A 115,343-nucleotide genomic window follows, 5' to 3' on the forward strand; every position below is an offset into this window, starting at 1 on the left:
TGCCGTCGCCAGACGGCGGAACATCTCGCTCTGGCGAGCGTAGCGACAGGATTTTAGACAGTGCCTCGCGGCCCAAGGAGCGGGGCCCGTCGTTCAACTGGCGAAGACGGTCGGATCGATCTTCAACGACTTCAGTTTGCTGCGCAGCGTCACGCGTGAGATCCCCAGGATCGAAGCCGCCTTCAACTGGTTGCCGTGTGTATGCTGCAACACTTGGCGAAACAGCTGACGTTCGGTCGACGCGATGGCTTCGGCGTACAGGTTGTCGGTTCCGGACTGCAAGCGTTCGGCGATGAATGCAGGCGAAAGCAACTCGTCGTCTGTCCGTCCGGAAGCGGATTCCCGAGTGTCGGACAGCGGTGGCACGAACTCCGGCAATAATACATTGCCGCGGGCCGTCAGCAGCGACTGTTTCATGACGCTCTCCAGCTCGCGAACATTTCCCGGCCAAGGATACTGTTCCAGCATGGCCAACGTCTCTGGCGCGAGGGTCCGAATGTCTTTCCCGAACTCGTTGCTGTACTTGCGCAAAAAGTACTCGGCCAAAACCTTCAAATCGTTCTCTCGCTCCCGTAACGGGGGCAGGTGAATCGTGACAACACTCAATCGAAAATACAGGTCGCTGCGAAACAGGCCTTCGGAAACCAGTTTTTGGAGGTCGTGATTGGTCGCCGCAATGATCCGGACATCCACGGTGATGGGCGTGTTGCCGCCGACGCGTTCGAACGTCTGATCTTGAAGCACTCGCAGCAGCTTCGCTTGAGTCATCGGCGACATGTCGCCGATTTCGTCCAAGAACAGTGTCCCTCCGTCGGCCTGTTCCAGCTTGCCGATGCGTTGGCGATGGGCATCGGTGAAGGCACCTTTCTCGTGGCCGAAGATTTCACTTTCCAGCAAGGCGTCCGGGATCGCGGCGCAGTTGATGGCTTGAAACGGTTTCCCCGAACGTTCGCTGTGGTGATAAATCGCCTGCGCGACGACTTCCTTCCCGGTCCCACTCTCTCCCAACAACAACACGGTCAGATTCTGCGACGCGACTCTGCCGATGGCCTTGTACACTTCCTTCATCGCCCGGCAGCGACCGACAATGGCATCGGCGACGGTGTCTTCCTCGTCGGCCAAAACCGGCTGGACACGTACCATGCGGCTCAGATTGAACGCCTTGTCCAACAATTGGCGGATCTCGTCCAATTCCAGTGGCTTGAACAGGTAGTCGTACGCGCCCAGCTTGGTCGCCTCAATCGCCGACTCAACCGTCCCGTGTCCGGTGATGAAGATGACCGGGACCAGAGAGTCGATTTCTCGCAGCCTTTTGAAGCATTCCAAGCCAGACGCATCAGGCAGGCTGAGATCGATGACGACGACGTCGGGACGTTGGGTCGCGAACACCTGCTCGCCCTCGGCCGCGTTCTTGGCCGTCAGCACCGTGGTCGTCTCGCTGGTGAACGCACGCTCGAAGGCTTTCAAAATGGAGGCTTCGTCATCGATGACTAGCAACTTTTGCATCATCTTCGCTGTCCTGCGATTGGTTGGCGTGGTCAAGGCTGGCGTTCTGGCAGGGCAGGGTCAGCCGAAACTCGGCCCCGTGCGGAATCCGGTTCACGCCGATCAGTTCCCCGCGGTGCGATTCGGCAATCCGGCGACAAATGCCTAAGCCCAGACCGACCCCGTTCGGCTTGGTCGTCACGAACGGGGAAAACAGCTTGCCCAGGACGGTTGGATCGATTCCGGCTCCGGTATCGAGCACCTTGATCTGGACTTTTCCTTCAGCCCGATCAGCCACGATCCGCAATTCGCCTCCCCCAGGCATGGCGTCCAGGGCATTGAGCGTCAAATTCAGCAGCAGTTGCTGGATTTGCGACGCGTCACCCTCAACAAGCAAGGGGGTCGAAGGCACGTCGACCGAGAGCCGGACCTTTTGAGACTCGCATCGGCCCTCGATCAGTTGCACCGCTTTTCGAAGCGTGTCTTGAAACGCGAACTTGGTGAACTCACCCTGCTCCGGTCGGGCGTAGTCAAGCAGGCTGTTGACCGACTGTTCCATTCGCCGGATCTCATGTTCGACCAGTTCCAAGTCGTCCGTGGGCAGGCCTTCTTCGGCAAATTTGGATCGGTTGACCTGGATCAGCATCTTGATCGATGTCAGCGGATTGCGGATTTCATGTGCCACTCCGGTTGCCAGTTGGGCCAACGTCGCCATTTGCTGAGCCCGCAACGCCTCGGTTTGTCGGGCCATCAGCAATCGCTCCTCTTCCGCCCGTTGGGTGTCGGTCAAATCGCGAATGATTGCGATCCGCAACTCCTGGGTCTCCGAGGGATACTCACTGACGGACACCTGGACTGGAAAGCGGCTGCCGTTTGGCCGGACGGCGTCCAGTCGGAACTCGCCGGGCAACTCGGAAAACGACAGCGGAAGATTGGGAATCGCCAAACGAACGGTCTTGCCAATCAATTCCAGGGCATCCATTTGGAACAGCTCCAACGCTGCCCGGTTCCCGGAAATCACGGTGCCGTCGGAATCAAACGTCACAATCCCCTCACTGGCATTGGCAACAATCGTTTGCGATCGCTGATGCTCCTGGATCGCGACCCGCCGCAGCGGCGCAATTAATACCCACCACAGTGCTGGAGCACAAACCAGGGTCAACAAGACCGCATCCAGGATCGCTTTCCAAGCCTCCCCGTAACTCTCAGGCATGATATGCGGCAGCACAAACATCACCGCGACTTCGGCGGCGAAAACCAACAATAACACCACGCTCAAGATTCGCAGCGGGGAACGCAACAGCGTGGTGACGGCGGTGACTCGGCTGGGCATACCCACCCATTGGTGCAGAAACGGGGAGCCGGAATCGGGCAGCGCTGCGGCGGACCTGTGTCGGCGAAAGATCGGACTTGAGTCGTAGTTTAACACCGGATCCGGCATTTCGCGCCTCACCCATGCACCCAGGCGGAATCAACATTTGGGGCGTCGAACTGCCGTCGAACGCTCACCTACCCGACATGCTTTCGGTGCCCGGACCGAGCGACCAAAGGATGCCTCGAGAGTGTGTTCGCAACCGCCGTGCCAGCGGCACCGATGCGAATGAAGGGAGTCCGAAACGCCTGGAAAGCCCTTTCCGCTCTCTCCAGACATCCGGGCGGGCCCGGATTCGCACCAGCGACGGCAACGCACGGTGGTTCGTCTGGTCAGAATCTGTCCAAGGAGATGGACAATCTTCGCGCCCGTGCCGAGTCGATCTCACTTCGCAAAGGATCCTGTCAGGCTGCTCCGATCGGATCAGGATGGATCCGTGACGTGATCCGTCCCGTCACAATTCGGACCAGCGGTCACTGATTGCTCGGCCACGCAGTGTTGATCCAACCAGAGCGCGGTGTCGGCGGCGATATCTCGCCAATTTGATTCACGCATCAAATAGTGGGCATTCCCATCGTATTGGCGATAGGCAGCGTTGTAGCGGCGGGCGATGGAAGCGGCCAGCGACGGTACGGTCAGTCGATCTTCACTGCCGTTGATGACCAGCATCGGTGTGTGCACGCGAGCGGCATCGACCGGGACTCCCCAGACGGCGACGCGAAAAACTTCGTGACCGGATGTGGGTACCATGCGATCGTAATCCGCCTGCTGCTGGTCTGGATCCAGTTGATTCAAATTCATTCGATACATCTCTCGTCGCGGCGGCAGAAACGGGCGACCAGAGACGATGGTCCATGTGTGCCGGGCCGCTGACTTGAACAGTGGCCAACTCCGCAACGAAAGCACCCCGCGTGGTGGAGCGGAGGCGAGCAACACGACGGCGGCCAGGTTCCGCTGCTCGGCGACTTTCTGCGCCAGCAGGCCGCCCGCGCTGTGTCCGATTAACACCGGAGATTGCAGGTGATCCACGGTCGCGAAGACCTGAGCCAACTGCTGATCAAAGGTCGGACGCTCGCCGCCGTGAAGGTCCAATGCCTGGCACGTGACGCCCAGCGACTGGAAATATTGAAACCACGGGTCCCACACCCACGGCCCACCCCACCAGCCGTGCAGGAACACCACCGGGTGTCGAATCAATTGGCTAAGGGTGCGGGCGGTCACCGGGAAAGCTCTTCAAACTTGGATCGTCGCGTTGCTCGATTCGCACCATCCTAGCTGGACAAGTGGGACCGTCCGATTCGGTTTCACGAAAAGGTTGCCCGCTGGCTCGGCGGCCGTAGGGCACTGGGCGGCGCGGGCCGCCCGGGCCTCTCTCTCAATCCCGTTCGCTGGCAGCTGCCCTATTGCCCGCCGAACGACTGGCCCCGAATGCCGTCGCTTTCGGTAAAGTCCCCTGGCATTTCCAGTCCGCCGGTCAGTACCAATCCCTCGACGCGTGCCGCCGCTTGGGCCAGGTTCTTACGAGCTTCGATCAACCGGATCCGCGATTCGTAGTAGGCGCGCCGAAGCACCAGAACTTGCAAGAACTCAAGTTCACCGGCACGGTACGCCTGGTCGGAAAGTTCCAACGCCTGCGTAGCCTGGGGGATGATTTCCTGTTCGTACTTGTTGACCGCAGCGAGTGCTGATTCAAAGTCTCGCGCCGCGACCGCCAACCGTGATTGGATCGCCAACTCGATCCGCTCGACGTTTTCGAGGGCCCGTGTGTAGTCGGCGTACGCGGCGCTGATGTTTCCGCGGTTCTGGTTGTGAACGGGAATTGGTGCTCCCACCTGAACATTGATCATGCCCGAATCGGTGCTGCGGTCGTATCCGGCACCGAATTGCCCCGTCACATTGGGAATCATTTGGACCTGCTGACGTTTCAGCATCGCGCGTTTTTCGCACACAATCGCCTCCGCAACGTTCAGCTCGGGACTGGTTGCGGTGATCTCCGCGTAGGCCTGCTGCCAGTCCGGCGCCTGGCTGGGAACTTCCGGGTCACCGGTCAGGCGGACCGGTCCGGTGACTGACAAACCGGCGACCGCGGCCAGATCTTTCCACGCCCCACGGTAGGCCGCTTCGGTTTGCTCGGCTGCCAAACGAACTTCGGCCAGCTGGGTTTTCGCTTGCAGTGACTCGACCAGCGTTCCCTCTTCCGCGTTGCGGCGGTCCTCGGCGACTCGGACACCCCGTTCGGCAATCGTGGCGAAGTTTTCGGTGGCAACAAGCTTCTGCTGCGCCGCGATGGCCTCGAAAAACAGCACGCGAATGTCGGTCAACACGCGGTAGCGTTGCGTTTCGATTTCCCAATTCTGGGCATTGGTCGTGTGCGCCAGAACCTGGCGGTTGAGCTCCAACTTGTTCCCACGGACGAACTCTTGTTCGACAAACACACCGTGTTGATCGGTGTTCTCGTCGGCCAACTGCTGACCGAAATAGCCCAGGATCGGATTGGGCTTTCGCCCGACTTGGTATCGTAGCCCGGCAGCCTTGCGGGAGGTTGCGTTTGCCGCGGCGATGGACGGATTGTTGCCTAGCGCGAGTTGCTCCAACTCCTCCAAGCTGTAGGTCGTACCGTCGAACGGGACTTCCGTCGAAGGCAGATCGGAATTCAAATCGCTTCCGTCGGCGATTTCGAACGAGGGGAAGGGCGCCGCTTCCACATCGACCGACCAAAGCCGGTTGGCGTCTCCGCGATCGTTGGGGGACGCGGGGGACTCGATCGGATCATCCAGCTCGGTCTCCAACGCCACCGTCTGAACCAGTTCGCTCAGGTCATTGGGCTCTAGCGATTTCGTTGGGGACGCGGTTGGCGGTTCGGCAGACGGCGCAGCCGACACCTCGTTCGCGGCAACCTTGTCGGCTGACTCGGCAGGCGGGTTTTGACCGCGGTGTGCCAAATGGGCACATCCGACGGCGAGCATTGGTGACAGAATCGTTAAACAGAAAGCGACGCGTTTCATATCATCCCCGGCGTGAGGCCTTTACCACGTGAGGCGGGGATGAGCGGCCACCGACCGCACCCCTCGAATCACCGTCACGTCCGTTGCGAGTGCCTTATCGAGGTTTGTCGGCGCAACCGCTCCGATCCTGAGCCCAACACGGCGGACGAACCACATCTCGATCGGTTTTTTGGCGAACAACCGATGCGACCCGTAAACGTTCTCAGGCTTGACCTCGCGCCGCACATCACCCTGCAATTCGTTGCATGTTCGCGTCGACGGCTTGCACAGAGTCCCGGTGGGCTGCTTGAGCCAAGCGCAAGAGATTGTCCCGACCGTGGACAGCTTCTATCCAGACATCCAGCTTCACAACGACGCTGGATTCCGCGTACATTGGGCACCGGCCAGGAAATACTACCTTTTTAGCATTTCGCCACAGCGAGCGATCGGTCGGTACAACGTTTGCGTGTGCGACCGATTGATCGCGATGCTCGGTCGTCCCGAGGCGACGACCGCACGGGCACCGCGCTATCTCCACGACGGATCATCTGCAAGAACGGAGTCTCTCATGTTGTCACGCTTGATTTTTGTCCCTGGCCAGCCGCGTCATCAGCGACCGCTCAGAGTGAGCGGTTTTGGAATCGCGACGGCGATCTGCTTGCTCGTTTGCTCGCCGGGTCTTTCTCAGGAGGCTGTGGCGACAAGTACCGGGGAGGGCCAGCCATCGCGGTACAAGCCGGCCGACGTGCAGTTGGAAGCCAGTCGTGTGTACGTGTTTGTTGACAAGACTGGCTTGGGACACCAGCACGGTGTGGAAGCCAGACTGTTGCAAAGCACCTTGGTGTTGGGCGCAGACAAAGATGCCGGCCGACTTGTGTTTGACATGACGTCCTTCGATGCCGACACCGCAGCGGCACGACGCTACGTCGGTCTTGCCTCCACCACTGACGAAGGGACCCGTCGCTCGGTCAACCAGAACATGCGCGGTGCCGCGGTCCTTGACGTCGCTCGCTATCCGACGGCACGCTACGAGGTCGCTTCCGCGCTGCCGACCGGGCAATCAGGCCCCAGCGGCTTGCCGACCTATCAGTTGAAAGGCGAATTCACGCTGCACGGCAAGACGCGTCCTTTGACCATCACTGCGGAAATTGAACAGACCCGCGGCTGGTTGCACGTCCGCGGCAATTTCACCATCCGCCAGACGGCTTTCGGCATCACGCCGTACTCCAAGGCTTTCGGTGCGATCGGAGTTGCCGATGCACTTCGAATCTACGGTGATCTGTATGTCGCGCCCACCCATCACGTGGCATCCGCGGACATTCCCGTCCGGCAATGAATGGGGCCGACATAGAATCCGTGTTGCGCCAAACCGTGTGCGAATGAATCTCAACGGCAGCTAAACAAACCATGATCGCGATCTCCGACGTCCAAAAGGCTTCCATCCGAAGTCACTACCAATTGGGAACGGTGTTCTACCGTTTGCTATGGGGACCCCACATTCACCACGGGCTTTGGCAGGGAAATGAATCCGCTTACGACGCCCAATGCCATCTAACCGATACGCTTGCCGACATGGCCAGGATTTCCGGCCAGGATTCGATCGTCGACATCGGCTGCGGCATGGGCGGTTCGGCCATCCGTTTGGCGAAGCTTCGCGGATGTGACGTCACGGGGGTCACGCTCAGCCCGGTCCAGCGCCGCTGGGCAACGGCGGCCGCCAGGATCAAAGGTGTTGGCGGCCGAACTCGATTCCTTGCCGCCGACGCCGAGTCGGTGGACTTTGATGCGGAAAAGTTCGACGTGCTGTGGAGTGTCGAGTGCACCGAGCACCTGTTTGACAAGCCTCGTTTCTTTGAACGGTCCGCTTCGTGGATCCGACCCGGCGGACGGCTCGCGATTTGCGTGTGGTTCGAAGGGAGCGATCCGACCGTGACGGGACATCGCGCCCAGTGTGAAGAGGTGTGCCAGCGATTTGTCTGTCCCTCACTGGCGACGCGGGAAGACTACGCCGGATGGATCACGGAAAGTGGTTTGCGTGTCACGCACAACGTGGACTGGACCGATCGTGTCACTCGAACCTGGGAAATCTGCAAGCGGCGCGTGCAACGGACCGGGGTGCGGCATTTGGCCAAGGTCCTGGACCGTGAACAGGTAGATTTCATCGACGGATTCGACGCGTTGCTGGGGGCCTACCGCAGCGGCGCGATGGAGTACGGTGCGATCGTCGCCGAAAAGCCCCTCAACTAGGATTCCCAGACGCATGGATGCAACCAACTCTTCACGCTGGCACGACGTCACCGGCCGGATCGCCGGCATCACCTTCGGCTTTGCCACCCAGGGACTGTTCCTGGTCACGGTATGGTATCTGTTCTGGTTTCTGCGTGACGGCTCGATCGGGACCCGTACCGGCGATTGGCTGTTGGTCGACGGCGGCTTGGCGGTCATCTTTGCCCTCGCACACAGCGTGATGCTGGTCCCACAGACCCGCAAACATCTGACCCGGTGGATCCCGCAGCCGTTCTACGACAGCCTGTTTTGCGTGGTCACCTGTCTGAGCCTGCTGGTCCTGTTTTTCTGCTGGCGGTCCAGCGAATCGCTGCTGTGGTCGGCAACCGGTTGGGCCGAATCGCTGATTCGAGTCTGCTTCTACGGTTGCTGGGCTGCCTTGTTCTACTCCCTGGCTCTGACCGGCTTGGGCTATCAGAACGGTTGGACACCGTTTTATTACTGGCTCAAAAAGCAGAAACCTCCGCGGCGAGAGTTCAAACCGCGTGGCGCCTACCAATTGATCCGTCACCCGGTTTACCTCAGCTTCCTGGGGTTGGTGTGGTTCACGCCGCGAATGTCGATTGATCACGCGGTCCTGACAGCGATCTGGACCGGCTACATCTTTTACGGAAGCTTTCTCAAAGATCGGCGACTGGAATACTTTGTCGGTGAAGCCTATCGCGATTACCAGCGTCGCGTTCCGGGGTACCCGCTGCTGACGCGTGGACCGTTGGGACGCCGTAAAGATGTTTCCGGCAACGTTGCGGCGCGCCCGTCGGCGGCGACGGAACGAAAGGTGGAACCTGAACGGGCGGTCGCGTGAATCGTCCGGGCAGCGTGAACGATCACGCCGGCACGGCTCGTTCCGGAAAACGGTTCTCGCTGGTGTTGGCGTACCTGTTGTTTCTCGGTCCCTGGATCGCGATGGGCGCGATCGGTGCTTTGCAAACGGGTGCGAACTCGCCTCTGGATTGGGTTGACGCCGACTTTGCACCGCGACGCGACTACGATCGCTTCAGCGAGCAATTTGGTGCAGCCGATGTCGTCGTGATCAGTTGGCCTGAATGCACGTTGACCGAACCAAAGGTTGACCACTTTGTTCAGTTTCTGCGACAGTCACCGGCTTTTTGTGACCACGGCGTGCCCATGTTTCATCGGGTCGTCTCCGGAAAGGAGTCCTACGCCGGATTGCTACAGCCGCCGCTTTCGTTGACGCCGGAACAGGCTAAGTCGCGGCTTGCGGGGTCGTTGCTGGGACCGAACGGTCAAACCTGCGTCGTGATCGCGTTCAACGCGCTGGGACTGCAGCAGCGAGACGCTTTGGTTCCACGCATTCGTGCCGCGGCGGTCCGCTACGGCGGCGCCGACTACGGAAGCCAGCATTTGGCCGGCCCGATCATGGACGGTTACGCGGTCGATCAGGCCAGCGACACCACGATGCGCCGCTTCGCGCCGCTGTCGTCCCTGCTGATCTTTTGCGTCTGTGTGCTTTGTCTGGATTCACTACAAGCTGCGTTGATGGTTTATGGAATCGCCTGCATCAGCCAGGTCATTGCGCTGGCCCTCGTGCATCACACGGGCGGACAAATGACGGCGCTGCTGATTGTCCTGCCTCCGCTGATTCAGGTTTTGGCGATCGCCGGAGGGATCCATCTTGTCAACTACTTTTTTCAAGCGGCAAGGGAAACCGGAAAGGAGTCAGCGGCGCGACGCGCGGTGGAGCTCGGTTGGCTACCCTGCCTGCTTTCCTCGGCAACCACGGCCATCGGGCTGGCGTCGCTGACCATCAGCGGGCTGGCGGCCGTTCGCGATTTTGGGCTGTACGCGGCGTTGGGTGTGGGCGTGACCCTGGCGGCGGTCTTGATCCTGTTGCCGGCGTTGCTGCAACGATCCTCGATCGCTGGGAACCCGGTTTCGAAGTCTGCCGGCGACAGCGAGCATTGGAGTCGGTTGCTTGACTGGCAACAGAAACACGCGACCGCCATCTGCCTGTTTTCCGGGCTATTGATCCTCACGCTCGCCGTCGGTGTCACTCGGTTGAACGCGTCGGTCCGCATCGAAACGCTGTTTGGAAAAGAAAGCCGATTGCTTGCAGACTACGCCTGGCTGGAACAGCACGTCGGGGCCTTGGTTCCTATCGAAGCCGTCGTCACATTCGATCAAAATTGCCGGCTGGATGCGGGGGAGCGGCTGGAAGTCCTGCGTCGCAGTCAACACGCAATGCGGTCCAACTCCTGCGTTCAATCCGTCACCTCTTGTCTGGACTTTGTTCCCGAACTTCCCGCCGATTTGGATCCCTTCACAGCGACCGCCCTGTGGAATCGGATCCAACCTTCAGCGCAAAAGAATCATTACCTGGTGGCATCCGAATCGGCCCAGCACTGGAGAACGACCGCACACGTCAGCGCGCTGGGCGATCTGGACTACGGAGCGGTGCTATCGGACCTGCGACGTTCGATGGCAACCGATCGTCTGTCGCCCGCTTCCGCAGATGGGGTGCAGGTGCGACTCTGCGGATTGATGCCGCTGGTCCATGAAATCCAGTCTCAACTGTTGGACGATCTGTTTGACAGTTTTCTGACCGCGTTCTTGTTGATTGCCTTGGTGATGACACTGGTTCAAGCGGGAATTCTAAGTGGTCTGCTGGCGATGATTCCGAACGTCTTTCCCGCCCTCACGCTGTTCGGAATGCTGGGCTGGGTGGGACAGCCGCTGGATATCGGGTCGATCATGACGGCCAGCGTCGCGATGGGGATCGCCGTGGACGACACGTTGCATTTCCTGACCTGCTTCACGCGTGAGGTCGACCGGGGAGCGGATCGTCGGCAAGCGATCCTGACGACTTACCGTCACTGCGCCGTGGCGATGATTCAAACAACATTGATCTGCAGCGCTGGATTGGGGATCTTCGGATTGAGTGACTTTGTGCCAACGGCACGGTTCGCGTGGATGATGGTCGCGCTGCTGTTGGCGGCCCTGGTGGGAGACTTGTTGATTCTGCCCGCCATGCTGCTCAGCCCCCTCGGTCAGGTCTTTCTGGCGGTCCGGCCGTCCGCGACCAAAAGCGATCTGCAAGTGGAGCCATCGCGTGTGGAGCCTGCGGGCCTTCTGAGTCCGAATCCGCAGGAAACGACCGAACGACGCGTGGATGGAGACGATCGTGAGATGCTGCGTCCAAGGGAGTTGAAACGTCCGCGGCGGCGGACGGAACCTCGCGCTGCTTCAGAAACCTTGCCTCGCCAACCGATCTGATTTCGAACCGGTGCGGTTTTCCGTCCCGGACGGGTTGATTTGAGTTCGAACGGGTCACGGACGGGGCTTTCGAAGGCTCGGTAGCGACGGGACGAATGCGTTACACTTTCCGCTCGCCTGAAACTCCGCTCCCCGCCACCTCCCGCCCGCCGCATGCTGGTCTTCGACGCCCATTTGGACCTCAGCCTCAATGCGATCACGTACAACCGGGATCTCAGGCAGTCACTGAACCACCTTCGCCGCGAAGAGATGGGGATGGAGGACCTTGGGGGACGTCAGCGGGCGACGGTATGCTTTCCGGAGATGCGAAAAGCGGGCGTCGGCATTTGCGTCGCAACCCAACTTGCCGGTTGCATGAAGCCGGCTGCCGCCGGTGGCGGTTGGAATTCGCCGGAGCAGGCTTGGGCCATGACCCGCGGCCAGTTGGCTTGGTACCAGGCGATGGAACAGGCTGGCGAACTGCGTCAGATTCGAAACCGAGCTCAACTGCGGAACCATCTGTCCCAGTGGGACGCGGATCCAGATTCTACGCCAATCGGATACGTGCTCAGTTTGGAGGGCGCTGATTCACTCCGCACGATCGGCGATCTGCAGGATTCCTACGAGCATGGTCTGCGCGCCCTCGGCCCGGCCCACTACGGAGTCGGGCGGTACGCACTCGGACATGACCAAAGCGGTCCGCTGTCATCACTCGGTCGGTCGCTGCTCGCGGAGATGGACCAGTTGGGGGTGATTCTGGACGTGACCCACCTTTGCGAACCCACTTTCTGGGAGGCGTTGGACGCATTTGAGGGTCCCGTGTGGGCGAGCCACCATAACTGCCGGGCGTTGGTCGATGATCCCAGGCAACTGAGCGATCGGCAGATCAAGGCCCTGGCGGCAAGAGACGCCGTGATCGGGGTCGCCTGTGACGTCTGGATGATTGTTCCGAATTGGCAACGCGGTGTGTCAAATCACCAAAATCGGCCCGGAGCGGACCTGAATTCTCTCGCCGACCACGTCGACCACGTCTGCCAATTGCTCGGCTCGGTTCGGCACACGGGTATCGGAACCGATCTGGATGGCGGATATGGAACCGAGCAGACGCCTCACGATTTGAAAAGCATTGCGGATCTCACACGCTTCATTTCGATCCTGCGCAATCGCGGGTACACCGACGAAGACCTGGAACGGATCTGTCACCGCAATTTCGTCGAGGCTCTCGAACGTGCCTGGGTGGATTGAGAAAACGAAACCGCAATGGAAGCCTCCGAAGACCACCAATCAAAACCACCGGCGGATCAATCTCCGGCGGATCAATCTCCGGCGGATCAATCTCCGGCGGATCGACCACCGATGGAGACGACGGGCAGCCTGCTCCGGCATGCTCGACGTGAAGGGATCGGAATGCTGGTGATCTGGGCCGTGTGTTTCCTGTGGGTCGTGGGATACTGCGGCACGCAGGGCTACCACAACGAGGGCGCCGCGACTGCGATTCGATGGGGCATGCCGGCGTGGGTGTTGTGGGGCGTATTTCTTCCGTGGGGCTTTGCGACCGTCGCCTCGTGCATCTACGCACTGGTCTTGATCGCAGACGACCCGCTGGATGATCCGTTGGAAGAGGCCGCGGCGACGGACCGCCGATCCGAAACACTACGGCAAGGGGAGTCCGATGATGCATGAAGCATCCAATTCCGCCTTGATCGCCTTTGTGATCTACACGATCGCCGTCTTTGCCCTAGCGGTCCTCTCCAACCGCTACGCCCGGGGAAAGGAGTTTGTCGGGGAATATTTTTTGGGCAGTCGCGGATTTGGCGTGTGGGCATTTGCGCTGACTTTCGCGGCCACCAACGCGTCCGGCGGCAGCTTCATGGGGTTTCCCGCCTTGATCTACACCCACGGCTGGTCGCTGGCGTTTTGGATCTCCGGCTTCATGGTCCTGCCTCTCCTTTCGATGGGGCTGATCGGCAAACGAATCAACCAGGTCGCGCGTCATTGCGATGCGGTCACCATTCCAGAAATCCTGGGTGCACGCTACGGAAGCAAGCAGGTGGGGTTGGTCGCGACGGCCCTGCTGGTGCTGTTCATGTTTTTCTACTTGTTGGCCCAATTCAAAGCCGGTGGAAAGATCTTGAGCGTCCTGCTGGCTGATGAACCGGCGTTTCAATCCTTGTCCGCCGGCGTGTCGCGAATCAGCACCAACCTCCCTTGGATCAATCAGGCCTCCGGCGACTACCTGGTGTGCCTTGTCGTGTTTTCCGTCGCGGTGATCGTTTACGTCGTCTATGGCGGATTTCGAGCCGTGGTGTGGACGGACGTGATGCAGGGCATCGTGATGTTTGTCGGCGTGGTGTTGATGCTGGTGCTCGCGCTCCGGCAGATCGGAGGGCTCGAGAGCGCGACGCGTCAGATGGCTCGCATGACGCCGCCGGAACATGGTCAGGCCACCGTGCGATCGGATCCGCCGGCAGCGGAGGAGATCGTGTTGCCCAAAGGGACCTGGATCAAACAATCCGGAACCGCGTTTCGGTTGGCAAAGTTGACGGTGATTCCTCGCGGTCGCGCCTCGGCCGCAAACGTTCCCGTCCTGATCATCACGACGCCCGAAGAGAATGACAAGCTACGTTCGGATGACGTGATCGGCGAGCTGGAACGCGACTTCGGAATCGCTCTTTCACTCTCGATTCAAGAACGAACGCCTTACGCGTCGGGAGCCGGCCAGGCGGGAGTGTACCTGACGAACCCGGGTCCGAGTGTGACCGGTGAGTTTGGGTTCTTGGCGATCGGAACGGCCATCAGCTTTTTCATTTTCTGGCCGTTCGGCGCGACGGGCCAACCGGCGAACATGGTCCGGTTGATGGCGTTCAAGAGCAGTCGAACACTCCGCGTCTCCATCGTTACCGTGTCGGTCTATTACGCGGTGATCTATCTGTCGTTGGTGGTGATCTTTTGCTGTGGCCGCGTTCTGCTTCCCGGCATGGAGATCGACCCGGACCGCACCATGCCCGACCTGGCGACAAGGCTGACCGCCAATGCCGGAGTGCCTTGGATGGCGGGTCTGTTGGTCGCGGCTCCCTTCGCCGCCGTGATGTCCAGCGTCGACAGTTTTTTGCTGCTGCTTTCTTCTTCGGTCGTTCGCGACATCTATCAGCAACACATCCACCCGGGGGCGCCCGAACGAACCCTGAAACGACTGAGCTACGCGGTGACGCTGGTGGTCGGCGTGATCGCCGTGTTGATGGTCGTCAATCCTCCGACGTACCTGCAAGACTTGATCGTTTTCGCCAGCGGCGGTTTGGCGGCCTGCTTTCTGGTCCCCATGGTGCTGACGCTCTATTGGTCGCGGATGACATCTTCTGGAACGATTGCCGGGATGCTGGGTGGAACGCTCATGCATCTCGGTCTCACCTGCTGGGGCTACATCGCGGCCGGGCAGTTTCGCGCCTATGAATTCTTGGGACTTAACCCGTTCTTGTGGGATCTGGCAGCGTCTTTCATCGCTGCGATCGGCGTCTCGCTGCTCGGCCGCACCAATCCTCTGAGGACCGATCGATTCTTTCCGAACCAGGCGTGACGGCCGGGGTCGAGGCGGATTGCTTGAAAATCAATCAACCCAGCAACTTTTCGGTCAGACGTTCGAGTTTGGCCGAGGCCGAACGCGGTCTTTCAGCAGTTTGCTCGGCCAACTTTTGACGAAAGATTCGCCTGCAAATCGAATCAGGGTCGCAGGCGGAATCGTCCATCAGGACGTAGCGGTTCGCCTTTTCGCCGTCCGAGGAGAAACGGCACAACGTTTGCTTCCCTGGGCAAAGCCAACCAACTGAGGTGGGTCTCACCCTCAGCATCAGCGAACGGATGGCCGTCCGGAGTGACGGAGCCGGTCCTGAGCAGTAAGGACTCGAGCAATACGGACTCGAGCAGTTCAGTCACGTGACTCGAAGGAGCATTGGGAGTCTACAAAGCATCATCCATGGACGATCAAACTTCTCCCCATTCGCGCGCTAAGCACTCGCCCCGAAAGATTGCCTGCCTGGCAAACCCGACCGCATCCAGCTGGCTGCAGGCGCGAGAACAGATCCATGCTTTGGCTCGCCAGGTCGATGCGTCGGTCATCCGACTTGAGCCAGGTTCCGACTGGTTCGATCGCGCCTGTGAACTTGAGGTCGACCGACTGGTTCTGTGCGGCGGCGACGGCACGGTTTCCGGCGTCGTCAACGAACTGCACGAGCGGTCGTCACTGGACCGATTTGATTTCGCCGTTCTGCCGATGGGGACCGGGAATGATTTCTCTCGCTCCATTGGCTTCTGCAACTTGCCGTTGGACCAGGCTTGGGAGCGGATTGTGCATGACGCTTCGATCCCAGTCGATGTGATTCAGATCGACGACGGCCGACCGCGGCTGTTGGTCAATGCGGCAACCGCGGGGTTTGGCGGGTTGGTGACGAATGATCTGAGTTCGGAAGAAAAAGAGAGTTGGGGCGCCATGGCGTATTGGATGGCCGCGTTCTCGCGTCTGGCATCACTGCAAGAATACGAATTGCACCTGCGATTCAATGGAGATCGCCTGGATGTGAGGAGCTATGGATTGGCGATCGCTTCGGGCAAGTACGCCGGAGGCGGATTTCCCATCACCCCGAACTCATTGGTCAATGACGGGATGCTGGATGTGACCGTGGTTCCCGTGATGCCGATGACGGAAATCATTGCTGCGGGGATGAACTCCGTGATGGGGCAATTGGGGGAAACCGAAAGTGTGATGACCTTCCAAGCAAGCACCATCGAAGTCATCGCGACGCCACAATTGCCCTACAGCCTGGACGGCGAGTCGACCGAGAGCATCGACGCAAAGTTTTCCGTGATTCCCGGGGCGATTCGGATGGTCACCGAGCCGTCCGCGATCGCGGTCGCGGATCCCCGTCGCAACGCCGCCTCGGCAGCCGGTCACTTTGAACGTAAAGCCGTGTAAGTCAAATCGCCGAGTCGCGACGGCTGGTTCGCGATCCAACTGGAACCGAACCATGAGTGGAACGCTCCGTGTCAAACCTTGGAACCTCATGATCGTCAGGGTCTGCGACCTGCTTCGCCCTCGCAGGCATCGCCCACAACTGCACTCGATTCATCACGTTCCACCCCAAATCCGACCCGCACCGCACCGCTGCCGTCCGATGCCCGCCTGCTGGCTACGTCGTGGCGTGCGTTGATCGGTGTTCAGTCCCGTACGACTTGGTCTTCCAGCAGTGCCCGACACGCCTCGGTCGCATGATCCCAATGGCCTCGCTTTGCCAAGTCGATGATCTCTTTTAGTGCCCCGTGACCTGGCCCGCTGGGCGGTGATTTGGCGTCTGGGGGAGGCAACTTCGATTCGATCATTGCGATCCGCTCCGGCGACCGCTGGTTGCAGGCGCCATACAAAGCGACCGCAGCGTCATACTGCGATCGGTCGAGCGGTTCGATGGAATCGGAGAAACACCACAAGACACCCGCGATCAGGATGGTGAAACACACGACCAGCCATCGGGGAGGTAATCGTTGTGCAAGAGAGGGCCCTGGTGCGTGAGGGGATTTCGGTTTCATTGCCGCCCCTCCCAATCAATCACTTCGTGTTCGGCGATGCTGGAAAGCTCCGCCCACAATACCACGTCGATGAATTGCGTGACGAAGCGAGTCGAGCCGTCCCCGAACGCAACGTACCCGCCACCGGGATGCTGGGAGTACATTTGACCGACGTGGTAAGTGGGAAAGTTGATCGGGTGAATGATCGGGCTTCCCGTGATATCAAGCTCCCCACCCGACGGTCCGGCGTGGACGAGCACCAGCGTGGCCGCGGCGTCGGGTCCATTTTCTGGCGAGCTGAAACGCGGATGCACCTGGGCTCCCGGGACAACCCCCACCCACGTTTTCTCGCTGAGCGCCGAGGAGTGTTCTCCGAAGAAGATTGTCTGGCTGGTCCCGTCCAGCACGTCGCGGAAGCGGGTGCGAGAATTGCGGTAAAAAGGTCCGTCAGCGACTCGGCCGGCATCGCCGTCAATGACCACGGTTTTCGTCGTCGCCTGGTAGATGTTGGAAAAAACAATTCCCGTCGCGGCTGAACCGCACTCCCCCCAACAACTTTCTTGTCCGTGGCTGGCAACGTAATGGCTGCGACCGACACGCAGCGACTCACCGCCAATCTGCAACTCGCCTCCCGAAGAATCCTTCACCGCAAACGGTTCGTCGCCTCCCGTGGTGCTGGGGCACAAGAAAAGCGGCATCGTCGTGTCGATGGACTGTCGGTTGGCGTCTGACCACATCGGCTGCTCCGGTCGCAAACGGTCCACGGCGGCTGAACTTTCGGCGAACGGCAGCACCGCGGCGGACCAGGCCCACCCCGGTCCCGCGTCCCACGTGACCGGATCCATCAGGACCGATTTTGGGGCGGAACCGTCGGTTGTGACGAACGACTGGTATCCCGCCGGAAACTGGCGGTACGCGGAGTGATAATTCAGGACGGCCAGCCCGATTTGGCGAAGGTTGTTAGCGCAGGAAATCCTTCGAGCGGCTTCCCGAGCCGACTGCACCGCCGGCAACAGCAAACCGACCAGAACGCCAATGATCGCGACCACCACCAACAGTTCGATGACCGTGAATCCGGGGCGCGGCGAACGCGAAACGTCGCGAATCGTCAGGGGGGGCGACTTCATCGGGTCACTCCAGGGAAGGTGTCGTGAAAGGAATTAGCGCGCGCTAACTTCAGGAGCGTGCCGCAACGCGAACGCGGCAAACTTAGAGTCGGCTAACTCAGGGGAGGCTAACTTTATCCGCTGGTTTTCGATCCGGCAAGACCCCGATCTGCTCAACCGGTCTGCTAAGATCTCTCAAAGGATTCGGATCGGCACGGCGGGTGCCGACCGCCACCGTGAAGATCGCCGAGGATATTTCGTTGCCATCCAAAGTTCATCAGCGGACACGTTCCGATCATGCCAGCGAGTTGGCGGAGGATTACGTGGAGGCAATTGCCGATGCCATCGCCAAAAAGGGAGTCTGCCGCGGCGTCGATCTGGTTCACCAATTCGCCGTGACGCATGCGACGGTCAACAACACCATCCAGCGTTTGCAACGCGACGGATTGGTGCGCACCGAACCCTACCAGCCGATCGAATTGACCGCCGAAGGCCGGCGACTGGCGTCCCGTTCACGTCAACGCCACGAAATCGTTGAATCGTTTTTGAAGTTCTTGGGTGTCAGCGAGCAAACGGCGGCCATCGACAGCGAAGGGATGGAGCACCACGTTAGCAAGGAGACGTTGCAGGCAATGAAGCGCGCCATGCGTCAGGGCCGAAGTTCCGGCAGTCGCTGAGCATGCCCTCGCTTGACAGGATTCGGCAGACGTGTACAGTCTCCCCCGCTTTCGGTGACTCGTCGCGTTTCCTGCGTGGCGGGTGAACAGGGAACTCCGGTGAAATTCCGGGACGGGCCGGCCGCTGTGTATCGCGGGTGATCTGCCGATCACCAACCGTCGTCCAATCTGCTCCTGCCATTGTTCGCGACCGGCGGACGAGAAGGCGAGCGGCGACGGACTACGCGATGAGTCAGAAGACCTACCGAAAGCCAGACGATTTCGTGCCCTCTCGGATCGGGGCGATCGTTGCAGCGAAGGTGGTCCAGGTGAAGGATCTGTTTGCGGCTCGCCGCATCGGCCTCCCCAGTTCTCGCCTGCGTTGAGCCCCGTGCTTTGTCACGCAACCACCCGTGCTTTGTCACCCAAGAACGCCGGACGGCGCCGACCAGACCGTGGTACCCACGCCAGCGATCGGACCGAACCCAGAGATTGGGGCTCGGCCTTCGCGTCGGTGACGTCCCTGTGTACAGGTGGTGCGCCAGAGCGTCCTCCACGGAAGCCATGACCGATCGTTGCAATTTGAAAATCGCCTCACCCTGCCGACAGTTGTGCGCCTTGGCCAGCGACGGCGTCTGTCTCGGTTGCGGACGCACGCGTGCCGAGATCGCGATCTGGACCAGCAGCCCTGCTTGGCAGCAACGTGACATCGTGAGTGCCGCGAACCGACGACTCGTCGAGCGCCGGGCTGCCCTGGCGAAGTCGGAGCCCAGTCCCGCGGAATAGGGAATTTACTTGACGTGAATGCGGAGCAAGTTACAAAAGGCGTCCTGGCAGCGTTTGAATGACCAAGCGTCGCCCATGATGCCACAGTGTTTCCGGGGTAGGCCGAGCCTTTCGGTCATGGATCCGTCCATCTTCGTTTCGCGCCGGTGATGCCTTGTCGAACCGTACCTGATCCGGGAAGTTCGGATGAAAGACGGCGAATCGAAGTCTGTTGATGGAGAATCGGAGGCCAGTGCCTCGATTCAGCCGCGCGAGTCGGATGCGGGGCGTGATGCTGAAACCGCGCACACGCGACCGAAGCGAAGCCTGGGTTTTGGAAAGGGTGCTATCGCGTTTGCGGTGTTGCTGGGCATTCTCGCGGGGGTGGGCACGTTCACTTTTGGCTATGGAAAGGGTGCCAGCTATCTGAGCAACAATCCCCAGACCTGCGTGAACTGCCACGTGATGCAGGGCCACATGGATTCTTGGATGCAAAGCAGCCATCATCACGTCGCTGTCTGCAATGATTGCCATCTTCCTCATGACCCGATCGGGAAGTGGGTGACCAAGGCGGACAACGGGTTCTTCCATTCCCTCGCATTCACGCTCGGTGACTTCAAGGACCCGATCCAGATCAAGCCCCGCAATCGAAGGGTCACTCAAAACGCGTGCCTCGATTGCCACCGCGACGTCGTTCATGCGATGTTTCCGGCGAAGCCCGATCGGGAAATGCAATCCTGTGTCCATTGCCACGCGGACGTCGGACATGCCTTGCGCTGACGGCAACTGCTGCCATCAGCTTCCTCACAAATTCGTATTCACCAGTCGAACCTCCGGACGGAGAACCCCATGAGCTCGAATGAACGACGCGGATTTGGCTGGCTAGCCCTACTGACGCTGCTGGTCGCCCTGGGAACGATCGGGGTGGTGGCGTTGTTGGTGAGTATTTTCGAGCGAAAACAGGAGGCTCGGGTTCCCTTTGTCCAGCTGGTGGACGTCAACGAGATCAGCGCCGACCCGGAACCGTGGGGAGTCAATTTCCCCTATGAGTACGAAAGCTATCGGCGCACGGTGGATACCGAGCGCACCGAATACGGTGGCAACCACGCCCTTTCGCCCAGCAAATTGGAAAAGGACCCTTGGTTGAAACGGCTGTTCGCCGGCTACGCCTTCAGCATCGACTACCGCGAAGCTCGTGGCCACGCTTTCATGCTCAGCGATCAAGAGGTCACCAAACGCGTGACGGAGGTGCAACAATCCGGCGCCTGCCTCCACTGCCATGCCTCCATCATTCCGACCTACCGCCGCATCGGTCTGGAAGAAATGGGCAAGGAGGCGACTCCGCAAGCTTTGGGAGAAAGCTTCAATCAAGAAGCGGTGATGGCCGGGTTTCGTGCCGTCAGCCAGCGAAACTACGAGGAGGTCCATGAGGAAATGGCAAAGACCCCCGATCGCATCTCCACCGGCGAAGGGGATCCCCATCTTGGCGGCGCGCACCCGGTCTCTTGCCTGGATTGTCATGACCCGGAAACGATGGCGATCCGCGTGACCCGTCCCGGTTTCATTTTGGGAATCGCCAAACTTGCCGAAAGCGATGATCCGGTGCCGCATCTTCCCAGCATTCAACGGTGGCGAGAATCAAATTCTTCTCAGCCCTACGACCCCAACGTCGACGCCAGCCGACAGGAGATGCGGTCCTTTGTCTGCGGCCAGTGTCACGTGGAATATTACTGCGCCAACAAAATGACGCTGACGTATCCCTGGAGCAACGGCCTGGCGATGGAAGACCTGGAACAGGAATGGGAGGAAACGACGTTTCCCGACGGCGAGAAGTTCTACGACTACGTCCACAAAACCACGGGAACCAAGGTGTTCAAGGCGCAGCACCCGGAGTTCGAATTGTGGAGTCAAGGAATCCATGCGCGGGCGGGCGTCAGCTGCAGTGATTGCCACATGCCCTACGAAAAGCAAGGTGCCACGAAGGTCAGCAGCCATTGGGTGCGAAGTCCGATGCTGAATGTCAATCGAGCCTGCCAAACCTGCCACAACGTCTCCGAACAGGAACTGCAGGGACGCGTGGAAACGATTCAAAATCGGACGCGGGGCCTGATCGACCGCGCAGCGGTGGCGATGACCGACATGCTCGATGCGATTTTGGCCGCGCAGAAAGGCGGCGTCAGCGAAGAACAGTTGGCTCCGATTCGAGAGTTGCAACGCAAGGCGATGTGGCGTCTGGATTACATCAGCAGTGAGAACTCGCTGGGCTTCCATGCCGACCAGGAAGCCGCGCGGATTCTTGGCGAGTCGATCGACTTCAGCCGCCAGGCTCAGGCGGCCGCCTACAAACTGCCAGCCGAACGCGCCGAAGAAGATGACGCCGGAGAAGACGTTGCCGGAGAGTGAAGGCCGATCGGGTCGACAGGCTGATGAGAGTTGATTGACGCGTCGCAACAATCAGCCTAGGCTTGCCTTCACTTCCCTCCCTTCCGCGCTTGCGTCCTCCGCCGCCGATGAAGCTGACGACCCAGACCGATTACGCCCTCCGCACGTTGATGTTTCTGGCGACAAGGTCGTCACGATCCAACGTCGCCGACGTCGCCTCGCTGTTCTCCATTTCGGTCAACCACATTGCCAAGGTCGTCAATCAGCTGGCCCGGCTGGGATACATCCGCAGCATCCGTGGGGTGGGAGGCGGTATCGAACTTGCGCAACCTCCCGAAGAAATCATCCTGGGGGAAGTCATCGAACAGATCGAAGGCGATCTTCACTTGCTGGACTGCATCGACACCGAAGACGCGTGCGTGATCCAATCGTTCTGCAAATTGAAGAAGGTGCTGGCCAAGGCCGAGGAAGTCCAGAAAGCGTACTTGGATTCGGTCACCCTGGCGGATGTCGTGCCCACGCGACGACAACTCGACAAGGTCCGGTAGCTCGGCAGCGCTCCTTTCAATCAAAAACACGGTGTTTTGCCGTGCAATGAGCGGCAAGGCGTTAGCCGCCGGTTGAGCGTGAGAAAGCCCGCGGCTAGCGCCATGCGGCTTACCCAGACCTCGTGATCTCCGCACTCGGAAATCGGCACGACCTCCAAGTGCGGGTGAAGCTTGCCCGCAAAAGTTTTCGCTCTGCCTAGCGAATCGGCACCGTGTAACTGATCGCCCCGATCGGCTGGCCTTCTTTCACATCGGCGTAATGGGGATGGCACATCACGCACTTTTGCATGACCACCGGTACCGGCGTCAGGGCGCGAAGGAACGGTTGGTCCTCTCGCACGACGACCTTTTCGTAGCCCTTGGCTCCCGCCTTCAATTTCGCGATGCCCTCCTTTTCAAAGCGATCCTTGGCGACGTTTTCGCTGTCGTAGGGGTCACCGCTGGCGTCGATCAGACGGACCTGATGATCGCTGGAATCGGAAATGTTCTTGAACAACAGCACGGCGGCGCTGCCGGCCGCGAAGTCGTCTTCGTCGTGGACGTACTTTTCGGTCACCATCACGACCGTCTGTTTAAAGATGTTGTCCAGAAGTTTGATGGTGGCTCGAGTCCGCTCCAAAGCATCCTCGTCAACTTGCTTCGGTGTTGATGCGGTCTCTTGCTTCTCGTCGGCCCAAGCCGGCGAAAAGATGCCGATTTGATAGGCTCCCAGGGCGCCGCACACCAAAACCCATGCAATCGCTCGGTTTCGTTTCATTTCGCTTTCGTCCTCGATCAAGGGAAAAATGTCCGATAGATCAGACGGATCGAATGACGAGGGACACGCTGGACCGCCGACGCTCCAACCATCAGCGAGCTGTGGGCAAACGCCGAAAACGGGAAGCGAACAATGGCCTGCAAGCCCGGACACGACCGCCTGACATGTCAACGTGACTGCAAAGATGCATTTGCGATGCACCTTTTGTACTTGGGTTTCCCGGGACTGTCAACGCGCGAATTGGGGCGGAACGTACCCGGCCCGATGAAGCGTTGTCTGTTGAAGCGTTGTATATTGATCCGGTTCTGTATTCCTCGCCGCCTTCCCGCAGGGTGAATCATGCATCGACCGACCGCAGCCGATTTGGATCAAGGCGTTCTTGATCTGTACGACGACTACGCCCACGGGCGGCTCAGCCGACGCGAGTACGTCCGGCGTCTGGGAGCGTTCGCGGTCGGTTCGTTGACCGTCGAATCCTTGATGCAGACACTCGCGCCAAACTACGCGCTCGCCCAGCAGGTCGCCCCCGATGACCCGCGGATCAAGACGGAGACTCTGACCTACAAGTCTCCCGAGGGCGCAGGGAAAACGACCGGGAAACCGATGAGCGGATTGTTGGCTGCTCCCGCCCAAGGCGATCAATTCCCAGCGGTGCTAGTGATTCACGAGAACCGCGGGTTGAATCCGTACATCGAAGATGTGGCAAGACGCTTGGCGGTGGACGGCTTCTTGGCGTTCGCACCCGATGCCCTGTCTCCGCTGGGTGGATACCCCGGAAACGATGACGAAGGCCGAGCGATGCAGGCCAAACGTGATCGGGAGGCAATGACCGAGGACTTTATCGCCGCGGCCAAGTTGTTGAAACAACACGCCCGGTCAACGGGAAAGCTCGGCGTGGTCGGATTCTGCTTTGGAGGCGGCATGGTCAACCAATTGGTGGTACGAATCCCGGACGTCGCCGACGCCGCCGTCCCGTTCTACGGCAGTCAGCCAGACGCGGGAGAGGTGGCAAAGATCGAGGCGCCGTTGATGATTCACAATGCCGAGCTGGACCGCCGCATCCTGGCGGGCGCCGAAGCCTACGAGCAAGCGTTGCGAGAACACGGCAAGACCTTTCAGGCGTACGTCTATCCAGGAGTCAACCACGGCTTTCATAACGACACCACACCACGTTACGACGAAGCAGCGGCCAAGCTGGCTTGGAGCCGAACGGTCGCTTTCTTCAAAGAGCACTTGCGTTGAAGTGCGCGGAGAGAGGGTTGGAAGGCCCGAAGGTCCGACAGCTCCCTGCGGGTCCACCAAAGACCCGAAGGACCGACCGCTCGCTGCCGCTCCACCACAGGCCCGAAGGTACGGCAACTCCCCGCCGCTCCACCAATCAGCCCCGAAGGGGCGACAGACCTCAGGGTCGGACTTTGGCGGCACCCGTCAAAACCGCCATCCTTCCGTCGCTGCCGACAGCCAAAACGGTTTGGCCGGACAGCCGATGCAGCGCGTGAAACCCGGTTTCACTCACTGACCTCCAATCCTCGCCGTCGTCGCTGATCTCGGTTCCCGACGGCCCGGTGGCCAGCCAGTACCCCTGACCCTGCCCTTCAGCATCCTCCGCCGGAACGAAGATCACCGAGGAGCGGAATCCGTCCGGCCGCCTTCCAGTCGGTAGTCGCCAGGTTTGCCCGCCGTCGTCCGAGACGGCCATGTTGCCGTCCCCGTTTTCGGTCTGCTTGTAATCGCCTCCCACCGCGACGGCAAAGCCGGCATCCCGGCGGCCGAAGGCAAACACGCCTGAAGAAGCGCCCGCCGGCATACAGGCAATCTCAGAGACCTCCCATCGATTGCCCCCATCCTCGGAGGACAACACCCGGGACGGGCCGCCATCTTCCCGACCGCCCAGTCCAATCAGAATCGAGGATGTCCCGCTGAGCGCAATGGACCCGTTGCTGGCCGCAAATCCGGCTTCGCCAGCCAGCGGAGCAATCGGGCAAGGGACGTCCTGCCAAGATCGGCCCCCGTCAACCGTCTTCAACAACAGAAACTTGCCACCCATCGGATCGCCGAAGGCAAAACCGTGAGACTGGTTCCAAAACCGGACGCTGTCGATGAATGCCGAATCATGTTCGTTTCGATAGGTCGTCAGCCAGCTGCGGCCGAGATCTTCGGAACGCAGGATCAGCGCGGGAGTTCCTGCCGAAGCGATCACGATGGTCCCGCCTTCCAACATGACAACAGAGCGATAGTCGGTCACTTGGGCGCGGTCAGGCGTTCGATCATCCCACGTCCGGCCGCTCGTTTGTGACACCCAGACTTCCGGCCCGTTTCCAGCGACGCAGATGGTCTCCAATGGGGAAACGGCAACTCCGCGGAGACTGGCTTTGCAGGGCGACGGTATCGGCTGCCAGGTTGATGGTCCAAGCAGTGGCGCGGTCAGTGGCCCAAGCAGTAGGAACCAAAGGAGTGTCGACATGGGGTTCCGTTGGCTGAGTGGCGTGACTGGATGGGTGCTGCCGGCTCTCGCCCGCCTTGAGCCGTGTCCGATTGGGCGGAAAGGGCCGCGCGAGTTTAGGCTAAATTTCGGCAGGCTGTCGCCCCTTCGGGGCTGGTTGGTGGAATCACCCAACAACCGGCGGCCGAGGCCGCCGGCAGGGAGCTGTCGGCCCTTCAGGCCTGGGGAAAGTGAGGATCTGTAGAGCTTTCGGTTCTTGGGGCTGGGGCAGTCAGGAACTTAGCTGAACGGCGCCACTTTCAATAAAAATCTCCGTGATTTGCAGTGCCATGAGCGGCAAGACGCTAGCCGCCGGTTGAGGCGAGAAGACCCGCGCCTAGCGATACGCGGCTCACCCAAAATGGCGCTGTCCAGCTACGGTGCTGCCGATAGAGTTTTACTTCAATGCAAACGGCGACGTGTCATTGCACTCCCGGCGTCCCGGATTCGACGGTGAAGCTGGCTCGACGTGTGGCTTTGCCTCCCGGCGACGTGACTTGATCCATGACGACGTAGTCACTGACCCATTGCTTCGGTGTGACCGTGCATAGCACGTAACCGCGCTGCGCATTGTGGAACCGGACGCCGGGGTTGTCCGCTAACAACTGATCGTGCGTCGCGATCTTGTCGACCCCGTTCCCGCCACTGGAGATCGAGGTGGCGACAAATTCCGTCGCCACCACCGGCTGGTCTCCCTCGCGGTCGTCGATCCGCAAGTCGTTGACCCAGTTCGAATGGATGTCACCGGTCAGGACGATCGGGTTGGGAACCCGCCGGTCGCGCATGAACTCCAACAATGCACCGCGTTCCGCATAGGCGCCGGGCCATTGGTCCATGGAATAGTTCAACTCCGAGTCTTCCTTGCCGCGGAACCCAGCCGCACCCATCATCACCTGTTGCGCCAGCACGTTCCACGTTCCTTGCGAAGACAACAATTCCGAACGCAACCAGCCGCGCTGCTCGCTTCCCAACAAAGAGTTCTCGACGGCACAGGCGGCTTCGTTCAGCGGAGACTTGCGATCGTCGTTCGGCTGGTCGGTGCGGTATTGACGGGTGTCCAGAATGGCAAAGTTTGCCAGGCGGCCGAACGATGCTTGGCGATACAACTGCATGTGCGGACCGCGCGGCAGCGATTCCGGACGCAAGGGCATCATCTCGTAGTAAGCTTGATAAGCGTTCGCGCGACGCTGTAAGTAGGAGAGCGGATCAACGTCCCGTTCTTCGGAAACGTCACAGGCACAATTGTTGTCAAACTCGTGATCGTCCCAGGTCAGGAACCAGGGGCACTGGGCGTGCATGCCTTTCAGCAACGGATCGGACCGGTATTGCGAATAGCGGATCCGATAATCTCCCAGCGATTCGATTTCGGCCCCCAAGTGAGATCGAATCTTACCGGTTCGCCCGGCTTCGTATTCGTAGATGTAGTCTCCCAGGAAGAAGACCAGGTCCGGATGCTCCTGGGCCATGGATTCGTAGGCGGTGTACAGCCCCTGTTCATAGTTCTGGCAGGAGGCAAAGGCAAACCTCAGTTTTTCCGGCAGGACGTCACGTCGAGGCATGGTACGCGTGCGACCGATCGGGCTCTCCGCGTCGCCGCACAGGAATCGGTACCAGTACCAGTGATCCGGCTTCAGCCCCTGGACCACTTGGTGGACGGAGTGTCCCAGTTGTGGCGTTGCGAGCGTGGTCCCCGATCTCACGACCTGAGTGAATCCTTGATCCTCGGCGACCTGCCAACGCACGGGTACGGAATGGGCGGGCATCCCTCCGTATGGAGTCAACGGCTCGGGTGCTAGCCGTGTCCAGAGGACCACGCTGGTACTGTCCGGATCGCCTGAGGCGACCCCCAGCGAGAATGGATCGTCGGCGAAAGCGACTTCACTTGCCGTCGATTCATGAAGCCCTAGCGTGGGAATGGCAGCGGCGGCCAGCGTGAACTCCATCCAAAGCCGGCGACTCATCCCGCCTTCGGATCGAATCGCCTGCACCAGCTCTTTTCGGTTCAGCATTGTCAACTTCCTGAGGATCAACGCGCTTCGTCAACGAACGCACGATCCGATCTTGTGGAATTCGGCGTAGAAATCACGTTCCGGTCGCGTCGCCGCGGGACTCGGCAGAGGATGCCTTCAGCGGTGGCCGCCCGGAAAACCAGGGGCGGTTCGACGTTTCTGGAAACGTTGTGGGGTAGGACAACTTGACGTCAAATTGTAACCGGGGATCTTGCGACCTGCCATCGAAGGCAGACGCCAAGCCTTGCCGATGCATCAAATCTTCATTCGGACTCGCCACTGTGTGGGCAGTTCACCTTTCAGCGAGGCGATGGAATCTCCACAAGTGCAAACATTCGTGGGCAACCTTCACCCTCCCGCAAGCGGGAGGGTCGGAGACGAGGAACGAGGCTCCGGGGAGGGCATCATCGGAATCGAGTTACAAGCGCATGAGTTAGAGGGACAACCCTCCCCGCGTCGTCGCAAGCTCCTCCGCGACCCTCCCGCAAGCGGGAGGGTGAAGCGCAGAACGCATGACATTGATCGCGGGATGGACCGCCACGGAATTGACCCACAAAAGCAGGGCAGTCGAAATCTCGAGTCCCGATATTCCGAACTGTCGACGCGACGACCTAGTGCGACCCGCATCGGAGTTACAGACAAAGCCTCGCTGCTGCGAAGATTGTCACCGAGCTGGTACAAATCTGCCACTCCGGCGTGCCCGGATCGACACGCCGCAAGACGATCGGGTTATGCTGAGTCCGAGCGTGTTCATCCTCCTTTCCCCCTCGGCTTCCGCCATGAAAAGCGTTCTTTTACTCGTGTGCCTCGCGGTGTTCTCGGTCGGGCGTGCGGGTGCCGCCGACCGCCCCAACATCGTGTTCTTCTTCGCCGATGATCAGACCATCAGTACGCTGGGATGCTACGGCAATCCGATCGTGCAAACGCCCAATATTGATTCCCTGGCCGAACGGGGTGTGCGATTCGAAAACGCATTCGTCAGCCATTCCATTTGCTGGGTCAGCCGCACCACCATTCTGACCGGGTTGACCGGGCGCAGCTACGGGACGCCGGGCCAGCCCGAATTGGCCCGCGCCGACGCCGTCCAGACTCTCTATCCGGACTTGCTTCGACGCAACGGTTACCGGACCGGCTTTTTTGGCAAATGGCACGCCAAGATGCCCAAGGGCTTTCGTGCGGAAGAACACTTTGATGAGTTCCAAGCAATCGGGCGCAACCCCTATTACAAACCTCAACCCGACGGCAGCCTGCGCCACGAAACGGAGCTGATCATCGATCGCGGAATCGAGTTTCTCCAGTCGCAGCCCGCGGACAAACCATTCGCCTTGAATCTTTGGTTCAACGCTTGTCACGCCGAAGACAGTGACCGTCGCCCGGGAATCGGGCACTTTCCATGGCCGCGCGAAGTCGACGGAATGTACGAAGACGAGCAAATCCCTCCGCCACGCCTGAGCGCCTCGGAGATTTTCGACAACCTGCCCGACTTCCTGCGAACGACCATCAACCGGGAGCGATTCTTTTGGCGGTGGAACACCGACCAGAAATACCAAACCAACATGCGGGCCTACTATCGGATGGTCACCGGCATCGATCGCGGGATCGGTCGATTCTTAGCAGCGCTGCAGGAAGCCGGAATGGCTGAAAATACCATCGTCGTCTATTCGGCAGACAACGGTTACCACATGGGCAATCGAGGCTTGGCGGGCAAGTGGTCTCACTTCGAAGAATCGCTGCGGGTCCCGATGATCATTGCCGATCCCCGCGTCGACAGCGACCAGCGTGGCAAAACCGTTGACGCGATCGCCTTGAATCTGGACCTTCCCGCGACCTTTCTGGATTGGGGTGGTGCGGAAATCCCCGAGCGCTATCAAGGCCGAAGTCTGAGCCCGCTTGTCGAAGACGGGGTTCCCGACGACTGGCGAGCGGAATCGTTTCACGAGCACTTTGCCGTCCGCAATCGAATCCCCGCGTTCGAGGGGATCCGCAACGAACGGTTCAAGTACGTCCGCTACTTCGACCACGGCAATCACGAATTCCTGCATGACTTGAAGAACGATCCGGACGAACTGATCAACTTGGCCGGCGACCCGAAACACGCGGAAACGTTGCAAGCGATGCGTCAACGGACGGATCGGCGGGTGGACCAGTTGGGTGGTCCGCTGGATCCGCTGAATGGGAAGTTCACTTCGTCGACGGAACCTTATCCCGAAGCTTCCGCAGCCAACGCGTCCGGTTCAGGCAAAGACGGTTTCGCGAATCTGTTCAACGGCAGGAATTTGAACGGCTGGGTCGGCGATTCCAAGTATTGGTCGGTTCAGGATGGTGCCCTCACCGGTGTCACCGACGGCTCGCTGAAGATGAATCAGTTTCTGACTTGGAAAGGATCGACGGTTCGCAATTTTGACCTTCGGGTGAAAGTCAAAGTCAGCGAAGGCGGAAACAGCGGCATCCAATACCGAGGAACGCCTCGCCCCGATTTGGGCTTGGACGTGGTCACCGGTTATCAGTGTGACGTTGTCGCCAACCGACCCGAGTACAACGGCATGTTGTACGAAGAGAAAGGTCGCAGAATTCTCTCGCACACCGGTGAAAAGGTGGTGGTCGATTCCGACGGCCAACCGTGGGTCATCGGCACCTTTCCGGTGAAGACCTTTGAACTGGAGACGTGGCATGATTATCGCGTCCTGGCGCGAGGCAATCATCACCAACATTGGATCGATGGGCATCCGACGGCGGATCTGATCGACCTGGACCCCAGTGGCCGCGCGCTCGAAGGCGTTTTGGCCGTCCAGGTCCACGTGGGCCCGGCGATGAAGATCCAGTACAAAGATTTCCGCATCAAGCATCTGCCCGATGCGATGCCACTGGAAACGGCCGAGGACCATCCGATCCCGGCCGATGCCTACGGCGTGAAGCCCCAAGGCAAACTGCCCAAGGATTGGAAACCGCCAGTTTTTGGCGAGCAGTGATCCGGGTTAGCAAGTGGTGACTCTCAGCCGTCCACTTCGGTCGGCTTCCCACCGAACGTCACCTACCCTGACGATCCATCCTCTCCGCGCCTTCCCTGCCAATCTCCCACCTCTTTCGGTCTTTCCTATGATTCGCCTGCTGGATGCATGTGTCGGTGGAACCAAAATCCGACGCATCTTGATTTCAATGTTCATGATTGCCGGGATCCACTGGACGAATACCGGCACCTTGTCGGCGGAGGACCGACCCGACCAGGCCGCAGAACGTTCCTCTGTCAAACATGTTCGTTTGCTGTCGGTCGGCAACAGCTTCACGAACAATGCCACGCGTTTCCTGGATGACTTGGCAGAATCCGCGGGGCATCGATTGACTTACCAGGGGTTGATCATTGGCGGTTCGCCGTTGGAAAGGCACGCGGGAATGGCGGTCAAGTTCGAAGCGGATCGTTCAGACAAATCGGCACGCTACGCCAACGGCTCCAGTCTGCAGCAGGCGCTTCAATCGGATGCCTGGGACTTCGTCACCATCCAACAATTGAGCATCAAAAGTCATGACTTGAAGACCTATCAACCGTACGCCTCACAACTGGCATCGATCATCCATCGCTACGCGCCCCAGGCAGAATTACTCGTTCACCAGACGTGGGCCTATCGTCAAGACGACCCGCGATTCTCTGGTTCACATTCGGGTTCGCAATCCCGGCCTGGGGAACCGACCACGCAGCAGGAAATGTATCGCGGTCTGACAGCGGCTTACCGCGAGATCGCTTCGGCACTAGGTGCCCAACGCATTCCAGTTGGCGACGCCTTTTTCCTTGCCGATTCCCATCCGACCCAAGGCTACGAACCAGACGCGAGCTTCGATCCGGCAGCCGCCGAGTATCCGGAGCTGCCGCAGCAACGCCACTCGTTGCACGTCGGCTGGCGATGGAGAGAACGCGATGGCCAAAAGACACTTTCCATGGACGGCCACCACGCCAATACGGCCGGGGAATACCTGGGGGCCTGCGTCTGGTTCGAATGTCTGTTTGGTGAATCAGCCGTAGGCAATGACTTCGTGCCGGAGGGTCTGGACAGCGACGAAGCCGCGTTTCTGCAACAGGTGGCCCATCGGGCCGTGCAGGCTGCGGAGGATGTCCCTGATGGAGTTAGTGATTCTGGCGTGCCGGCTTTCCAGGATCCCCAACCGCAACGATACACCCTGAGTGCCCGCGCCAGCCGGTTGGACTCGCAGGCGAAGGAGTACCCGAATATCAAGTTTGTTTTTGGTAACGACGAACAGCCCCAAGACGTCGAACGCGCGTCCGTCGATACCCGTGTCCCGCCACGTGGAAAGCTAGTGATTTGGTTGATGGGATACAACGACGAATTATTCAAGCGTCTGAACGGCTATGGACTGCATGCGATTCAAGTCAGTTATGCCAATAAATGGTTTGGAACCCTGTGCCAGCCACGGCCGAGCGATGCGTACGCCCGCGGAAAGGTTCGTTTGGAGGCGGCGACCGGACAGGATTTCAGCGACGAATTGGATCTGCAGCCGGCTGATGGGGCCGCCGAACGGGCGTTGCAGTTGGTTCGCTGGCTGGCGAAGGAAAATCCTCAGGGACGTTGGGACCAGTTTCTGGCAGCCGACGGAAAACGTTTGCGTTGGGACCGCATTGTCGTTTCCGGCAGTTCGCACGGCAGCACGACCGCGGCGCGATTTGCGAAATACCAGCGCGTGGATCGCGTTGTGATGCTGTGTGGGCCGCGCGACCAGGATCAGGATTGGCAAAGTCTGCCATCGGCCACGCCGGCCAACCGCATTTTCGGGTTCAGCCATGTGCTCGACGGAGGTTGGACTGGTGATCACTACTGCCGGTCGTGGGAAATGTTGGGTCTGAATCAGTTCGGTCCGATTGTGAATGTCGACACCGCCCAGCCACCCTACCAGAACACGCGGCGACTGATTTCGGATGCGGACGTCGGAGGCGACGCGCGAAGAGCTCACTCGGCCGTGACTCCCGGACGCTCATCGCCGAAAGACGACCAGGGGAATTTCCTGTACGAACCTGTGTGGCGTTATCTCTACTCGCATCCCGTTGATCAGACGGGAGATCCAACGCCGGCGGATCCCGAATGCTTGCGGGAGCACGTGCAATACTGAACCATTTTCCCGGCGCAGCTTGCGGCGGAGAGCGTTCGCTTCTGTCCATCTGGCGCATGCTTCGAATTCAGCTCCGTCGGCGGCATTTCCGCCGTCGCTGGCGAAAGTTTCATCGTCGGCTGGCTTTCAAAGCAAGTGTCGAGAACCGTCTGGAACCGCGACGGCAGATTCTTGAACGCACAAACCGCCGAAAACCGGCAAATTCCCTTGATTGGAAGGCAACGCGGAATCGGGCGCCATCATCGGGCATCTCGGTACGGAAACTGCATTCCAATGCGTTTTCCCCAGTCTTGCCCATCGAGCGAGGCGGCTCCGCAGTGAAGTGGAGTCCGGTCATTCCGTTCCCCATGAAGGATTCGCGCGGTTCATGCCTTCCGGTGACGATCAACGTCAAGATTCAAGCAGCACCTTTGGATCGCAAGATGCCGATGCATCCGAGTCGCATTCGGTGCCGATTTTGGATTCACGAGACATCCTCGGTTCCGGCCGAGAGGTTTGGATCCGACACCGCGGCGAAATGTACCGTCTTCGGTTGACTGCATCCGGCAAGTTATACTTGAGTAAATGAGTGTCCGTTCCGCGGCAGCGTCCGCGTGTCTTTGTTTGAAATGACCAAACGATGACTGTTCGTCGATGAGCTTCTTGATCGTTGAGTTCTTTTTCTAAGTCATCCGCGCTCTCTGTTTCCCTGCATGCGGCATTGCTGGCGGTTCTGTACCTGCTGCCTGCGTCCGAATCGCGTCGATTTCAATCCTCGGGCCAGCTCCAGGTGATCACGCTGGAATTGAGCCAGGCGGTTGAGTCGGCAAAGATCCAGCCAGTTTCCGTGGAAGTGCCACCGCCGCCGCGGCGTTTTGCTCCGGAGCAGGAATCGCCCAGAGAAGAGATGCTCGAACCGTTCGATCGGGAAATACCTCCGGCAGAACCGTTGGGGAAGCGCCCGACGACGCGACCGGACGCGCCGACCAGCCCGCCGGTGGCGACAGCCGTCACGAAGTCGGAGCCGCCGAAGCGGCGTCAGCTGCCCGAGCAGCTGCCCGATCAGCCCATCGAAGAAGTGGTTCCCCGCCGCCCACCGGTTGTCCGCACTCCGCCGCCGTCGTTCCGGCCCACGAATCCGATGGAGCAGATCGCCGGACTGCAGGATCCGACCTCGGCCGATTTGTCATCCAACCCGCCGCCGGAGTATCCGGCGGAAGCGGTTCGCCGGCGACTGGAAGGAACCATTCTGTTGGAATTGACGATCGATGCGTCCGGCAACGTCACGGATGCCACGGTTCTTCGTTCCAGCGGACATGCATCGTTGGATCGTGCCGCGATCGATGCGGTTTTGCGATGGAAGGGACAGCCGGCGACACGTTGGGGGCGACCGGTTGCGACCGTCGAACGTCTGCCCGTTCGATTCCGGCTTTAAAAGATCTCGGCAGTGAGCAATCGCCTGGCCCGGTGGCCGTCAACATCGGCTGACGGAGTAGAATGATGATTGCCCTGATTGAGTCGTTTCTCTTTCGCCCCAACATCAGCCGGCTACGCCATGTCCTGGTCAAAATCTCAAGTCATTTCGCTTTTGCGGGAAAACCAAGACGAACGCGGCGTGACGCACTGGCAAAAGCGCGCCAAGCAGGCAACCGGCCTCTCAAGCTTCGGAATCGGTCTGACGAAGCTTCGCAAGTTGGCAAAGCAAATCGGTCGTGAGCCCAAACTCGCAGCACAGCTTTGGAAATCGGATATCTACGACGCCAAAGTGATCGCAATTTTGATCGACGATCCCAAAGCGATCTCGAAAGAACAGGCCGAAAGACAGGTCGAACAGATCAATGCGGGGATGTTGTCGCATGTCTTCGCCTCCTGTGACGCCCCGCTTGCAAAATCCCCCATCGCCTTCGAATTGGCTGAAGAGTGGATGAACAGCCAGGACGAAGTGCGTCGGCGGTGCGGCTACAGTCTGCTGTACGAACTGTCCAAACGAAAAGTCAAAGCGATGGACGATGATTACTGCCTGCAGCGGATCGCTGACATTCGGGAACACATTCACGACGAACCGATGTGGGTCCGCGAAGCAATGAACACAGCCCTGATGGGTTTGGGGAAACGCAACAAGACACTGAACCAGGCCGCCATCAAGGCGGCTAAAGCGATCGGTCCGGTCCAGATCGACTACGGTGACGACAATCAGTGCCAGCCACTGGATGTACTCAAGCACCTCACCAGCGATTACGTGAAGAACAAATTTGCCAAGTGACGCGTCCGTCGCAGAATCTCATCTCGATTCAGCAGCGAAACAAAACTCGATGAGTTCCAGTCGCAAAGCAACGCCAGCCCCCTGCCGTCGGCGCTCCACTAAGGCGACACTTCGCTTTCCCGTTCACCATCACTGGTCTCGCTGTCGGCACCGCGTGGCGCGTTCAACAAGCGCGCTTCGTCGCGGATCGAACACAGCAACGCCAGGTCCGCCCCGGTCCAGCGGTTGGACCCGTCCGTCAAATCGTCTCCCAATCCGGCGCTGGGGGTTGCCCGGACGTGTCGCATCAAGAGCTCGCAAATCTGATCAGCATCGGACAAGCCCACCATGATCGTCTGGTTGCCAACGAACAGCGCGTTCTGATGTTCGCCCGGGCCGGCGGCCGCGGTTTCCACCGTCACGGTAGCGATCGAAAACAGTTGTTCGATGGGGCCTTGATGAACCACAACATTCTGGACGTTGGCAAGCGTGATGGAGTGTTCGGTGATCACCCAAATCCCGCGTCGCACATACAGTCCGCGGTCGGAGATCGCGTACCAGATCGTGTCGTAGCGCAGGTGAATGACGATGTAGGCCACCAGATCGGGCAAGATCGCCAGCAGCCAGACCGGGACTGCCAGCCACCACGCGAGCGTCGTGTTGAACCAGAACAGAGAGCCCCAGGCGATCAACAAAGCGCCATCAAAAGCCACCAGGGCGACCCAGAAGTACGCTTTCAGATAGGCAAGATAAGCTCGTGACGGGTGAAATTCCCGTCGCGATTGTCCAAATTCCTTCGGCAGACAGGGCGGCCCGTTCGGGACCCGGAACAGGTCGACCAGTACCTTCCAGATGCCCCGATAAACCCATTCTGCCGATCGTTCTCCGGGACCGGTCACGGTGAAACCCCCGACGTCTGGCGAAATTGGCGGAGTTCGTCGCGAATCTCGCGCAGCAGTGTCGTCGCATCGCCGTTTTGATCACCATCGGCCTCCGCATCGTCGCGCGCACCACGCATCCGCTGGTAAAGAAAATCTCGCAACGCTTCCGGGTGACGGATTCCCTCCAATCGCATCGTTGCATCGGAAGACCCCGATGCCGTCTGGATCGGCAACTTGGCCAAACCCATCCATCTCTCCAGCAGATTTCGTGTGACGTGAATGTCCTGCAATCTGCCATAGGTCAAATAGATTTCACGCCGGAAAAAGAACCCCCAACACATCGAGACGCCCGATTCGTCAAACGAATACCGCATCGTCTTGAAACGAATCAGCAACGGCACGAAGACGATTGGAAATGCGACCAGGGAAAGCAGCGAGACCAGAAAGTAGTAGGTCAACAGGGAGTCATCTGGACGGGTGATCTGCGAGGGCGGCACCACCGATGCGGGACCCGCGGGCTGGGCTGATCGAGTTTCAGTTGGCAACGTCTGCGGAGTCCCGGGACGTGTCTGATCTTGGTCACTCATGGATTGATCCTGTGCGGGGCGCCGGCTTGTCCGTCGTGATCGACGCTATTCCGCGGTCACCGACAGGATCTGCCCCCCGATCCCTGGGGTTCCGTCCGGATTGAAAACAGCCAGCCCCTTCCCGCTCGGGCCGGTTGGGGGAAGTCTACCGGGATTGGGGGCCCGAATGTCGTGAGGCCGGGGCGTCTCCGACACGTTGCTTTTCGCGGATTGGTGGTCAAGCTTGTCAAAAAAAACCTTTGATTCATGATTCAGCCAAACCACCGCCTTGCCTGGATTCAGCCCCCGTTGCATAAGATCATGGGGAACCGAAGAAGCATGGAAACAACTTTTTCCGCCCCGTTCTCCACACTTTTTGGCCTCCACGGAGACCGTCCCGCGTCACGGCGCGGGTGAAGTCAGATATTCCCGGCGTCAGATATCCCCAGTGTCTGCGGCCTGGCCAGCCCCCCAAGATCACACGTTCCTCCGATTTAATCCCGCCGTTCATGTCGACGACCTCCGCGAACAAATCGCAATCATCGTCCGACTACGTCGAAATCGCTTGCCAATCCTGCGGAGCGACACTGCTGCTGCAACCCCACCTGGTGTCGACGGTTTGCCCGTATTGTGCATCTCCGTCGGTCATTCAGCGGCCACCCTCGAAGGATCTTCCCAGGCCAACCTTCGTGATCGGGTTTGCGGTCGACCACGAACGAGCTACCGCCCTGGTGAAACGCTGGATCGGAGGCCGCAGCATGTTTGCCCGTTCCGACTTCAAGCGAGCGGCGCCGGAATTGACGCGAGGTGTTTACCTGCCTGCGTATTTGTACGGTGCCGTCTCCGACTCGACCTTTTCGGCCGAGATCGGCGAGAACTACACGGTGACGGAGACGTACACGACGACCGATGCCAACGGCAAGACAGTTGTGCGGACACGAACCGTGACCAAAACGGAATGGAGAACGCTGCGTGGCAATCACCAGTCGTACGTGATGGACGTGGTGGTCACCGCGTCGCGCGGCGTGAGCAACGCCGCGCTGGAGGCGATCGAACCGTTTGACCTGCGGGGACCGCGGCGGTTTTCTCCTTCCATCTTGGCCGGCTGGCTGGCCGAGGAGCCATCGCGGACACAGGACGAATGTTTCCGCCTGGCCCACGACGAAACCGTTGCGAAGGTCGGCGGCAAACTTGAAAACTTCATGCCGGGCGACTCTCATCGCAACCTTCGCTACCAGGTCCAGCTGTCCCGCGAAGTGATCGACCTGGTGTTGTTTCCCGTGTGGTCCTACGCGGTCCGGTATGATCCGGACAAGCCTCCGGTGCGAATCCTCGTCAACGGCCAAACCGGTCGCGTGGCCGGTGACACGCCGATTTCGCAATGGAAGATTGCTGCCGCGGTGGGCGTCGGTCTGATGTTGGTCCTGGCATTTGTCCTCATTCTGGCTCTGTCTCAATAGCGTGAACGCCTCGACCCACACGTCCGTTTGTGATCGATGCCGAACTCCGCTGGAGTCGGGCGACCTCCGTTGTTCGATCTGCGGGCAAGCGGCACCGGCCGACATCCAGCCGGCTGCGGAAACAAAGATCACGATCCTGCGCTGCCAAGGTTGCGGTGCGGCAATCACGTACGACCCGGACCAACAACTGCCAACGTGTTCGTTTTGCAAAAGCACCGTGGCAATCGAAACCATCGTCGATCCGATGGAACAAACCTCGGGCTACCTGCCGTTCACGGTCACCCCCGACCAGGCCGGCCAGGCCTTGCGTCGTTGGCTCGGAACGCTGGGTTGGTTTCGCCCCTCCGATCTCCGGTCCTCTGCCCAACTGCAGGAACTGCGACCGCTGTGGTGGGTCGCATGGGTTTTTGACGCGGACTGTCATATCAGCTGGACAGCAGACTCAGATGCGGGCGCAGGCCGCTCCAGTTGGGCGCCCCATGCTGGTCAAACAAGTGTCCAGTTTCGAAACGTTCTCGCGTCCGCTTCACGCGGACTTTCGGTGGACGAAGCCGCGGTTGTCAGTCGCGGCTTGGACCTATCCGTCGTCGACGATTCCCCAACGGGCGCCCAAAATGCAACCATCGAACGATTTGACGTCCCTCGATCGGAAGCACGTCGTCAAGTCAAATGGTCCTTGACGTCCATGGCAGAACGACAGGTCCAGAACCACGAGTGTCCCGGATCCCAGTTCCGCAACGTTCGTGTGTCCGTTGTCGTCCAGGGGCTGAAGACACGGCGTCTGTCGCTGCCGGCGTACGTGCTGGCCTATCGCTACAAGGATTCCACGCACCGCGTGGTGATCTGTGGCCAGAACACTCAACATTTGGTCGGATCGGCTCCCTACTCTTACGCGAAAATGGTCTTGGTGGTCCTGGCAGCGATCGCGCTGGCGGTCGCCGTGTTGGGCGTGCTTGCCGCATCCGGCTAGGGCTCTGAATATCCATACGAAATTCTCTTAGTTGCCAACGCCAGACAGCGGGCAACCAGCCCACCACGCTCTGGCGAGCGTGGCTCCGCGCGGTTTCGTAGCCGCCGTCGCCAGACAGCGGGCAACCAGATCCACCACGCTCTGGCGAGCGTGGCTCCACGCGGTTCGTAGCTGCCGTCGCCAGACGGCGGGCAACCAGGCCCACCACGCTCTGGCGAGCGTGGCTCCACACGGGTTCGTAGCTGCCGTCGCCAGACGGCGGGCAACCAGGCTCTGGCGAGAGCGGTTCCCTGTTGATTCGATCACAAGGCGTTGACGGCAACCAGTCTTCAGCCGACTCGTTCCCGCAGCCGATGCAATGCTTTGACAAATTGAGACAGCAGCCAAAGCCTCCACAGTACCAACGCCATGGTGCTCAGGATCAACACGACCGACAGCGGCAACAACAGCGACTTGCTGTTTGATTCGGAGATCAACCAAGGGTTGGATGCGAACAGCATGGAAAGCAGACCGGCCCCCAGCAACACGATCGCCAAAGCCAGGAACACGAGCCGCGACTGTTTTGCCAAAGCGAGGTTCGGAACCCGTGCAAACAGTGCGGAAAAATAGAACGCAGTCGGGACGAGTGCGGCCCCGGAGAAAAGCATCCCCAGCCCACGCAGCCAATTGGAATCAATCGTCGGGAAGTAGTCCAACCACACCAGCACGCAACTGGACAACATCGACAAGGTGTTCATACCACGCGTTGGCGCACGCATCGCCCACCCTGCCACGCGTTTCCCCGGCTCCGGGGATGTCAGCATCCAGATGCCAAGGAAATAGATCGCCGAAGGAATGAACTTGATGACCGGCGCCAGTGACGGGATCCACCCGGCAAAAATGTCCGCCGAAAACCCCAACAGCAACCCGGTAAACATCCAATTGCCTCCGCGAGCGACTTGACCGACCCACGACCGGTCCGAGTTCTGTAGCGGTCGCTCGCCGGGAAGGTCTCCCCAGCCCGGATCCTCCGTCGGAGTGTCGGTCGCGGGAGCCTGGTAGGGGTTCGGATTTGCGTCGTCCATCTTGGATCGATGTCCGTCAAGGAAAGGCTTCTCGAACGGCGACATCCCGATCGCCGATGCTGCGAACACCCGGTTTCGAAGCGGCAACTCAACCCGCTAATCTAACAAGAAGAAACCCGCCGATGTCTCGGACGTTGCCCTGCCCAGACGGTTCGAGGACCAGTCAACGGCTGGCACGGCGGTTGCATCCACCATTGTTTCCTCCATCCGCTTCATTTCGACCACGAAACGGCGGACGACTTTCGCTGCATGGCCCTTTGGGAGATTGAACTTGCTAACCTTCGTCGAACGGATGGCTTTGCCTGACCCGCTGTTGATTGCCGCGATCTCCGAGTGGTTGGAACCCACCGGTGCGCTGCTGTTGGCGCTCACATTGGTCCTGGCTTGCACCGTGGCATGGCTGAGCAACCTGGTGGCGTTGCCAGGAAACTGGCTGGCCGTGTTGCTGATCGCAATTTACGCGTGGCTGGGGCCTACCGATGGGATCTTTGCGATCGGTCTGACGATGGTGTTGGTAACGTTTGTGGTGGCTCTGGTTGGCGAGCTGATCGAGTTCGCAGCTGGAGCGGTGGGGGCGAGGAAAGCGGGGGCGAGCCGGAAATCAACGATGTATGCGATCATCGGCTCGATGGTTGGCGCGATCCTCGGCGCCATCGTGGGCATTCCCATCCCGGTCGTCGGATCCGTCTTGGCCGCAATCCTGTTTGGGGGTGTTGGGGCGTCAGCCGGCGCGATGTATGGGGAGTGGTCTGATGGACGACCGTGGCGAGAGAATTGGACGATCGGTCAGGCAACGTTCTGGGGACGCACGTTCGGGACCCTGGGAAAATTCGCGGCCGGATTTGTCATCCTGATCATTGTCTGTTTTGCCGTCGTGTTGTGACCGGAAGGTCAGGAGTCGTCCGTGCCCGCCGGCTGACCGTCCAGAGTTTCCCGAATGTATTGGGGACGATTCGTGGTGATCGCGGCCGCACCCAGTTGCTTGAAGTACCGAGCATCGTCGGGCGAATCGACGGTCCAGACGTGAAACTCCCCACAGCCTTCGTGTCGCAAACGCTCGATGAATTCCCGATCGATCACCTCTCGATTTCCTTTCATCCCGACGCCGTCGGCGTGACACTCTTTGACCGTGCGAGCGATCTCCGATGCGGTCGGTTGCCATTCACCGGTCACGGCGTGCTGCTTGAAGCTGGTCAACCAGTGCGCTCGCATGTTGGGAAAGGCTCGTTTGCACGCGGCGATGGTGTCGGCTTTGAAGCTGATAAAAATCAATCGATCGCGCGGAGCATTCAGACGTTTGATCTCGGCTTCTAACACGGGAACGATTTCCGGGCCGATCTTTAATTCAATGACGAAACCTTTGTTGTCCGGAATTGCCGCAAGTACTTCCTCGAAGGTGGGCACCGGCTCACCTCGCCAACGTTCGTCTTTCCAGCTTCCCGCGTCCAACGTTCGCAACGTTTCCAGGGGTGTCTGCGCGACCACGTGCTTGACGCCGGTCGTGCGCTCGGTGTCCGCATCGTGGATGCAGACGATCTTGTCGTCGGAAGTCAGATAAAAGTCGGCTTCCACTGCGTCGGCACCTTGGTCCCACGCGAGCCGAAACGCCGACACGGTATTCTCTGGCGCGTCGAAGGATGCGCCACGGTGGCCCACAATCCACTGGGCCGGCAAAGTTTTGCAGGCTGCCATCAGAAAAACCAAAACGAGAAACAACGGGGTGGGACGGATCATGCTGTCGATCAGAGGGAAGGGGGCACGTCGAATTCGTCGGCGGCGGTAGCGCCGCGCCGTTGGCGTAGCCAGCCTTGCTGGCCGCCGAACGCACCGGTTTCCGACGAAGGAAGGGTGGATTTGAATCGGCCGCATTCTAGAGTCATGCCGCGCGGAATGCGACGCCGTTCCCCTCCACAGAATCTAAAGCGTTCAGTGGACGGAATACGATTGAAAGGGAGTTCTCGCGTGCAACGATTGAGATGGGGTTTTGCCTGTGGTGAGGCTTGCCACGCGACCGGATCCACTACAATCAACCGCCACCGTGCAATTCCCCCGCTCCTTGACTTCACGCTGCCGAATCCCCATGCCTTTCAAAACGTCCTCTCGGTTTTATCTGTTGCGTCTTGCCGCATGTGTCGTCGTCATTCTCGGGGTTGTTGAGCTTGCGGTCTCCGCCGACTCGACCAGTGAATCGTCCGGCAAAAGTGGCAACGGCAACCACGTGGTCGGCCCGGAGTACCGGGTGGATCCGGATCTGACCGATCGTGGCAATCCGAAGGGCAAGCTGTTTGAGTTTTCAATGCCGCTTGCCGACAGCAAGATCTTTCGCGGGGATGATGCCACGCTGGACCCGAGGAAGACGGTTCGCAGCGAACGACGAATTTTTGTGTACGTGCCAGCCGCTTACCAAGATGGCACCGAGGCCCCGGTGCTGGTCACGCTGGACGGCCCCAGCCGATTGGATCTGGTTCGCAACGCGGTCGACAACCTGACGATTTCCGAGGATCCAAACCGCCGATTGCCCGCGTTCATCACCATTGCCGTCGAAAACGGTGGTGATGACAGCAAAGGCAGTCAACGAGGGTTGGAATACGACACGATGTCGGATCGATTCGCGCGGTTCATCAACGACGAAGTGCTGCCCGCGGTGTTGGCCGACCCTGAAATTCTGAAAGCCTATCCGCACATTGCTTTCACGGCGGATCCCTGGGGACGAGCCGTGATGGGATGCAGCTCCGGTGGTGCGGCGGCGTTGACGATGGGTTGGTTTCGGCCAGACCTGTTTCGCCGATTGATCACCTACTCGGGAACCTTCGTTGACCAGCAGGATGATGATGCCCCGGAAGAGTCTGAGTTTCCGTTGGGCGCCTGGGAGTATCATTCGGGCATGAAGCTGATCGAGAACAGCCCGAAGAAGCCCTTGCGAATCTTTACGCACGTTTCGGAGAACGACCTGCGGGCGAATGATCCGGAAGAGACCTACCACAATTGGGTGATGGCGAACGAACGGACGGCCGAAGCCTTGGCTGCGAAGGGTTACGATTATCGTTACGTGTTCAGCCGCGGAACCAAGCATTGTGACCAAACCGTGTTCAAGCACACGCTTGCCGACACGCTTGTCTGGATGTGGGACGGCTACGAAACCGACCAATGATTTTCAACCGCGCGAGGGTGACCGATGGATTTGAAGCTGACCGACAAGTTTGCTGTGGTGACCGGATCAACGGCCGGAATTGGTCAAGCGATCGCCAACTCTCTGGCGGCCGAGGGGGCTCGCGTGGTGGTCAATGGTCGCAGCCAGGAATCCGTTGACGCCGCGCTGAAGCAGATGGACCTCGGCGACCAGGCGATCGGCGTCGCGGCGGACGTTTCCACCGACGAGGGCTGCCAAACCTTGTTGGATCGGGCGACGGACGTCGCGCCGATCGACATCCTGATCAACAACGCGGGGATTTTCGAACCGAAACCTTTCGAAGAAATCACGGACCAGGACTGGCAAAAGTTCTTCGAGGTCAACGTGATGAGCGGCGTCCGGATGTCGCGGGGCGTGATGGAGTCGATGCGGCAACGCGGTTGGGGACGGATTTTGTTCATTGCCAGTGAGTCCGCCATCAACATTCCCGTGGAGATGGTGCACTACGGCATGACCAAGACTGCTCAACTGGCCATTTCGCGCGGCCTGGCCAAAACCCTGAAGGACACCGGCGTGACCGTCAACAGCGTGCTGCCCGGACCGACCTGGAGCGAAGGCGTGGAACGATTCGTCAAAAGCCTTGCCGGAGACGGGGATCTGGATTCCGTGAAGAAGAACTTCTTTGCGGAGAACCGCCCGGCGTCCCTGATCCAGCGATTTGCAAAGCCGGAGGAGGTTGCGGCGATGGCAACTTACCTGTGTGGCGAACAGGCGGGGACAACCACCGGCGCCGCGGTCCGCTGCGATGGCGGAATCGTCGATACCTGCTTTTGATTTAGCGACCGACGACGCGGTCCAACATTGGTATCTGCACTCGTCCAACATTCGATCGAGGGACCCCACGATGACCACCGTTCAAGCCTATGCCGCCAAGGCCGCCGAAGCGGAGTTGGAACCGTATGAGTATGAAGCACCGAATCTCGGGCCCGACGACGTCGAAATCGATGTCGAATCGTGTGGCATCTGTCACAGCGACCTGTCAATGTTGGACAACGAATGGGGCATGACCGAGTACCCATTCGTTGGCGGTCACGAAGTCGTGGGACGGGTGGCTCAGATTGGAGAACATGTCCCGGCGTTGCAAGTGGGAGACCGGGTGGGATTGGGGTGGAGCAGTCGGAGTTGCATGCACTGTGACCAATGCCTGGCGGGGGACCACAATCTGTGCCCATCGGTGGAAGGAACGATCACCCATCAGCACGGTGGATTTGCGAACAAAGTCCGCTGCCACTGGGGTTGGGCAACAAAGATTCCCGACGGCGTCGACGCACTTTCCGCGGGCCCGCTGTTTTGTGGCGGGTTGACCGTCTTCAATCCCCTGGTCCAAATGAACCTGTCACCGACATCGCGTGTGGGGGTGGTGGGAATCGGCGGATTGGGGCACATGGCACTCATGTTTCTCGACGCGTGGGGATGTGAAGTGACCGCGATCTCCCGCACCCGCTCGAAGGAGTCGGAAGCCCGCGAACTGGGCGCCGATGATTTCGTCGCGACATCCGAAGACGATGCGCTGGCCCAGCAGTCCGGGCGATTCGATCTGATCCTCAACACGACCAACGCGAATCTGCCATGGGATGCGTACATCCAAACGCTGGCACCACGCGGCGTTTTGCACACCGTCGGGGCGGCGCCCAAGGTCGAAGCGACGGTGTTCCCGATGATCATGGGGCAACGATCTTTATCCTCGTCACCGACCGGCAGCATTGCGACAACGCGACTGATGTTGGACTTTGTCGCCCGGCACCACATCAAGCCGATGACGGAAGTGTTCCCAATGACACAGATCAATGACGCCATGGACAAGCTTCGCCACGGCTCTCCCCGGTACCGGATCGTGCTCACCCGCTAGCTGCGATTTGGAAGCGTGCAGCTTGGAAAGCATCATGTTGATCGTTCGACGCTCTGCGGGTGTGGGCGGAGCGGATTGGCATTGAAAATGCACCTGATATTAAGATCTCAAAGAAACGGACCCTTCGGCCGAGAACCGGTGTCAAACGCAACGGTCATCCGCCGGGCGGCTCTGGATTCTCACACAACGCATCAGAGAGCCTGTCATGGAAAGCAAAGCAGCAGCCGTTTGGAATGGAAGCCTGAAAGACGGCAAGGGAGAGTTGAAAACGGACAGCAGTGTTCTTCGCGGCGCGCCCTACAGCTTCAAATCACGTTTTGAAGGTGGTGACGGGACGACGCCGGAAGAGCTGATCGCCGCAGCGCACGCAGGGTGTTTTTCGATGGCGCTGTCCATGATCTTGGGCGAGTCCGAGCTGACGGCGAAACAGATCGAAACGGAGGCCACCGTCACACTGGAAAAGAAGGACGGTGGTTTCGCGATCACCCGGGTGCATCTGGACGTCAACGCCATCGTCCCCGGGGCCCAGCCGGAGGCCTTTGAACAGGCTGCGAGCACAGCCAAAGAAAACTGCCCCGTGTCCAAATTGCTCAATGCCGAGATCTCAATGACGGCCCGCCTGACCGACATCGGATAGAAGCTGTCGGTATTTTCGAAACACGTTCCCCGTAGCCGCCGTCACGAAACGGCGGACCCACATTCCCAGTAGCTGCCGTCACCAGACGGCGGACTCGACGCTTTCGTACCTGCCGTCACCAGACGGCGGAGTGCGCTTTCGTAGCTGCCGTCGCCAGACGGCGGAATCCACGTTCCCCGTATCCGAACCCACTCGTTGTAGAATGCAGTTCGTGCGGCTCATCGCACTGCAAGTCTCGGTGTTTTCGCTTGAGAGGGGTGACGTCCAGCTATGAGAGATCCGGGGCCTTGATGGGGGATCGTCCGGCGCGTGCCCGAATCCAGTTGATGGATCGATAGACCGGTGGGCGTGAGACCAGAAATCGTTCCAAGCGATACTTGCCCGGGAAATTGGTCAACGACATTCCGATCAGGATGCTCAAGATCCCTTGCCCGGGCAGAACCAACATGGCGATTCCCAACAGAATCATGACCACGCCAGCGACGTTCTTTGCAATCAGCCACCCGTAGTACAACACGGCCGCAGCCCCTTGCGGCGGATCGGGATGGCGGCGCCTGTGACAGAAATATTCGGCGGGCAACCGAACGATGATGGCGGGGATCGCCAGCAGGGTGATCACGAACGTTGCGACTGAAGCGGCCACCAGCCACCAAAGCAACGTTTCATTCATCTCTTGCCAGATCATTCGGTCGGGCCCGTTGGTCACCGTCATCGCCTACCTGTTCGTGGGACCGGAATCCTGACAGATTCGATTGCCAGGATCCAGCCCGCCACGATGTGCCATGCGATCGGCCGAGAACTTTGACCCGTGTTGTTGGCGGATTTCCGAGATCCTCAGCGTGAATTACTTTCAGCGTCGCAGCCGGCAATTGGTATCCTAGGGAGATCGGATCACGGGACTTGTTGGTGCGGCCATCAGCTAGCAGCTCCAGACCCGTCGTCCGCCGGAACCTCCCGCCTTGAGACTGCTTAACAACCCACCGATCTCCGCAGCCCCATGAAACGTTCCCTTGATCGCCGAAGATTTGCCCTGCAAAGTTCCGCACTCCTTGGTGCAGGCAGCTGGCTGGCCGCCCGCAGCAGTTGGGCGGAAGAACACGACATTGCCAACAAACGATTGGTACTACTGGGTCTGAACGCGCTCGCGAGGGCGGCGGACATGAACTACTTTGCGGACGGCCATCGCGGTGCCGCGATGGTTTCGGCGCACTTGCTGTGCGTTGACAACCAGTTGGAGGATGCCGCCGCGGCAAGAATTGTCGAACTGTTCGACTTGAACTGGGCTTCGACCAAGCTTTGTCAGACATTTCCGGAAGCCGACCCCGATCCAGACGCGATCGACAAAATCGGTGCGGCGCTGATGGATGGCGGACAGGTACTGCGTGAAGTCGGTCATAACGCAATCTTTGCCATGCTCGCGATCAAAGGGTTTCGGATTTTGCCCGAAGCAGCGACCCCGGAGCGAGTCCAGGGGATTTGTCGTTTGATCGGCTCGTTCAAGCCATGGCGCGATGTGGACCCGGCGTCGGACGTTGATCCGCCGCCGTTTACGGACGCCGAAGCAGCGTCACGCTACATCCTGAATGAAGCGAGCGATGCGATTGACCGGTTTGTCGGTTTCGGGCAAGGTTTCGCAGGGCACATGCTGACGTTTGGGCAGTCCTTGGTCGAAATGGCGGCGATGGGTGATGTCGAATGGGCCGAGGGATGCCGAACGGCGTTCCGAAAGTATGTGACGGTGACGCGACAAGGCCCCTCGCCGGACGACCGAAAGATCGCCGACCACCGACCGAGCCCGCTTCGTCCCGTCGACGCCGACTACTGGAAGCGGCGCGGCGATCACGCTCTCGGCATCGGACACGTCTTCAAGTATCCCTATGGCTACTACGACTTGATGCGTCGCGCAAATGACCCGTCGCTGGCTGAGCAGCTTGATGCAAAAGCCTATCACGTGTTTTGATTCTGTAGCGCCGCCGTTTCCGTCGGCTCACGCCGACGGCAGGGGGCTGCCGTCGCTTCGCGACTGGGGCCCCGTAGGTCAGTTCCCGTAGGTCAGGCTGTGCCTGACGACGGATCTAACCGCCGCCCGCGAATGCGAGTGCCCACAAGGCACGGAGTGACAGTATCAAGAACGTTAACACCGTCCCGCAAAGAAAATTACCGAGCGACCAGATCGTGCAGCGACCGACGGCGGAGCGGGAGAATTCCCACGGGGCCAGTCCGACAAAGCAGAGCGCCAGCAGCAGCACATTGGTTGCCAAGGCAACCACTCCGACGAAGACGATCTCCGAGGTCGGTGAACGCACCGGGCCCAGCGAAGCAATCAGCAACAGCGATACCACCAGGGTGACGGCCAGGTAGTAGATATCAATCTCCGGCAGCAACCATTCCAGCAGGTGCTTGCGTGATTCTCGCGGTGGTTCCGGTGAGTCTCTGTCGGATCGGTTGTCATCCATCGTGAACGCTTGGGGTTTGCCTGAGAGTCCCGGCAAGACACGACCGGAATGAGGCTGGTGTGGACAAGATTGTACACCGAGTGCTCGGTCGACCGCGTCGGGCCAGTGTCCTGATGGATGTCCATCCCGTTCGTGGGCACTCTGTCGCCGTCAGAGCCCAATCGGTATGCTGCGCCGATGTTTCCCCTGCAATGTACCGTCCGGCGATGCTGCGAGCTGCTGCAGCTGAAAGAGTCCAGTCTGGTGTGCGCAGCCGGACACCATTTTGACCGGGCGAAAGGCGGGTACTGGAATTTGCTTCAACCACAGGATCGCAAATCACGCGACCCGGGTGACCCCGAGGAAGCCGTGATGGCCAGGCATCGGTGGCTGCAACGAGGCCACATGGAAGGGCTGGTGGAATCGCTTCTCCCCTGGGTAGCGGCAGGAACCAATTCCGATGGCGATGCGCCACCCGTCACCTTGGATCTGGGATGTGGCGAAGGTTCGTTCGGAGAGGCTTTGTTTGCTGAGCAGGCGTCGGGGTTTTGCGGGATCGACCTGTCGAAACGGGCAATCAAATTGGCCGCCCGCCGCTGGCCGGAGGCAACTTGGGTTCTGGCCAATGCAGACCGCACGCTTCCCGCGGCGGACGGCAGTGTCGATCGTTTGCTCTCCCTGTTCGGTCGCCGACCCGTCGTGGAGATGGCGCGTGTGCTCGCCCCCGCCGGTCGATGTGTGGTGGCCGTACCGGCCGAGAACGACCTGATCGAACTGCGTGAACAAGTTCAACAAGCAGGTCATCGACGCAGCCGTTGGCAGCGGGTGGTGGAATCGATGGCCGAGGTGAACTTGGAATTCATTGAACACAAGAACTGGCACCATCGCGTCCGGCTTGTGCCGGATGCGATTCAGGACGCCCTGGCGATGACTTATCGCGGCCAACGGCACTCGCAGCAATCTCGCATGAGATTCGAAGATCCGGTCGACGTGACTTTGGCAGCGGATTTGCTGTGTTTCCAGCGGCCGAGCTGACGGCCAACTGATTTCTCGATCTTCGCCTTTCACTCCGTGAAAGGTGCGTTCATTCCCTCCACGGGGCTACTTCAGGATCAATGATCAGGCTCGCAAGTCACGGGATGAATGTTGTTACCTTGAATTCACGCTGGCCAGCGAAATTGTGAATTCTTTGGGCGAGGGGGCGACCCGGGGACTCACCAGTCACGTCCCCCTCGTTTAGATCCACGGACCCTTACACAAGATTGGCGAAGTCAGAAACGAAACATGAATGCGATTTCAAACTTCCTCTCCGCATCAACCTATGCGGTGGCCGGAGCCTCCCAGCGGCAACACAAATATGGCAACAAGATCTTTCGCGCCTTGATCGAAAGCGGACGCGAGACTTATCCGCTGAACCCGGCGGTCGAAATAATCGAAGGGCATCCTGCGTACCAGCGGATCGCGGATCTTCCCCAGACACCTGAATCACTGTCGATCGTGACGCCGCCAGAAGTCACTCGCCGACTCGTTGCCGATGCAATCGAAGCCGGAATCAAACACATCTGGATGCAACCCGGCGCAGAAGATGCCCAGGCGAGCCGTTCCGCTCGAGACGCCGGATTGACCGTGATCGATGACGGAAGCTGCGTGCTGGTCGCACTTTCGCTGCAGCACTGAACGGTGGTTCATCGCCAATTGATTCTCGATTGTCGCCTTTCACTCCGTGAAAGCTGCGTTCATTTCAGCAGCTCTTGCAGAGCACACTTTCCAAAGTCCAACGGACACCTAGCCGGCCAGCGCCCCTTTCAATCAAAAACACCTGGAATTGCCGTGCAATGAGCGGCAAGGCGTTAGCCGCCGGTTGAGGCGAGAAAACCCGCGGCTTACCAAAAGCGGCGCTGTCCACCTAAGCACCATCGGCCTCTTCACTCCGGCGGTCCGCCGGGTTCAACGCCCGGATGATTCGCGCGGGATTGCCGGCAGCCAACACGCCCGCCGGAAGATCACGCGTGACAACACTGCCTGCTCCGATCACCGTTCCCGGACCAATGGTCACGCCGGGACAGACGACAACGCGGCCGCCGAGCCAGACATCTGAACCGATCGTCACCGGTTTGCCAGATTCCTTCGACCGTCGTTGCAAGGCATCCAGGGGGTGGGTGGCGGTGTAAAGATGCACCCCCGGACCCAGCAAAACGTTGTCGCCCAGCCGAACGGGGCACACGTCCAAGATCACGCAATCGAAGTTCAAGTAGACGCCGCGGCCGAAAAAGATGTTCTTGCCGTAATCGCAATGAAACGGCGGTTCCAGACCCACGGATTCGCCACCGGCGCCGAACAATTCGATCAGGAGACGACGCTGCTCCGTGTCCTTGCCCGGCTCCAGCTGGTTCAATTCGCGGCAGCGACGCCGGGCGATCAAACGCAGTTGCGACAACTGTGTGTCATTTGGATCATACAGCTGCCCGGCAATCATCTTTTGCCATTCCGATTCGGACAAGATGCGACTCCCCTTCGATGCAACCACTTCTAGAATGTAAAACGCTTTGCCAGGGCTCCGCCGGCCCGCACGCGTCGCAGTTTTGCGACGAACCGGGCCGCTGCTAGCGGAATCGTGATCCCTCCAGCCACGGCGATCGTCGCGTTCTCTCCGATGCGGGAAGCCTATCCGGCTGAACGCCGTTTCGACAGACCCTGCCACCCCTTCCACGCACGTCCCGAGAACGAATGAATGCGGCCGACTGAAAGCCAGGCGAACAGCGATCCCAATTTCGCGACGAAGATCTCCGAATGCCACGCTCAATACGCTTGCAAGGTCTTCGCAACGCTCGTCCGACTGCTCGGTGATTTTGATCTCGCTGAAGACGCGTTGCAGGAAGCGTTTGCAGCGGCCGCGGCACGCTGGCCGACCGAAGGGGTTCCGGAAAACCCCGCCGCATGGCTGATCTCCACCGGTAGGTTCAAAGCAATCGACCGGATTCGACGGGAGGCGAAACTGAGGGATTCTTCCGAACAGATCGTCGCCAGGATCCAGCGGGTGGAACAGAGCAATCAGCAAAAATCGGAACAGGTGATTCAGGACGATCGTTTGCGGCTGATTTTCACCTGCTGTCACCCGGCAATCGACCCCAAAGTCCAGATCCCGTTGACGCTGCGCGAAGTCTGTGGGTTGAGCACCGAGGAGATCGCAAGTGCGTACCTGTCCAGCCCATCCACGATGGCACAAAGGATCGTGCGGGGAAAGAACAAGATTCGCGACGCCCGCATCCCGATTCGGGTGCCCGACCAAAGCGAACTCCCCGCACGGCTCGATGGTGTTCTCTCGGTCATCTATCTGATTTTCAACGAAGGGTATTCCGCGACTCGCGGTAAATCTCTCACGCGCGTCGAACTCTCCAGCGAAGCGATCCGTCTGTGTCGACTGCTGCTGGAACTCCACTCGGTTCCCGAAGCGATGGGTCTGCTCGCGTTGATGTTGCTGCATGAATCGCGACGCGATGCGCGAACCGACGAGAAGGGTGACCTGGTGTTGCTCGAAAACCAGGATCGGTCGCGTTGGGATCGCCAAATGATCGCGGAGGGAAAGCAACTGGTGGAATCGGCACTGCTGACGGGACAGGCCGGTGGGTACACAATTCAAGCCGCAATCTCCGCGGTCCATGCCGACGCTGCCACCGCCGAGGAAACCGATTGGCCACAGATCGTCGCGCTGTACGATCTGCTCGTGGGCTCTGATCGCAATCCGGTCGTGGAACTGAACCGAGCCGTCGCGGTCGCGATGCGCGACGGACCCGCCGCCGGTTTGGAAATCATCGACCAGATTCTGGCACGTGGGGAACTGCAGCAATACGCCCTGGCGCATTCCGCACGGGGGGAACTGCTCCGTCGGATCGGCCAGCTCGATCAGGCGGCTCAGGCGTTTCGCACGGCTCGGACACTGACTCACGAACGATCGCAACAACGGTTTCTGGACGCCAAGCTGAACGATCTGTCGCGACAAGGACCGCAAGGAACGGATCGCGCTGATGGATCCTGACGCGATCGACTTTCATCGGTCCGATCCGCGGCAGTTTCTTGGAAGCACGGAGGAAGACGACCATCCCGCGGGGAGGTAAACTGACTTTGCGATCGGGTCGCCCTCCCGACGGACCGCGCAAGCGAGAGCGGATCGATGAGTTTTTCAATGCCTCACTCCAGCGTCAGCCGAGAGCTGCGAATCGTGCTCGGCGACTGGCTGCAGGTGCGTCATCTTGCGCGACCCTTGCAGTCGATTGATCTTGACGGTGACTCGGGTGCGATCGAGAACCGTCTCCGCCAAGAAGGATTTTCGATCGCGGGCGTCCTGCATCACAACTCCGTTGTCGGATACGTCGACTTACGAGAGAAACGGTGCGCGGACGGCAAGGCAAGGGTTCATCCGCTGACGGCGGACCATCTGATTGACGCCCACGCGCCGATGTTGCATCTGATTGCCAGATTGCTGACGCGCCACTGGTTTCTTGTCCGCCGCGGCGACCTTCCCAGCGGTTTCGTGTCACGAAGTGATTTGCAACGCCCTCCCTTTCGAATGTTGTTGTTCGGCTTGATTTCGTTGTTTGAAATGCAACTTCTGGAATTGGTCCAACAGCGGTACGGTGATACTGAGATTGGTTCGGTTCTGAATGTGAACCGGCTTGAAAAAGCCCGGCGACTGCATCAAGACCGGAGCAATCGGGGCGAAGAACTCCATCTGGCCGACTGTTTGCAAATCGCGGATAAACGTGACTTGTTGCTCGCATGCGTTGACGGAGCCGCCTGGCTAGGATTTGAATCGAACAAGAAGGCTTACCGTTTTTTTCAACGCGTCGAAGCCCTGCGCGACCGCCTGGTGCATGCCAACGATTTAATCGCCGGCAGCGACTGGCAGGAATTACTGGATACGACGATTGAGCTTTCGGATTTTTTGTTGCGAGAATCGGAACACACGCCGACTCCATCGGTCGAGCGGGAATCCGAGACGAAGTGATCCGCTCGGCATCGGCGGTTTTAGAGATACCAATCGCAGATCAGACCTTCCTTTACAGAAAACACTGGCTTAAAGACGGACCGATGAAACGTGCCCTGCGTCTAATTCCGATGATTCTTGGCGTGCTGGGGATCGCGCTGTGCCTGGTCGCACTGTTTGGATTGTGGACAATCCGCTCGCGGTTGGACCGTGTCAATCGCGAGGTTTTTCGGAAAGCCGATTCTGCCCTGGTCGCCGCGGACGAACAATTGGAGCGGACTCGCGACCAGCTTGCATCATCGAAGCTGACGGCGCAGGGTGTCGTCGACCAGCTGAAGGCGTGGTCCCAGGTGGAGGCGGTGGAGGAACTTGACGATCGAATGCAGCTGTCTCAGAAGCTCGATCGGTTTTCCTTTGGCTTGCGACAAGCGGATCACTGGATGCAAATGGCGTCGACAACCGCCGATCATGCGGACGGGCTCCTTTCGATGGCGCACGAAGCCGGTCTTGCAGTCGATCCCGGTCGCTTGGACGGGCTCCGCACCGACATCCAGGATCTGCGTTCCAAGCTCACCGACGCAAGCGAAAAGGTGGATCTGCTGTCACAACGATGGTCCGGCGAACGGGAAGACTCCTCGGAAACGCTGTCTGCAAAGCCGGCTTTGCAGACAGCCTCGGCCTTGATCGCAACGGTTTCCGACGTCGAAACGCGGCTCAGCGACTTTCAGCAACGCCTTGGCGACGTCCGCACGCTGGCGACGAGTCTGGAGGCCAAGAGCAGCGGTTGGATTTTCTGGGTCGCGGTCGCGCTCACGGCGTTTGTGCTCTGGATGGCCGCCGGACAGTATGCGCTGTTCCGACTCGCCACGCGTCCCGCTCCGAACTCTCCCACCGGCGATCACACGGAGTGATCGGGATTCAAGGGGAAACGCTGGAGCTCTAAAAGAGCGAAGCCCGTGCTCGTTGTCAATTTTGCCTGTCCTGGAAGCAACGTCGCGAACCGTCGACGGGCCGCTGGCGTCCGAAGAAATGACAATCAACCTGGGTTGGTTTTCGATTGTCGCCTTTCACTCCGTGAAAGTTGCGTTCACTCCCTCTTGATTGGTTACTTCGCGAGCAACGGACCATGAATCACCCGATTCGTCTTTGGCAGATCGACGCCTTTGCCGATCAACCGTTTACGGGCAACCCGGCTGCGGTCTGCGTGTTGGAGAAATTCCCAAGTGACGGTTGGATGCAGAGCGTCGCCGCGGAGATGAATCTGTCCGAAACGGCCTTTGTCGTGCCGGCCAATCAGCCTGATCACTATGAACTGCGTTGGTTCACACCACGGGTGGAGGTCGACCTCTGCGGACATGCGACGTTGGCTGCCGCGCACGTGATCTGGCAAGCACAATTCTCGGAAAACAATGCGGCCGTCAACTTCGCGACCCGCAGCGGCAACTTGCGGTGCCTTCGCGAAGGCGAAGTGATCAGCTTGGATTTTCCCGCGACGCCACCGAAGGAGCATTGCACGGAAGCGCCCGCCGACGCCTTCCGTTTTGATCCCGCCGCCCTGCTTTCGGCACTGGGCCTTCGGTCGGCAACCATCCTGACGACGGCGTATGATTTGATGGTTGTGATCGAAGATGAACAAACGCTTCGATCGCTGGCCCCGGACCAGCACCAGCTCTCGGCGATCGAAACCCGCGGTGTGATGGTGACGGCTCGCAGTGAAAACGCGGGGATCGATTTTGTGTCTCGATTCTTCGCGCCCCGCTGTGGCATCGATGAAGACCCCGTGACCGGGTCCGCCCATTGCTGCCTGGCACCCTACTGGTCCGAAAGACTGGGAAAGACCAGTCTGGTCGGCTACCAGGCATCATCTCGAGGAGGATCTGTTCTCTGTGAGGTCGGCGACGGACGCGTCAAGTTGTCCGGAAAGGCGGTGACCGTCCTGGAAGCCCAACTTCGGATCGAACCGCGATGAATAGCGAACGAATGATCCGAAACTTTCGACCGCAGGATTCAGATGAGTGCCTTCGGTTATTTCACGACACGGTCCATCAAATCAACCGCCGCGATTACTCACCGCAACAGGTGCGAGCGTGGGCGCCGGAAGATGTTGATCGCGTGGCGTGGCTGGAGCGATTTCGGGATCGTGTCGCGTTGGTGGCGTGCGAAGGAGAGACTATCGTCGGGTTCACCGACATGACTCGGGACGGGCATCTGGACCGATTGTTCGTTTCTTCCCAGCATCAACGCCGCGGGATCGCCCGCGAACTGGTGTCCGCCTTGGCCGAGCGCGCCCACAAGCTGGGCATCCGATCGATCACCACGGACGCCAGCATCACCGCAAAGCCCTTTTTCGCGGCAATGGGCTTTCAGACCGTCCGTCAGCAGAGCGTCCCTTACCGCGGCGAACGCTTCACAAACTTTCGGATGCGGTGGAAACTTGCGGACGCGTTTCCGGAATCGAGTTGATTGCACGGAAACGGTCGAGAGACGCTTGTCTACTTCTTTCGTGCCTTGATACCCACCCGCGTTCCTTCGATGTTTTCCAGTCCCCAGTCGGCAATCGCTTTCAGCACCGGGAGGAGCGATTGCCCCTTGTCGGTCAAACGGTAGGCGTCGCGGCCTGGAAATTCGACCGAGGGATACCGCTCCGCCAATCCTGCATCGACCAATTTCGCTAATCGGTCGGAAAGGATGTTCGTGGCGATCTTCTCGGGCGACTCGGAAAACTCCTTGAAGTGGCTGCGTCCCAACGCCATGTCGCGAATGACGAGCAACGTCCAGCGGTCCCCAACGAGATCCAAGGTGCACGAAAGAGGACAAGGGGAGCGTCGCTTGCGTTTCATCTCTGGATCGACTCGGAAAAGAACATCTCAATCACTTGACACTTTATCTCCAGCACTTGCATAATGCAAGCTTCGCGACTTGCAAAGTGCAAGTCGCGAAAGTGATTCCACATGCTTGAGACAAACATGGACAACTACTCAACTTTCAATGCCGGACCCTGGTCAGAAATGGCGAACCACGTGTTCGAGCTCGGATCGCTTCGAGGATCCGGAAAGCTATTCCTGAGCGAGCGACTGAACTCCGACGGGGCCGAAATCTCGCTCAATCGAATCGAAGCCGGCCAATCAGTACCGTTCCTGCACCGCCACTCCGAACACGAAGAGATTTACATCGTGGTCTCGGGACAGGGCGAGTTCTGGATCGACGAACAATGCCTGCCCCTGGTCGAGGGAACGGCGGTCCGGGTCGCGCCCGCGGGCGTCCGGTGCCTCCGTGCTTCCAAACAGCAGGCCCTGAACTTTATTTGTGTGCAAGCTGTTTCCGGGACGTTGAAGTCCCGCAACGTTTCCGACGGTCAACTCGTCGCGGGAACACCCGTCTGGAATTGAATCCAGATCTACCCAACTGCTGATGGTAGCGGCACTTGCGGTCGGAAAGTGCCCGCGTGCCGGTGATGCCTCAATTCAACTCATCCGCGGCCCGCCAAACAGGCACCCAAGCCGCATTATCCGCAACACCCAAATTTCCCGCGGCACGTCAACGGGCCATCCAATTCAGCACGGCGCTGGAAAGCGCCGCTAGGAGGCCTGAGAGTCCGCATCATCCCCCGACGCGACAAAGATTTCAAATGTCGCGTCGTTGCCGAGTCTCGGAATAAAAACTGCTTCCACGGCAGCACGGCGTGAGAGGATTCACGTCCGACTTTGATTTGATACCGAGCATCTTCAAGGGCACGCCTATCCGGCGTGCCCGCTCACCGATCGGGAACGACCGACGCTCTCAGGCTGTTCCAGGTTGGTGTCTTTCGAAAACGCCGGGTTGTGCATTCTCACGGAAGGCCAGCGTCCGAGTTTGTTTCTATTTTGTTAAGGCGGAAGCGCGAGGACCTTTCACAGCGTGACGGGTCCCTGATTGCCTCTGACCGCATCGAGCCTGAGGAACAGGAGATTACATGAGCACTGCATTCGCAAGCCCGTCTGAAACGACCAGCAGCAGCGCCGCGGGGGCGTCCGCGTCGAGCGCCGGCGGCACCCCGCGCCGATCCGCCGTGTCCGCCGTCGTCAACCGATTGACCAGCCCGAAAACGATTGACTTCGTTGACGTTCCGGTTCAGGAGTACTATTCGACGAACGTGTTCACGAAATCGGTGATGAAAGATCGCTTGCCGAAATCCGTGTACAAGTCTTTGCTGCAGACCATTGATTCGGGCGCCAAATTGGACCCGGCGATCGCCGATATCGTCGCCTCGGCGATCAAGGATTGGGCGATGGAAAAGGGGGCGACGCACTACGCCCACGTGTTCTACCCGTTGACCGGCGCGACGGCTGAGAAGCACGACAGCTTCCTTTCGCCGACTTCAGATGGCGGCACCCTCTCGGAGTTCAGCGGAAAACAGTTGTGCCAGGGTGAACCGGACGGGTCCAGTTTCCCAAGCGGCGGGATTCGCGTGACCTCTCAGGCGCGCGGCTACACGATCTGGGACGTCACAAGCCCGGCCTATATCCTGGAAAACCCGAATGGCACGACGCTTTGTATTCCAACCGCATTCGTCTCGTGGACCGGGGAAGCGCTCGACAAAAAGACGCCCGTGCTGCGTTCGATGCAGGCTCTGAATCAGCAGGCTCAGCGGATCCTCAAGATCTTTGGACACACCGATGGGGCTTTCGTCGCTTCCACGGCTGGTCCGGAACAGGAGTATTTCCTGGTCGACCGGAATTTCTATTACGCGCGACCGGATTTGTTGAATGCCGGCCGCACGCTGTTTGGTGCAAAGCCTCCCAAGGGCCAGCAGTTTGATGATCACTATTTCGGTGCAATCCCGGAACGAGTGCTGGCCTTCATGTGCGAAGCCGAACGTGAACTATTCAAGCTCGGGATTCCCGTGAAGACGCGACACAATGAAGTCGCGCCGGGACAGTTCGAGATCGCACCGGTGTTTGAATCTGCGAACGTCGCCGCGGATCATCAGCAGTTGATGATGCTGACGCTCCGAAGGACTGCGGAAAAGTACGGCATGGCGTGCCTGCTGCATGAGAAGCCGTTTGCTGGCGTCAACGGTTCCGGCAAGCACGTCAATTGGTCCCTGGGAAGTTCGTCTCAGGGAAACATGCTTGATCCCGGCGGAACGCCGCACGAAAATGCGCAGTTTTTGGTGTTTTGCGCGGCGGTGATTCGAGCGGTCTACAAGCACCAGGGCCTGCTGCGTGCGGTGGTTGCCAGCGCTGGCAACGATCACCGCTTGGGCGCTAACGAAGCCCCTCCCGCGATCATCTCGATCTTCCTGGGCGACCAGCTGACCGACATCTTCGAGCAGATTCGTGCCGGCGGCGCCAACAGCTCCTTGCCGTCGGGAACGTTGGAGGTGGGCGTCGATGTGTTGCCGCCACTCCCGAAAGATGCCGGAGACCGAAACCGAACCAGCCCGTTCGCGTTCACTGGAAACCGGTTTGAGTTCCGGGCCGTCGGGTCGAACCAGTCCATCTCCGGTCCGTTGGTCGCAATGAACACGATCATCGCCGAGTCTGTTGACTACTGTGCGACGCGGTTGGAAGCTGCGACCGAAAAAGATCCGGACGCGCTGAATGGTGCGATCCAAACGTTGATCAGCGACATCCTCAGCGAATGTTCGCCGATTATTTTCAACGGCGACGGATACTCCGAGGCATGGCACAAGGAAGCCGAGAAGCGTGGTTTGCTGAATCTCACGACGACGGCGGACGCGTTGTCCAGTCTGGTCGGTGACGATGTCGTGTCGATGTTTTCCAAGTACGGTGTGCTTTCCGAACGCGAGCTTCACAGCCGGTTGGAAACCTACCAAGAACAGTACTGCATGACGGTCGATGTCGAAGCGAACTTGGCACTCAGCATCGCAAAAACAATGATCTTTCCGGCAGCCGTTCGCTACCAGAACGAGTTGGCTTCCACCTGTGCCAACCTGAAACTCGTCGGCTACGAGTTCGATACGGACACGCTTGATTCGGTGACCGCTTTGGTGAAGTCGCTGCAGGAGGGAATCGCGGTGCTGGAAGACGCCGTCACGCACGATTCTGCGTCAACTCCCGAAGACGAATGCCGGCATCGCTGCGACGCGGTCCTGCCTTCGATGCTCAAACTGCGGGAGACGGTGGACAAGCTGGAAGAGATCGTCGCGGATGACATCTGGCCCCTGCCGACCTACCAGGAAATGTTGTTCATCAAATAGGCAATGGCCGTGCACTTGGCAAGGTCGCCGGACGACATTCCCTTCCTCAAGTGCAAGGGGACGTCCGTCCGGTGGCCTGTCTTTAGCCATCAGGTCCTCCGCAAGCCCTTCGGGCAGCGGCGACGTCGCGCCCTGGTCTTCCGGAAGCCTTTTCTTTCCCACGGTTCAGCCTGCCAGGTTTCGTCAGGGAACGCTTCAGGTCGCCTTTCGGCTCGGCAGGTACCTCATCCGTTAAGCTATTTGAAAATCACTTCGTCATTGTTTTTAACGTGCTCATTCGGTCGAAGCACTGTGTTCGAAGGTTGTCAATAGTAGCTCTCATCGCAGTCGGGCTGACAAGCAGGCTGTCGTCCCGTCGGGACTGGATGGGGCGGTGGGATCGAGTTCCGGCGGGCGAGCCCGCCGGCAGGACGCTTTCGTCCCTTCGGGACTAAGGAGGCTGGCGACCCGGGGAAGCTTGTGGTCAGAATGTCATCTTGATACTCGTGGTGATTGGTCCAGTTCCGACAGGCCCAAAGGGCTGGCCAACAGGCTGTCGTGCCTTTGGGACTGGATTGGGCGGTGGGTTCGATTTCCGGCGGGCGAGCCCGGGCTTGCCCACCGGTTGGCGGGGACAAATCCTGAAGCAGCCCCGGAGGGGCGACAGCCACTGTCCGGCGAATTCGGTTACCTTCGATGAGGAGCCGCCGGAACACTTTCTGGCGAATTCTGCCAATTTCGATGCCTCTTGGTCACTCCGGCGGTCGCGACAACGACAGACCATTGAACGGTTGTTGTCTCCCCGAGAGTCCCCTAAGCCATGACGTCCCAGCCTGCCGCGAATGATTCTTTCTGTACGGACGATGTGATTGCCGCCGCTTCGGGGGACCGATCGGCGTTCGCACGTTTGATTGATCGACACGCCGGCATGGTGACCGGTGTCGCCTATGCCGTCCTGGGCGATTTTTCATCCAGCGAAGACGCCGGTCAGGAAGCGTTCCTGGAAGCCTGGAAGAAACTTCCCAGTCTTCGCGAACCGGGAAAGTTCGTGCCCTGGATCTGCGCGATCGCCAGACACCGTGCCTTGGACCTTGCCAGGCGATCCAAACGTCATCCCATGAACGCAGGGACGTTTGATCCAGAACCAAGTTCCGATCAGATCCGCGAGGAATCGTACAGCGAGGAAGAACGCGAGCTCGTCTGGGAGGCGTTGGAGAAACTGCCGGAGGCCTATCGAGAAACACTGGTGCTGTATCACCGTGGCGAACAATCGGTGACCCAGGTGGCGGAGACTTTGGGGGAAAGTCCCGCGACGATCCGCAAACGTCTCTCACGCGGCAGAAAGCTGCTCCGCACCGAAGTCGAACGCGTCATCAGCAAGACCCTTCATGGGACGGTGCCGAAGGCCGTGTTCGCCGGGGCCATCCTGGGCAGTTTGCCGGGGAACCTTCAAGCCGCCAGCGTCCTGGCGGGGACGTCCACCGGGGCAAAGGGGATTGCCGGGAAGACCGGGCTGGCCGCCCTGGGAGCAGGCATGACCGGAGGCGTCGTCGGGATGTTGGGCGGGATCGCCGGTGCGGGCATCGGCACCTACGCCAGTTACAAAACGACGCCGTTCAAATCGCAGCGACGGGTACTGGTCGGATCGTTTGTCGCACTCGTGCTGATGTCGATTGTGTTCCTGTTCCTGGTTCGGCACATTGCCGCACGGCAAGCCGGCGCCCAAGCGTTGTCGCCAGAGAGCTATCGGAATCTGCTGTTGACTTTGATCCTCGGGTTTCAAGCCACCCTGTTTCTCGTTCTGGGCGGCGCGATGTGGCACGTCAAGCGACTGGGGCACCGGGAGCGGGAAAAGGGGACCGAGCCGGAGGCGGATTTTGCCGCATCCATGTCTCGCCAGGATTTGTCGGGATGGGCGTACCGTTCCGACCGATCGTTCCTGGGCCTTCCCTGGGTCGAAATCCGGTTCGGTCGCCGCGACGATCAGTTCGGATTGATGGAGCGAGAAACGGCCGTCGGATGGATTGCCATCGGCGACCACGCCCGGGGAATCCTGTTTGCCGGCGGAGGCACGGCCGTTGGTTTGGTCGCCTGCGGGGGAGTCTGTCTGGGTGGGCTAGCGGTCGGTGGTATCTGCGTCGGCTTGTTCGCTTTCGGTGGACTTTGTCTGGGTGCGGTGGCGCTGGGCGGATTGGCGATCGGTGGCATCGCCGTCGGTGGAATCACGGTCGGTTTGTCAGCGGTCGGCGGCATCGCGTTTGGCGGGTATGTTTGTGGGGGCCTTGCCCATGCCTGGATCCAGGAGTTCTTGATCCCCACGCCCGCCGGACCAGCCCCCACCGATCCGTCGACGCTTCCCTGGCACAGTCGAGTCGCATGGCAATTCGCGCTCGGTCTTCAATCGCGGTATGCTTCGTCCATCATCTTGTTGGTCATCTTGATTTGCATGGGAATCGCCTTCAAGCTGAAGCACAGCCTGGCGGAACTGAAGGGTCGTCAGAGCTCAGACGGTTGAACGACAATACCTGAGTGACCCTTGGTGACCCGGGTGTCTCCGTTTGCAACACGGTTCGCTCCGTGAGAGACTTTCTTGCCAGATTCAAGACAGCACCGCGGACCCCATCCGCAAGATCTCGGACTGTTCGATGACCAGCACCGACAGGCACTTCGCTCTGCGACCGAAGACCTGAGTTGGTTGCTGAGCCGAGGCTACGCGCTGACCTCCTGCTTGAAACTGGTCGGAGACCGGTACCGGTTGCGGGCACGGCAACGCCTGGCGGTCGCTCGCTGCGCTTGTTCCGATGAAGCCCGCAAACGTCGACGACGAAACCAGATTCAGAGCTGCGATCTGGCCGGCGGAGAATTGTGGATCGATGGCTACAACGTGCTGACGTCGATTGAGGCGGCGCTTGCCGGGGGAGTCATCCTGTGTGCGCGCGACGGATGTTTCCGCGACATGGCAAGCATGCACGGCAGTTACCGCAAGGTTGCCGAGACCCTTCCCGCTCTGCAACTGCTGGCCGAACGTCTCTCGGATTGGAAAGTGGCTCGATGCTGTTGGTATTTGGACGCTCCGGTCTCCAACAGTGGTCGACTGAAAACCCTGATCGAAGGAATCGCAGAGCAGTGGGGAGCTTGCTGGGAGGTCAAACTGGTCGCCGATCCGGACCCGATTCTCGCCACCGCCGATCAGACGGTGGCTTCGGCCGACAGCCAGATCCTTGACGTCGCCCCGCGGTGGTTCAATTTGGCCCGGCGGGTGATCGAAGAGCAAATCGAAGGTGCCTGGATTGTGGACCTGTCCAGCCCTGGTAAAGCTACGGTTTCAAAACAACCTTGATGCAGCCGTCTGCCTTGTCTCGGAACTTCTTGTAGGCTTCCGGAGCATCCTTGAGCGATTCGACGTGGGTGACCACGAACGAAGGATCGATTTCGCCACTTTGAATTCTCTCCAACAGGGGCGATAGATAACGTTGCATGTGAGTTTGCCCCATGCGGATTTGGAGGGCCTTATTCATCGCCGTGCCCCACTGCAAACTGACGCTGCTAAAGTACACGCCGGGAACGGACACTTTGCCGCCCTTTCGGCTGCATTTGAAGATTTCATTCAACACGTGTGGACGATCCGATCCCAGGTGCAGAGCCGTCTTCGTCTCATCGACCACTGTCTGCAACTGGCCCGCTACATGATTCTCCGCCCCGACCGCGTCGATACAGCAGTCGGGTCCGCGACCGTCGGTCATTTCTTGAAGCGTTTCGTAGACGTCCGATTTTTCATAATCAATTACCTCCGCCTTCGAGACGGAGCGAGCCATTTCCAATCGTTCTGGCACGGTATCGATCGCAATGACTCGTTTTGCGCCCAACATCCAGGCGCTTTGAATGGTGAACTGCCCAACCGGGCCACATCCCCAAACCGCGACCGTATCGGTGGGTTTGATGTCACAATTCTCAGCCGCCATATATCCGGTCGGGAAGATATCCGACAGGAACACCACCTGTTCATCAGGCAAACCATCGGGAACTTTGATGGGCCCGACGTCGGCGTACGGGACGCGAAGGTACTCAGCTTGTCCCCCCGCGTAGCCACCCAGCATGTGGGTGTAGCCGAACAGGCCGGCCGGCGAGTGCCCCATCACTGATTTTGCCTGGTCCGCGTTTCGATTGGATTCGTCGCACAACGAATACAAATCGTTTTGGCAGAAAAAGCAGGAACCGCACGAAATGGTGAATGGCACCACCACGCGATCTCCAGGTTTCAAACGGTTGACCGCGGCCCCCACCTCCACCACTTCTCCCATCGGTTCGTGTCCGATGATGTCTCCTGATTCCATGGCCGGCGCTGCACCGGCCATCAAATGCAAATCAGATCCGCAGATTCCCGAGGCCGTGACGCGAATGATCGCGTCGGTGGGCTCCAGTATTTTGGGGTCGTCGACGTTGTCCACGCGAATGTCGTTTCGGCCGTGCCAGCATACCGCTTTCATTGTTTCGCCAATTCGGTTTGTTCAAATGATGATTGAAGATGAATTTGGATCGGCGATCAACGCGCGGATGCAAACACCTTTCGCTTCGGCGTGCCGATGCAAATGCAATGCCTACCGACGCCCGGACCGTCCGGTCCGGCAACGCATGTGACGAACTACGATCGCTTCAAACACCTTGGTGCTGTTCCGATATGAGTCCGCGTAAGATCATCTCTCCATGGAAAAACGAATCACGTCGAGACCCCTTCGGAGACGGTCGACGTGTCACTACTTTTGACGCTAGCGGAGAGCGATCTGCGGGAAAATTTGAGGAACGGCTTGACCTCATCCACCTAACCTAATAGTTTAGGTGAAACGAAGGAGAACCAATGCCGGGTCCGACGGAAAAAGAAATCGAACTACTCAAGGTGCTGTGGGAGCTTGGCGAAGGAAGCGTCCGAGCGGTGCTTGACCACATGGCGCCCGACGGCAGCGTCCATTTCAACACGGTGCAGACTCAATTGCGGATCATGGACCGCAAAGGTTGGGTGCGTCACCGTCGCGAAGGTCGCACGCTGATCTACCAGCCGGTGTACACCCGCAAACAGGAAGTCTCGCGGTTTCTCCATCAAGTCTTCGACGGATCCGCCGACGAACTCGTCTTGAACATGCTCTCGGCGGAAAAGCTCCCGCCCGAGACTCTTGATCAGCTTGAGGAGATGATCAAGCAAGCACGCGAAAAGCAACGTCGCAAATAGCGAGTTGCCGTCCCATCCGATCTCACCTTCGGGAGAACGCCGCCGTGTCATCCTTTTCGATGTTCCTGTCCGAATTGGCCGTTTGGCTTCTGGAAGCGGCCCTGGTCAGCACGCTGTTGCTGGCCGTGGGCTACTTGATCGCGACCCGATGCCGAAACCCCGCCGATCGATTGCGAATCTTGCAATGGACTCTGGCGATGACACTCGCGGCGTTCGTGTTCACCGCTTCGTCGTCGCGTTTGAAGATCGAAATCCCCGTCGCCCAAGCGAGCACGCAATCACAGCGAACGCTCGTCCAAAGCCGGTCCACCCCGTCTTCGGCACCCCGCGCTCTCACGACGGAACAGGGATTCGTCGACGGCACGGCGCTCAATCCACAGCGGGATATCCCGCCCGCTGACTCCGCCATTGCTGGCCCCGTTGAGGTAGAGAGCAATCATTCCATTGCGGAAGGTCCGCTTTCTGGTCCTCGCGCGACAGCCCCATCCGCTGCTGCAACGGAGGGTTCAATTCGATGGTGGTTCGTTGTCGGAATCTCGCTTCTCGCGCTCTATCTTTCCGGCGTGGCGTTCAGTGGACTTCGCTGGTTTGCTGCCCAGATCCGTTTGAACCATCTGTTGCGTTGCAGCCAACCGGTCCCCTCAGCGGTCAGCGACGAATTCCGCGGCATTGCAGGCGAAGCCGCCACGGACGTGCGACTGCGGATCAGTGCTCACGTTTGCACTCCAATCACCTGGGGGCTTTGGTCTCCGGTGATTCTGCTGCCAGCTTCCGTCGTCGGTGCACCGGATCGTGCAACGCTGCGATACTTTCTGGCCCACGAATGGTCGCATGTTCGCCGTCGTGATTCATGGACCTGGCAGATGGCGATCGCAACGCAGTGTCTGTTGTTCTATCACCCCCTGTACTGGATCGTCCGCCGAGAGTTGCTGATTTCGATGGACCGAATTGCCGACGCGGAAGCTGCCGGTCAGGGTGATTCCTCCATCGACTACGCGGCGTTTCTGGTGCAACTGGCACGTCAACGCAGCGGCGCGATTCCGCAATTGACATTGGGGGTCAGCGACAAACGTTCGCAACTGCAACAGCGCGTCAAACACCTGCTTGGCGGCGAAGGGCTTGCGGGAACCGTCTGTTCGCGGCGACGCAAACTGGCAATCGCTTCCCTGGCAATCCTGATCGGGTTGGCCGGCGCGATGATCCGTTTTGAAACACGAGCCGTTGCCGCAGATCCGCCGCAGGAAATCGAAACGCAGGAAAGCACGTCGCAAGACGACCCATCGCAGGAGGATTCGCCGCAGCCGTCCGTCGAAGACTCGGAATCCGAGATCGCGACTGAGCAACCGAACTCTCCACCCGCGATGAGTCCGCTGGAACTGTTTCAACAGATCTCAGACGCCGCCGAGCCCGCCGTCGGGGAACTCTTGAAGGCTAGCTGCCAGGAACGGCCTGATGGCAGCATCTTGTATGTCGGTTTCGTTCGCAATGCGGCCAACGACCTGCCAATCCCCGGTGCGACGGTCAAGGTTCATCGAAAGTTGAGCCGCGATCCGAAGACGGGCGGCTGGAGCACGATCGAGGTGACCGAGCATCGCTCCAACGCCATCGGACTTTATCATTTCACGCTCCCGCCGGAGCAGGTTGCTCAAAGCAGTTTGTACATCGAGGTCGAAGCCGCACATCCGAATTATGCGTCCAAGAGCCGCTCCGGCTATTCCCACACGATGATTCGAAAGAACCTGAAGATGGGTGAGCTGCCCTTCTACACGGAAATCCGACTTTGGCCGGGCGAGCCGATCGAAGGCACGATCGTTTCACCCGATGGTAAACCGTTGGAAGACGTGAAGGTTTCCATGTACGCGTCCTCGGATCAGGCATCCGGATTTCCGGCGGGTTCCTTCGATCGAACGGTGACTGACGCCAAGGGGCGTTTCCGGATCGTTCCCCCGACCCCCGGGGACGGCGTTCTTTGGATTCAACCGGAACAGTTCTCACCGCAGGCGCACCGCATCAGGGATCGTCGTGGCGATTGGGGCGAATTCAAATTGGAATCGGGCTCCACAACGCGCGGCAGAGTTCTCGACGTCGACGGCGATCCCGTCTCCGGAGTGCGGATCAGCGCCCGCCGTCAAGGCGATGGAGATGAAGCGGATGAGTATTTGAACTCCAGCCGAGTCGCCAACCAGATTGGCCGAGAAGTCGTCACCAGCGAAACCGGCGAGTATGAATTGACGTCGCTGCCCGTCGGAGATTATCGCATCCGCATTGAGCCAAACGCGAAGGAGGGCGACTACGATCCTCCGCCTCTGGAAGACGTGTTCGTGCAGCAGTCGCTGAAGATTGAGAACCAGGAGCCGCAAGAATTTGACATTCAGGCGCTTCCCCACGTGGTCCTCGACGGAACCTACCTGGACAGCAACAACCAGCCCCGCACCGGTAGTGAGGTCATGCTCTTCGGACGATTGGATGGAGAATTCTACTTCACGCAAAGCTCCTCCCCTGGAAAGGACGGCAAGTTCCAGATCCGCATTCCCCACGGCTTGAAGCAGACAAAGATGGATCTGATCACCAACGAGCACAGTGCGCTCAAGTGGCGAATGTCTCGCGAGCAGCCGCTTCAGCGGGGACGCAACGTCGATCTGGGCCTGGTTGAAGATGACATCACCGGATTCGAAGTCGTTCGCTACACCGCTCCGATTCTGATGGTCAAAGCCGTCGACGAGTCCGGGAAGATGATTCCCGACGTTGTGCCCATCGTGACGTACACCCGAGACGGCGACGATCGAGAGGGCATGGTCATGTACCCGACCGGCAGCCGAGTCAGCTTTGAAAAGCAGAATGACGGTCGGCACCGTTCTTCGCAAATGCTGCCGGACGAACCGATCGAAGTGACGGTGAAGAAGGACGGTTACTCGACCGAGCCTCAGCGATTCACACTCGGTGAAGGTGAGATCCAAGATGCCGAATTCGTGATCAAACCCGTCGCGGATCAACCATCGAAGACGCAATCCGATGATGAAGATTGATCCCGGAACGTCCTTGCTGGCGACGTTGCTGTTCTTCGCCTGTTGGCCATTGGTCAACGCGGCCGCCGAATCACCGGCCGCCGTCCCCAGGGGCGCAATCGTGGATCGACACGTCACGGCCCGCCTGGACCAACTGGATGTCCAGCCGGCGGCTTTGACTTCGGACACTGAGTTTTTGCGACGGCTGTCTTTGACCACGATCGGCCAGTTGCCGACCCCGAATCAAATCCGTGAATTTGTTGCCGATCCGCATGTTGATAAACGCGGTCGGATGATCGACGCACTCTTGCAACACGACCTGCATTCGGCACTGTGGGCGACGCGGTTTTGCGAATGGACCGGAAACGATTTCGAGACGCTGGCCGCTGGCGATGACGTCAAGCTTGCACTCGCCCAGCTTTGGCATCGTTGGTTCCGAGAGCGTGTTGCCGCCAACACGCCCTACGACCAAATCGTTCGTGCCGTGGTAACCGCCGACAGCCGCAACGACATTCCATTGGATGATTGGATCGACAAAGAGATCGCCGGGATCCAGGCTTTACGAGCAGGCAATCCGCCCAGCGGTGTCGACCGAGAGTCATTGGAGCTTTTCTATCAGCGAACGGATATCCAGGATGCCTACCCGGTGCGTGAGCTGGCCGAACGAGTTTCGTCCAGCTTTTTGGGAGTGCGTCTCAATTGTGCCCGCTGTCACGATCACCCGTTTGATCGGTGGAGCCAAGACGATTACCAATCTTTCGTCCGATTCTTTGATCAGGTCCGCCACGGGCAATCGCCTGAATTGCGTCGCGCCTTGTCAGAACGTTTGGCGAACCGACGCAAGCTTCGGGCCCGCGGTGAATCTCCCGGGCCTCCGATACCGCGGATCACCGAAGTCTATGTCGCCGAAAGAATCGATCAAAGCGAATTGCCGCGACCGCTCGACGGCGCGAGGGATTTCAAGGTGACCGCGGATGCTCGGGCTTCACTCATGGATTGGATGGCCGCCACCGACAATCCATTCTTTGCGAAAAACTTGGTGAATCGCGCGTGGGCACATTACTTCGGCCGCGGGCTGGTTGAACCCCTGGATGGGCTGACCAGCCATCTCGATGATGCGACGTATCCGGAGCTCTTGGACGAGCTCGCCCGTGAATTCGTCGTCAGTGGTTGTGACATTCGATGGTTGGAACGCGAACTTTTGAATTCGGCCGCCTGGCAACGATCTTCGGTGACAAGCAAAACTTCAGGCGGGGATCCTCAGAATCTGGCTCGCGCTGAAATCCGTTTGCCGCCGGCGGAAGTCGTTGTCGACATGTGGCACGACGCCACCGGGGTCGAACGCCAATTCGGCGATCCACTCTTTCGCGGTTTCACGGCGATTGAGATCGGACCAAACCGACTGCCAGACAGCCCCTGGGACGCCTTCCTGGATCAATTCGGTCGGCCCGAGCGGTCCGTCACATGCGATTGCGGCCAGAAGCGTCGGCCTTCGATTCGACAGGTGCTCACCTTGATGTGTGATCCGAAGCGGCTAGCTGATCTCTCCAGCGGTCACGTTGCCAGGTGGCTTTCCGACGATTGGGACGACGAACAGATTCTGGACGAGATGTTCTTGCAAACGTTGTCGCGTTGGCCCACCGCCAAAGAGCGACAGGCTGCTCTCGACATGCTGCAAAGCGGACCTCGGCGTCAAGCCTACGAAGACATCCTTTGGGCACTCGTCAATACGACCGAGTTCATCACGATTCACTGACCAGAAACCTCCTCAACCGCTCTCCGCAGTCCCCCGCCACTCCAGCCAGGAATCGTCACGATGTTTCCGATTCGCCGTCGCATTCAGCACGCCATTGCTCGCCGACAGTTTGTGACCGTTGGCGCCGCCGGAACGATCGGTCTGGGTCTGGCGGATCTCCTCCAAGCCGAAGCCGAGCAGGACCGAGCCGATTCTCCGGCCAAATCCATCATTTTCGTCTGGCTTGCCGGCGGACCGGCCACCCTGGACATGTGGGACCCAAAACCGCAGGCGTCCGAAGAGATTCGCGGCGAGTTCGAAAGCATCGCAACCGCGGTGCCCGGCGTGCATTTTGGCGAACTGATGTCCCAAACGGCAAAGATTGCGGATCGTTGCACCTTGGTGCGCTCGCTACATCACAACATTCCGGATCACGTGCCGGGCAGTCAGTATGTGATGACGGGCAATCCGCCGAACCCCGCTCTGGAGTATCCGTCGATTGGATCTTTGTCGGCCAGCCTCCTTCCCGCATCCGCCGGCATGCCCGCCTACTTTTGTTTAGGTGATGCCGCCAGCTCCGGCGGTGGGTTTTTGGGCGCCGCCCACGACCCTTTTCGCGTTGCGATACCTTCGCAACCGGCACCGCTGTCCCTGGACGGTCTCAGTCGCCCCGAGTCGTTGACTGAAGCACGGCTACACCATCGTCGTCAGCTTCGCGACGTCTTTGAGGCATCATTCGTCGATTCGCGTCGACAGATCGACGTCGTGCCAACGTTAACGGAGTTTCAGCAACAAGCGTTTGAAATTCTTTCGTCCAATCGGATCGGGCAGGCTTTTGATTTGTCCACGGAAACCGATGCCGTTAGAGAGCGTTACGGTCGCAGCGAGGCGGGGCGCTCGACGTTGACGGCACGGCGCCTGATCGAAGCGGGAGCACGTTTTGTCACGGTAGGCATCGGTGGCTGGGATACGCACAGCGATCACTTCCCGATCATGCGGCGGCAGCTGCCTCCACTGGATCAAGCATTGCACGCGCTGATCCAGGATCTGGCCGAACGCGGGATGCTCGAGGAAACGCTGGTGGTTTGTGGCGGCGAATTTGGACGCACCCCAAAGATCAATGCCGGTGCCGGCCGAGACCACTGGTCAAGAGCGATGACGTACTTGCTGGCCGGTGGAGGGCTATCGCCCGGTGCTGTGTTAGGTGAAACGGATCCACGCGGATTTGCTCCGATCCGCGATGCCTGCTCGCCCGATGATTTATCCGCGACGATACTTTCCCAGCTTGGTTTCTCTCCAAGCCACCAAGTGCAAACGACCGCAGGCAGGCCGATTGAGATGTTTATAAATGGAACGGTTTTGACGCAAATCGTTGGGTGAAGGCAACACCGCTGCGAAAGTTTTCCACCCGGCGAGCACCTCGCAAAAACGCATCATGAATCGTTCGGCAGAAACCTGGTTGCGGGCCCGAGAGTTGGCCGACACACGTTCGCGGAATGAGCTGCTCGCGCGACAGTTTTGCCAACACTTGCGTCCCGACACCACGGTCATCGATTTGGGCTGCGGAGGGGCCGCCAATTTGCGGTACTTATCGAGGTTTCTTCGCGTCGAACAGCCTTGTTTGGGGATTGACCATGATCCAGACATTCTCGCCTGCGCCGCCGAACACTTGCGCACCCCATCGGTTCAGTTCCGCCGATTGGATTTAGCGAGGCATCTGTCACATTTACCGCGCGGTCCCCAGACAGCCTTCACAGCTTCCGCGTTCCTCGATCTCGCCTCGCAAGATTTCTTGATCCGGTTTGTGGAGCTTGCCAGGGAGACGCCGTTGTTGATCGCGATGACGGCCTCCGGAACGCCTCGGTGGGATCCGGTGGAGACCGAATTCGAAACGACGGCCATCGACGAGTTTTTATCCGCACATCGCCGCTCCGATCATGGTTTTGGACCGTCGGTCGGGTATGACGCGGCCGATCGACTGTCCGAATTACTTTCCGCCGCCGGCTGCTCCGTGACCACCGTGCAAACGGATTGGAACCTCGACTTTCGCGACGCGACCTTGATCCGGCTGCTCATCGACGGTATCGCAAACCGATTGGCATCCCTGAAATGCGATTTGGACATCAATCGTTGGCGAGAACGACGTCTGCAATTGCTTGCCGACGCGGTCCTTGTCTGCACAGTGCCCCATCGGGACCTGCTCTCGATCCCGCCTGGCCGCGGCGGCACGGAGCAATGAAAGATCGTGAGGCGCCGCTTCGCGGCTGTTGGTGTTTGGCAGCCTTTACCGTCGGCTTGCGCCGACGGCAGGGGGCTGGCGTCGCTTCGCGACCAGGGCAGATGCAAAATCCCGAAAAAATCTTTCCGGCTTGTCGATTCCCCTCCGCGCCGACCGACTAATGCCTGTCAGGAATGGTCATTCGACGTCACCAGCCCCATCGAGGACAGCGGGATGAAATTCATTTGCATGGGATACGCCGACCCCTCCGTATTCGGATCCATGAGCGAATCGGAGTTGAAAAACATGATGGAAAAGTGCTTTGACTACGACGACGTGCTCCGGGCGGGTGGCCACTTTGTTGGCGGGGAAGCGTTGCAGGAGTCCACCAGCGCCGTGACCCTGCGGTGGCGTGACGGAGCGGTTCAGGCGACCGACGGTCCCTTTGCAGAAACCAAGGAGCAGTTGGGCGGATTGCTCATCTTGGAAGCGGACGACATGGAGCACGCGGTGGCATTGATGTCCAAACATCCGGGAGTCCAGATGGGGCCCTTCGAGATCCGTCCGGCGGACGAACAGATCAACGATCTGATCCGCCAACGGGATCAAGCCAGTCGGTCCGCGGACGCCTGACGAAACGCCGAGGTCGGTATTGCGGTCGTTGCCGCGAAAAGCTTCCTGGGATCAATCCCATAATCAATTCAATCAACAAGGAATAATCAAATGAGAGTGATGGTGATTGTCAAAGCGACGAAGAGCTCGGAGGCTGGTGAGATGCCCAGCCAGGAGCTGATGGAAGCGATGGGAAAGTTCAACGAAGAACTTGTTCGCGCCGGAGTGATGAAAGCCGGCGAAGGGCTCAAGCCCAGTTCAGAAGCCGTTCGAGTTCACTTTCATGGTGAAGATCGCACCGTTACCGATGGTCCGTTCGCGGAAACCAAAGAGCTGATCGCCGGGTTCTGGCTGTGGGAAGTTGCATCCATGCAGGAAGCCATCGACTGGGTTCGGCGTTGCCCCAACCCGATGGCGGAAGAATCCGACATCGACATCCGTCCGGTGTATGAAACCGCCGACTTTGCCGAGAGCGATCCGGACGGAACGTGGCGAGACCACGAGAATTCGCTGCGCGAGACGATCCCGCTGCGTGACGCAGTCGTTCAACCCTACCTGTTCTTCGCTGGTCGGTGCGAGGAGGCCCTGGCGTTCTACGAGAGGACGCTCGGGGCGACCGCCCAAATGAAATTGCGATTCAACGAAAGTCCCGATCCCGTTCCGGAAGGAATGCTGCAAGCCGGGTTCGAAAACAAGATCATGCACGCTTCCGTTGAGATCGGTAAAACGACGATCATGGCATCGGACGGTTGTGATGATCAATCAAATTTCGACGGCTTTCGCCTTGCACTTTCTCTGAACGATGAAGCCGCATGCCACAAGGCATTCGACGGGCTTTCCGAAGGCGGAAAGGTCGACATGCCCCTGACCAAGACGTTCTGGTCCCCGTGCTATGGCATGGTCACCGACCAATTCGGCGTCAAGTGGATGGTGATGGTCACGGAGACTTCCGAATGAAGTACATGCTTCTGATTTACGCAACCGAGAGCTCCTGGAGCGAACCGGAACGTGAAGCTTGCATGAGCGATTCGCTGGAGATCTGTAAAGAGTTGGAATCCAGCAACAAACTGATTTCCGCGTCCCCGTTGCATTCGGTGCAGACAGCAACCAGCGTGCGGGTTCGGAAGGGTCAACGGCAAGTCACCGATGGGCCATTCGCAGAAACCACCGAGCAGCTGGGAGGTTACTACATCATTGACGTCGACGATCTTGATGAAGCGATCGAGATCGCCACGCGTTTGCCACCGGCGACCAAGGGAACTGTGGAGATTCGTCCCATGTTTCCACTGCCGGGATTGCCGGAGCCGGCACCTCGTTGACACCACTCCACCTCGAATCCACCAGATAGACCGATGAAAGAGAACCCCGTTGGCTGGTTTGAACTTTACGTTAAAGACCTGGACCGAGCGAAACGGTTTTACGAGGCCGTGTTTGAAACGCAGTTGCAGAAGCTGGACTCGCCGACGCCGGAGTTGGAGATGTTGGCGTTTCCGATGTCGACCGAGTCCGTCGGGGCCCCGGGGGCTTTGGTCAAAGCGAACGGTCCTTCCCCCGGAGGCTTCGGCACGCTCGTGTATTTTTCCTGTGAGGATTGTGAAGTCGAAGCCGGGCGCGTCGAAGCGGCCGGTGGCAAGGTGGACCGACCCAAGATGTCGATCGGCCAATACGGATTCATCGCACTGGTGACCGATACCGAGGGCAACATGATCGGTCTGCATTCGCGAAGCTAATTGCCTCGGACGGTGCAACCTCCTCGAAAATCCTCGTATCCGCCGTCGCCAGACGGCCGGATTCGACTCCGAGAGTCGCGCCAAACATCGCGATCCAGCTACAGCTGCTCAATCTGCCCGGCGAGAGCTTCTCCGAGCACTTCACGGCAGCGTCGTAGCCACCGTGATTGACGCTGGTGCTGGGCCGTGGCAAGCGTCTCTTTTACCTGACGCTCGTCCTTCCGCAACGCCTCCGCCAGCTTTTCAAACTCTTCGACCGACTTGTGATCGGGTCTTACGGGGCCGGCTAGCCTGGGCGGCAACGAAGCTCGCCACGACACTTTGCGGCCCAGTGTCGCGACGTGCGATTGCAATTCCGTCTGCTCCATCGCTTTCAGAAACGCGTCCAAGTTCGGTTCCAACTCGGACAGGATTTCTGGAAGATCCGCCTGGGCGCTCCTGAGTGCGACTGCCGAGGACTCCTCCGAGCGGCGATTCGCTTCCAACGAAACCTCGACCTCGGCCAGCCGCTTCCGAAGATCCTGGTAGGCTTCATTGCGTCGATCGTGCTTCGCTTTCAGATCTTCAAATTCCGTCGTCGCAATCTGGTACTGTTTTCTCGCTTGATCGACGTCCTGAGCCAGCCGCTGACATTCCGCCCTGACCGGATGCTCCACACTCAGCCGATCCGCAGCATCCCCCGGATTCAGTTTTTGGTCGATCCGATCCGCCGCATCCAGAGCGGCTTGAGCCTTCTCCATGGCGAGCTTCGCCTCTTGGTGCGGGCGCGAAGCCTCATCCAGTTTTCGCTTGCAGCGGGCCAAGCGGCGTTCCGCGTTGTCGAGTTCGGGCCGCAGTCGCTCTTGGTCGGCGGCAAGTCGCTCGCGTGTCTCCAGGCAATCTTGCTGTTGTCGGTGTGACTGTTCGATCCGTCCCAGACAGGTGGCGAACGCATCCGCCTTGGACGCGGTCGTGCGGGCAAGCTTTCGAAGCGGCTCCAATTCCTCCATTTGGCGTGTCAACGCATAGAATTCATGATCGCTGTTCATCAGGTCATCGCGAACCAGGTCCCCCGCATGCCGCAGCGCATCTGTCTGCAGGGCCAGTTCGCCGTCCAATTCGGCTTGGAACGACGCGAGTTCCTTCCGCGCATCGGCCAAATCCTGCTGTTGCCGCTGCCGGTCGTCGCTGTGGCTAAACTCGGCTTCCGCGAACGCATCGATTTGACCGCGAATCTCGTTCACGAAAGAAGTTGAAACCGCGATCTCCGACCGCAGCTCTTCGATCGCCGCCGCGTAGTCGGCAATCGAACGGGTCGATTCGGCTGCGGTCAAGCGAGCCTTCCAGTGCTCCAAGTCACGCCCCAGTTGACGCTCGTCGGAGGGCAGCAAGCGTTGCTTCAGCATTTGGGCGCGGGCGATGACCAAATTGTCGGCCAGAATCTCCGCGTGTTGGTCGGCAATCGCGTCGCGGTGCTCTCGTTCCTGACGACGCGTCGCGGTCATCGGCAGGTGCCGCCGAAACCAACCCAGCACGCCACGCTGCTGCTCTTTAAACGCGTCGTAACGAGATTCGAAATCCTTCAGCTCCGAATCATCTCGTGATCGTTCCGCTTCGATGCGACGGATCGCTTCGTCGATCGAATCGATCAACGCGTTGATATCGAAAACTTCACGCGTCGAGGAACTTGCAGCGCGGCTCAGTTCCTGAAAGACGGCCTGCAGTTGCTGATAATCCGTCGCTTCGTTCAGTCGGCTCAGCCATGGTTGATCGGACGACATCGTGGAGAATCCGAATAAAGACTGCAAACAAGCCTGATACCCAAACAACGCAGACACGATTCGGGATCGCGCCGGCAGCGGTCATGAGGCACGACGGATTCTATCATGATCCGCCATCCAACAGCCTCGCCGCTGCAACACGATCAGCTTTCCGGGCAATCAATCTTCCTGGAAATGCTTCCGGAAGAATTCGAACATTTCCATTTGCGGGTCCCGGCCTTTTGCATCGTCCGTGTGAACGTAGACGTTTTCAATTCCCAACTTGTCCATCGCGGCCTTGAGTTGTTTGCCAAAGTTCGGGTGGTGGATGAATTGTCCGGGACGTGAATCGGCGGGAGGAACAATGTCTGGTTCGCTGTAAATCATGTACAGCGGTGGATCATCCTTCGACAAGTGCGTGATCGCGGAGGCTTCGTCGTAAAGCTTCTTCATCTCAGGTGTGGGGTGCAACGCCGCTTCCGCTGATTTCACCCCATACACCTTGAAAATGGACGGGTGCTCCCAGGCCCTTCCGCCGACCAGATTCTTGATTTCGATCGGGTCATAGGTTCCTTGGCCGCCCATTGTCCCGATCGCATCGATTCGCGTGGATTGTTGTGCCATTGGATCGTCACTCTTTGGATCGGCAAGATCGTCGTGGAAGCCGAGCCACATGCTGATCCCAGCGCCAGCAGAACCTCCGTAGCACGCGAAATCCTGTGGGTCCAAGTTCCAACGGTCGGCGTTTTGTCGCAAAAATTGGATGGCCCGGGCACAATCGTGTTGGGGCACGGGGAACAGAATTTCTTCGCCGTCGACAAATCGATAGTGCAAGGCGGCGACGCTGATGTTGTTTTCATGGGCGGCCTGAATCATTCCAGGACTGACCGAGTCCTTGTCGCCGCCCACGAAACCGCCACCGTGGATGTAGACGATCAGCGGAGTCGGCATCTTGGAATCGGCCAGATACAAATCAAGCACGTTGCGCTCGTGGGGCCCATAGGCGACGTCGCCATGCGTGGGCTCGGGGCGTTGCCGCGGCCGCTTCTGCGTCGCGTCGTTCTGCCGTCGACTCTTCCGGAACGCCTGCGCCTCCTCGGCGGTCAGCTGTCCGTCTTGATTCGCATCGGCGTCGGGAAAGCGCTTTCGCAACTGTTCCAAACGGGCTTCACGAGGCTCTCGCGGACGATCGTCCTGGCCGATGATACGGTCGTGGTCAACCAACAAGAACAACGCGAGAAAGACGAGAGAAACCACTCTGGCAGGGGAACGGGTCATGGTTGGATCTCGAAATCGACGGTGATGCAATGACGGCGGTGCAATCCAGAACGTCGCTATTGTACCGTCCGGGAGGGCACGCAACCTGTCTCTTGGAATCAACACCGATTTCGTGGCATCTCCAGCCGATCCCGGCCCGACGTTTCCCGCACGAACGTGTACCGACACGTTTCGCGAGTCGATTGCGGCCGCAGGGGACTGTCGCGTCTCCGCCAAAGGAAATCCTCTTCTAGCCCTTGGCAATCGGTCGACGCTCCCGGTCTAATTGATGGACGGCCGACAGCGGGCAGAACGTCACCTGGTAGGGACACATTTTCGGTTCGGCGCGACTAGACTGTCACAACGGGACGGTCAAGCCACTTCTGTCTTTCACGACGCCGCCGTCAATCTTGCCCGTTGCCCAATGGGATTCCTGATTTCGCCCGTTCACTCGCTTCACACAGCTGAGCACATCGATTGCTCCCCGACCCGCCAGCGATGCCCGATGACTTTTTCCGAGCGAGATGCGAAGAGCTGCAACGGCGGCTGACTGAGGCGGAGGCGGAATTGAGGGAGCTCCGCGCGGAGAAGGCGAATCGTTCGAGCTCGAACAAGATCGACGATCTGACCGATCTAGATTCGAAACGGGCCAGTTCGCAACAAGAGGCGTCGCTCCGCCCAGCCGATGATCTGTTGCGAGTGACGTTGGGCAGTATCGGTGATGCAGTGATCACCACCAAACCGGATGGAACAATTGATTTCCTGAATCCGGTGGCTGAGAGGCTGACTGGGTGGTCCTGCGCGGATGCAATCGATCACCCCATCGAATCCGTTTTTCAGATTGTCGACGAACACACCGGTGAACCGATCGATAACCCGGCAACGCGGTGTTTGCAGGAAGGCAGGATCGTGGGCCTGCCCGAACATACGGTTCTGATCTCCAAGGATCAAAGTCGCCACCCCATCGACGACAGTGCGGCTCCGATTCGTGACCAGCAAGGCAATCTTCTTGGTGCGGTACTGGTGTTCCACGACACGACGCAACGACGTCAATCGGAGGAAGCCGTCCGTGAGGCGCAATCACGGCTGGAGTCGATGATGGTTGCGGGCGAGATTGGCACTTGGGAATATGACCTCGTGACCGGCCGAGTCAGCGCCGACCCCAATCTTGCTCGCATGTTTGGTATTCCTGACCACGCCGCCAAAGAGGGAACTCTGGACGACTACCTCAAAGTTGTCCACCCGGATGATCGTGATGCGGTGTCGGAAGCCATCCGCCAGACGGTGGCCGGCAAAGTGCCTTACGACGTCACCTACCGAGTGTTCTCCGACGACGGGTCCATGCGGTGGGTGGTCGCCCGCGGTCGCGTCGAAACGGATGAGGATGGAAATGCGCGGCGACTTCCCGGCGTGGTGGTCGACATCACCGGCCAGCGGCGGGCCGAAAAGGAACTGCGGGCGAGTGAGGAGCGTTGGCGATTGGCGTTGGAATCCGCGGAGTTGGGTGCATGGAGCATCGACCCGGCGAAGTCCACACTCTCGACGGATGAAAGATACCGCAGAATCTTCACCGGTTCGCCCCATCCCCTGTCATACGAGCAGGCGTTCGCGGCAATTCACCCCAGTGACCGGCAGCGAATTCGCGACGCGGTGGCCGCAGCAACTTGCCCCGCAAATCCCCAACCGTTCGCGGAAGAATACCGCGTGGTGCACCCCGACGGGACCCTGCGTTGGGTGTTCGGGAAAGGCCGCTCGAATTTCGAGATCCGTGCGGGAATTCGCACACTGGTCAGCTTCAACGGGACGGTGGCCGACATCACGGATCGAATCCGTGCCGAAGAAGCATTGCGCGAGAGCGCGGCTCATTTTCGCCAACTCGCGGATGCGATTCCGCAATTGGCGTGGAGCGCCCGCCCCGACGGGAACATCGACTGGTTCAATGATAGGTGGTACGAATACACCGGGACAACCTTCGAGGACATGCAAGGTTGGAAATGGCAAAGCGTGCACGACCCGGACCGGTTGCCGTCCGTTCTGCAACGCTGGCGGGCGTCGATCGAAAGTGGCGAGCCCTTCAGCATGACGTTTCCGCTTCGCGGCGCCGACGGAATCTATCGAGAGTTCTTGACTCGGGTCATGCCACTTCGTGACGCCGAAGGTCGGATCACACGGTGGTTCGGAACCAACACCGACATCAGCGAACAGCACCAGATGCAGGAAGAACTTCGGCGAATCGCTGCGGAACTTTCTGAATCGGATCGACGCAAAGACGAATTCCTAGCCACACTTGCTCACGAGCTTCGAAACCCGCTCTCACCCATCAAGTCCGCCACGCAGTTGATGCAGATGATCGACGATGACCCGGATGAATACCGGGACCTCAGCCAGGTCATCGACCGCCAGGTCGAACAGATGGTGCGACTGATCGACGATCTGTTGGACGTCTCGCGGATCAGTCGCGGAAAGATCGAATTGAGAATGGAAACCTGTGACCTGCGAGACATCATTCACAGCGCCCTGGAATCGACCGAACCCTTGATCGGGAAGCTCGGACATTCGTTGCACGCCGATGTGGGGGATTCGCCACTGCTGGTCCAGGCCGACAGCACGCGATTGGCTCAAGTGATCGTGAATCTGCTGAATAACGCGGCAAAGTACACGCCTCCAGGCGGGGACATCTGGTTAACTGTTGGTACAACGGACGGCGAAGTGCGATTGGAGGTGCGTGACAACGGAATTGGCATAGGGCGGTCCGACCTGAACACGGTGTTCGAGATGTTTTATCAACTGCATGACGAAAAGCGTCATGGTCAGGGCGGTCTCGGCATCGGACTCTCGCTAGTCAAATCCCTTGTCGAATTGCATGGCGGCGAAATCGACGCGATCAGCGACGGGCTGGGGCAGGGTAGCAGCTTCACCATCCGATTGCCCCGTTTGAATACCTCATCGGCGACCACCTCCAAGCCTGATCAACTTTCGAGACGCAAGAGATCACTTCGATCCTTTCGGATCCTCGTCGTGGAGGACACTCGAGCGAATCGCGTGTTGCTGGTCAAACTGTTGCAGCGACTGGGGCACCAGGTGTTGGACGCGTGCGACGGAAAAGACGGACTGGAGAAAGCGGCGGCGTTCTCTCCCGAAATCATCTTTTCCGACATCTCCATGCCGATCATGAACGGCTACGAAATGGCTCGCCTGATTCGCGAGACGCACCCGTCCGTGCACCTGGTCGCGCTCAGCGGATACGGACAGGAATCAGATCGCCAAGCCGCAATCGAGTCGGGATTCGACAGTTACATCGTCAAGCCGGTTCACGCAGATGCCCTTTGGGAATTGCTCGATGGTCTGAGCAACGTCGCCGACGACCGATGACGTGCGTCGTCGTTCCCATCCCGACGCGTCACGCCGCGACGCCTCTCATTGCCTGTCTGGACGCCGCGTGTCAGAATCGCGGCAACGTTTCCGCGGCCACGCGACCCGAGTCCGCCGCGGCCGCGATCGCCTCACGCTCGTATTGGTTTTGTCTTGTTCCTTGAAAACGTCCTCGGAATCTTGATTCCGCTGATCCTGATCGTCTTTGCCTGCCTGATCACGTGGCGGGCATGCGACGGGTTTGAAATCGCTTCGGAATACATCGGGCGGAATCTGTCCGAGGGCGTGCGGGGTGGAACGATCAACGCAATTAGCAGCTCGATCCCAGAACTCTTCACGGCGCTGATCGCATTGTTCGTGCTCTCCGATCGTGACGGTTTCGCAATCGGCATCGGCACCACAGCCGGCAGCGCGTTGTTCAACGGAATGATCATCCCAGCCGCTTGCATCTTGACAGTGATCGGGACGGTCATCGGAGGCGTCCGCGTCACCAGCGTGAACGTTTCCACTCGGGTACTGCTCCGAGATGGCCTGGCACTGATCGCTTGCGAGTTTGTTTTGATTCTGCTGATCAATGGCAATGCCTTGCACTGGTGGCAGGGTCTGATTCTGATGGGGCTGTACTTTGCTTATTTCAGTTACATGCTGTTTTCGATGTCGTCGCCGAAATCAGACGATGACTCTTCCCTTCCGCAATCGTTTCTTGATGAAGAAGATGGGGGCGAGACGAGCAGAATTGGAAGGTTGGTCTACTGGGCCTCGCTGGGGCCTCTGGTCGATCTTGAGCGTTATTTTGTTCGCGAAAGACACCGTCGCCAGATCGAGACGGAGAACTGGAACGGTTGGCCTCTGTTGTTGACGTCGACGGCGATTATTGGTGCCGCATGTTGGCTGCTGGTCCAGGCATGTGAATGGCTGGGAACGGGAAATGCCGAACACCCTAGCTACGAACTGTTCGGTCAAGAGTTTGTCGGATTGGGGATGCCCCCGATGTTTGTGGCCGTGATCTTCGCCTCCATGGCGACCAGCGTCCCAGATACGGTGATGTCCATTCGTGATGCGCGCGACGGTGACTACGACGACGCGGTTGCCAACGCGCTCGGCAGCAATATCTTCGACATTTGCTTCGCCTTGGGGTTTCCGCTGTTCCTGTACACGCTGATTCACGGACCCATCAACATGTCTCCGGACGTCACGTCGCAAAGCGGGCAATTGCGGTTGTTGCTGCTTTCGCTGACGATTCTCGGATTCCTGGTCTACTATGTGGGGCGACGACAGGTGAATGCCGACGGCGTTCATGTCGTGGAGATGCGTAAGGGAAAGGCCGTCGTTTTGCTGGGACTTTACCTGGTGTTCGTCCTGTACGTCGTCGCGTTGGGCGCAAACCACCCCCTCGCGTTACAGCTGTCCGGAACCCTGGATCAGTTGTTGGGTTGGTTGCCGAGAATCGGATGAACGTTGACGCCGAGCTGGCAGATGGGCATGCTGGCCGATTGGTGCGGGAATTTTGCTGCATTTGAGCTGCCCGAACTTCAGGAACAGTTCCAGGGAAATCAGCGCAACGTCGCCCTTCATCCGGGCTCCCTTTGGCCATGAGCTGTTGCAAAACTCCAACCGCGTCAAGTCTGCTTGTCGCACTGTCTGTGGCCAGCGCGATCGGCGGTTGGCTCGTTCCGGCGTTCTACGACTGGACAGGATCCGATCAAAGCCGCCCGTCACCGCTGATGTGGCAGGTGCCGCTGGGGATGGTAGTTGCTGCGATGCTGCTGTGCCTGATCTTGCCGTGGATCCGCATTCGCGGCTGGAGCGAAAACGTCGCCAAACAGCCGACGCAGTTCAATCTGCGTTCGGTCATGCTTCTGACCGCAGTCATCGCGTTTGCGATCGGTTTGCGGTATCCGCGAGGGGTGTCGATTGCCGCGCATCTCACCGTCTTGGCCACCACACTGCGTTGGGCCGTGGCTCATCCCACGTATCGACTGGCCGTTGCGGCCCTGCTCGGCTGCATGTTCTTGCCATTCATTTGGCTGCTCGGTGATCGCGAGATCGACGCGTTCCTGCCCGTCCTGTTCTCAATCGCCGTGGGGGCGCCAGGAATTCTTCCCATGGCGCTGACGTCCAGCCTGTTCGGCATGAATCCCAACGAAGCGACGTGGCTGGCGATCCTGTTCACGGCCGCCGAAATCGCCATCGGGACCTGTTTCATCCGCGGTGGCGCGAAACGAACGATCGCCTACATCGTGTTTGTGGTGCTGGGTTCGCTGATGGGTTCCTTGATTCTGAACGCACTGGTGCGGGCGTGACCACCGGTCCCGCGGAACACGCAGAGAAGGCGGTCGGTGGGTAAAGGTTGCCCACATACAAATAGCAACGGACGCACCGATCGCTCGACCGATTTGGTCGAGCGATCGGTGGGAAAGCCGGTTGCTTAGCGTTGGCTCGCGGCCAAAGCCTTCGCTCCGTTTTGCGTCTCTCGCTCAAGATCGAAGCGATCCAGATTCATCACCTTGGTCCAGGCGGCGACAAAGTCATGGATGAACTTTTCTTCGGAGTCGTCGCTGGCGTAGACCTCGGCGATGGCCCGCAGTTGGGAGTTGGAACCGAAAATCAAGTCGACGCGAGAACCCGTCCATTTGACTTCATCGCTGTTCCGGTCGCGTCCTTCGTAGAAGTGCTCGCACACCGGTGACTGCTGCCATTGGGTATCCATGTCAAGCAAGTTCACGAAGAAGTCATTGGTCAAGGTTCCCGGTTGCTTCGTGAAGACACCCAGTTGGGGAAAGCCGGAATTCGTATCCAGGACTCGCATGCCTCCCACGAGTGCCGTCATTTCGGGCGCAGTCAACGTCAGCAGATTTGCGCGATCAACCAACAGTTCCTCCGCGGGGCGATCGTGCTCGTGACCAAAGTAGTTGCGAAATCCGTCGGCTTTGGGCTCCAACACTTCAAAGGCCTCGACATCCGTCATTTCCTGCGACGCATCCGTCCGTCCCGGATGGAAGGGAACCTTGACCTCGTGACCGCCCATTTTTGCCGCTTGCTCCACCGCTGCGCAGCCGCCCAACACGATCAGGTCTGCCAGCGAAACCTTCTTGCCACCGGAGGCGGAGTCGTTGAACTCTTGCTGCACCTTTTCCAAGGTTTGAAGCACCTTAGCCAGTTTTTCCGGTTGATTGACTTCCCAGTCCTTTTGCGGGGCCAGGCGAATGCGAGCTCCGTTGGCGCCTCCGCGATTGTCCGATCCGCGGAAAGTCGAAGCCGATGCCCACGCGGTCGAAACAAGTTGGGGGATGGTGAGTCCAGAATTCAGGATCTTGCTCTTCAAGGAAGTGATGTCCTGATCGTCGATCAGAGGGTGGTCCACTTCGGGAACCGGATCCTGCCACAGTTGCGGTTCGGGAACCCAGGGTCCAAGACAACGCGAGACCGGCCCCATGTCTCGGTGAGTCAGCTTGTACCACGCCTTGGCAAAGGCCTTCTCGAACTCTTTGGGGTTCTCATGAAATCGCTTCGAAATCGGCCCGTAGATTGGATCCCGTTTGAGTGCCACATCGGTGGTGAACATCATGGGGGCGTGCGACTTGTTGGGATCGTGGGCGTCCGGGACGGTCCCGTCCGCCGCGTCGTCCTTGGGAGTCCACTGCGCCGCGCCGGCAGGGCTTTTCGTCAATTCCCATTCGTAGCCGAACAGGTTCTCAAAGTAGCCGTTGGACCATTGCGTCGGGGTGGTCGTCCACGCGCCTTCCAAGCCGCTGGTGATGGTCGCCCCGGCGTTTCCTGATTTATAGGTGTTCTTCCAACCCAAGCCCTGCTGTTCAATGCTGGCACCCTCCGGTGCCGGGCCGACGTATTCACTGGGATCCGCCGCACCGTGGGCTTTACCAAAGGTGTGGCCACCGGCGATCAGGGCGACCGTCTCTTCATCGTCCATTGCCATCCGGCCAAAAGTTTCCCGAATGTCCTTCGCGGCTGCCAACGGATCCGGATTGCCGTTGGGGCCTTCCGGGTTGACGTAGATCAGACCCATCTGGACGGCGGCCAGCGGGTTCTGGAGCTCGCGGTCGCCACGGTAGCGTTGGTCTCCCAACCACTCGGATTCCGGCCCCCAGTAGACATCCTGCTGCGGTTCCCAAACGTCTTCGCGGCCGCCGGCGAAGCCGAACGTTTCAAATCCCATCGATTCGAGTGCGCAGTTGCCGGTAAAGACCATCAAATCCGCCCAGGAGATCTTGTTGCCGTACTTCTGCTTGATCGGCCACAGCAGGCGACGTGCCTTGTCCAGGTTCGCATTGTCGGGCCAACTGTTCAGCGGCGCAAATCGCTGTGTCCCGTCCGAGGCGCCCCCGCGCCCGTCGGCAACGCGGTAGGTCCCGGCGCTGTGCCAAGCCATTCGAATGAAGAACGGACCATAGTGGCCGTAATCGGCCGGCCACCAGTCCTGGGAATTGGTCATCAACTCCATGACATCCTTTTTGAGCGCTTCGAGATCGAGTTTGCTGAACTCCTCGGAGTAGTCAAACTCCTGCCCCATCGGATTGCTCTTCATCGAATTCTGATGGAGGATCTGTAGATTCAACTGATTCGGCCACCAGTCACCGTTGGACATCACGCCGGCGGCGGTCTGTCGGTGCGAGGGATCCTTGAAGGTGCCGCCAATCACCGGACAGTTCGCAATGCCATCAGAAGGCTTTCCCTGCGATGTCGATGAGGGGGTCTCCTGGGCGGCCACGGTGCCGGCAAGGCACAGCACCGCGAAGCTCGCGAGACGACGAGCAAAATGCTTGGAGCGGGTCATGATCTTTCCTGAAAGTGGGGAGGATTCGTTGACAGTTGCGGAGCCAACCAGCCATTCATTCAGGTACAGTATGGGGCAACCACGCCGATGCATCCAATGAATTCCTGGTATGCCGCGCATGCAACAATTGCATGGATAGCAGAACGAAAATGACGGGGATGCATTGCAGGGGGATACCCCGGGGCCGATTGAGAAGACGCCGGTGTCGCGTTGGATTATCGGACCGAATCAATCCCCCCGGCTGGCCCGGTTTCAAGTGTCTGGTCGAATCGGAACGCAGGCTTCAAACCCTGCGGCAGCGGGTGAACATTCGGATGCAGCGCATTGGCTAGGATTTCCAAGCTGTCGACAAGTCGGGGGCCGGGGCGATTGAAATACGCCGAACCATCCACCACGTAAACTCGCCGCTCGCGAACACAACGCATCGTTTTCCAACTCGGAAATGCGACCAACCCCGGCAATTCTTGCAACGTGCGCGCAAGATCGAAGCCGCAGCAGGCCACGACCATCACCTCCGGGTCGGCATCGACAATTTGCCGCCAAGGGGTCGCGACGCTGCGCTGCCCGGCGACACCGATCAATTCGCTCCCACCCGCAATCCGGACCAGTTCCGGGCTCCAGTGTCCGGCACTGAACGGAGGATCCATCCACTCCAACAGCGTGACCGATGGTCGTGCGGTACGCCTTGCGTCACCGCTTTCCGCCACGATCTGTGAAGTGTCGGTTGGGCGCTGGATCCTATCCAAGTGATTCGCAGTGCGGTCGGCGACGGCATCGACGCGAGATCGCAGCATCGCGACGTACTCTTCGGCGCGTCGCTCCTGATCCGCCGCCCGCCCGACTTGCAAGATGTTATCAAACAGATCGCGAAGAGACGTTGGTTCCAGATTGATCACCGCCGGAGTCTGATCCAACTTGCACGCCGCATCGCTCACCTCTCTCGCGTCAACAGCACACACATCGCAAAGTGCTTGGGTGACGATCAAATCGGGGCGCACGTCTCGGAGAACGTCCATGTCCAATGAGTACAGTGCCTGGGTCGTTTTCATCTGCTCGCGTACCAGCGAGTCAATCTGGCCGCTGGTCGCGGTGGCGGGAATCCGGCTGCGCGTGACTTTGGGCAAGCGACTGACGTCAGCGGGATAGTCGCATTCGTGTGTGACCGCAACCAACGAATCACGCAGGCCCAGCCCGCAGATGATCTCTGTTGCGCTTGGAAGCAACGAAATGATGCGCACGGTTGGCAACCTTGGGGATCTCGGAGAGGGCGGGGGAACGCCAGTGGCCTGATCATGATGTTCAATTCGTCACGCATCGGCCACCGGAGATTCTTGGCTCTCGCCACATTCGGCCAAGAATTGATTTAAGAACGTTCGCATGAACTCTTCTCTTTGTCGTGACATGTGTCTGCCCGCTTGCGTGTTCATCAAGTCACGCAACTTGAAAAGCTTTTCACCGAAATGCGCGAATCCCGACTTCGCGGTGGGGTCGCCGGCCACGTAGAACGGTTGGCCGACGGATGCACCATATTCGATGGTGCGAACGATTCCGATCGCACCCAGGGCATCCAGTCGGTCGGCGTCCTGAACGACTTGCCCCTCCAGTGACAACGCGGCGGCAGTGGACCGCTTGCGAAAGGAGACGTTGTCAACGATATGGACCACCTTTTCGATCACCGCGTTGTCGACGTCCAACTCGTTCAGAATCTCGCGTGCGAATTGGCCGCTCCGCTCCACGCCGTCATGGAACTTTGCATCACCGACGTCGTGCAGCAGGACGGCCAATTCGATCACAAACGGGTCTCCCCCGGTTTCCCGTTGGATTCTTCGCGCCGAGACGAGAACCCGTTCAACGTGATCAAAGCCGTGGCCCGCCCCTTGACCGGCGAGCCGGCGCTGCACTTCGGCACGCGTTCGAGCCACAATTTCTTCGCTCTTCATTCCATTGACTTCGGGTTTACGAACTTCGACGCCGGACAACAACGTTTGAAAGCCCAAGAGGGCCACCGCCAGGGCCCGAAAGAATTCTGGCCGTTGCCGGCGTCCTGTCCAGTGGGGGCCATCGTTTGGCGAACCGCGCAGCCCCAAATTACTGAACAGCGTGCTCCGAGAACGCGTCGTAAATTGGCATGTGCCGCGGCCGTCGCGTGACATCGTGTCAGAATGAATGCCGCCATAGAAATGATCAGAGTGGCCGCGCGCGCTGCGAATCGCAAGTCAGAATCATCTCACGATTCTGCGGCCACCATGCTCGTGTTCAACAACCGATAGCCGACAAACATCCTGACTTTCTCGGAACGACGCACCGGATCATTCGCGTTCGACGTGAACCGTTTCCCGGGTTGGAACAAAGTTCGCCAAGACATCGAAGTCCGAGATCCGTTCGGTGCGGATCAAGAAAACTTGTCCCTTGCCCTGGCGATGTGGCGCTCGTCCCTCCGGTCTGCCAGTATCGTACGGCAGCGGTGAGAAAATCAGCAGATCCTGATCGGCCGCGAGATGGCTTTTGACGGCGATAGAATCCGAGGTCAGCGACGGCACCTGAATGGTCACCTGGCCGTCGGGATCGTTTGACGCGGTCCCCGGCAAGCTCGCCAATTGAACGCCGTTGATGCTGGACTGGCTGATGATCATCCGAAAATCGACGCCCCCGTCGGATGCGACGGTCGGATTCAAATGGAATTTCCAACCTGATTCGAAGACGGAGATCTTTGGTTGCAAGGCAGCTCCAAGCTCTCCACGTTGCAACGAAACGTCGGTGACGAAAGGCCGCAGAACGACGTCGCTGACTACCCCCTGTTGCCCGTTGAACATCGTCACCTTTGGAGCTTGCATCAAATTGGCGCGCGCGTTCGACTGAATCCGGTTGATCAGCTCGTCACTCTCCCGTCGACTGATTCGTGCCGTGCGGATGGGAATCGCAACGGAATGTTCGATCGATGCCGGGCCGCCGGCGTCATTCGGACCCGTCTCAAGTTGCGAAGCAAAGGCGGTCTCCCACCGCTCCAATTCCGGCATCCCGCTGGTATCGGCCAAACGCTTGCAGAAAGTCTGCCGATCCTCGCGAGACCAGTCGATATGATTGAGCGCTCGGACGTCGGTGATCATGATTCGCAGGTCGGTGACAATCTGCCAGGGCCCTGATTTTTCAAAGCCTGCCATCATCTGTTTCATCTGCACCTCCTGCTGCGGAGTCGCCCACACCGACATTTTGCCATCGATAATCGTCGCCGACGACTCGTTCTCAGATAGCCCTTGAAAAGGAACGAAGTACGCTTTGACAAATCGCTCGGCATCGATCCCGGGCTGCAGTTCAGACGCCTTCGCAAGGATGGTTTCCACGTTCACGTCGATTCTCCGTGCCGCATCCGAGCTGCTGCCGTCGGTCAACAGATCCGTGACCGATGGCAGGTTCATTTCGCTCAGGGCGGTATCGCTGTTGGCGATCCAGTACGGCTCCGCCGTCGGCGGATGGATCGTTTCCGCATCGGTCAAACTGCACGCCGCGACCAGCAACACGACCGGCGTCATGGCAATGCCGGCGACCCAGCCTGTCGGCCGCCGCGACCCGGCCAACCGCTTGATTCGCCCGTTCAAACCGCGCGACGCTGACATCGCCAGCAGTCCGACCCCGGCAGCTTGTCGCCCGGGTGTCTGCAGGCCAGCGAAATCCAACAACATGCGACCATACTCACGCACCTGGCTATCGTGCAGGTGTCGCGTGGCCAATTGATCGGCGGCTTGCTCGATGGATTGCCGAAGCCTTGACGATGCGACCCAGGAAAGCGGATGGAACCAGTGCAGTGTTCGGGCTGCACCGGCAATCAACAACACCAACGAGTCTCGACGCCGGACGTGCGCCAATTCATGCAACAAGACCCAGTCGAAACGCTCGCCGGAGAGCCGCTTCCGCCAATGGGACGGCAGGCAGATCACCGGACGCACGAAACCAAACACCGCCGGTACTTCCAGCCAGGATGCTTCTTTGAGCTTCGGACGGCGGCCCACACCGACGCGATCACAGGCTCGGAGGACACGATCGACGACCTCGGGGTCTTCAATCGTGTCGGCGCGCCGCAAACGAAGTGAAAATCGGATGTAGCCGAGGAAACCACGAACCGCCAACACCAAAACACCCCCGCCCCACAGCAAGACAAGCGTCCAGCCAATCAGTGCCGGCGTTGCTGGCCGCTGATCTAACAAGACACGGCCTTGAACGCCGTCTTCGACAGCACCGTGACGGCCGTTGCCGACGATCGGACCAGCGGCGATCGGCTGATCTTTCGCGCGAAAGTCCAAAGCAACCCGTGGGGATGAAGAATTGATGGGTTTCGTGGAAGCACCCGCAAAATAATACACCGCCGGGCCGGCGTCCAATCTCGATTCGCTTGCGAACGTTGTTCCCAAGAAGCCGTCGACCGCCGACGAAACGGAATAGGGCGACGCCACCGAAAACGGTATCAACAAACGTGCAACGACGATCATCCACAACAGGCATTGGACAGCCGCGGGAATTCGCTTTCGAAACAGTCCTGAGATCAGGAAGATGAGCAAGAAAACGGGGATCGACTTCCACGCCGCGAGCCCAACCCAAGTCAGACACAGAAAACCCAATTCAATGAGGTCCATCATTCCTTCGATTCCTTATTCTTGGACGATTTTGCGTCAAGCAGCTCCCGTAGTTCGGCGAGCTCGCTGTCACTCAACTTTGAAGTCCTGACCAAATGCAAAAGTGCCGGCGCCGCATCACCGCCGAACACCCGCTCTAAAAAAGAACGGCTGGCACGCCGCACGCAGTCGCTGCGGCGGACCGCGGCGGTGTAGCGATACTTCTTGCCCACCGATTCGGTGTGAAGTGCTCCCTTTTTCACCAAGCGGTGAAGCATGGTTTTCACCGTCGCACCGGACCACCCGTTCTCGGATCCCAACGCCGCGATCACCTCGCTGGCTTCGGTCGGTTGCGAATCCCAGATGAGATTCATGACAATCCATTCCGCGTCTGAAAGCTGCATGCGTGCCTCCCGTAACTGATGACAGATGTAAACAGTTTACGTCTGTAAACGCATCGGCGGCAAGAGCGATTGATGAGACCGGGAACTGAGTCGTTCGCCCCTGGAGTGCGGTCGCGATCGGCGCGGAAAGCCACGCACTGGCGAGCGTCGCGACATCCCAGGCCTCGCGGGACAATGGCTCCCACGTAGCCACGCTCGCCAGAGCGTGGAGTTTGCATCGAATTCGAGATCAACGAGCGTTGCTGCAATAGGTCGCGCTGTCACACCAGGAAACGTCCCCTTCACTTTGCAATGACGAATTCATTCGCTAAGCTGGTACGAATGGCGAATTGCTTCGTGATTCCGTTGATTTCACCACCACCGCGGAGGCTTTTCGATGGCCAGGCAAGCTTCTTCGCAACCGACCGAGGTCGAGTTGCAGATCCTGCGGATTCTCTGGGCCGATGGGCCCAGCATCGCACGGCACATCCATGAGTCGCTCCAAGAGTTCAAACGCACCACCTATTCGACGACGGTTAAAATGTTGTCGGTCATGTTGGAGAAGGGTTTGCTGAAACGCGATGACGGAGTCAGGCCGCAGGTCTATCGGCCCGCCGCCCCACAGCAACGCACTCAAAAACGAATGCTCGGTGAGTTGATTGAAAAGGTCTACGACGGTTCCGCGGCGACCATGATGCTCCATGCCCTGTCATCCAAGCAGGCCTCCCCTGAGGAACTCGCCGAGATTCGCAAACTGCTTGATGAGATGGAGGGAACGAAATGAAGGTCGAATTGATCGATAAAGACCAACGCGAAGAACCGAGTCTGGGTTTCGGAGCAGTCGCCGCCTCGATGTTTTTCGGCGTGTCGCTCTTGATGGCCGCCAATGTCTCGGTGCAGGCTCAGAATCCGCCCCAGGAGCAATCGACGCAGCAATCCGAAATCTCGGCAAAGGATTCCCAGGCAACGTACCGCGGCCGAATCCTGCTGGCCGACGGATCTCCGTCTCGATCGAAAGGGTATCTCTACATCACCGCGCGATCGGAGCGTGGCAGCTACCTGGGAACCGTTGGCGAGTTTCAGGATTCCTTCGAGTTCAAATCGCTAGCCGGCAAAGCGTTCCTCGCATTTTTTGCGGATGGTTACGCACCGACCTGGACCGAACCGATGGACATTCAATCCGGGCGCATTGCCGACGGCATTGAGCTCACGTTGAAACCGGGGGTCCCGTTTTCCATCGCCGTTCACGACCAATCGGGATCCCCGATCTCCAACGCCTCCGTCGCGGCTCTGCCCATGATCCACGGCTCCTCGATGGGTCCGCTCGAATGGCATTCCGTTGACGATTCCGGCGTGATCACTTTGTCGCATTTGGCCGAAACTGAGTACACGTTTCGCGTCAAAGCTCCCGGTTTCCAGGATTTTCGGTCCAAACCGAAACCCGTTTCCGCAGACGAACGCGTCACCTTGAAAATGCAGCGGGCCAGTGTGTCGCCGAAGCAGAACGACGGCGACGAGAAGGTCGATCGGAAACGAGAGTGGTGGACCGCCGTTGGTCGGGTGACGAACGCAGACGGGGAGCCCCTGGAAGACGTGACCGTTCGCGTCGCAACTGGGCTCGGTACCCTGATCGGTGGGGGAACGACCAAAACCAACTCTGACGGCCGCTACGAAGTCCACTTCGGGCCCGGGATCCTGTTCGGTGACATCACGGACGAAACGCCATCGCCGCAAACGCAGGTCGCGTTGATTTACGCCAGCCTGGAAAACCATTTTGAAAGGAACCTTTGCCGACAAGGTCGAGGAATCGCGAGCCTGCTGCCCGTTCCGGAGAAGCAACGACAGGGCTGGGGAGTGGAAGCCGACCAGGTCTGTTTGCCCGATGCACCCCGTGAAGTCGACTTTGTCATGATGCCGGCGGCGCGCGTCCGCGGCACCCTGGTGGACGAAAAAAACGCCCCCCTGTCCGATTACTCTGTTTCACTGACCGGAGAAGAGCTGCCACCGGGATCTTCCGTTTTGGCTCAGGTTCTGACCGACACGGAGGGACGTTTTGAAATCCAACAAATCCCAACGAACAAGTGGTTTCAGTTCGTCGTCCGAAAGCCACGCGAACAACTTCAGCCGCCATGGAATGATTCCTGGGCCAGTGGTCCGATCGTGTTCGCGGATCCTGGAGAGAATGATTTTCGGGCTGCGGTCCCCTCCGATCCGGATTCCACCGATCGCCTGACGGCGGAATCATTCCGCCTGAAAATCAACGGGGCGGGGGTCCACGGCAAAACGGCAGTGAAGTGGGCGAAGGATGATCCGTTGCCAAGGCCGGCAGGCCAAGCCATTCGATCAGCCGAAGGACCTGATGCGTCAGGACAAACGCTCGCCCGTTACACGCTCGAACTTGAGAACGTCGAACGTGGTCCAAGCGATTGATGTCTTCGTCAGCCCAGCCTGGTCATCCGACTCGATCACTCAGCGGATATCTCCCAGTTGCTTTCTTAGCCGCTGCAGTGTCCGACTCTTGGCTTTTCGCACCGCCGCAGCTGAAAGTCCCAGTTCGGCGGCGACATCGGTGGACAATTCGCCGTCGATGGCCGTCCGCGTGAAGGCCGTCCAGGTCACTGGATCGACCCGAGATTGGATCTGCTTCATCGCGCGACGAACAAGCGCCGTGGTCTGATCGGGGGCGGTCGGTGGATCATCAAGACTGCTGCCGCCCCAAGGATCGGCCACCGCGGCAAGCTGCGCGGCAGCCGTGCTGCCGCCCCGGGGCGTCGTCCGCTGACGCCGAAGATGCTGCAACACCGCGTTGCGGGTAATTCGCCAAAGCCAGCCCCGGAACGTTGCTCCAGCCGTCGTGGCATCGAATTCGCTAATCGAACGATGGACGGAAAGGAAGACTTCTTGCGCAATGTCTTGGCACGCCGTTTGGCCGAGACCGGCGCAGGCTGCCCAGTTTTCGACCAGCGGGCCGTAAAGCTCCAAAAGTTCTCTCCAAGCGCCGCTCTCTTCGCTTCTCAACCGCAGAGCGAGACTGAGCCCGGAGGATGAATCGCTTTTTGTGGGGGCAACTTTGGACATCCCAACAGTTTACGCGATTCGTCAGGAGGTTTCTGGACGAGGTGTCACACCGGCGCATTGATGCCTGTAGGACGACGAGAGACGATCGAATCGATAGGTCACCCCAATCATGTTGACGAAAAGCACCTGCCCACCTCGAGAATCGCTGCAGCAGTACGTTCTCGGACAGTATTGTGATGAAGAAGGTGACCGGTTGGAACAACACCTTGCAGAATGTGCCACGTGTGAGCAATCGCTGGCTAGCCTTGAAGATGCCAGCGATTCGTTGATTCGGCACCTGCCTCTGGCAGCCGTTTCGGTATCGGATTCCGAACCCGACCCACCCTGGCTGCAGCAGTTGATGCCAGGACCAAACGCGCTTCGCCCTCAATCTCCCGCGTCCATTGCATCTGCCGACACCCCCGGCAATCAGGCGCTGGGATCTTATCGATTGACCGGAATTCTCGGTCAAGGCGGAATGGGCGTGATTTACTCCGCGTTCCACGAGCAACTCGGTCGAGAGGTGGCCATCAAAGTGGTCAATCCTCGCCTCTGTTCCGGTGGAGAAGCGCAGGCACGGTTTGATCGTGAGATCGCGTTGCTCGGCAAGCTGAACCACCCGGGGATTGTCACGGCGATTGACGCGGGACGCCTGTCCGGCGCCGCCTACCTGGTGATGGAGAAAGTTGACGGAGTCGACTTGTCGCGTCTGCTGCGACACAGCGGGCCGCTGACCATTCCCGAGGCTTGTGAGATCGCCCGACAGATGGCATCGGCGTTGGCCGCTGCTCACGAAGCCGGCGCGGTGCACCGCGACATCAAACCGTCCAACGTGATGATCAATCGGCAGGGCCAGGTGATCCTGCTCGATTTTGGGCTGGCGACGGCAATTCCATTGCTTCCTTCTGACGCAGGGCCTCAGACTTCATTCGGACAATTGCTCGGGACACTCGACTACATGTCGCCCGAACAGGCCGTCGGCAACACGGCTGGTCCTCCCGCTGATCTGTTTGGGCTCGGTGCGACGCTATTCTTCATGCTGACCGGACGCCCCCCACGGCCAATCGACCGTGAAGCGGGGTTGCTTGAGCAATTGAGACACATCGGGAACGATCCGGCGCCGCCGCTGAATTCCTTGCGTCCCGGGGCGCCAGACGAATTGCACCGATTGGTTGCGACTTTGCTGCAGGTGGATCCTCTGATGAGGCCGAAATCAGCTTCGTCGGTTGCCGAAACGTTGAAATTGTTTTGCGGCAATGAACCCAACAAGCAATTGCGATTGCTGGTCGACGAAGCGCCGAATCGAGCCTCCGTCGAGGGAACGCAATCGGTCAAAGAATCTTTGTCAGCTTTGCTCGGTCCGCAGGAAACGGACACATCACTTGGTCCATCCGACACCGAAACGAAACTGGTTTCTCTGAGGCGCGGCAACTGGAAGTCATGGATTGGTGGTGGGGCCATGTTGGCTGCCATCTGCCTGGGAATCGTTCTGCTACTAAACACCCGTAAGGGGACCGTCAGGATCGAATCGGACCTTTCCCACGCCGAAGTTCAGTTCGTTGACGAGAGCGAAGAAGTCACCGGCGTTCAGATCGAGCGCGGCGACCGCGAGTTGAAGCTTCGGGTCGGACTCTACAAGGTCACGCTCAAGGACGAATCCGGTAAGACGACGTCGCAACCGATCCGGATCGCCATCGAATCGGGAGAAACCACCGTGGTGCGCGCGATTCGGCAGACAGACAGTGGCGATCCGGCACTGAACGTCACAAGACTTGGCAACCATTCCTTATTTCAGGGTGCACCACGCTCCGTTTGGGAAAAACGATTCCACGCCGAAACCGACGCCGCGGCAAAAGTGGAAGCCGCAGCGGCCCTGATTCATTTGCCGCAATCCACCAACGAAGCTCAGCAGGTGGCGGCGGTGATCCAGCTTGGCGGACAACTTGCCGAATCCGGCTGGGGACGCGATGCCACGGCCTATTTGGACGACATGGTGCGGCAGCATGAAATCAGACCCAGAAACTGGGTCCGTGCCAAACGACTGGACGATGCATGGAACGCATTTGTTTCCTCCGCTGCGACAAAGCTCTCGTCCATCGGGTCTCCCGACGGGCTGATTCAACAACTTTGTCAAATCATCACGGTCGCTCCAAAACATGAAGCCGCGTTCGCCGCGAGCATGTTGGATCGTTTGGACCATCGTGTTGACAATGAGCAACAGGTTGCGAACGAAATCATTTCTACCAACCTTGAAGACCCGGACTTTGGCTTTGCATTCAGCTTTATCCAGATCAAACATTACCAGGATGCTTCGGACTCCGCGAAAGCTCGATTCGCCAAGAAATGTGATGCAATCGTCAACTGGATCATCGAACAGGATCAGGGCCATCCGCCCTACGAGAGGGTGGAGGACTGGTTGACGCTGGCAAACCGTCGCGACATCCCAATTGACGGATCGCTGGAAGCTCGCCTGGCCCAATCCATGCTGTTCGCCGACCCGTTTCAAGCACTCAATGGAGTTTTCCAGCGTCGATGGATCAATGACGGTGAATACCCCTATTCTGCCAGGTCGATGAAGGTCGCCCGCGACGCCAATCCAGTTTTGTGGAATCACTGGATGCCAGTCGCCTGTGATTGGCTGGTCGATCATCCGGAACCGTCGCCGCGAAGCAACCACGTGTTGGCGACTCTGGACGTCCAACTACGACTTCGGAAAGCTTCCGATGCTTGGCCCATCGACCGGCTGGTTCAGACTCTCGGCAAGCGAGTGCTTCGTCCTTTAGACGGGGAAGCTTTTGAGTCGGAACATCATCTGCTTGCGTTGATCGTGATGGCGGGAGGCGACTTGCCCGCGGCGGTTCGCGACCAGATTCATTCCGGGATCGGTACTTTTCCTGACGAGGTCCGAGAATTGGAAGCGATCTCCCGGCAAGACGTGGATTGGAACATCATGCGGGAGAACTTTCGTCGCTCTGAAGGGCTGCTATCCAAGTATCCGGCTCAGACGGTCACCGTGCTGCTTCGCGACACGGTTCCTGACGACGGAGAACCCTGGCAGCCAAATCGCTTTCGCGAACGCCTCGCCTGGCTTTCCACCCGCGGCGACGGAAATGATTCGCCTCCGCCCATGGAACCCCTGCTGCTGCTTGCAATCGCAACGGAATTATCCGGAGAGGACAGTCAGCTGGATGATCGATTGTCCACATTGTTCACCGAACAGCACCCGGCACGCACGTTCCGTCGGCACTTGGAAGACGCGGTCACTTCGCCGTTCGCCGTCAGCGATGTTGCAACACGATTGCTCCAACTCATGCGGACGCGTTCAAAGAGCGATCGGTTGGTGGAAGAGATCAACCGGTTGATTCCCGACCATCGATCCGACTCCGTCGCAGCGCTGTCCGACGATTCCGGCCGGTCCGTCGCGCCACTTTACCAGGGCCAATCACGGACTCATTGGCGCAGGCGATTCGACGCGGAAACGGATCCAGTTGCGAAGATCGAAGCCGCGAAAGCTTTGATCACTCTGACCGAGGGCGAACCAGACCGATCCCGTCTGACCGAAATGCTGAACGTGGCGGGTACGCTCTACCAGGCGGGTTGGGGCCGTCGATTGGAAGATCTGTTTAGCAAATACGGTTGGTCGGGAACAGGCTATCGATTCGATCCTGCCCAGTGGTCCCGCGGCAGTTTTCCCGATTTGGAGTCGACATGGAGATCGTTCCGTGAAGCGACGGAGGTCCTCTGCGAATCCGCCGCACCCGAAATCATCGCGGCGGTCCTGTGCGACACGATCGAATCGAGTCACCAAGACGACGTCGCACGAGCCGCCTATGCGATTCTTCTGTTGGAAGACTACTCGATTGTTTCGGAGATTCGATCCGATCAGACTGCGGTTGACCGCATAATCGGGCTGAAGCTTCCCGAGGATGCTGCGCTGGTGCCCTATTTGACGTTGGCGCAAAGCCGGTACTACTCCAGTGCCTCCGACGGCAGCCAGAAGTCATTTCGAGATCGATACCTCCGTCTCGGGGAAATGTTTGCCACGGGGCCGATTGACGATTTCCATCAGTTTGAGATGGCGGAAGATTGGCTGAAGCGAACCCTGCCGCAGTGGTTCGATCCCAACGATGATGGTGATGCGGTGGTCCGGCAGCCGGACCTCCCGCTGGAGGGTCAGCTGGTCGCCCGGGTCGCCCTGCAAATGATGATCGGCGACCCGGCGAACGCTCGCCGGCGAATCTTTTACACCGATCCGATTGACGAGGCCGCGTACGAGTACGCTTCTAACGTGGAGTCTTCCCGCGTCAGAGCTGGCCCGATCTGGGATCATTGGATTCCGCCTGCAATGGAATGGCTTCAGCAGAATGTGAACGCAAAATCCAGCTCGTCCGTCCTGGGAACCTTCAACAAGCAGCTTCGCATTCGAAAGCCCGAAGACAACTGGCCGGTCACCGAACTAGGTTCGTTCCTGTCATCGCAGTTGCTCGCCCCGATCAAGTCGGAATCAGAGGACGCCACGTCGGCAAAAGTGTCGACGCTCAACTGGCTGACTCTGACCGTCCTGACTGGACAACCCATCCCGGAGAAGTTGTTCGCCCAGACAGAATCGGACGCTCGCCTTTCCCGCTATCGCGCACTGTTCCGGGAGGTCGACGAGTATTCTCAGTGGAAGGAATTCTATGTTGTCTCGGACGGTCTGGTCGGCTTGCTGTCGGATCACCCGATTCAGGTCATTCGCGAAGCGTTCTCCGCAGACTCTCTGCCCGAGAACATGTCGGCAATGACGGCGGTCACGTTTGTTTCAGATTCGGGACGTCACCGGGCCGAGGAGCCAAAAATGGATCCGGTTCTCGCACTGGCGATTCTCAGCGAACTCATCGGAGAAAACGACCAAATTGATGAGCGCCTGGCAGAGTGCTTCGATGACGAGGATGCGTTTTTCCGTCGGCATTTGCGCCCCTTGTGGCGTAGTGGTACAGCAGCGGAAGCAATCGCTTTGAAATACCTTCGCAGAATCCGGAATCAGACGAAGAATGCCAAACTGATTGAACTGATTGAAGAAGTGTCGCCGCTTCAAGAGTCCGATCCCGAGTAACAAAGAGGATTAGGCAACGTCGGGAGAGGATCGTTCTACTCGCAGCCAGCCGGCGGCCGTTAAGCTGCACGACGTCATCGATATGTCATTTTCTGGCGATGCCAACTGTCCAGGACACCGTTGGCAGAAAGACGGCCGGCGAAGCTTGTTAGGTAACCACGACTCTCAGGAATCAGCATGAACGATCAAATCAAGGGCAAGGTCATTGTCGTCACGGGGGCGAGCAGCGGATTGGGGGCGGCCGCCGCGCGGCACCTCTCCAGCGCCGGCGCGACGCTTGTTTTGGGGGCACGCCGGCAGAATCGAATCAGCGAACTTGCCGACGAACTCAAAGGAAACGGCGGTACCGCATCGGCCGTTCCAACCGATGTCACCGACCAAGACCAGGTGAAGCAATTGGTGAAGGCAGCCGTGGACCAGTTCGGCCGCATCGATGTGATGCTGAACAACGCCGGATTGATGCAGCAATCACCGCTGGAAGCCCTGAAAATCGACGAGTGGGACAACATGATCGACGTCAACATCAAAGGCGTGCTGTACGGGATCGCTGCCGCATTGCCGTTCATGCAAGAGCAGAAGTCGGGTCACATCATCAACGTCTCTTCGGTAGCGGGGCACAAGGTGACGCCCGCGGGAGCGGTCTATTGCGCCACCAAACATGCCGTCCGCGCCATCTCCGAAGGGCTCCGAAGCGAAGTGAAGGCTTACAACCTTCGCACGACCGTGATCTCTCCGGGTGCGGTGGACACGGAATTGCCGACCCACATCACCCACGAAGACTCACACGAGGGAATCAACGAATACTATCACCAAGTCGCGATCCCGGCGGACTCGTTCGCACGCGCCGTCGCGTTCGCAATTGAGCAGCCTGAAGAAGTCGACATCAACGAAATCTTGTACCGCCCGACAAAACAAGAGCTCTGAGGCAGAGCCCAGCAAGATTTGAATCAAAAACACCGTGATTTGCAGTGCAATGAGCGGTAACCGGTAGCCGCCGGTTGAGGCAAGAAGACCCGCGGCTAGCGCCACGCGGCTCATCGAAAGTAGCGCTGTGCGGTCGCGATCGCGGCGGAATGCTACGCTCTGGCGAGCGTAGCGACTCGTTTTCAGACAAAGCCAAGGCATTCCGCCGGGGCGTTGACCGGTTGCTTGGCGATCGATGATTCGGGCCGAAGGCCCGTCGTTTGTCCAGCCCAGCCCGTCAGGGCTGGGACACGGAATCTCGTTCTTCTCCTGCAGGGCCACCGGCCTGGCCATTCGTTTTTGGCCGGCCGGCTGACCGCTGTCCCCTACGACGCCATTGCGGTGCAACTTTCTTCGCACTTGCGACAGCACTTCACACAGTCGTCCATACCGCCGACCTCTTCGCAGCTGTCCCCGCACGCTTTGCAGATCTCAGCACATGCTTGGCAGTAGCTCTTGTGGAAGTCGCTGTTCCGGCTCATGAAATCGATGCACGCCGCGCAGGCCGCCATGCAGTCGAGCATGAGCTTGACATGGTTTTGCTCGACATGTGCACCACCTTGCTGCAAACAATTGCCAGTCAGCATCGTCGCCAAGGTCGTCTGGCACTCTTGGCAGTTGGTCAGGCAGTCTTGTTTCGAGATCGTAGAACTTGCCATGGAAAACTCCTAATCAAATACGGTTTCGGTCAAAAGCAGATGAAGCGTGCATCGAGCCGTCGACGAGTTCTCCGATCGGATGGATCTTCGGATTCTTGGCCTGCAACGCGCCGAACGGGCATGCAAACTGCATACCGTACTGGGGTATACTCAAGGTCTGTAACCGACCGTTTTCCCCTGCGCGATGAACGCCATGAACACCGTCGACGACACCGCGGTTGATCCGGTTTGCGGAATGAATGTCACCCCGAGCGAGAGCATCAGCCGGCGGTATGAGGGCGAAGATTATTTTTTTTGCGGGCAGAGCTGCGCGACGAAGTTTGATCAAGATCCATCGGGGGTGATTGCAAAGCGAGCGGAGAAAGATGCCAAGGCTCAGCAAGCCGACACCCACGAATGCTGTGCAAATCATGAGCACGCTGGTCCGAAATCTGCCAGTGGTGGCGGCGCGGCGGACGAAGGTGCGATCTATACCTGCCCGATGCACCCCGAAGTCGAACAAGTGGGGCCGGGATCCTGCCCGATCTGCGGCATGGATCTGGAACCGAAATTCGTCTCGACCGACGACCAAGGAGATCAAGAGCAATACGCCGACATGAAGCGCCGATTCTGGGTCGGCGTGCTGCTGTCGGTCCCCTTGCTGGTCCTCGCGATGGGACCGATGGTCGGCATTGAAACAACGAAGCTGGTTCCTCCACCCTACTTTGGCTGGCTGCAACTGGCACTCGCCACCCCGGTCGTGTTCTGGTGCGGGTGGCCACTGTTGGTGCGAGGAGCGAACTCGTTTCGTAGCTTCAACCTGAACATGTTCTCGTTAATCGCCGTCGGCAGCCTGGCAGCCTATTTGTTCAGCGTGGTGGTCGTCGTTGCCCCCGGCGTGGTGCCCGAGGCGTTTTACGAGAATGAAGTGCCACCCCTCTATTTCGAGGCCGCGGCCGTGATCATCACCTTGGTTCTTCTCGGGCAGGTCCTGGAGCTCCGGGCCAGACAGCAAACGGGCGGCGCGATACGGGAATTGATGCAACTGGCGCCTGAAACGGCTCACCGCATCACTGCGTCCGGCGGCGAGGAAGACATTTCCCTTTCGGACGTCAAGCACGGTGACCAGCTTCGCATCCGACCCGGGGAGAAAGTGCCGGTGGACGCGGTGGTCATCAGCGGTCACTCGACGGTCGATGAATCAATGCTGACCGGCGAACCGATCCCCGTGAAGAAAGCTGAAGAGGACAATGTCACCGGAGGAACGATCAATCAGAGCGGTGCGTTGATTGTCAAAGCAACGGGTGTCGGCGGGGAAACCGTGCTCAGCCGGATCGTTCAGATGGTCGCCGAGGCGCAACGCAGTCGCGCTCCGATTCAGAAACTGGTCGACGTGGTTGCTCGCTACTTTGTCCCGACGGTCATTGTCTGTTCCGTGTTGGCGTTCATCGGATGGGCCATCTGGGGTCCCGAACCCAAGTTGGCTCATGCATTCGTCGCGGCGGTCGCGGTCTTGATCATCGCTTGTCCGTGTGCCCTGGGGCTGGCGACGCCCATGTCGGTGATGGTCGGCGTCGGACGCGGTGCCAAAGAGGGCGTCCTGATCAAAAACGCTGAGGTCCTGGAGGTGATGGAAAACGTCGACACCGTCGTTGTCGACAAGACTGGAACGCTGACAGAAGGACATCCGGAGGTCACCTTCATCCAGCCGGAGGACCCGTTCTCCTCCGAGAAACTGCTTTCCATCGCGTCGGCGGTGGAGAATCAGAGCGAGCACCCGCTGGCGCGGGCAATCGTTCGCAAGGCCAAAGCGGAAGGGGTGGAGATTCTCCAAGCGGAGCATTTTGATGCAATGTCGGGCATTGGCGTGTCGGCAAAGGTCGAGGGACAAGAAGTGTCGATCGGAAGCGTCAAGATGCTGCGTGACCGATCGATCGAAGCGAATGAAGGGCTCGTCAAAGTCGCCAATGAGAAACAGGCGACGGGCGCGACCGTTGTTTACATTGCGGTTGATGGTCAAGTGGCCGGAATTGTTGGCATCTCCGATCCGATCAAGCAGAGCACGCCAGCTGCCTTGCAGACCCTGCATGAACTGGGTTTGAAAGTCATCATGCTGACCGGTGACGCGGAGCCCACTGCGCGGGCCGTCGCCCAGGAACTTGGGCTGGATGATTTTCATTCGGGAGTTTCCCCGCAGGACAAACACGACTTCGTCAAACGCCTGAAGGAGCAAGGAAAGTCGGTGGCAATGGCTGGCGACGGGATCAATGACGCGCCCGCGCTCGCTGCGGCCGACGTCGGGTTGGCGATGGGAACGGGCACCGGGGTCGCCATCGAATCTGCGGGCGTCACCCTTGTCGGGGGCGACCTGCGTGGCATCGCCGCCGCCGCCACACTGAGCCGCAAGACCATGCGAAATATCCGGCAGAATCTGTTTTTCGCCTTTGTCTACAATGCCCTGGGGATACCGATTGCCGCCGGGCTCCTGTACCCGGTTTTCGGTGTCTTGCTCAGCCCAATGATCGCGGCCGCTGCGATGAGTTTCAGCAGCGTCTCTGTCATTGGAAATGCCTTGCGTCTACGCGGTACCGACCTCAGTCATTCGTGAGACCGACCGGGCATCGAAACTCGATTCAGTCTCAACATGACGTTTCACAACTGGAGACCCATCCCATGTCGCGCCCGGAAGATCGTCGACGTTTCCTGAGAACAAGCTCAATCGCGGCGGCGGGACTGTCCGGTGGTTTACTCGGCAAGATGGCCAACGCCCAGCAGCCGCCACTCCCGTCGGGTCCCGATGCACCACCACCGGTCGGAAAGGCAGGTGCTGCGCCCAATGTTCCGGTGAATTCCGATGTCGCTGCCGAGATCGACGGATTCAGCCGCTTCAAGCCTTCGCGGGGCAACGACCCGGATTCGGATTACTACCTTGGCAAGATGATGCCCGGCTTTCGCCCTGCCTCTGCGGGGCCGGCTCCATTCGTCGCTCCCGATCTGGAAAAGCTGCCGTGGAAGATGGTCGACGGGGCGAAAGAATTTCACCTGGTTTCGATGGCAGTCGAACGTGAATTTTTGCCCGGCTACAAGATGAATGTGTTCGGCTACAACGGCAGCATGCCGGGCCCCACCATCGAGGTCACCCAAGGCGACCGCGTACGCATCGTCTTCACCAACGAGTTGCCCGAAGAGACTTTCGTCCATTGGCACGGCTTTGAACTGCCCGTTCAGTACGACGGCGCGGCGACGTTGACTCAAAACCCGATCAAGCCGGGCAAGACGATGGTGTTCGAGTTCGACGTCCATGAAGAAGGGACCTTCTTCTACCATTCGCACATCCCCATGCAGGAGGCGTTTGGCCAGGTTGGCTGGTTCATTGTGCATCCCAAGAAGGTGTTCAATCCCCCCGTTGACCGCGACTTTGGTTTGATCTTCCAGAACTTTCATATCCGCCCAACCCACACCGTGTCGGATTCCTGGGCCATGGATTGGAATTGGCACACCATCAATGGGCGAAGTGGCCCCTACACGACGCCTTTGGTGTGCAAGCACGGCGAACGCGTTCGCGTTCGATTAATGGATTTTTCCCCCATGCAACATCACCCGATTCACCTTCATGGACACACCTTCTGGGTGACGGGGCACGAAGGTGCGAGGATTCCCAGAAGTGCCTGGATTCCGCGCAACACCGAGCTGGTCGCGGTGGCACAGGCGTCGACCTTTGAATTCATCGCCAACAATCCGGGCGATTGGATTTTTCATTGCCACATGGTTCACCACATGATGAATCACATGGTCCGTCAAGTCGGACCACGCGTTCGCAAAGACGTCTCGGTGGATCGTTATCTGGCCGACACCTCCGGCCGTCCAGCCGTTGACTTGTCCCGTGAGAGCGATCCATGGGACGTTCCCGGCTACCCTCAGAAAATGCGTGGAATGGAACGCAACGAGGCGCAAATGAAAAGGATTTGGTCTCGCCAAGAAGTCCGCGGAATGCGGGCCAATTACCCCATGGCCGTCAAAGGATTGATGACCGTGATGCGGGTGCTACCGGACGACCTCTACCGTTTGGTCATGGAAAGCGAAGAACCCGTCGAGAAAGGTGCTGTATTCGCAGAAATCGTCCGCCGGTTCGGCGATCCAGAGCGCTACGAAGCGGCGCCCAAAATGATGGACATGGGATGATGATGACCTCCGCTCCCGGTCGCCACATCCGACGGGGTTCGATAGGATAGGCCCCGGCGGCGACCTCTCCGGGTGGCGTTCGCGATTTGAACGAACTCTTTACGGCCACGATTGCAGGTGCCAAAGCAAGCAATGCTCAATGACGACGAGAAAAAACGTATCCATCATCGTCTGCGGCGAATCATCGGCCAGGTGGAAGCGATCGACCGGATGGTGGGGGAGGACGTCCAATGCATCGAGGTCGTGATGCAAGTCAGTGCGGCAACGGGAGCTCTTTCAAAGGTGGCGCGTTTGATCCTCGAGGACCACTTGAAGCACAGCCTGGCTTCGGCCTCGATGTCCAAGAGCGACGCCGAACGTCAAGCAATTCTCGACGAGTTGATCGATTTGATCGAAAAGTACTCTCAAACGTGATTCGCCCGAGCTCGGCTCAACCCTTCTGGAAAAGGTGGGCGACTTCAAACTGCGCGTCCTCCAACGCGGCCAGGCGATAGCCACCCGGTCTGGGCCTGGAGAAGTTCTTCGCGGCACCGGGCGCGGACGCGTTCCCGGTCACCACGTCACCTCAGCCTGCTGTCCCGCCCGCATCAACGCGGTTTCGGTGTTGCAGAAATGTGCCCCGGCGGTGTCGGGCCGGTGGGAGGCGTCAGGCCACCCTGCAACAAAAATCCCCCAATCAACGTCTCCTGGCTACGCCACGCAACCAAGTGCTGCACGTAAGTGGATTGCTCCTGATAGAGATGACGTTGGCTCTGCAGCACCGTCGGCCAGTCCACACGGTCTTCCTTGTAGGCGTCCAGCAGGACCTCATACGCGCGACGTGACTCCGGCAGAATCACTTCCTGGTAACTTCGGACGTTCTGCAGGGCCGTGAGGTAATGTTGATAGGCCTGGGCCAGTTGCCGCTGCAACGAGAATTCGATCCGGTCGATTTCGCCACGTTGACGCATGACGTCTGCTTCCGCCTGGCGAATGGTACCCTGGTTCCAGTCGTAGATCGGAACTTCCAGCGAAAGACCGGTGTTGTGGGTGTTTTGCCCTGCTTCGAAGTTGCGTCCGTAGCCGTAGGTGACCACCAGATCCGGTATGGGCTCCACGGTTTCGCGTTTCACCTTGATCTCATCCGCCTGCAGCTTGGCACGCGCGGCAAGAATCTGGGGACTCTCGGTGGTCAATCGGTCGAGTGCCTGATCAAAATCGATCAACGACGGGACGCCTTCCAGTACCCCATCCAGCGGCGTCGGTTGCGTTCGCATTCCCGCCAGCGACGCCATCTCGTACCAGTTCGCGCGATGTTGGTTGCGAATCATCAACAGATCCAACCGCGCCTTTTGCAGAGTCACATTCGCCTCGTGCATCTGAGCCCGTGTTGCTTGGCCTTCGTTGTACAGTTCTCGGGCGGTAAGCACCGCGTCTTCGGCGTTCTTCAGTATCTCATTGTGGATCGCAACCAATTGCTGCTGCCCCAGCGTCATCCAGAAGCTGATTCGCACATCGTTGAGTACCTGATACTCCTGCTCCAAGGCGTGCCACTGTGAAGCGCGAGTCATTTGCAAGAACTTCGCGCGGCTAAGCTGGAGTTTTTTCGCCGTCACAATGCGTTGCGAGAACTCGACACCTTGCCACTCGCCAGCCGTATTTTCCACTCCCCACTGCTCGCCGACATAACGCAGCGTCGGGTTGGGAACCAGCCCCGCCTGGATAGCCTTTCCAAGCTCTCCCTGGATCTGCGCCTGGGCCTGGGTCAGGGTCGGATTGCGGCTGCACGCGAGCGACTCAACCGCTTCAATGGTCAGCGGTGCCTCACCGGAGGTGAACATGGCTTCGGTTAATGACTGCGGCACCGGCGGGACCGGCGGCGGTTCGGTGAAATCCTGGCCGACACGGCCACGAAGAGAGTTGCTTGCCGAGGCGTTGTTTGGGGGGGCAAGCTGATTCGTCTCGATTCGCATTGACTCCGTTGCGGGTGATTGTGCCGAACAGACTCCGGCAGCAGCCCCCAGCACGATGCCAATCGCAATGCGCTGTGTCTTTCGCAACATGGTTCAATCCGTCGAACGCGAATGTTGATGTGGTTGGTCAGTGTTGATCTGGAAGGATCATCACCGGGTTATTTGATCGCTTCCGCGAGCGACTGCTTTCGGTGCACCATCCTTCTGGCGGCGCTGTACCAATGATTTGTCTTCACGTCATTGATTCGTGGGTACAGCGGCAGGATCGGATCGTCATCGCGAGGATTCGTTCCGTAGTAGAGACGCGGTGAGCATCCCGAATACAGAGGCCCCGTGCAGGAGACGTCCGGGCAGACATGGCATCCATGCCCGACGGTCCGCGCCGCCGGCAACGCCTGAATTCCGGCTGGCGCCAGAGTCAAGATACCGCGCGGTTGCGTGATGCTCGCTGGCAGGTCGCCCGTGCCGGAGTCGAGCGAATCGAGCGTTGACACGTCCGAATCCGTGGGCGCTTGATCCGCCGCTTGTACCAACGTTGTCACCAAGGCACGCTGCCGTCCGGAGCCATTTTGGGCCAATGACGCTGGTGCGAAGATTCCGGTCATCAACACGACAGCGGTTAAAATGCCGGTACGATTCAGTGCCATCGGACGGTCCACGCTGGAGCAGGGAAGCGGCTTTCGTTATCGCTATCGGAGATACCTGGCGGGGGTATCAAGCGGAATGCCGGGTGGAGCTCCAAGTTTGCCAAAGCAAGCCCTTTTAATCGATCGAGCGGCGACGAATTTGCAGAAACCAAACAGATTGGCTCAAGGTCGGGACGTCCGGCTCAGTCGACAAGCGATCGGTGGCCGCGACGCGGCCCCGTGAACGGATTCCGCTCTGGGAATGGCGGACGTCCATCCTGCTGCGGTGGCGATTCGCCGACGAAAAGAATGAAGCACCGCTGACGCGGGGCGACCTCAGGAGTCCGTCGGTGCGGCTGAATCTTGTTCTGTAATCTCACGGCAATGCTTATCAAATGAAATGCAGAACACATTTCGTCCACTCAACAACGATGCCAGAAGAAGGGCGAACAGGGCCATCCACAATGCGGCGCAGATGAGTGTATGCGCATACAAATGAGACAGAAACGCATCCCACGGCACATCGTCGGCCGGAGGAATCAGCAGGTCAAACAAGGCATGGCTTGTCACCCAAATCATTCCGTTGGCGAAAGCCGCCAGTCCCAAAAACAATGCAATCTTGATGGCCCCGCGACGGTTTTCGTGTGCCGCCTCGCCGCAGATCGGACCTTGGCACGCGATCACGGCACCTGGGATTCCGAACAAGGGAATCGCCAACAAAGAGAAAAGAACGTGCGGCGAGAACAGAGATCCTGGCAAGGACGAGGTTTTTTGGGAGAGCGTCAGAGCAAACACGCCGAGGGGAACCATGACCATCGCGACTCCGGCGACACGGACAGCGATGCGAAAGCGGTTCATTGCCACAACCCAAAGAGCGTCCCCGCCAGGGATCGGACACCACGTGGATAAGCCGTCCTCCTACCTGGCAAGGCTACCGGTGGAATGGCGCCCCGTCAAATGGCGGCGTTGATCCTGCGTGGCAATGCGACAGGTCAGAACGACGACCGGGCACGCAGGTGGAGCAGAACGCTGACGAGAGGATTGATATGATGGACCGGATGTTCGTTCAGGTCTTCACCCAATGAATTTGCACCACGCCGTCCATGGATAAAGATTCGTTTGTCAATCGCAGCCAACTGATCATTGCGGTATTGGCCATTCTGTCGATCGCCGCCCACTTGGCGCTGCGATTTTCGACCGACTTGACGGAACATTGGGTCAATCTGCCGTTGTATTTAGCTCTGTTGCTGGGTGGCGTCCCACTGGTCGGTCAATTGCTGGTGAAGCTTTTTCGGCGGGAATTCGGGTCGGACTTGCTGGCCGGCATTTCAATCGTTGCTGCAGTCGTCCTCCACGAGTATCTCGCCGGAACGCTGGTGGTCCTCATGCTTTCAGGCGGAGAGGCGTTGGAAGCGTACGCGGTCCAGAACGCCTCCTCCGTGTTGCAGGCCCTGGCCAATCGCATGCCGTCGATCGCTCATCGCAAGATCGACTCACAGGTCGAAGACGTTGCACTCGACCAGCTGAATATCGGTGACACCCTGCTAGTTTTCCCTCACGAAATCTGTCCCATCGACGGCACAGTGATCGAAGGGCACGGGGTGATGGACGAATCCTATCTGACGGGCGAGCCCTACATGATCTCCAAGACGCCCGGGGCCAGCGTCTTATCGGGCGCGATCAACGGTGAATCAGCTCTGACGATCCGCGCCGAAAAGCTCGCGGTCGACTCGCGATACGCACAAATCATGCGAGTCATGGAGGGCTCCCAACAGCATCGCCCGCACATCCGCCGGCTCGGTGACCAACTCGGCGCGATCTACACTCCGGTCGCTGTCGCACTCGCCGTCGCGGCGTGGATAATTAGCGGAGATCCCGTGCGATTCCTTGCGGTGCTTGTTGTGGCCACGCCTTGTCCGCTGTTGATTGCCATTCCCGTCGCAATCATTGGTTCCATTTCGCTGGCGGCCCGCCGTGCGATCGTGATCCGAAACCCCACGGTGTTAGAAAAGATCACTGGTTGTCGCACGGTGATCTTCGACAAGACCGGAACGCTGACCTATGGCGAACCGAAATTGACCGAACAGGTTTGCGCCGACGGCGTCGATCCGGAAGAGGTTATGTCGTTGGTGGCAAGCATGGAAAGGTACTCAAAACATCCCCTGGCTGAAGCGTTCGTGGCCGCCGGCCGCCAGCAGCAGTCGGCGATTCATGAGGTGACGGAGATCAGCGAAAAACCGGGCCAGGGGCTGCGCGGTCAAGTGGCGGGAAGGTCCGTGCGTGTGACCAGTCGCAAAGTGCTGGTCGCAGAACAACCGGCTGCCGCATCGGAACTGCCACCTCGGACGGCCGGTCTTGAGTGCGTTGTTTTAGTCGATGATCGATATGCCGCTACTTTCCGTTTCCGAGATGCACCGCGTGCCGAGGGAGCGACGTTTGTGCAACACCTTCGGCCCCGACACGGGGTCAACCGAGTGATGCTGCTCTCGGGGGACCGGGCGTCCGAGGTCCAGTATCTGGCGGACCAAGTTGGCATCCGCGAAGTGCTTGCGGAAAAGAGCCCGGAAGAAAAACTGGCCATCGTTCGTGCGGAAACGGCGAAGGCCGATACGCTGTTTGTCGGTGACGGGATCAATGATGCGCCGGCCTTGATGGCCGCAACCGTTGGAATTGCCTTCGGGCAAAACAGTGACGTGACGACCGAGGCGGCGGGAGCTGTCGTGATGGACTCCTCGTTGGAGAAGGTCGACGAATTGATGCACATCGGCCGACGCATGCGGAGCATTGCCCTGCAAAGCGCTATCGGTGGGATGCTCCTCAGCGTCGTCGCCATGTTCATCGCCGCCGCGGGGTACTTGCCGCCGGTCGCTGGCGCGCTGACGCAGGAGGTGATTGATGTTTTTGCGGTGGCCAACGCTTTACGAGTTGCCTTGCCACCACGTTCGCTACGCGATTTCTGACTCGTTGGATGAATCGGGCGCGGAGGGATCCCGCCGGCTTCCAGCCCAACGGGTCGACGGACTGCAGCCGTGTGCATTGACGAGACAATCCATCCTTGGAGGTTGCGCGAGATTGGCAGCGGAGGGTCGGTCTGGCGATTTCGCTGGGAACTTTGGCTGTGATCGGTGGCGGACCGGCGCTCTGGCTGGCCCGAACGTCCTGACCGAAGGTGGAGACGAACAAGAGTCGCTTTTCAATTCCTGTAGGGAGATTGGCTAACGATGAACACGCCCTCAACGGCCGCACCAAGCGGCGTTCAAAAGCTGAGTGAACTGCCGCTTGATGAATTGCAAAAGCGTCTGGAGTGCGACACGGAAGGGCTTGCGACGGCGGATGCCAAGAAGCGGTTGGAAAGATTCGGTTTCAACGAATTGAGCAAGGAGCCGGTCCATCCGCTGATCAAATTCCTCTCCTACTTCTGGGGACCCATCCCCTGGATGATCGAAGCAGCCGCCGTTCTCTCAGCCTTGGTGCAGCATTGGGCCGATTTTGCCATCATCATGACCCTGTTGGTGGTCAACGCAGTTGTCGGATTCTGGGAAGAGTTCCAGGCCGGAAATGCCATCGCGGCATTGAAAGAAAAGCTCGCGCTGGAGGCTCGCGTGAAGCGGGGCGGCCAGTGGCAATCGGTACCGGCGCGAGAATTGGTGCCCGGCGATTTGATTCGCATCCGGCTGGGCGACATCGTCCCCGCTGACGCGCGACTACTCGATGGCGACTCGGTGGAGGTGGACCAGTCCGCTCTGACGGGCGAATCGCTGCCGGTGACTCGGAATGCCGGGGACGCGGTTTACAGTGGATCCATCCTCAAACAAGGTGAAATCGACGCTTTGGTCTACGGAACCGGAAGCCAGACCTACTTCGGTCGCACGGCTCATCTGGTGGAAACGGCCCACACCGCAAGTCATTTTCAAAGGGCGGTGCTGAAGATCGGGAATTTCTTAATCATCGTTGCCGTGTCGCTGGTTGTCTTGATCTTGCTCGTCGCCCTGTTCCGTGGGGATCCGATCGCGGAGACGTTGCAATTCGCGTTGGTGTTGACGGTTGCTGCGATCCCGGTCGCGATGCCCACCGTGCTGTCGGTGACGATGGCGGTGGGAGCACGCGTTCTGGCCCGGGGGCAGGCGATCGTGAGTCGTTTGGCATCGATCGAAGAACTTGCCGGCATGGACATCTTGTGCAGCGACAAGACCGGCACACTGACCCAGAACAAGCTCACCTTGGGTGAGCCGTTCTTGGCTGACGGTGTCACGATACACCAGATTCTGCAGGCCGCCAGGCTGGCGTCGCGTGCCGAGAACCAGGACTCCATCGACCAGGCCGTCTTGAATGCGAAATTCGATGAAGGTCCGGAGGATGGTTTTCAGGTCACCCACTTCCAACCATTCGACCCGGTACACAAGCGCACCGAGGCCACTGTTCGTGGGCGGGACGGCGGCGAGTTCAAAACCAGCAAAGGCGCTCCCCAGGTGATCCTCGAACTGGTGGACGATGTGAATGCGATTCGTCCACAAGTCGACGACGCAATCGACCGTTTTGCCGCCCGCGGATTTCGGTCGCTTGGCGTGGCACAGACCGACGAAACCGGCAAATGGCGCTTTCTGGGCGTCTTGCCGCTGTATGACCCTCCGCGAGAGGATTCGAAGGTGACCATCGCCACGGCTCGGCAGATGGGATGTCAAGTGAAGATGGTCACGGGCGATCAATTGGCAATCGGCCGTGAGATCGCCGCTCAGCTGGACATGGGGCGACAGTTCGTGGACGCCAAGGTTTTTCAAGAAACGACGTACCACCAGGCGGCTCGCGTTGACCATTTGATCGAGAACGCCGACGGGTTCGCACAGGTCTATCCGGAGCACAAATTTCATATCGTCGATGTGTTGCAAAAGCACGGCCATATCGTGGGCATGACCGGCGACGGGGTGAACGACGCCCCGGCGTTGAAGAAAGCTGATTGCGGCATCGCGGTGTCGGGAGCGACCGATGCGGCGCGGGCGGCTGCCGACATTGTCCTGCTTTCGCCCGGCTTGTCCGTCGTCATCGACGCAATCAAGGAGGCCCGAAAGATCTTTCAGCGGATGAACAGCTACGCCATCTACCGGATCGCCGAAACGATTCGCGTGCTGCTGTTCATGACGCTTTCGATTCTAATCTTTAACTTCTATCCGGTGACCGCAGTGATGATCGTGCTGCTGGCGTTGCTGAATGACGGCGCCATTCTGTCGATCGCCTATGACAAAGTGCGCTACGCGAATCAACCCGAACGTTGGAACATGCGGTTGGTTCTGGGAATTGCCAGTGTGCTGGGACTGGCCGGTGTGGCGGCCTCTTTTCTGCTGTTTTATCTCGCCGAGCGCGTCTACCATTTGGATCGCGACACGATCCAATCACTGGTCTATTTGAAGCTGTCCGTTGCCGGCCACATGACCGTGTTCGTGACGCGGACTCGGGGGCCATTCTGGTCGATCGCTCCGGCAAAGATGTTGCTTGGCGCGGTGCTTGGAACTCAATTGGTCGCAACGCTGATCGCAGTCTACGGAATCTTCATGGCGCCGATCGGTTGGGAACTTGCCGGTCTGGTGTGGGTCTACGCGCTTGCATGGTTTCTAGTCAACGACCGCCTGAAGTTGTTTGCCTACGAGATCTTTGATCACCAGCCACCTCGCTCCGCCACAGCAGAAAGCGACGAGAGAACCAGATGACTCGACAACGCGCCTTTCAATCAAGCATACCGTGGTTCGCAGTGCAATGAGCGGAAGGCATTCGCCGCCGGTTGATGCGAGAAGAAGGCACGCCGATCGCCAGTCAACGAAACGAGGAAGCTCCTGTTGTGATGAGCCTTTCAGAATTCTTCCTTGCCCTCGTGCCCTCGCTGGTATGGCTTTGCGTCGCGATGACACTTGCGATCCGGGCAGGCGGCGTGCGGACGTTGGTGATTGCGATCCTGGCTGGTTTATTGATCGCGGCACCGATCGGCGTGACCGAGACATGGGTGGTTAGCGTCCTGCACCCGGACGGCCGCTTTGCGACTGATTTTGTCCAGCAGGTTCTTGCCGCAGCCGTTTGCGAGGAATCGTTCAAGTTTTTGGCGATCGTCCTGGTATTCCGGTCTTTCAGCCGCGACCGGTCAACACTCACCGACCTCATCTTCACGGTGGCGCTGGGCGTGGCGGTCGGGTGCATGACGGTCGAGAACGTGGCGGCCGTCGCTCACGCGGAGTCATCCCAGAAGATGGCCACGGATCGACTGCTGACAATGATCGCGGGGCATCCAAGCTTTCAGTTAGTGATGGCCTGGCTGTTGACCGCTTCCTTCGACCGACGCCTCCGCGTCGGCTGGTTGGTGGCCGCGTGGGCTTTTCCGGTGGCACTCCACGCCTGGTACGACCTCTCCGAATCGTTATTCCAAGATGAACCACACCCCGGTTCGTCGGAGGACACGATGCTGTACGCCCTGTGGATCACTTCGGTGTTCACAATTGCCGTGCTGGCAGTTTGGCTGACGATCCAGGTGGTGATCCGTCGAAAAAACTTCATCCAAGGCACGGAGTGAACGCAAGGCGTGCTTGCGAAAAAGCGTTCTCACTGAGAAAGAAAAAGCCGGCAAGCGATTCAGATCGCAAGTCGACTTTAGATGGACGCGGAGGGATCCAATTTGCCTGGGACACCATTTGCGCAAGCGATTTCCTCGCACGCACTGACGGCGGGCTTTCTGCCAGCCGGCAAAACTCTGGTCATCTGAAAACAGAAACAAGTCGTTCGGAAAACAGAAAACCAGACATTGCGGACAAGGAATCGCCCGACGCACAGCAGTATTTTTGCTAAGTCGCATCGGTTGATTCACCTCCGCGCCGGCCGGAATCCGCATCGAGCCTTTGGTCGATGCAACCGCCGCGCCGATTGCAGCTTCATCTCAGGCGAGTTTAGGGCCGCCTGCATCCCCTTGAAATGACCGAACCGTTTCCAGTCCTCTGCCAAGATCCACGAAGTTAAATGCCTTCACGACTCAACGTCTGCCACAGTTCGCTCACGTAGTCATCGTGAGTTGCACGCGACCGACTGGAATGAGTGGCCTGAATCGACAGAGCAAAACCGGCTGTCATCATTCGGCGCTCACTCCGCTGAATCGCCGAAGAGCCCGCCTAAGTTTTCTTCGTCCAGCGTGCTCAGCTCGACGGGACGACCTCGACTCGGACCATTGTCGAGAGCAGTTCGACAAAGGCTTTCGACTCACGCTCCTGACTTCCTTCGACGTCCAAGACGCGTTCACCCCAATACATCCAGTCGGGGAACATACTGTTGTTGGTGAAAGACCCCTCGCCGATGAAGTGAAACAGGTGGATTTCCTTTCCATCAACCAGCCTCAGGCCTACGCTGAACCAATCAGAACTGTCGTGAGCGCTCCACGAAGCGCCCAATACATTGTCGTGATAGCCATAGGTGATCGCCTCGACGTCGCCATACGGAAAGACATGATGGCGACGAAAGAACCAAAGGTAACGCGAGTTGAGACGGATTGCCTCTGCTTGAGGGTCAATCTCGACCTCCCGGACGGCCAGACCAAATAGCAAGATCCGCAGCCGCCAAGCCGTTTTGGCAACAATACGACAACCACGTTTTCCAACGCGTGGGCAGATAGAGAATAGACGCATGATGGAACTTGTTCCGGAAGTGCTGTCGGGAAACGTCAGTGCCACAGCACAGCGATGCGTTTCAAAATGGACGTACCGGATGAGAGGTGAAGTTTAACTCTCCCTAAGTTATCAAATGGCGAGCACTCCCGTGATTGCTATCGTGGCAGACGACTCCAACCTCATCGACCCGCTCAACCCATCGCATGATTTACTCCGAGCTAGGGACTTCATCAAACTGTCACCGACGAAACCAACGCCGTCCCAGTCTCGAAGCGGATTACGGATTGCGAGAAGAACGGAGGCTGCCGAACGCGACTTGCACGAGATCGCTTTCCAAATCGCCGTCACAGATGGACGGCCTCTCGTTGCTGGTCGAATTATCGATCAGTTCGTCGGTGAGTGCCAAAGACTCGCCGACAGTACAATACGGCGGCGACAGCTGGAGCGAAGGAGCGGCGGCGTTGAGTTGGATTCAAGACATCTTATTTTTCGGTTTTTGGTTATCGAAGCGGACTTTCTGGAGAACGATGCAATGAGCACGAAGAAATCGATTCACATTCTGCTAATCGTCTTTTTCGTCGCAAGCGTTTCTGCGGAGGACCCGCGCCCGTCCAAGTCGGCTCACACAACGACTGATGTAACGCCGCGAACCTTCAGCTCCATCGGTAAAGAAAAGGCGATTCTGAAAGCTGATACCGAAGTCGTTTTGTTTCACCGCAAGGGCAAGGGCTGTCTGACTCACATGTGGTTCGCAATGGATTCACGCACCCGAATCCGCATTTACGTTGACGGCGAACAGACCCCGTCAATCGACATGGCGCAGGATCTTGGACACGGCTACGCTTTCGGCGGGCCACCGGAGCCCTGGGGTGTGCGTCAATTCGGCAGGAAGGGCGGAGTTTACAACAACTTTCGGATTCCGTTCGGCAGCGAGATTAAGGTGGCCGTGTTACCGACGACAAAGGTGTTTGACCGAGTCACTGATCGAAAGATCTGGTGGATCATCCGCGGTTCCGAAGGAATCCCTGTGACTGTCGGCGGCGTCTCGCTGCCAGACACAGCCCGGCTGCACCTGTATCGACTTGAAGACTACCACGCGGAACCGCTGGAAGAATTCGATCTCTGTGAAGTCGCCGGCGCTGGAGCGCTTTATCAAGTAACCGTTGCCGCCGAGGGGGAGCGACCGCATGGCGACTGGAGGGATCAAGGGTATCAGGAAGGATGCACGCGTGCTTACTTCGGCGACGCCCCGGATCCGACATTTCTCTCCTCAGGGCTGGAGGACTACTTCGTTAGTTCCGGCTATTTCCACCATCGGAAACTGTTTCAATCACCGGTATCCGGGCTGACTCATCTCGATGTGCAAAA

92 protein-coding genes and 1 riboswitch (1 of these 93 running past the window's edge) are annotated in these 115,343 nt (G+C 59.1%); of the genes, 62 read left to right on the forward strand and 30 right to left on the reverse strand.

What is annotated here, in order from left to right; all coding sequences use genetic code 11:
• Positions 1-93: 93 nt before the first annotated feature.
• The 4 genes from FYK55_RS24020 to FYK55_RS24035 form a co-directional block, all read right to left on the reverse strand.
• Complete coding sequence (locus tag FYK55_RS24020) at positions 94-1,509, reverse strand: sigma-54-dependent transcriptional regulator (RefSeq protein WP_235908940.1); 1,416 nt, start codon at positions 1,507-1,509, stop codon at positions 94-96.
• On the reverse strand, positions 1,481-2,818 hold the full coding sequence (locus tag FYK55_RS24025) for a sensor histidine kinase (protein ID WP_161604719.1): 1,338 nt from the start codon (positions 2,816-2,818) through the stop codon (positions 1,481-1,483). The genes FYK55_RS24020 and FYK55_RS24025 overlap by 29 nt, the downstream gene beginning before the upstream one ends.
• Positions 2,819-3,280: 462 nt before the next feature.
• A complete protein-coding gene (locus FYK55_RS24030; RefSeq protein ID WP_150079176.1) occupies positions 3,281-4,078 on the reverse strand; it encodes an alpha/beta hydrolase in 798 nt (265 codons plus the stop codon).
• Between the two features lie 179 nt (positions 4,079-4,257).
• The gene (locus tag FYK55_RS24035) at positions 4,258-5,862 is read right to left on the reverse strand and encodes a TolC family protein (protein ID WP_150079177.1); all 1,605 of its coding nucleotides are present in this window, start codon (positions 5,860-5,862) and stop codon (positions 4,258-4,260) included.
• Positions 5,863-6,535: 673 nt separating this feature from the next.
• Between FYK55_RS24035 and FYK55_RS29265 the strand changes: the two genes are divergently transcribed.
• From FYK55_RS29265 to FYK55_RS24075, 8 genes are all read left to right on the forward strand, one after another.
• Positions 6,536-7,177: a YceI family protein gene (locus FYK55_RS29265; RefSeq protein ID WP_161604720.1), complete on the forward strand. Its 642-nt coding sequence runs from the start codon at positions 6,536-6,538 to the stop codon at positions 7,175-7,177.
• 71 nt (positions 7,178-7,248) lie between these two features.
• The gene (locus FYK55_RS24045; RefSeq protein WP_150079179.1) at positions 7,249-8,088 is read left to right on the forward strand and encodes a methyltransferase domain-containing protein; all 840 of its coding nucleotides are present in this window, start codon (positions 7,249-7,251) and stop codon (positions 8,086-8,088) included.
• Between the two features lie 13 nt (positions 8,089-8,101).
• Positions 8,102-8,932, forward strand: a complete 831-nt coding sequence (locus tag FYK55_RS24050) for a methyltransferase family protein (protein WP_150079180.1) — start codon at positions 8,102-8,104, stop codon at positions 8,930-8,932.
• A 14-nt stretch (positions 8,933-8,946) separates the two neighbouring features.
• Complete coding sequence (locus tag FYK55_RS24055) at positions 8,947-11,361, forward strand: efflux RND transporter permease subunit (RefSeq protein ID WP_161604721.1); 2,415 nt, start codon at positions 8,947-8,949, stop codon at positions 11,359-11,361.
• 153 nt (positions 11,362-11,514) lie between these two features.
• Positions 11,515-12,585 (forward strand): dipeptidase, encoded by a 1,071-nt coding sequence (locus FYK55_RS24060; RefSeq protein ID WP_150079182.1) that lies wholly within the window; start codon positions 11,515-11,517, stop codon positions 12,583-12,585.
• 15 nt (positions 12,586-12,600) lie between these two features.
• Complete coding sequence (locus tag FYK55_RS24065; protein ID WP_150079183.1) at positions 12,601-13,023, forward strand: YhdT family protein; 423 nt, start codon at positions 12,601-12,603, stop codon at positions 13,021-13,023.
• Entirely contained in the window at positions 13,013-14,914 is a 1,902-nt protein-coding gene (locus FYK55_RS24070; RefSeq protein WP_161604722.1) for a sodium:solute symporter family transporter, read from the forward strand. Before FYK55_RS24065 ends, FYK55_RS24070 begins: the two co-directional genes overlap by 11 nt.
• A gap of 396 nt (positions 14,915-15,310) precedes the next feature.
• Positions 15,311-16,306, forward strand: a complete 996-nt coding sequence (locus FYK55_RS24075; RefSeq protein WP_150079185.1) for a diacylglycerol/lipid kinase family protein — start codon at positions 15,311-15,313, stop codon at positions 16,304-16,306.
• Between the two features lie 242 nt (positions 16,307-16,548).
• On the opposite strand, the gene FYK55_RS24080 is transcribed toward FYK55_RS24075, so the two are convergent.
• A complete protein-coding gene (locus FYK55_RS24080; RefSeq protein ID WP_150079186.1) occupies positions 16,549-16,845 on the reverse strand; it encodes a hypothetical protein in 297 nt (98 codons plus the stop codon).
• A 65-nt stretch (positions 16,846-16,910) separates the two neighbouring features.
• The gene (locus FYK55_RS24085; RefSeq protein WP_150079187.1) at positions 16,911-18,020 is read right to left on the reverse strand and encodes a DUF1559 domain-containing protein; all 1,110 of its coding nucleotides are present in this window, start codon (positions 18,018-18,020) and stop codon (positions 16,911-16,913) included.
• 215 nt (positions 18,021-18,235) lie between these two features.
• Here FYK55_RS24085 and mntR point away from each other — a divergent pair, with 215 nt between their 5' ends.
• From mntR to FYK55_RS24110, 6 genes are all read left to right on the forward strand, one after another.
• A complete protein-coding gene (mntR, locus tag FYK55_RS24090) occupies positions 18,236-18,676 on the forward strand; it encodes a manganese-binding transcriptional regulator MntR (protein WP_261344969.1) in 441 nt (146 codons plus the stop codon).
• 35 nt (positions 18,677-18,711) lie between these two features.
• A riboswitch (cobalamin riboswitch) is annotated at positions 18,712-18,939 on the forward strand.
• Complete coding sequence (locus FYK55_RS29270) at positions 18,904-19,041, forward strand: hypothetical protein (RefSeq protein WP_161604723.1); 138 nt, start codon at positions 18,904-18,906, stop codon at positions 19,039-19,041. (Overlaps the previous riboswitch by 36 nt.)
• Before the next feature lie 178 nt (positions 19,042-19,219).
• Entirely contained in the window at positions 19,220-19,441 is a 222-nt protein-coding gene (locus tag FYK55_RS24095) for a DUF1289 domain-containing protein (protein ID WP_150079188.1), read from the forward strand.
• Between the two features lie 186 nt (positions 19,442-19,627).
• Entirely contained in the window at positions 19,628-20,200 is a 573-nt protein-coding gene (gene nrfH, locus FYK55_RS24100; protein ID WP_150079189.1) for a cytochrome c nitrite reductase small subunit, read from the forward strand.
• 69 nt (positions 20,201-20,269) lie between these two features.
• Positions 20,270-21,823, forward strand: a complete 1,554-nt coding sequence (locus FYK55_RS24105) for an ammonia-forming cytochrome c nitrite reductase subunit c552 (RefSeq protein WP_150079190.1) — start codon at positions 20,270-20,272, stop codon at positions 21,821-21,823.
• Positions 21,824-21,930: 107 nt separating this feature from the next.
• Positions 21,931-22,350 (forward strand): RrF2 family transcriptional regulator, encoded by a 420-nt coding sequence (locus tag FYK55_RS24110; RefSeq protein WP_150079191.1) that lies wholly within the window; start codon positions 21,931-21,933, stop codon positions 22,348-22,350.
• 196 nt (positions 22,351-22,546) lie between these two features.
• Here the strand turns inward: FYK55_RS24110 and FYK55_RS24115 are convergent, their stop codons facing one another.
• Positions 22,547-23,107, reverse strand: coding sequence for a c-type heme family protein (locus tag FYK55_RS24115; protein ID WP_150079192.1), 561 nt, complete (start codon positions 23,105-23,107; stop codon positions 22,547-22,549).
• A gap of 339 nt (positions 23,108-23,446) precedes the next feature.
• On the opposite strand from FYK55_RS24115, the gene FYK55_RS24120 reads away from it, so the two are divergent.
• A complete protein-coding gene (locus FYK55_RS24120; RefSeq protein ID WP_150079193.1) occupies positions 23,447-24,349 on the forward strand; it encodes a dienelactone hydrolase family protein in 903 nt (300 codons plus the stop codon).
• Between the two features lie 160 nt (positions 24,350-24,509).
• Here the strand turns inward: FYK55_RS24120 and FYK55_RS24125 are convergent, their stop codons facing one another.
• Positions 24,510-25,406, reverse strand: a complete 897-nt coding sequence (locus FYK55_RS24125; RefSeq protein ID WP_161604724.1) for a WD40/YVTN/BNR-like repeat-containing protein — start codon at positions 25,404-25,406, stop codon at positions 24,510-24,512.
• A gap of 605 nt (positions 25,407-26,011) precedes the next feature.
• Positions 26,012-27,598 (reverse strand): alkaline phosphatase D family protein, encoded by a 1,587-nt coding sequence (locus FYK55_RS24130; RefSeq protein WP_150079195.1) that lies wholly within the window; start codon positions 27,596-27,598, stop codon positions 26,012-26,014.
• A 779-nt stretch (positions 27,599-28,377) separates the two neighbouring features.
• Here FYK55_RS24130 and FYK55_RS24135 point away from each other — a divergent pair.
• The 5 genes from FYK55_RS24135 to FYK55_RS24160 all read left to right on the forward strand — a co-directional run bounded on the left by FYK55_RS24135 (position 28,378) and on the right by FYK55_RS24160 (position 34,955).
• Positions 28,378-30,567 carry a sulfatase-like hydrolase/transferase gene (locus tag FYK55_RS24135; RefSeq protein ID WP_150079196.1) on the forward strand — a complete coding sequence of 730 codons (2,190 nt, stop codon included), beginning with the start codon at positions 28,378-28,380 and terminating at the stop codon, positions 30,565-30,567.
• 127 nt (positions 30,568-30,694) lie between these two features.
• On the forward strand, positions 30,695-32,713 hold the full coding sequence (locus tag FYK55_RS29825) for a BPSS1187 family protein (RefSeq protein ID WP_235908942.1): 2,019 nt from the start codon (positions 30,695-30,697) through the stop codon (positions 32,711-32,713).
• Between the two features lie 367 nt (positions 32,714-33,080).
• On the forward strand, positions 33,081-33,281 hold the full coding sequence (locus tag FYK55_RS24150) for a hemin uptake protein HemP (protein WP_150079197.1): 201 nt from the start codon (positions 33,081-33,083) through the stop codon (positions 33,279-33,281).
• A gap of 81 nt (positions 33,282-33,362) precedes the next feature.
• On the forward strand, positions 33,363-34,127 hold the full coding sequence (locus FYK55_RS24155; protein WP_150079198.1) for an energy transducer TonB: 765 nt from the start codon (positions 33,363-33,365) through the stop codon (positions 34,125-34,127).
• A gap of 78 nt (positions 34,128-34,205) precedes the next feature.
• The gene (locus FYK55_RS24160; RefSeq protein WP_235908943.1) at positions 34,206-34,955 is read left to right on the forward strand and encodes a DNA alkylation repair protein; all 750 of its coding nucleotides are present in this window, start codon (positions 34,206-34,208) and stop codon (positions 34,953-34,955) included.
• Between the two features lie 98 nt (positions 34,956-35,053).
• Here the strand turns inward: FYK55_RS24160 and FYK55_RS24165 are convergent, their stop codons facing one another.
• Together FYK55_RS24165 and FYK55_RS24170 are read right to left on the reverse strand one after the other, a co-directional pair.
• Positions 35,054-35,833: a PH domain-containing protein gene (locus FYK55_RS24165; protein ID WP_161604725.1), complete on the reverse strand. Its 780-nt coding sequence runs from the start codon at positions 35,831-35,833 to the stop codon at positions 35,054-35,056.
• Positions 35,830-36,402, reverse strand: a complete 573-nt coding sequence (locus tag FYK55_RS24170) for a PH domain-containing protein (protein WP_150079201.1) — start codon at positions 36,400-36,402, stop codon at positions 35,830-35,832. Before FYK55_RS24170 ends, FYK55_RS24165 begins: the two co-directional genes overlap by 4 nt.
• 488 nt (positions 36,403-36,890) lie before the next feature.
• Between FYK55_RS24170 and FYK55_RS24175 the strand changes: the two genes are divergently transcribed.
• Together FYK55_RS24175 and FYK55_RS24180 are read left to right on the forward strand one after the other, a co-directional pair.
• On the forward strand, positions 36,891-37,841 hold the full coding sequence (locus tag FYK55_RS24175; protein ID WP_150079202.1) for a hypothetical protein: 951 nt from the start codon (positions 36,891-36,893) through the stop codon (positions 37,839-37,841).
• Position 37,842: 1 nt separating this feature from the next.
• Entirely contained in the window at positions 37,843-38,811 is a 969-nt protein-coding gene (locus FYK55_RS24180; protein ID WP_150079203.1) for a hypothetical protein, read from the forward strand.
• 329 nt (positions 38,812-39,140) lie between these two features.
• Here the strand turns inward: FYK55_RS24180 and FYK55_RS24185 are convergent, their stop codons facing one another.
• Positions 39,141-39,875 (reverse strand): hypothetical protein, encoded by a 735-nt coding sequence (locus tag FYK55_RS24185; protein ID WP_150079204.1) that lies wholly within the window; start codon positions 39,873-39,875, stop codon positions 39,141-39,143.
• Positions 39,876-40,167: 292 nt separating this feature from the next.
• Between FYK55_RS24185 and FYK55_RS24190 the strand changes: the two genes are divergently transcribed.
• Positions 40,168-40,758 carry a DUF456 domain-containing protein gene (locus FYK55_RS24190; RefSeq protein WP_150079270.1) on the forward strand — a complete coding sequence of 197 codons (591 nt, stop codon included), beginning with the start codon at positions 40,168-40,170 and terminating at the stop codon, positions 40,756-40,758.
• An 8-nt stretch (positions 40,759-40,766) separates the two neighbouring features.
• Here FYK55_RS24190 and FYK55_RS24195 read toward each other — a convergent pair whose 3' ends face one another.
• Positions 40,767-41,609 (reverse strand): glycerophosphodiester phosphodiesterase, encoded by an 843-nt coding sequence (locus FYK55_RS24195; protein WP_150079205.1) that lies wholly within the window; start codon positions 41,607-41,609, stop codon positions 40,767-40,769.
• Between the two features lie 346 nt (positions 41,610-41,955).
• On the opposite strand from FYK55_RS24195, the gene FYK55_RS24200 reads away from it, so the two are divergent.
• From FYK55_RS24200 to FYK55_RS24215, 4 genes are all read left to right on the forward strand, one after another.
• On the forward strand, positions 41,956-43,026 hold the full coding sequence (locus tag FYK55_RS24200; RefSeq protein ID WP_150079206.1) for an alpha/beta hydrolase: 1,071 nt from the start codon (positions 41,956-41,958) through the stop codon (positions 43,024-43,026).
• Between the two features lie 24 nt (positions 43,027-43,050).
• Positions 43,051-43,839: an SDR family NAD(P)-dependent oxidoreductase gene (locus FYK55_RS24205; RefSeq protein WP_150079207.1), complete on the forward strand. Its 789-nt coding sequence runs from the start codon at positions 43,051-43,053 to the stop codon at positions 43,837-43,839.
• Between the two features lie 70 nt (positions 43,840-43,909).
• Complete coding sequence (ahr, locus tag FYK55_RS24210) at positions 43,910-44,914, forward strand: NADPH-dependent aldehyde reductase Ahr (RefSeq protein ID WP_150079208.1); 1,005 nt, start codon at positions 43,910-43,912, stop codon at positions 44,912-44,914.
• A 205-nt stretch (positions 44,915-45,119) separates the two neighbouring features.
• The gene (locus tag FYK55_RS24215) at positions 45,120-45,551 is read left to right on the forward strand and encodes an OsmC family protein (protein WP_150079209.1); all 432 of its coding nucleotides are present in this window, start codon (positions 45,120-45,122) and stop codon (positions 45,549-45,551) included.
• 268 nt (positions 45,552-45,819) lie between these two features.
• Here FYK55_RS24215 and FYK55_RS24220 read toward each other — a convergent pair whose 3' ends face one another.
• Positions 45,820-46,263: a PGPGW domain-containing protein gene (locus tag FYK55_RS24220; RefSeq protein WP_150079210.1), complete on the reverse strand. Its 444-nt coding sequence runs from the start codon at positions 46,261-46,263 to the stop codon at positions 45,820-45,822.
• A gap of 285 nt (positions 46,264-46,548) precedes the next feature.
• Between FYK55_RS24220 and FYK55_RS24225 the strand changes: the two genes are divergently transcribed.
• Positions 46,549-47,511: a hypothetical protein gene (locus FYK55_RS24225; RefSeq protein ID WP_150079211.1), complete on the forward strand. Its 963-nt coding sequence runs from the start codon at positions 46,549-46,551 to the stop codon at positions 47,509-47,511.
• A 115-nt stretch (positions 47,512-47,626) separates the two neighbouring features.
• Here FYK55_RS24225 and FYK55_RS24230 read toward each other — a convergent pair whose 3' ends face one another.
• Positions 47,627-48,007: a hypothetical protein gene (locus FYK55_RS24230; RefSeq protein WP_150079212.1), complete on the reverse strand. Its 381-nt coding sequence runs from the start codon at positions 48,005-48,007 to the stop codon at positions 47,627-47,629.
• A gap of 177 nt (positions 48,008-48,184) precedes the next feature.
• Between FYK55_RS24230 and FYK55_RS24235 the strand changes: the two genes are divergently transcribed.
• Both FYK55_RS24235 and FYK55_RS24240 read left to right on the forward strand, forming a co-directional pair.
• Positions 48,185-49,021 (forward strand): methyltransferase domain-containing protein, encoded by an 837-nt coding sequence (locus tag FYK55_RS24235; protein ID WP_150079213.1) that lies wholly within the window; start codon positions 48,185-48,187, stop codon positions 49,019-49,021.
• A 249-nt stretch (positions 49,022-49,270) separates the two neighbouring features.
• Complete coding sequence (locus FYK55_RS24240; RefSeq protein WP_150079214.1) at positions 49,271-49,663, forward strand: CoA-binding protein; 393 nt, start codon at positions 49,271-49,273, stop codon at positions 49,661-49,663.
• A 229-nt stretch (positions 49,664-49,892) separates the two neighbouring features.
• On the opposite strand, the gene FYK55_RS24245 is transcribed toward FYK55_RS24240, so the two are convergent.
• The gene (locus FYK55_RS24245; RefSeq protein ID WP_261344968.1) at positions 49,893-50,486 is read right to left on the reverse strand and encodes a sugar O-acetyltransferase; all 594 of its coding nucleotides are present in this window, start codon (positions 50,484-50,486) and stop codon (positions 49,893-49,895) included.
• A 231-nt stretch (positions 50,487-50,717) separates the two neighbouring features.
• Here FYK55_RS24245 and FYK55_RS24250 point away from each other — a divergent pair, with 231 nt between their 5' ends.
• From FYK55_RS24250 to FYK55_RS24270, 5 genes are all read left to right on the forward strand, one after another.
• On the forward strand, positions 50,718-52,022 hold the full coding sequence (locus FYK55_RS24250; protein ID WP_150079215.1) for an RNA polymerase sigma factor: 1,305 nt from the start codon (positions 50,718-50,720) through the stop codon (positions 52,020-52,022).
• Between the two features lie 147 nt (positions 52,023-52,169).
• Positions 52,170-52,991 carry a hypothetical protein gene (locus FYK55_RS24255; RefSeq protein WP_161604726.1) on the forward strand — a complete coding sequence of 274 codons (822 nt, stop codon included), beginning with the start codon at positions 52,170-52,172 and terminating at the stop codon, positions 52,989-52,991.
• An 83-nt stretch (positions 52,992-53,074) separates the two neighbouring features.
• A complete protein-coding gene (locus FYK55_RS24260) occupies positions 53,075-53,881 on the forward strand; it encodes a hypothetical protein (protein ID WP_150079217.1) in 807 nt (268 codons plus the stop codon).
• Between the two features lie 215 nt (positions 53,882-54,096).
• Positions 54,097-54,939 carry a PhzF family phenazine biosynthesis protein gene (locus FYK55_RS24265; protein ID WP_150079218.1) on the forward strand — a complete coding sequence of 281 codons (843 nt, stop codon included), beginning with the start codon at positions 54,097-54,099 and terminating at the stop codon, positions 54,937-54,939.
• Positions 54,936-55,433 carry a GNAT family N-acetyltransferase gene (locus FYK55_RS24270; RefSeq protein ID WP_235908944.1) on the forward strand — a complete coding sequence of 166 codons (498 nt, stop codon included), beginning with the start codon at positions 54,936-54,938 and terminating at the stop codon, positions 55,431-55,433. Before FYK55_RS24265 ends, FYK55_RS24270 begins: the two co-directional genes overlap by 4 nt.
• 29 nt (positions 55,434-55,462) lie before the next feature.
• On the opposite strand, the gene FYK55_RS24275 is transcribed toward FYK55_RS24270, so the two are convergent.
• Positions 55,463-55,810, reverse strand: a complete 348-nt coding sequence (locus tag FYK55_RS24275) for a winged helix-turn-helix transcriptional regulator (RefSeq protein WP_150079219.1) — start codon at positions 55,808-55,810, stop codon at positions 55,463-55,465.
• Positions 55,811-55,921: 111 nt separating this feature from the next.
• Here FYK55_RS24275 and FYK55_RS24280 point away from each other — a divergent pair, with 111 nt between their 5' ends.
• The 4 genes from FYK55_RS24280 (at position 55,922) to FYK55_RS24295 (ending at position 62,491) form a co-directional block, all read left to right on the forward strand.
• Positions 55,922-56,359: a cupin domain-containing protein gene (locus FYK55_RS24280; RefSeq protein ID WP_150079220.1), complete on the forward strand. Its 438-nt coding sequence runs from the start codon at positions 55,922-55,924 to the stop codon at positions 56,357-56,359.
• A 563-nt stretch (positions 56,360-56,922) separates the two neighbouring features.
• A complete protein-coding gene (locus FYK55_RS24285; protein WP_150079221.1) occupies positions 56,923-59,172 on the forward strand; it encodes a glutamine synthetase III family protein in 2,250 nt (749 codons plus the stop codon).
• A gap of 799 nt (positions 59,173-59,971) precedes the next feature.
• On the forward strand, positions 59,972-61,666 hold the full coding sequence (locus FYK55_RS30005; RefSeq protein ID WP_150079222.1) for an RNA polymerase sigma factor: 1,695 nt from the start codon (positions 59,972-59,974) through the stop codon (positions 61,664-61,666).
• Between the two features lie 75 nt (positions 61,667-61,741).
• Positions 61,742-62,491 (forward strand): DUF434 domain-containing protein, encoded by a 750-nt coding sequence (locus FYK55_RS24295; protein ID WP_150079223.1) that lies wholly within the window; start codon positions 61,742-61,744, stop codon positions 62,489-62,491.
• Here the strand turns inward: FYK55_RS24295 and FYK55_RS24300 are convergent.
• The gene (locus FYK55_RS24300; protein WP_150079224.1) at positions 62,469-63,638 is read right to left on the reverse strand and encodes a zinc-dependent alcohol dehydrogenase; all 1,170 of its coding nucleotides are present in this window, start codon (positions 63,636-63,638) and stop codon (positions 62,469-62,471) included. The genes FYK55_RS24295 and FYK55_RS24300 overlap by 23 nt on opposite strands.
• Positions 63,639-64,006: 368 nt before the next feature.
• Here FYK55_RS24300 and FYK55_RS24305 point away from each other — a divergent pair, with 368 nt between their 5' ends.
• The 9 genes from FYK55_RS24305 (at position 64,007) to FYK55_RS24345 (ending at position 73,675) form a co-directional block, all read left to right on the forward strand.
• Entirely contained in the window at positions 64,007-64,375 is a 369-nt protein-coding gene (locus FYK55_RS24305) for a BlaI/MecI/CopY family transcriptional regulator (protein ID WP_150079225.1), read from the forward strand.
• Between the two features lie 44 nt (positions 64,376-64,419).
• Positions 64,420-67,401: a carboxypeptidase regulatory-like domain-containing protein gene (locus tag FYK55_RS24310; protein WP_150079226.1), complete on the forward strand. Its 2,982-nt coding sequence runs from the start codon at positions 64,420-64,422 to the stop codon at positions 67,399-67,401.
• Positions 67,388-69,136: a DUF1549 domain-containing protein gene (locus FYK55_RS24315; RefSeq protein ID WP_150079227.1), complete on the forward strand. Its 1,749-nt coding sequence runs from the start codon at positions 67,388-67,390 to the stop codon at positions 69,134-69,136. The genes FYK55_RS24310 and FYK55_RS24315 overlap by 14 nt, the downstream gene beginning before the upstream one ends.
• A 60-nt stretch (positions 69,137-69,196) precedes the next feature.
• A complete protein-coding gene (locus FYK55_RS24320; RefSeq protein ID WP_150079228.1) occupies positions 69,197-70,495 on the forward strand; it encodes a DUF1501 domain-containing protein in 1,299 nt (432 codons plus the stop codon).
• Between the two features lie 55 nt (positions 70,496-70,550).
• Positions 70,551-71,354, forward strand: coding sequence for a hypothetical protein (locus FYK55_RS24325; protein WP_150079229.1), 804 nt, complete (start codon positions 70,551-70,553; stop codon positions 71,352-71,354).
• 213 nt (positions 71,355-71,567) lie between these two features.
• Positions 71,568-71,966, forward strand: coding sequence for a YciI family protein (locus tag FYK55_RS24330; protein ID WP_150079230.1), 399 nt, complete (start codon positions 71,568-71,570; stop codon positions 71,964-71,966).
• 90 nt (positions 71,967-72,056) lie between these two features.
• Entirely contained in the window at positions 72,057-72,902 is an 846-nt protein-coding gene (locus tag FYK55_RS24335) for a YciI family protein (RefSeq protein WP_150079231.1), read from the forward strand.
• Positions 72,899-73,264: a YciI family protein gene (locus FYK55_RS24340; protein ID WP_150079232.1), complete on the forward strand. Its 366-nt coding sequence runs from the start codon at positions 72,899-72,901 to the stop codon at positions 73,262-73,264. Before FYK55_RS24335 ends, FYK55_RS24340 begins: the two co-directional genes overlap by 4 nt.
• A gap of 33 nt (positions 73,265-73,297) precedes the next feature.
• A complete protein-coding gene (locus FYK55_RS24345) occupies positions 73,298-73,675 on the forward strand; it encodes a VOC family protein (RefSeq protein WP_150079233.1) in 378 nt (125 codons plus the stop codon).
• Between the two features lie 98 nt (positions 73,676-73,773).
• Here the strand turns inward: FYK55_RS24345 and FYK55_RS24350 are convergent, their stop codons facing one another.
• A complete protein-coding gene (locus tag FYK55_RS24350) occupies positions 73,774-75,435 on the reverse strand; it encodes a hypothetical protein (protein WP_150079234.1) in 1,662 nt (553 codons plus the stop codon).
• 159 nt (positions 75,436-75,594) lie between these two features.
• Entirely contained in the window at positions 75,595-76,692 is a 1,098-nt protein-coding gene (locus FYK55_RS24355) for an alpha/beta hydrolase (RefSeq protein ID WP_150079235.1), read from the reverse strand.
• A gap of 477 nt (positions 76,693-77,169) precedes the next feature.
• On the opposite strand from FYK55_RS24355, the gene FYK55_RS24360 reads away from it, so the two are divergent.
• The 3 genes from FYK55_RS24360 to FYK55_RS24370 all read left to right on the forward strand — a co-directional run bounded on the left by FYK55_RS24360 (position 77,170) and on the right by FYK55_RS24370 (position 82,346).
• Entirely contained in the window at positions 77,170-80,043 is a 2,874-nt protein-coding gene (locus tag FYK55_RS24360; protein ID WP_150079236.1) for a PAS domain-containing hybrid sensor histidine kinase/response regulator, read from the forward strand.
• Between the two features lie 153 nt (positions 80,044-80,196).
• Positions 80,197-81,498, forward strand: a complete 1,302-nt coding sequence (locus tag FYK55_RS24365) for a sodium:calcium antiporter (RefSeq protein WP_150079237.1) — start codon at positions 80,197-80,199, stop codon at positions 81,496-81,498.
• A gap of 137 nt (positions 81,499-81,635) precedes the next feature.
• On the forward strand, positions 81,636-82,346 hold the full coding sequence (locus tag FYK55_RS24370) for a hypothetical protein (protein ID WP_150079238.1): 711 nt from the start codon (positions 81,636-81,638) through the stop codon (positions 82,344-82,346).
• 125 nt (positions 82,347-82,471) lie between these two features.
• Here the strand turns inward: FYK55_RS24370 and katG are convergent, their stop codons facing one another.
• The 5 genes from katG to FYK55_RS24395 all read right to left on the reverse strand — a co-directional run bounded on the left by katG (position 82,472) and on the right by FYK55_RS24395 (position 89,849).
• A complete protein-coding gene (gene katG, locus FYK55_RS24375) occupies positions 82,472-84,838 on the reverse strand; it encodes a catalase/peroxidase HPI (RefSeq protein ID WP_150079239.1) in 2,367 nt (788 codons plus the stop codon).
• A 215-nt stretch (positions 84,839-85,053) separates the two neighbouring features.
• A complete protein-coding gene (locus FYK55_RS24380) occupies positions 85,054-86,076 on the reverse strand; it encodes a cobalamin-binding protein (protein ID WP_150079240.1) in 1,023 nt (340 codons plus the stop codon).
• A 69-nt stretch (positions 86,077-86,145) separates the two neighbouring features.
• Entirely contained in the window at positions 86,146-86,778 is a 633-nt protein-coding gene (locus tag FYK55_RS24385) for an HD domain-containing protein (protein WP_150079273.1), read from the reverse strand.
• Positions 86,779-87,147: 369 nt separating this feature from the next.
• Entirely contained in the window at positions 87,148-89,469 is a 2,322-nt protein-coding gene (locus FYK55_RS24390; protein WP_150079241.1) for a M56 family metallopeptidase, read from the reverse strand.
• On the reverse strand, positions 89,466-89,849 hold the full coding sequence (locus FYK55_RS24395) for a BlaI/MecI/CopY family transcriptional regulator (RefSeq protein WP_150079242.1): 384 nt from the start codon (positions 89,847-89,849) through the stop codon (positions 89,466-89,468). The genes FYK55_RS24390 and FYK55_RS24395 overlap by 4 nt, the downstream gene beginning before the upstream one ends.
• Before the next feature lie 376 nt (positions 89,850-90,225).
• On the opposite strand from FYK55_RS24395, the gene FYK55_RS24400 reads away from it, so the two are divergent.
• The gene (locus FYK55_RS24400) at positions 90,226-90,612 is read left to right on the forward strand and encodes a BlaI/MecI/CopY family transcriptional regulator (protein WP_150079243.1); all 387 of its coding nucleotides are present in this window, start codon (positions 90,226-90,228) and stop codon (positions 90,610-90,612) included.
• Positions 90,609-92,258: a carboxypeptidase-like regulatory domain-containing protein gene (locus FYK55_RS24405; RefSeq protein WP_150079244.1), complete on the forward strand. Its 1,650-nt coding sequence runs from the start codon at positions 90,609-90,611 to the stop codon at positions 92,256-92,258. Before FYK55_RS24400 ends, FYK55_RS24405 begins: the two co-directional genes overlap by 4 nt.
• Before the next feature lie 39 nt (positions 92,259-92,297).
• On the opposite strand, the gene FYK55_RS24410 is transcribed toward FYK55_RS24405, so the two are convergent.
• Complete coding sequence (locus tag FYK55_RS24410) at positions 92,298-92,906, reverse strand: RNA polymerase sigma factor (RefSeq protein WP_150079245.1); 609 nt, start codon at positions 92,904-92,906, stop codon at positions 92,298-92,300.
• A 109-nt stretch (positions 92,907-93,015) separates the two neighbouring features.
• On the opposite strand from FYK55_RS24410, the gene FYK55_RS24415 reads away from it, so the two are divergent.
• From FYK55_RS24415 to FYK55_RS24440, 5 genes are all read left to right on the forward strand, one after another.
• Complete coding sequence (locus tag FYK55_RS24415) at positions 93,016-97,980, forward strand: serine/threonine-protein kinase (protein ID WP_150079246.1); 4,965 nt, start codon at positions 93,016-93,018, stop codon at positions 97,978-97,980.
• A gap of 177 nt (positions 97,981-98,157) precedes the next feature.
• A complete protein-coding gene (locus FYK55_RS24420) occupies positions 98,158-98,904 on the forward strand; it encodes an SDR family oxidoreductase (RefSeq protein ID WP_150079247.1) in 747 nt (248 codons plus the stop codon).
• A gap of 891 nt (positions 98,905-99,795) precedes the next feature.
• The gene (locus FYK55_RS24430) at positions 99,796-102,189 is read left to right on the forward strand and encodes a heavy metal translocating P-type ATPase (RefSeq protein ID WP_150079274.1); all 2,394 of its coding nucleotides are present in this window, start codon (positions 99,796-99,798) and stop codon (positions 102,187-102,189) included.
• A gap of 65 nt (positions 102,190-102,254) precedes the next feature.
• Positions 102,255-103,763 carry a copper oxidase gene (locus tag FYK55_RS24435; RefSeq protein WP_150079249.1) on the forward strand — a complete coding sequence of 503 codons (1,509 nt, stop codon included), beginning with the start codon at positions 102,255-102,257 and terminating at the stop codon, positions 103,761-103,763.
• 117 nt (positions 103,764-103,880) lie between these two features.
• Positions 103,881-104,177 (forward strand): metal-sensitive transcriptional regulator, encoded by a 297-nt coding sequence (locus FYK55_RS24440; RefSeq protein ID WP_235908946.1) that lies wholly within the window; start codon positions 103,881-103,883, stop codon positions 104,175-104,177.
• A 173-nt stretch (positions 104,178-104,350) separates the two neighbouring features.
• Here the strand turns inward: FYK55_RS24440 and FYK55_RS24445 are convergent, their stop codons facing one another.
• From FYK55_RS24445 to FYK55_RS24455, 3 genes are all read right to left on the reverse strand, one after another.
• On the reverse strand, positions 104,351-105,805 hold the full coding sequence (locus tag FYK55_RS24445; protein ID WP_150079250.1) for a TolC family protein: 1,455 nt from the start codon (positions 105,803-105,805) through the stop codon (positions 104,351-104,353).
• Positions 105,806-105,873: 68 nt separating this feature from the next.
• On the reverse strand, positions 105,874-106,362 hold the full coding sequence (locus FYK55_RS24450; protein WP_150079251.1) for a hypothetical protein: 489 nt from the start codon (positions 106,360-106,362) through the stop codon (positions 105,874-105,876).
• 315 nt (positions 106,363-106,677) lie between these two features.
• Positions 106,678-107,157 (reverse strand): hypothetical protein, encoded by a 480-nt coding sequence (locus FYK55_RS24455; protein ID WP_150079252.1) that lies wholly within the window; start codon positions 107,155-107,157, stop codon positions 106,678-106,680.
• A 287-nt stretch (positions 107,158-107,444) separates the two neighbouring features.
• Between FYK55_RS24455 and FYK55_RS24460 the strand changes: the two genes are divergently transcribed.
• From FYK55_RS24460 to FYK55_RS24470, 3 genes are all read left to right on the forward strand, one after another.
• Positions 107,445-109,301: a heavy metal translocating P-type ATPase gene (locus FYK55_RS24460; protein ID WP_150079253.1), complete on the forward strand. Its 1,857-nt coding sequence runs from the start codon at positions 107,445-107,447 to the stop codon at positions 109,299-109,301.
• Between the two features lie 261 nt (positions 109,302-109,562).
• Positions 109,563-112,043 (forward strand): plasma-membrane proton-efflux P-type ATPase, encoded by a 2,481-nt coding sequence (locus tag FYK55_RS24465; RefSeq protein WP_150079254.1) that lies wholly within the window; start codon positions 109,563-109,565, stop codon positions 112,041-112,043.
• Between the two features lie 131 nt (positions 112,044-112,174).
• Complete coding sequence (locus FYK55_RS24470) at positions 112,175-112,894, forward strand: PrsW family glutamic-type intramembrane protease (RefSeq protein WP_161604728.1); 720 nt, start codon at positions 112,175-112,177, stop codon at positions 112,892-112,894.
• A 613-nt stretch (positions 112,895-113,507) separates the two neighbouring features.
• On the opposite strand, the gene FYK55_RS24475 is transcribed toward FYK55_RS24470, so the two are convergent.
• Positions 113,508-114,038 (reverse strand): hypothetical protein, encoded by a 531-nt coding sequence (locus tag FYK55_RS24475; protein ID WP_150079256.1) that lies wholly within the window; start codon positions 114,036-114,038, stop codon positions 113,508-113,510.
• A 469-nt stretch (positions 114,039-114,507) separates the two neighbouring features.
• Between FYK55_RS24475 and FYK55_RS24480 the strand changes: the two genes are divergently transcribed.
• Positions 114,508-115,343 carry the 5' portion of a DUF2961 domain-containing protein gene (locus FYK55_RS24480; RefSeq protein WP_161604729.1) on the forward strand. 190 nt of this gene lie beyond the right edge of the window, so 836 of the gene's 1,026 nt are visible here — the first part of the coding sequence; its start codon is at positions 114,508-114,510; its stop codon lies off the right edge, out of view.

This window comes from Roseiconus nitratireducens (genome assembly GCF_008629675.1).
GTDB classification, from domain to species: Bacteria; Planctomycetota; Planctomycetia; order Pirellulales; family Pirellulaceae; genus Stieleria; species Stieleria nitratireducens.

Bases quoted from the DNA above. Each gene is read 5' to 3' on its own strand.
- FYK55_RS24035 (WP_150079177.1), bottom strand. From the start codon at position 5,862: ATGAAACGCGTCGCTTTCTGTTTAACGATTCTGTCACCAATGCTCGCC.
- FYK55_RS24070 (WP_161604722.1), top strand. From the start codon at position 13,013: ATGATGCATGAAGCATCCAATTCCGCCTTGATCGCCTTTGTGATCTAC.
- FYK55_RS24280 (WP_150079220.1), top strand. From the start codon at position 55,922: ATGCTTGAGACAAACATGGACAACTACTCAACTTTCAATGCCGGACCC.
- FYK55_RS24400 (WP_150079243.1), top strand. From the start codon at position 90,226: ATGGCCAGGCAAGCTTCTTCGCAACCGACCGAGGTCGAGTTGCAGATC.
- ahr (WP_150079208.1), top strand. From the start codon at position 43,910: ATGACCACCGTTCAAGCCTATGCCGCCAAGGCCGCCGAAGCGGAGTTG.
- FYK55_RS24020 (WP_235908940.1), bottom strand. From the start codon at position 1,509: ATGATGCAAAAGTTGCTAGTCATCGATGACGAAGCCTCCATTTTGAAA.
- FYK55_RS24050 (WP_150079180.1), top strand. From the start codon at position 8,102: ATGGATGCAACCAACTCTTCACGCTGGCACGACGTCACCGGCCGGATC.
- FYK55_RS24130 (WP_150079195.1), bottom strand. From the start codon at position 27,598: ATGCTGAACCGAAAAGAGCTGGTGCAGGCGATTCGATCCGAAGGCGGG.
- FYK55_RS24110 (WP_150079191.1), top strand. From the start codon at position 21,931: ATGAAGCTGACGACCCAGACCGATTACGCCCTCCGCACGTTGATGTTT.
- FYK55_RS24315 (WP_150079227.1), top strand. From the start codon at position 67,388: ATGATGAAGATTGATCCCGGAACGTCCTTGCTGGCGACGTTGCTGTTC.
- nrfH (WP_150079189.1), top strand. From the start codon at position 19,628: ATGAAAGACGGCGAATCGAAGTCTGTTGATGGAGAATCGGAGGCCAGT.
- FYK55_RS24190 (WP_150079270.1), top strand. From the start codon at position 40,168: ATGGCTTTGCCTGACCCGCTGTTGATTGCCGCGATCTCCGAGTGGTTG.
- FYK55_RS24235 (WP_150079213.1), top strand. From the start codon at position 48,185: ATGTTTCCCCTGCAATGTACCGTCCGGCGATGCTGCGAGCTGCTGCAG.
- FYK55_RS29825 (WP_235908942.1), top strand. From the start codon at position 30,695: ATGATTCGCCTGCTGGATGCATGTGTCGGTGGAACCAAAATCCGACGC.
- FYK55_RS24455 (WP_150079252.1), bottom strand. From the start codon at position 107,157: ATGGTCATGGTTCCCCTCGGCGTGTTTGCTCTGACGCTCTCCCAAAAA.
- FYK55_RS24260 (WP_150079217.1), top strand. From the start codon at position 53,075: ATGAAACGTGCCCTGCGTCTAATTCCGATGATTCTTGGCGTGCTGGGG.
- katG (WP_150079239.1), bottom strand. From the start codon at position 84,838: ATGACCCGCTCCAAGCATTTTGCTCGTCGTCTCGCGAGCTTCGCGGTG.
- FYK55_RS24150 (WP_150079197.1), top strand. From the start codon at position 33,081: ATGCCTTCCGGTGACGATCAACGTCAAGATTCAAGCAGCACCTTTGGA.
- FYK55_RS24430 (WP_150079274.1), top strand. From the start codon at position 99,796: ATGAACACCGTCGACGACACCGCGGTTGATCCGGTTTGCGGAATGAAT.
- FYK55_RS24115 (WP_150079192.1), bottom strand. From the start codon at position 23,107: ATGAAACGAAACCGAGCGATTGCATGGGTTTTGGTGTGCGGCGCCCTG.
- FYK55_RS24335 (WP_150079231.1), top strand. From the start codon at position 72,057: ATGAGAGTGATGGTGATTGTCAAAGCGACGAAGAGCTCGGAGGCTGGT.
- FYK55_RS24305 (WP_150079225.1), top strand. From the start codon at position 64,007: ATGCCGGGTCCGACGGAAAAAGAAATCGAACTACTCAAGGTGCTGTGG.
- FYK55_RS24105 (WP_150079190.1), top strand. From the start codon at position 20,270: ATGAGCTCGAATGAACGACGCGGATTTGGCTGGCTAGCCCTACTGACG.
- FYK55_RS24120 (WP_150079193.1), top strand. From the start codon at position 23,447: ATGCATCGACCGACCGCAGCCGATTTGGATCAAGGCGTTCTTGATCTG.
- FYK55_RS24250 (WP_150079215.1), top strand. From the start codon at position 50,718: ATGCGGCCGACTGAAAGCCAGGCGAACAGCGATCCCAATTTCGCGACG.
- FYK55_RS24275 (WP_150079219.1), bottom strand. From the start codon at position 55,810: ATGAAACGCAAGCGACGCTCCCCTTGTCCTCTTTCGTGCACCTTGGAT.
- FYK55_RS24395 (WP_150079242.1), bottom strand. From the start codon at position 89,849: ATGCAGCTTTCAGACGCGGAATGGATTGTCATGAATCTCATCTGGGAT.
- FYK55_RS24225 (WP_150079211.1), top strand. From the start codon at position 46,549: ATGAAACGTTCCCTTGATCGCCGAAGATTTGCCCTGCAAAGTTCCGCA.
- FYK55_RS24265 (WP_150079218.1), top strand. From the start codon at position 54,097: ATGAATCACCCGATTCGTCTTTGGCAGATCGACGCCTTTGCCGATCAA.
- FYK55_RS24255 (WP_161604726.1), top strand. From the start codon at position 52,170: ATGCCTCACTCCAGCGTCAGCCGAGAGCTGCGAATCGTGCTCGGCGAC.
- FYK55_RS24355 (WP_150079235.1), bottom strand. From the start codon at position 76,692: ATGACCCGTTCCCCTGCCAGAGTGGTTTCTCTCGTCTTTCTCGCGTTG.
- FYK55_RS24060 (WP_150079182.1), top strand. From the start codon at position 11,515: ATGCTGGTCTTCGACGCCCATTTGGACCTCAGCCTCAATGCGATCACG.
- FYK55_RS24025 (WP_161604719.1), bottom strand. From the start codon at position 2,818: ATGCCCAGCCGAGTCACCGCCGTCACCACGCTGTTGCGTTCCCCGCTG.
- FYK55_RS24385 (WP_150079273.1), bottom strand. From the start codon at position 86,778: ATGAAGAGCGAAGAAATTGTGGCTCGAACGCGTGCCGAAGTGCAGCGC.
- FYK55_RS24175 (WP_150079202.1), top strand. From the start codon at position 36,891: ATGTCGACGACCTCCGCGAACAAATCGCAATCATCGTCCGACTACGTC.
- FYK55_RS24065 (WP_150079183.1), top strand. From the start codon at position 12,601: ATGGAAGCCTCCGAAGACCACCAATCAAAACCACCGGCGGATCAATCT.
- FYK55_RS24465 (WP_150079254.1), top strand. From the start codon at position 109,563: ATGAACACGCCCTCAACGGCCGCACCAAGCGGCGTTCAAAAGCTGAGT.
- FYK55_RS24405 (WP_150079244.1), top strand. From the start codon at position 90,609: ATGAAGGTCGAATTGATCGATAAAGACCAACGCGAAGAACCGAGTCTG.
- FYK55_RS24135 (WP_150079196.1), top strand. From the start codon at position 28,378: ATGAAAAGCGTTCTTTTACTCGTGTGCCTCGCGGTGTTCTCGGTCGGG.
- FYK55_RS24185 (WP_150079204.1), bottom strand. From the start codon at position 39,875: ATGGACGACGCAAATCCGAACCCCTACCAGGCTCCCGCGACCGACACT.
- FYK55_RS24045 (WP_150079179.1), top strand. From the start codon at position 7,249: ATGATCGCGATCTCCGACGTCCAAAAGGCTTCCATCCGAAGTCACTAC.
- FYK55_RS24195 (WP_150079205.1), bottom strand. From the start codon at position 41,609: ATGATCCGTCCCACCCCGTTGTTTCTCGTTTTGGTTTTTCTGATGGCA.
- FYK55_RS24390 (WP_150079241.1), bottom strand. From the start codon at position 89,469: ATGATGGACCTCATTGAATTGGGTTTTCTGTGTCTGACTTGGGTTGGG.
- FYK55_RS24325 (WP_150079229.1), top strand. From the start codon at position 70,551: ATGAATCGTTCGGCAGAAACCTGGTTGCGGGCCCGAGAGTTGGCCGAC.
- FYK55_RS24170 (WP_150079201.1), bottom strand. From the start codon at position 36,402: ATGAGTGACCAAGATCAGACACGTCCCGGGACTCCGCAGACGTTGCCA.
- FYK55_RS24330 (WP_150079230.1), top strand. From the start codon at position 71,568: ATGAAATTCATTTGCATGGGATACGCCGACCCCTCCGTATTCGGATCC.
- FYK55_RS24470 (WP_161604728.1), top strand. From the start codon at position 112,175: ATGAGCCTTTCAGAATTCTTCCTTGCCCTCGTGCCCTCGCTGGTATGG.
- FYK55_RS24340 (WP_150079232.1), top strand. From the start codon at position 72,899: ATGAAGTACATGCTTCTGATTTACGCAACCGAGAGCTCCTGGAGCGAA.
- FYK55_RS24420 (WP_150079247.1), top strand. From the start codon at position 98,158: ATGAACGATCAAATCAAGGGCAAGGTCATTGTCGTCACGGGGGCGAGC.
- FYK55_RS24285 (WP_150079221.1), top strand. From the start codon at position 56,923: ATGAGCACTGCATTCGCAAGCCCGTCTGAAACGACCAGCAGCAGCGCC.
- FYK55_RS24415 (WP_150079246.1), top strand. From the start codon at position 93,016: ATGTTGACGAAAAGCACCTGCCCACCTCGAGAATCGCTGCAGCAGTAC.
- FYK55_RS24085 (WP_150079187.1), bottom strand. From the start codon at position 18,020: ATGAAGTCGCCCCCCCTGACGATTCGCGACGTTTCGCGTTCGCCGCGC.
- FYK55_RS24360 (WP_150079236.1), top strand. From the start codon at position 77,170: ATGCCCGATGACTTTTTCCGAGCGAGATGCGAAGAGCTGCAACGGCGG.
- FYK55_RS24240 (WP_150079214.1), top strand. From the start codon at position 49,271: ATGAATGCGATTTCAAACTTCCTCTCCGCATCAACCTATGCGGTGGCC.
- FYK55_RS24300 (WP_150079224.1), bottom strand. From the start codon at position 63,638: ATGAAAGCGGTATGCTGGCACGGCCGAAACGACATTCGCGTGGACAAC.
- FYK55_RS29270 (WP_161604723.1), top strand. From the start codon at position 18,904: ATGAGTCAGAAGACCTACCGAAAGCCAGACGATTTCGTGCCCTCTCGG.
- FYK55_RS30005 (WP_150079222.1), top strand. From the start codon at position 59,972: ATGACGTCCCAGCCTGCCGCGAATGATTCTTTCTGTACGGACGATGTG.
- FYK55_RS24435 (WP_150079249.1), top strand. From the start codon at position 102,255: ATGTCGCGCCCGGAAGATCGTCGACGTTTCCTGAGAACAAGCTCAATC.
- FYK55_RS24205 (WP_150079207.1), top strand. From the start codon at position 43,051: ATGGATTTGAAGCTGACCGACAAGTTTGCTGTGGTGACCGGATCAACG.
- FYK55_RS24345 (WP_150079233.1), top strand. From the start codon at position 73,298: ATGAAAGAGAACCCCGTTGGCTGGTTTGAACTTTACGTTAAAGACCTG.
- FYK55_RS24370 (WP_150079238.1), top strand. From the start codon at position 81,636: ATGAGCTGTTGCAAAACTCCAACCGCGTCAAGTCTGCTTGTCGCACTG.
- FYK55_RS24200 (WP_150079206.1), top strand. From the start codon at position 41,956: ATGCCTTTCAAAACGTCCTCTCGGTTTTATCTGTTGCGTCTTGCCGCA.
- FYK55_RS24095 (WP_150079188.1), top strand. From the start codon at position 19,220: ATGACCGATCGTTGCAATTTGAAAATCGCCTCACCCTGCCGACAGTTG.
- FYK55_RS24230 (WP_150079212.1), bottom strand. From the start codon at position 48,007: ATGGATGACAACCGATCCGACAGAGACTCACCGGAACCACCGCGAGAA.
- FYK55_RS24445 (WP_150079250.1), bottom strand. From the start codon at position 105,805: ATGTTGCGAAAGACACAGCGCATTGCGATTGGCATCGTGCTGGGGGCT.
- FYK55_RS24215 (WP_150079209.1), top strand. From the start codon at position 45,120: ATGGAAAGCAAAGCAGCAGCCGTTTGGAATGGAAGCCTGAAAGACGGC.
- FYK55_RS24220 (WP_150079210.1), bottom strand. From the start codon at position 46,263: ATGACGGTGACCAACGGGCCCGACCGAATGATCTGGCAAGAGATGAAT.
- FYK55_RS24410 (WP_150079245.1), bottom strand. From the start codon at position 92,906: ATGTCCAAAGTTGCCCCCACAAAAAGCGATTCATCCTCCGGGCTCAGT.
- FYK55_RS24350 (WP_150079234.1), bottom strand. From the start codon at position 75,435: ATGTCGTCCGATCAACCATGGCTGAGCCGACTGAACGAAGCGACGGAT.
- FYK55_RS24460 (WP_150079253.1), top strand. From the start codon at position 107,445: ATGGATAAAGATTCGTTTGTCAATCGCAGCCAACTGATCATTGCGGTA.
- FYK55_RS24450 (WP_150079251.1), bottom strand. From the start codon at position 106,362: ATGGCACTGAATCGTACCGGCATTTTAACCGCTGTCGTGTTGATGACC.
- FYK55_RS24270 (WP_235908944.1), top strand. From the start codon at position 54,936: ATGAATAGCGAACGAATGATCCGAAACTTTCGACCGCAGGATTCAGAT.
- FYK55_RS24320 (WP_150079228.1), top strand. From the start codon at position 69,197: ATGTTTCCGATTCGCCGTCGCATTCAGCACGCCATTGCTCGCCGACAG.
- FYK55_RS24075 (WP_150079185.1), top strand. From the start codon at position 15,311: ATGGACGATCAAACTTCTCCCCATTCGCGCGCTAAGCACTCGCCCCGA.